This is a genomic window from Rhizobacter koreensis, assembly GCF_013366375.1.
GTDB classification, from domain to species: Bacteria; Pseudomonadota; Gammaproteobacteria; order Burkholderiales; family Burkholderiaceae_C; genus Schlegelella_A; species Schlegelella_A koreensis.
Genome location: NZ_JABWMJ010000004.1, coordinates 340,536 through 455,878, shown reverse-complemented (window position 1 = coordinate 455,878; position 115,343 = coordinate 340,536). Strand labels below are relative to the sequence as shown.

Annotated in this window: 97 protein-coding genes, 2 tRNA genes and 2 pseudogenes (1 of these 101 only partly in view); 62 read left to right on the top strand and 39 right to left on the bottom strand. The window is 66.2% G+C overall.

Annotated features, from left to right (window positions below):
- Positions 1-110: 110 nt before the first annotated feature.
- The 3 genes from HQN59_RS11430 to HQN59_RS11420 all read left to right on the top strand — a co-directional run bounded on the left by HQN59_RS11430 (position 111) and on the right by HQN59_RS11420 (position 2,532).
- Positions 111-1,175, top strand: coding sequence for a DUF932 domain-containing protein (locus HQN59_RS11430; RefSeq protein WP_176069199.1), 1,065 nt, complete (start codon positions 111-113; stop codon positions 1,173-1,175).
- A gap of 367 nt (positions 1,176-1,542) precedes the next feature.
- Positions 1,543-1,848 carry a hypothetical protein gene (locus tag HQN59_RS11425; protein ID WP_176069198.1) on the top strand — a complete coding sequence of 102 codons (306 nt, stop codon included), beginning with the start codon at positions 1,543-1,545 and terminating at the stop codon, positions 1,846-1,848.
- A gap of 24 nt (positions 1,849-1,872) precedes the next feature.
- Positions 1,873-2,532 carry a FlhC family transcriptional regulator gene (locus tag HQN59_RS11420; RefSeq protein ID WP_176069197.1) on the top strand — a complete coding sequence of 220 codons (660 nt, stop codon included), beginning with the start codon at positions 1,873-1,875 and terminating at the stop codon, positions 2,530-2,532.
- A 100-nt stretch (positions 2,533-2,632) separates the two neighbouring features.
- On the opposite strand, the gene HQN59_RS11415 is transcribed toward HQN59_RS11420, so the two are convergent.
- The gene (locus HQN59_RS11415) at positions 2,633-3,025 is read right to left on the bottom strand and encodes an XRE family transcriptional regulator (protein ID WP_246294843.1); all 393 of its coding nucleotides are present in this window, start codon (positions 3,023-3,025) and stop codon (positions 2,633-2,635) included.
- Between the two features lie 38 nt (positions 3,026-3,063).
- Between HQN59_RS11415 and HQN59_RS11410 the strand changes: the two genes are divergently transcribed.
- From HQN59_RS11410 to HQN59_RS11395, 4 genes are all read left to right on the top strand, one after another.
- The gene (locus tag HQN59_RS11410; RefSeq protein WP_176069196.1) at positions 3,064-3,987 is read left to right on the top strand and encodes a DUF4007 family protein; all 924 of its coding nucleotides are present in this window, start codon (positions 3,064-3,066) and stop codon (positions 3,985-3,987) included.
- Entirely contained in the window at positions 3,980-7,309 is a 3,330-nt protein-coding gene (locus HQN59_RS11405) for an ATP-binding protein (RefSeq protein ID WP_176069195.1), read from the top strand. Before HQN59_RS11410 ends, HQN59_RS11405 begins: the two co-directional genes overlap by 8 nt.
- Entirely contained in the window at positions 7,302-8,144 is an 843-nt protein-coding gene (locus HQN59_RS11400; RefSeq protein ID WP_176069194.1) for a phosphoadenosine phosphosulfate reductase domain-containing protein, read from the top strand. The genes HQN59_RS11405 and HQN59_RS11400 overlap by 8 nt, the downstream gene beginning before the upstream one ends.
- Positions 8,145-8,584: 440 nt before the next feature.
- Positions 8,585-11,500, top strand: coding sequence for a Tn3-like element IS1071 family transposase (locus tag HQN59_RS11395; protein ID WP_003049965.1), 2,916 nt, complete (start codon positions 8,585-8,587; stop codon positions 11,498-11,500).
- Positions 11,501-11,830: 330 nt separating this feature from the next.
- Here the strand turns inward: HQN59_RS11395 and HQN59_RS11390 are convergent, their stop codons facing one another.
- From HQN59_RS11390 to HQN59_RS11380, 3 genes are read right to left on the bottom strand one after another with little or no spacing between them, the layout of a single operon-like run.
- Positions 11,831-12,631: an SDR family oxidoreductase gene (locus HQN59_RS11390; protein ID WP_176069193.1), complete on the bottom strand. Its 801-nt coding sequence runs from the start codon at positions 12,629-12,631 to the stop codon at positions 11,831-11,833.
- Between the two features lie 47 nt (positions 12,632-12,678).
- Positions 12,679-13,479: an SDR family NAD(P)-dependent oxidoreductase gene (locus HQN59_RS11385; protein WP_176069192.1), complete on the bottom strand. Its 801-nt coding sequence runs from the start codon at positions 13,477-13,479 to the stop codon at positions 12,679-12,681.
- Between the two features lie 5 nt (positions 13,480-13,484).
- Entirely contained in the window at positions 13,485-15,041 is a 1,557-nt protein-coding gene (locus tag HQN59_RS11380) for an AMP-binding protein (RefSeq protein ID WP_176069191.1), read from the bottom strand.
- Between the two features lie 126 nt (positions 15,042-15,167).
- Between HQN59_RS11380 and HQN59_RS11375 the strand changes: the two genes are divergently transcribed.
- From HQN59_RS11375 to HQN59_RS11350, 6 genes are all read left to right on the top strand, one after another.
- Positions 15,168-16,145: a Bug family tripartite tricarboxylate transporter substrate binding protein gene (locus tag HQN59_RS11375; RefSeq protein ID WP_176069190.1), complete on the top strand. Its 978-nt coding sequence runs from the start codon at positions 15,168-15,170 to the stop codon at positions 16,143-16,145.
- A gap of 12 nt (positions 16,146-16,157) precedes the next feature.
- On the top strand, positions 16,158-16,355 hold the full coding sequence (locus tag HQN59_RS11370) for a hypothetical protein (protein ID WP_176069189.1): 198 nt from the start codon (positions 16,158-16,160) through the stop codon (positions 16,353-16,355).
- Positions 16,352-17,320, top strand: a complete 969-nt coding sequence (locus HQN59_RS11365) for a Bug family tripartite tricarboxylate transporter substrate binding protein (RefSeq protein ID WP_176069188.1) — start codon at positions 16,352-16,354, stop codon at positions 17,318-17,320. Before HQN59_RS11370 ends, HQN59_RS11365 begins: the two co-directional genes overlap by 4 nt.
- A gap of 20 nt (positions 17,321-17,340) precedes the next feature.
- Positions 17,341-17,874, top strand: coding sequence for a MarR family transcriptional regulator (locus HQN59_RS11360; protein ID WP_176069187.1), 534 nt, complete (start codon positions 17,341-17,343; stop codon positions 17,872-17,874).
- Positions 17,871-18,446: a carboxymuconolactone decarboxylase family protein gene (locus HQN59_RS11355; protein WP_176069186.1), complete on the top strand. Its 576-nt coding sequence runs from the start codon at positions 17,871-17,873 to the stop codon at positions 18,444-18,446. Before HQN59_RS11360 ends, HQN59_RS11355 begins: the two co-directional genes overlap by 4 nt.
- Positions 18,447-18,548: 102 nt before the next feature.
- Entirely contained in the window at positions 18,549-19,535 is a 987-nt protein-coding gene (locus HQN59_RS11350) for a fumarylacetoacetate hydrolase family protein (protein WP_176069185.1), read from the top strand.
- A 52-nt stretch (positions 19,536-19,587) separates the two neighbouring features.
- Here HQN59_RS11350 and HQN59_RS11345 read toward each other — a convergent pair whose 3' ends face one another.
- The 6 genes from HQN59_RS11345 to HQN59_RS11320 form a co-directional block, all read right to left on the bottom strand.
- Positions 19,588-20,424 carry an SDR family NAD(P)-dependent oxidoreductase gene (locus tag HQN59_RS11345; protein ID WP_176069184.1) on the bottom strand — a complete coding sequence of 279 codons (837 nt, stop codon included), beginning with the start codon at positions 20,422-20,424 and terminating at the stop codon, positions 19,588-19,590.
- A 76-nt stretch (positions 20,425-20,500) separates the two neighbouring features.
- On the bottom strand, positions 20,501-21,208 hold the full coding sequence (locus tag HQN59_RS11340) for an ABC transporter ATP-binding protein (protein WP_176069183.1): 708 nt from the start codon (positions 21,206-21,208) through the stop codon (positions 20,501-20,503).
- Positions 21,208-21,960: an ABC transporter ATP-binding protein gene (locus HQN59_RS11335; protein WP_176069182.1), complete on the bottom strand. Its 753-nt coding sequence runs from the start codon at positions 21,958-21,960 to the stop codon at positions 21,208-21,210. The genes HQN59_RS11340 and HQN59_RS11335 overlap by 1 nt, the downstream gene beginning before the upstream one ends.
- Complete coding sequence (locus HQN59_RS11330; RefSeq protein WP_176069181.1) at positions 21,960-22,973, bottom strand: branched-chain amino acid ABC transporter permease; 1,014 nt, start codon at positions 22,971-22,973, stop codon at positions 21,960-21,962. Before HQN59_RS11330 ends, HQN59_RS11335 begins: the two co-directional genes overlap by 1 nt.
- Entirely contained in the window at positions 22,970-23,827 is an 858-nt protein-coding gene (locus tag HQN59_RS11325) for a branched-chain amino acid ABC transporter permease (RefSeq protein WP_176069180.1), read from the bottom strand. The genes HQN59_RS11330 and HQN59_RS11325 overlap by 4 nt, the downstream gene beginning before the upstream one ends.
- Positions 23,828-23,862: 35 nt before the next feature.
- Positions 23,863-25,026, bottom strand: a complete 1,164-nt coding sequence (locus tag HQN59_RS11320; RefSeq protein WP_176069178.1) for an ABC transporter substrate-binding protein — start codon at positions 25,024-25,026, stop codon at positions 23,863-23,865.
- A gap of 207 nt (positions 25,027-25,233) precedes the next feature.
- Here HQN59_RS11320 and HQN59_RS11315 point away from each other — a divergent pair, with 207 nt between their 5' ends.
- A complete protein-coding gene (locus HQN59_RS11315; RefSeq protein WP_176069176.1) occupies positions 25,234-25,779 on the top strand; it encodes a MarR family winged helix-turn-helix transcriptional regulator in 546 nt (181 codons plus the stop codon).
- On the opposite strand, the gene HQN59_RS11310 is transcribed toward HQN59_RS11315, so the two are convergent.
- From HQN59_RS11310 to icmF, 5 genes are all read right to left on the bottom strand, one after another.
- The gene (locus HQN59_RS11310) at positions 25,776-27,026 is read right to left on the bottom strand and encodes a thiolase family protein (protein ID WP_176069174.1); all 1,251 of its coding nucleotides are present in this window, start codon (positions 27,024-27,026) and stop codon (positions 25,776-25,778) included. The genes HQN59_RS11315 and HQN59_RS11310 overlap by 4 nt on opposite strands.
- Before the next feature lie 111 nt (positions 27,027-27,137).
- Entirely contained in the window at positions 27,138-28,934 is a 1,797-nt protein-coding gene (locus HQN59_RS11305) for an acyl-CoA dehydrogenase (RefSeq protein WP_176069172.1), read from the bottom strand.
- 12 nt (positions 28,935-28,946) lie between these two features.
- Positions 28,947-29,804, bottom strand: a complete 858-nt coding sequence (locus tag HQN59_RS11300) for a 3-hydroxybutyryl-CoA dehydrogenase (protein ID WP_176069170.1) — start codon at positions 29,802-29,804, stop codon at positions 28,947-28,949.
- On the bottom strand, positions 29,801-30,394 hold the full coding sequence (locus HQN59_RS11295) for a cob(I)yrinic acid a,c-diamide adenosyltransferase (RefSeq protein WP_176069168.1): 594 nt from the start codon (positions 30,392-30,394) through the stop codon (positions 29,801-29,803). The genes HQN59_RS11300 and HQN59_RS11295 overlap by 4 nt, the downstream gene beginning before the upstream one ends.
- A 10-nt stretch (positions 30,395-30,404) precedes the next feature.
- Complete coding sequence (gene icmF / locus HQN59_RS11290; protein ID WP_176069166.1) at positions 30,405-33,701, bottom strand: fused isobutyryl-CoA mutase/GTPase IcmF; 3,297 nt, start codon at positions 33,699-33,701, stop codon at positions 30,405-30,407.
- A gap of 108 nt (positions 33,702-33,809) precedes the next feature.
- Here icmF and HQN59_RS11285 point away from each other — a divergent pair, with 108 nt between their 5' ends.
- Positions 33,810-34,844: an AraC family transcriptional regulator gene (locus HQN59_RS11285; protein WP_217704035.1), complete on the top strand. Its 1,035-nt coding sequence runs from the start codon at positions 33,810-33,812 to the stop codon at positions 34,842-34,844.
- 25 nt (positions 34,845-34,869) lie between these two features.
- Here the strand turns inward: HQN59_RS11285 and HQN59_RS11280 are convergent, their stop codons facing one another.
- Positions 34,870-35,901, bottom strand: coding sequence for a zinc-dependent alcohol dehydrogenase family protein (locus tag HQN59_RS11280; protein WP_176069164.1), 1,032 nt, complete (start codon positions 35,899-35,901; stop codon positions 34,870-34,872).
- Between the two features lie 313 nt (positions 35,902-36,214).
- On the opposite strand from HQN59_RS11280, the gene HQN59_RS11275 reads away from it, so the two are divergent.
- From HQN59_RS11275 to HQN59_RS11260, 4 genes are all read left to right on the top strand, one after another.
- On the top strand, positions 36,215-37,045 hold the full coding sequence (locus HQN59_RS11275; RefSeq protein ID WP_176069162.1) for an enoyl-CoA hydratase/isomerase family protein: 831 nt from the start codon (positions 36,215-36,217) through the stop codon (positions 37,043-37,045).
- 11 nt (positions 37,046-37,056) lie between these two features.
- Positions 37,057-38,268 (top strand): CaiB/BaiF CoA transferase family protein, encoded by a 1,212-nt coding sequence (locus HQN59_RS11270; protein WP_176069160.1) that lies wholly within the window; start codon positions 37,057-37,059, stop codon positions 38,266-38,268.
- Positions 38,269-38,320: 52 nt separating this feature from the next.
- Complete coding sequence (locus HQN59_RS11265; RefSeq protein ID WP_176069158.1) at positions 38,321-39,256, top strand: LysR substrate-binding domain-containing protein; 936 nt, start codon at positions 38,321-38,323, stop codon at positions 39,254-39,256.
- 107 nt (positions 39,257-39,363) lie between these two features.
- Positions 39,364-40,344, top strand: a complete 981-nt coding sequence (locus HQN59_RS11260) for a tripartite tricarboxylate transporter substrate-binding protein (RefSeq protein ID WP_176069156.1) — start codon at positions 39,364-39,366, stop codon at positions 40,342-40,344.
- A 40-nt stretch (positions 40,345-40,384) separates the two neighbouring features.
- Here the strand turns inward: HQN59_RS11260 and HQN59_RS11255 are convergent, their stop codons facing one another.
- Positions 40,385-40,897 (bottom strand): Lrp/AsnC family transcriptional regulator, encoded by a 513-nt coding sequence (locus HQN59_RS11255; RefSeq protein ID WP_176069153.1) that lies wholly within the window; start codon positions 40,895-40,897, stop codon positions 40,385-40,387.
- A gap of 57 nt (positions 40,898-40,954) precedes the next feature.
- On the opposite strand from HQN59_RS11255, the pseudogene HQN59_RS11250 reads away from it, so the two are divergent.
- Both HQN59_RS11250 and HQN59_RS11245 read left to right on the top strand, forming a co-directional pair.
- Positions 40,955-41,341 (top strand): annotated as a pseudogene (locus tag HQN59_RS11250) (thiamine pyrophosphate-binding protein); the annotation flags it as partial.
- Between the two features lie 144 nt (positions 41,342-41,485).
- Entirely contained in the window at positions 41,486-44,401 is a 2,916-nt protein-coding gene (locus HQN59_RS11245; protein ID WP_003049965.1) for a Tn3-like element IS1071 family transposase, read from the top strand.
- A 112-nt stretch (positions 44,402-44,513) separates the two neighbouring features.
- Here the strand turns inward: HQN59_RS11245 and HQN59_RS11240 are convergent, their stop codons facing one another.
- From HQN59_RS11240 to HQN59_RS11220, 5 genes are read right to left on the bottom strand one after another with little or no spacing between them, the layout of a single operon-like run.
- Positions 44,514-45,374 (bottom strand): protein kinase domain-containing protein, encoded by an 861-nt coding sequence (locus HQN59_RS11240; RefSeq protein ID WP_176069151.1) that lies wholly within the window; start codon positions 45,372-45,374, stop codon positions 44,514-44,516.
- A gap of 18 nt (positions 45,375-45,392) precedes the next feature.
- Positions 45,393-46,748 carry a DUF262 domain-containing protein gene (locus HQN59_RS11235; protein WP_176069149.1) on the bottom strand — a complete coding sequence of 452 codons (1,356 nt, stop codon included), beginning with the start codon at positions 46,746-46,748 and terminating at the stop codon, positions 45,393-45,395.
- 21 nt (positions 46,749-46,769) lie between these two features.
- Positions 46,770-52,178 carry an FtsK/SpoIIIE domain-containing protein gene (locus HQN59_RS11230; protein WP_176069147.1) on the bottom strand — a complete coding sequence of 1,803 codons (5,409 nt, stop codon included), beginning with the start codon at positions 52,176-52,178 and terminating at the stop codon, positions 46,770-46,772.
- A complete protein-coding gene (locus HQN59_RS11225) occupies positions 52,172-53,707 on the bottom strand; it encodes a hypothetical protein (protein ID WP_425342713.1) in 1,536 nt (511 codons plus the stop codon). Before HQN59_RS11225 ends, HQN59_RS11230 begins: the two co-directional genes overlap by 7 nt.
- A 20-nt stretch (positions 53,708-53,727) precedes the next feature.
- On the bottom strand, positions 53,728-55,635 hold the full coding sequence (locus HQN59_RS11220; protein WP_217704033.1) for a hypothetical protein: 1,908 nt from the start codon (positions 55,633-55,635) through the stop codon (positions 53,728-53,730).
- Between the two features lie 648 nt (positions 55,636-56,283).
- On the opposite strand from HQN59_RS11220, the gene HQN59_RS11215 reads away from it, so the two are divergent.
- The 17 genes from HQN59_RS11215 (at position 56,284) to trbC (ending at position 70,377) form a co-directional block, all read left to right on the top strand.
- A complete protein-coding gene (locus tag HQN59_RS11215; RefSeq protein WP_246294842.1) occupies positions 56,284-56,799 on the top strand; it encodes a hypothetical protein in 516 nt (171 codons plus the stop codon).
- Between the two features lie 224 nt (positions 56,800-57,023).
- Positions 57,024-57,617, top strand: a complete 594-nt coding sequence (locus tag HQN59_RS11210; RefSeq protein ID WP_246294841.1) for a lytic transglycosylase domain-containing protein — start codon at positions 57,024-57,026, stop codon at positions 57,615-57,617.
- Positions 57,614-58,384, top strand: a complete 771-nt coding sequence (locus HQN59_RS11205) for an OmpA family protein (protein ID WP_176069144.1) — start codon at positions 57,614-57,616, stop codon at positions 58,382-58,384. The genes HQN59_RS11210 and HQN59_RS11205 overlap by 4 nt, the downstream gene beginning before the upstream one ends.
- A gap of 151 nt (positions 58,385-58,535) precedes the next feature.
- On the top strand, positions 58,536-58,952 hold the full coding sequence (locus HQN59_RS11200; RefSeq protein WP_246294840.1) for a hypothetical protein: 417 nt from the start codon (positions 58,536-58,538) through the stop codon (positions 58,950-58,952).
- A gap of 31 nt (positions 58,953-58,983) precedes the next feature.
- Positions 58,984-59,283 (top strand): type IV conjugative transfer system protein TraL, encoded by a 300-nt coding sequence (gene traL / locus HQN59_RS11195; protein WP_128001254.1) that lies wholly within the window; start codon positions 58,984-58,986, stop codon positions 59,281-59,283.
- A 16-nt stretch (positions 59,284-59,299) separates the two neighbouring features.
- Positions 59,300-59,866, top strand: coding sequence for a type IV conjugative transfer system protein TraE (traE, locus tag HQN59_RS11190; RefSeq protein WP_176069142.1), 567 nt, complete (start codon positions 59,300-59,302; stop codon positions 59,864-59,866).
- Between the two features lie 43 nt (positions 59,867-59,909).
- Positions 59,910-60,788, top strand: a complete 879-nt coding sequence (locus HQN59_RS11185) for a type-F conjugative transfer system secretin TraK (protein WP_342451182.1) — start codon at positions 59,910-59,912, stop codon at positions 60,786-60,788.
- Entirely contained in the window at positions 60,788-62,242 is a 1,455-nt protein-coding gene (locus HQN59_RS11180) for a TraB/TrbI/VirB10 family type IV secretion system protein (RefSeq protein ID WP_176069138.1), read from the top strand. Before HQN59_RS11185 ends, HQN59_RS11180 begins: the two co-directional genes overlap by 1 nt.
- A gap of 79 nt (positions 62,243-62,321) precedes the next feature.
- Positions 62,322-63,149, top strand: coding sequence for a DsbC family protein (locus HQN59_RS11175; protein ID WP_342451181.1), 828 nt, complete (start codon positions 62,322-62,324; stop codon positions 63,147-63,149).
- The gene (gene traV, locus HQN59_RS11170; RefSeq protein ID WP_176069135.1) at positions 63,146-63,868 is read left to right on the top strand and encodes a type IV conjugative transfer system lipoprotein TraV; all 723 of its coding nucleotides are present in this window, start codon (positions 63,146-63,148) and stop codon (positions 63,866-63,868) included. The genes HQN59_RS11175 and traV overlap by 4 nt, the downstream gene beginning before the upstream one ends.
- Before the next feature lie 39 nt (positions 63,869-63,907).
- Positions 63,908-66,508 (top strand): type IV secretion system protein TraC, encoded by a 2,601-nt coding sequence (traC, locus tag HQN59_RS11165; protein ID WP_176069133.1) that lies wholly within the window; start codon positions 63,908-63,910, stop codon positions 66,506-66,508.
- 16 nt (positions 66,509-66,524) lie between these two features.
- On the top strand, positions 66,525-66,983 hold the full coding sequence (locus HQN59_RS11160) for a hypothetical protein (RefSeq protein ID WP_246294839.1): 459 nt from the start codon (positions 66,525-66,527) through the stop codon (positions 66,981-66,983).
- Positions 66,980-67,522, top strand: a complete 543-nt coding sequence (traF, locus tag HQN59_RS11155) for a conjugative transfer signal peptidase TraF (protein WP_176069131.1) — start codon at positions 66,980-66,982, stop codon at positions 67,520-67,522. Before HQN59_RS11160 ends, traF (HQN59_RS11155) begins: the two co-directional genes overlap by 4 nt.
- A gap of 9 nt (positions 67,523-67,531) precedes the next feature.
- Positions 67,532-67,942: a hypothetical protein gene (locus HQN59_RS11150; RefSeq protein ID WP_342451180.1), complete on the top strand. Its 411-nt coding sequence runs from the start codon at positions 67,532-67,534 to the stop codon at positions 67,940-67,942.
- A complete protein-coding gene (traW, locus tag HQN59_RS11145) occupies positions 67,939-68,613 on the top strand; it encodes a type-F conjugative transfer system protein TraW (RefSeq protein WP_342451179.1) in 675 nt (224 codons plus the stop codon). Before HQN59_RS11150 ends, traW begins: the two co-directional genes overlap by 4 nt.
- 41 nt (positions 68,614-68,654) lie before the next feature.
- Positions 68,655-69,689, top strand: coding sequence for a TraU family protein (locus HQN59_RS11140; protein ID WP_176069234.1), 1,035 nt, complete (start codon positions 68,655-68,657; stop codon positions 69,687-69,689).
- The gene (gene trbC, locus HQN59_RS26800) at positions 69,676-70,377 is read left to right on the top strand and encodes a type-F conjugative transfer system pilin assembly protein TrbC (RefSeq protein ID WP_176069126.1); all 702 of its coding nucleotides are present in this window, start codon (positions 69,676-69,678) and stop codon (positions 70,375-70,377) included. Before HQN59_RS11140 ends, trbC begins: the two co-directional genes overlap by 14 nt.
- Before the next feature lie 422 nt (positions 70,378-70,799).
- Here the strand turns inward: trbC and HQN59_RS11130 are convergent, their stop codons facing one another.
- Complete coding sequence (locus HQN59_RS11130; RefSeq protein ID WP_176069124.1) at positions 70,800-71,597, bottom strand: ImmA/IrrE family metallo-endopeptidase; 798 nt, start codon at positions 71,595-71,597, stop codon at positions 70,800-70,802.
- On the bottom strand, positions 71,584-71,922 hold the full coding sequence (locus HQN59_RS11125) for a helix-turn-helix domain-containing protein (protein WP_176069122.1): 339 nt from the start codon (positions 71,920-71,922) through the stop codon (positions 71,584-71,586). The genes HQN59_RS11130 and HQN59_RS11125 overlap by 14 nt, the downstream gene beginning before the upstream one ends.
- A 131-nt stretch (positions 71,923-72,053) precedes the next feature.
- Between HQN59_RS11125 and HQN59_RS11120 the strand changes: the two genes are divergently transcribed.
- The 10 genes from HQN59_RS11120 to HQN59_RS11075 all read left to right on the top strand — a co-directional run bounded on the left by HQN59_RS11120 (position 72,054) and on the right by HQN59_RS11075 (position 85,206).
- Positions 72,054-72,278 carry a DUF2188 domain-containing protein gene (locus HQN59_RS11120; protein WP_176069120.1) on the top strand — a complete coding sequence of 75 codons (225 nt, stop codon included), beginning with the start codon at positions 72,054-72,056 and terminating at the stop codon, positions 72,276-72,278.
- A gap of 1 nt (position 72,279) precedes the next feature.
- Positions 72,280-73,266 carry a CBASS cGAMP-activated phospholipase gene (locus HQN59_RS11115; protein WP_176069118.1) on the top strand — a complete coding sequence of 329 codons (987 nt, stop codon included), beginning with the start codon at positions 72,280-72,282 and terminating at the stop codon, positions 73,264-73,266.
- A gap of 13 nt (positions 73,267-73,279) precedes the next feature.
- Positions 73,280-74,491, top strand: a complete 1,212-nt coding sequence (locus tag HQN59_RS11110) for a CBASS cGAMP synthase (RefSeq protein WP_176069116.1) — start codon at positions 73,280-73,282, stop codon at positions 74,489-74,491.
- Positions 74,492-74,493: 2 nt separating this feature from the next.
- Entirely contained in the window at positions 74,494-76,293 is a 1,800-nt protein-coding gene (locus tag HQN59_RS11105) for a ThiF family adenylyltransferase (RefSeq protein ID WP_176069114.1), read from the top strand.
- Positions 76,294-76,313: 20 nt separating this feature from the next.
- Positions 76,314-76,823 carry a Mov34/MPN/PAD-1 family protein gene (locus HQN59_RS11100; protein WP_176069233.1) on the top strand — a complete coding sequence of 170 codons (510 nt, stop codon included), beginning with the start codon at positions 76,314-76,316 and terminating at the stop codon, positions 76,821-76,823.
- Between the two features lie 375 nt (positions 76,824-77,198).
- On the top strand, positions 77,199-79,532 hold the full coding sequence (traN, locus tag HQN59_RS11095; RefSeq protein ID WP_342451178.1) for a type-F conjugative transfer system mating-pair stabilization protein TraN: 2,334 nt from the start codon (positions 77,199-77,201) through the stop codon (positions 79,530-79,532).
- Positions 79,529-79,942, top strand: coding sequence for a hypothetical protein (locus tag HQN59_RS11090; protein ID WP_176069111.1), 414 nt, complete (start codon positions 79,529-79,531; stop codon positions 79,940-79,942). Before traN ends, HQN59_RS11090 begins: the two co-directional genes overlap by 4 nt.
- A complete protein-coding gene (gene traF / locus HQN59_RS11085) occupies positions 79,939-80,850 on the top strand; it encodes a conjugal transfer protein TraF (protein ID WP_176069109.1) in 912 nt (303 codons plus the stop codon). The genes HQN59_RS11090 and traF (HQN59_RS11085) overlap by 4 nt, the downstream gene beginning before the upstream one ends.
- A 47-nt stretch (positions 80,851-80,897) precedes the next feature.
- Entirely contained in the window at positions 80,898-82,352 is a 1,455-nt protein-coding gene (locus HQN59_RS11080) for a conjugal transfer protein TraH (RefSeq protein WP_176069107.1), read from the top strand.
- Between the two features lie 76 nt (positions 82,353-82,428).
- Positions 82,429-85,206, top strand: a complete 2,778-nt coding sequence (locus HQN59_RS11075; RefSeq protein ID WP_176069105.1) for a conjugal transfer protein TraG N-terminal domain-containing protein — start codon at positions 82,429-82,431, stop codon at positions 85,204-85,206.
- Here HQN59_RS11075 and HQN59_RS11070 read toward each other — a convergent pair whose 3' ends face one another.
- From HQN59_RS11070 to uvrC, 10 genes are all read right to left on the bottom strand, one after another.
- Positions 85,207-85,530 (bottom strand): hypothetical protein, encoded by a 324-nt coding sequence (locus tag HQN59_RS11070; protein ID WP_146076039.1) that lies wholly within the window; start codon positions 85,528-85,530, stop codon positions 85,207-85,209.
- Between the two features lie 112 nt (positions 85,531-85,642).
- Positions 85,643-86,929: a tyrosine-type recombinase/integrase gene (locus HQN59_RS11065; protein ID WP_176069103.1), complete on the bottom strand. Its 1,287-nt coding sequence runs from the start codon at positions 86,927-86,929 to the stop codon at positions 85,643-85,645.
- A gap of 172 nt (positions 86,930-87,101) precedes the next feature.
- A tRNA-His gene (locus tag HQN59_RS11060) sits at positions 87,102-87,177 on the bottom strand.
- Positions 87,178-87,250: 73 nt separating this feature from the next.
- Complete coding sequence (locus tag HQN59_RS11055; protein ID WP_176069102.1) at positions 87,251-89,215, bottom strand: SurA N-terminal domain-containing protein; 1,965 nt, start codon at positions 89,213-89,215, stop codon at positions 87,251-87,253.
- A 151-nt stretch (positions 89,216-89,366) separates the two neighbouring features.
- Positions 89,367-89,442 (bottom strand) — tRNA-Val (locus HQN59_RS11050).
- Between the two features lie 55 nt (positions 89,443-89,497).
- The gene (locus HQN59_RS11045; RefSeq protein ID WP_176069100.1) at positions 89,498-89,770 is read right to left on the bottom strand and encodes an HU family DNA-binding protein; all 273 of its coding nucleotides are present in this window, start codon (positions 89,768-89,770) and stop codon (positions 89,498-89,500) included.
- A gap of 186 nt (positions 89,771-89,956) precedes the next feature.
- Positions 89,957-90,832, bottom strand: coding sequence for a DMT family transporter (locus tag HQN59_RS11040; RefSeq protein WP_176069232.1), 876 nt, complete (start codon positions 90,830-90,832; stop codon positions 89,957-89,959).
- Between the two features lie 45 nt (positions 90,833-90,877).
- Positions 90,878-91,444, bottom strand: a complete 567-nt coding sequence (gene pgsA, locus HQN59_RS11035; protein WP_176069098.1) for a CDP-diacylglycerol--glycerol-3-phosphate 3-phosphatidyltransferase — start codon at positions 91,442-91,444, stop codon at positions 90,878-90,880.
- Between the two features lie 34 nt (positions 91,445-91,478).
- A complete protein-coding gene (locus HQN59_RS11030) occupies positions 91,479-92,015 on the bottom strand; it encodes a hypothetical protein (RefSeq protein WP_342451177.1) in 537 nt (178 codons plus the stop codon).
- Positions 92,002-94,119, bottom strand: a complete 2,118-nt coding sequence (gene uvrC / locus HQN59_RS11025) for an excinuclease ABC subunit UvrC (protein WP_176069096.1) — start codon at positions 94,117-94,119, stop codon at positions 92,002-92,004. Before uvrC ends, HQN59_RS11030 begins: the two co-directional genes overlap by 14 nt.
- 138 nt (positions 94,120-94,257) lie before the next feature.
- Here uvrC and earP point away from each other — a divergent pair, with 138 nt between their 5' ends.
- From earP to mnmC1, 5 genes and pseudogenes are all read left to right on the top strand, one after another.
- The gene (gene earP, locus HQN59_RS11020; protein WP_176069094.1) at positions 94,258-95,325 is read left to right on the top strand and encodes an elongation factor P maturation arginine rhamnosyltransferase EarP; all 1,068 of its coding nucleotides are present in this window, start codon (positions 94,258-94,260) and stop codon (positions 95,323-95,325) included.
- A 156-nt stretch (positions 95,326-95,481) separates the two neighbouring features.
- Positions 95,482-96,036 carry an elongation factor P gene (gene efp, locus HQN59_RS11015; protein ID WP_176069092.1) on the top strand — a complete coding sequence of 185 codons (555 nt, stop codon included), beginning with the start codon at positions 95,482-95,484 and terminating at the stop codon, positions 96,034-96,036.
- A 128-nt stretch (positions 96,037-96,164) separates the two neighbouring features.
- Positions 96,165-97,181, top strand: coding sequence for a heme-dependent oxidative N-demethylase subunit alpha family protein (locus tag HQN59_RS11010; RefSeq protein WP_176069090.1), 1,017 nt, complete (start codon positions 96,165-96,167; stop codon positions 97,179-97,181).
- Positions 97,178-97,960 (top strand): annotated as a pseudogene (locus tag HQN59_RS27015) (FAD-dependent oxidoreductase); the annotation flags it as partial. The gene HQN59_RS11010 and the pseudogene HQN59_RS27015, both read left to right, overlap by 4 nt.
- Complete coding sequence (mnmC1, locus tag HQN59_RS26110) at positions 97,867-99,051, top strand: FAD-dependent 5-carboxymethylaminomethyl-2-thiouridine(34) oxidoreductase MnmC1 (RefSeq protein ID WP_425342712.1); 1,185 nt, start codon at positions 97,867-97,869, stop codon at positions 99,049-99,051. The pseudogene HQN59_RS27015 and the gene mnmC1, both read left to right, overlap by 94 nt.
- Positions 99,052-99,069: 18 nt before the next feature.
- On the opposite strand, the gene HQN59_RS11000 is transcribed toward mnmC1, so the two are convergent.
- Genes HQN59_RS11000 through fumC form a run of 3 tightly spaced genes read right to left on the bottom strand, consistent with a single transcriptional unit; the run spans position 99,070 to position 101,418 of the window.
- Positions 99,070-99,255, bottom strand: a complete 186-nt coding sequence (locus tag HQN59_RS11000; protein ID WP_176069086.1) for a hypothetical protein — start codon at positions 99,253-99,255, stop codon at positions 99,070-99,072.
- A gap of 49 nt (positions 99,256-99,304) precedes the next feature.
- Positions 99,305-100,015: a ribose-5-phosphate isomerase RpiA gene (rpiA, locus tag HQN59_RS10995; RefSeq protein WP_176069083.1), complete on the bottom strand. Its 711-nt coding sequence runs from the start codon at positions 100,013-100,015 to the stop codon at positions 99,305-99,307.
- Positions 100,012-101,418: a class II fumarate hydratase gene (fumC, locus tag HQN59_RS10990; RefSeq protein WP_176069081.1), complete on the bottom strand. Its 1,407-nt coding sequence runs from the start codon at positions 101,416-101,418 to the stop codon at positions 100,012-100,014. Before fumC ends, rpiA begins: the two co-directional genes overlap by 4 nt.
- Before the next feature lie 101 nt (positions 101,419-101,519).
- Between fumC and HQN59_RS10985 the strand changes: the two genes are divergently transcribed.
- From HQN59_RS10985 to HQN59_RS10975, 3 genes are read left to right on the top strand one after another with little or no spacing between them, the layout of a single operon-like run.
- Positions 101,520-102,575: a quinone-dependent dihydroorotate dehydrogenase gene (locus tag HQN59_RS10985; protein ID WP_176069079.1), complete on the top strand. Its 1,056-nt coding sequence runs from the start codon at positions 101,520-101,522 to the stop codon at positions 102,573-102,575.
- 8 nt (positions 102,576-102,583) lie between these two features.
- A complete protein-coding gene (locus HQN59_RS10980; protein ID WP_217704031.1) occupies positions 102,584-104,017 on the top strand; it encodes a phospholipase D-like domain-containing protein in 1,434 nt (477 codons plus the stop codon).
- A 56-nt stretch (positions 104,018-104,073) separates the two neighbouring features.
- Positions 104,074-104,961, top strand: a complete 888-nt coding sequence (locus HQN59_RS10975; protein WP_176069229.1) for a hypothetical protein — start codon at positions 104,074-104,076, stop codon at positions 104,959-104,961.
- Positions 104,962-105,010: 49 nt separating this feature from the next.
- On the opposite strand, the gene HQN59_RS10970 is transcribed toward HQN59_RS10975, so the two are convergent.
- Both HQN59_RS10970 and HQN59_RS10965 read right to left on the bottom strand, forming a co-directional pair.
- On the bottom strand, positions 105,011-105,943 hold the full coding sequence (locus HQN59_RS10970) for a response regulator transcription factor (RefSeq protein WP_176069077.1): 933 nt from the start codon (positions 105,941-105,943) through the stop codon (positions 105,011-105,013).
- Complete coding sequence (locus HQN59_RS10965; RefSeq protein ID WP_342451175.1) at positions 105,940-109,335, bottom strand: hybrid sensor histidine kinase/response regulator; 3,396 nt, start codon at positions 109,333-109,335, stop codon at positions 105,940-105,942. Before HQN59_RS10965 ends, HQN59_RS10970 begins: the two co-directional genes overlap by 4 nt.
- Positions 109,336-109,587: 252 nt before the next feature.
- Between HQN59_RS10965 and urtA the strand changes: the two genes are divergently transcribed.
- The 6 genes from urtA to fmdA all read left to right on the top strand — a co-directional run.
- On the top strand, positions 109,588-110,838 hold the full coding sequence (urtA, locus tag HQN59_RS10960; RefSeq protein ID WP_176069075.1) for an urea ABC transporter substrate-binding protein: 1,251 nt from the start codon (positions 109,588-109,590) through the stop codon (positions 110,836-110,838).
- 158 nt (positions 110,839-110,996) lie between these two features.
- Positions 110,997-111,911: an urea ABC transporter permease subunit UrtB gene (gene urtB / locus HQN59_RS10955; protein ID WP_176069073.1), complete on the top strand. Its 915-nt coding sequence runs from the start codon at positions 110,997-110,999 to the stop codon at positions 111,909-111,911.
- Positions 111,912-111,942: 31 nt separating this feature from the next.
- The gene (urtC, locus tag HQN59_RS10950) at positions 111,943-113,172 is read left to right on the top strand and encodes an urea ABC transporter permease subunit UrtC (protein ID WP_176069071.1); all 1,230 of its coding nucleotides are present in this window, start codon (positions 111,943-111,945) and stop codon (positions 113,170-113,172) included.
- 12 nt (positions 113,173-113,184) lie between these two features.
- Positions 113,185-113,928, top strand: a complete 744-nt coding sequence (urtD, locus tag HQN59_RS10945) for an urea ABC transporter ATP-binding protein UrtD (RefSeq protein WP_176069069.1) — start codon at positions 113,185-113,187, stop codon at positions 113,926-113,928.
- 13 nt (positions 113,929-113,941) lie between these two features.
- Positions 113,942-114,631: an urea ABC transporter ATP-binding subunit UrtE gene (gene urtE, locus HQN59_RS10940; protein ID WP_176069067.1), complete on the top strand. Its 690-nt coding sequence runs from the start codon at positions 113,942-113,944 to the stop codon at positions 114,629-114,631.
- A 38-nt stretch (positions 114,632-114,669) separates the two neighbouring features.
- On the top strand, positions 114,670-115,343 hold the 5' portion of the coding sequence (fmdA, locus tag HQN59_RS10935) for a formamidase (protein WP_176069065.1). Its footprint extends 559 nt past the window's final position; only the first 674 of its 1,233 coding nucleotides appear in the window; it begins with the start codon at positions 114,670-114,672; its stop codon lies beyond the right edge, outside the window.

Below are 115,343 nucleotides of genomic sequence, written 5' to 3'. Positions count from 1 at the left end.
CAGGACGCGCTGCATGCGGCGAGTTGTCGTCGTCAACCCACTGCGGGGACCCGTGCCCCGACGTGGGCCGTGCCGTCCCCGCTTTTCACACACCCCGATTGGAGAAAGTCATGAAGAGCGGACGTACCCTCGTGAGCCTGGCCCAGGAACTGGAGCGCCAGATGCACTCGAAGAAGGACCTGATCGTGCCGTCGCAGCTGGTGCATCACAGCACCGGCGACGACGGCCAGACGCACATCATCGTCAACGAAGCCGGCAACCCGGTGCGCTACGGCGTCACGCCGCTGGCGCGCCGCCAGCTGGCCGACAAGCTGAAGATCCCGCACGCTTACTTCGAGCGCATGCGCGAGGAGCAACCGGTGCTGCTGGACCGCAACGTCAACACCTGGCTGCAGAGCGAGGACGACCGGCGCATGCTGCGCACCCTGGACGGCCAGGTGCGCGCGGTGCTGTCGGACCGCTACCGCCGGCTCGACAACTTCGACCTCGCCGAGAGCGTGCTGCCCATCCTGCAGCAGCTTCCCGAAGTGCGTTTCGAGTCGGTCGAGCTGACCGAGACGCGCATGTACCTGAAGTGCATCACCTCGCGCCTGACCTACGAGATGGCGCCGGGCGACGTGGTGCAGGCCGGCGTGGTGATCTCGAACTCGGAGGTCGGCCAGGGCACGCTGTCGGTGCAGCCGCTGCTGTACCGGCTGATCTGCCGCAACGGCCTGATCGCGGCGGACCGGTCGCTGCGCAAGACGCACGTGGGCCGCTCGCTCGGCACCGAGGACGAGGGCCTGCAGGTCTACCAGGACGACACCCTGCGTGCCGACGACAAGGCCTTCTTCCTGAAGGTGCGCGACGTGGTGCAGGCGGCGGTGTCGGAGGCGAGCTTCCGGCAGACGGCGCAGAAGCTGCAGAAGACGCTGAAGATCCCCCTCGTCGGCGACCCGGTGAAGACGGTCGAGGTGCTGGCCCAGCGCTACACGCTCAACGATGTCGAGCGCTCGGGCGTGTTGCGGCATCTGATCACCGAGGGCGAGCTCTCGGGCTACGGGCTGGTCAATGCGGTGACGCACTACAGCCAGGAGATCGACGACTACGACCGCGCCACGGAGTTCGAGGCGCTGGGCGGCAAGCTGATCGAGCTCGGCACCGCCGAGTGGAAGGGCCTGGCCGAAGCGATCTGAGCACGGCCTGAGCAGGCAGTCCGGCACGGCGGCGAGCGGGGGTCAAGCCCCGTTCGCCGACCGGGCCGGCGCCGACGTTGCACGACGCCCCGACAAGGGCGTCGTTCACGCCGCCGAACTTGCGAACTGAGCGCTTCATGCGGTGGCGCTCACGCATTCGCCGGAATTCGCCAGGGCTTGCGAGTGGCAATTCGGTAAGCAGATGCACAGGCCCGCGCCGCCCATTGAAGTCGACCTGTCGCCCACCCTATGCTGGCCGCACAGCGCCGGAACCATTCCTTCAGCCACCGCAACACGACCCGCATCCACCGACCAACCCCTCCACCCTGCCCTGCACGGGCTCGTGGTCCCCACGCGAGGACGCACCATGAACCAGGTCCAGCTCTCCGATGTGCAGATCGCCAACCTGACCCTGCTGCTCACCATCCGCGACGGCATCCTCCACGACCGCACGGCGGCGTGCTGCCGCTTCGCGCTCGACGCGATCCAGGCCGAGCGGCTCGTCACGATGAGCGTCCAGCAGCTGATGGCCATCGTGGCCAACCTGGGCGACGCGACGCTCTTCCCGCCGCGCCGCGACCTGGTCAGCCTGCTCGACACGCCGCTGCCGCTGGTGCGACCGCTGGCTGCGGTCCACGCCCCCCGCCATGTCACGGCCAGTTCGGCAGCCTGACGCCCAGATGCCGGGTCATACGCCATGCAGTCGCGGGTCGATCGCCAACTGCGCGCCCTGGCACTGGCCAAAGCCTGCGCGGCCTGCGGCGCACGTGTGCGCACCATCGGTCATCTGACGGGCCTGCCACCCCGCGAGGCGCTGCGCCTGCTCTTCCCGGACCGCATGGCCGTGCCTCGAGGGCGTTCGCCGGACTCCCCCGAGTGGTACCACGGCGCCAACCTGCTCCACCGCGCCGAGGCGTCGATCGTCGTGGCCCTGTACCGCCGTCTGCGAGACGCCGACTTCCCAGCGGGTGAAGCTCTCGTCGGCGCCTACCGCCACTACGTCGGCATCTGCCAGCCGCCGCACCGCATCAGCTTCGACCGCGCCTTCGATCTGGCCGCGCACACGGACGGCCTGTGGCTCACCGACACGAGGAGCTTCTCGCTCGTCACCTGCCCGACCTGCCACAGCGAGTTCCTGGCGGCCTTCGGCTCCGTGGCGCGGTCGAACGACCACTGCCCGTTCTGCAAGCTGGTGCAGCGGTATGGGACGGACCCGCGGGTGCAGGGGGCGTTTCCGGTGCAGCCGCTGGCTGCGCCGAGGGCGGAGCAACTGGGGATGCTCGTCCTGCTGCAGTGTTCCTTTGGCTCGTCGACGGGGCAGGTTGGAACCTCCTCCGCGAGCGAATGCCAGCCGTGAGCCAATCGGTTCGCAGCAGGACCTTCACTGTCGGATGGCGATGCGAGATACAGAAGAAGCAACTCGGATCTGGTGTGGACGGCACAGCGTCCCACTTGCATCAGAAGCGAATGCCGCCGGACTTCGGTGTCGCAAACTGGTCCGGCTCCTTGCCCAGCGGGAAAGCGACAACGTACAGAACGCTCACCGGCATCGGCTTGGCATCGGGGTCGGCTCCCCACTTCACCTGCATTTTGCGTTCGGCATAGCGCAATGACACGCCGAGCGCCTTCAGGCCATCGATGCGGGACTGCAGTTCGTCGTACACCTCGAACTTCGGCGACTCGGTGTAGAGGTCCGCGCAGTCACGGTACTCCCTGAAGTAGTCCACCAGTCCGGCGAACGCCTCGTCTGCCTCCCGCTCGAGTTCGAACCCAGGCTCCGACAGATCCATCATGTGAGCTTCGGCGAGCTTGGCCAACTGCTTCCCCGTCGTCAGCGGGAGTGCAGTCAAGGTGACGTGTTCGCCCCTCGCCGCGCTAAGATGCGATCATGGCCAACACTCAAACTGCTGCAGGAGGCAAGCCGCCCGCCCACTTCTCAGGCCATGAGACCTTCCCGCTGCGGCAGATGTGGCTCAAGAAGGCCTTCGAGCAGACTGTTGACGGCGGCTACATCAAGAAGTCAACCTTCGTCGACGAGTCGGCGATCGCGGCCTTTGGGGTTGGCAAGAACATGGTTGCCTCCATCCGCCATTGGGCGCTCGCCTGCGGAATCATGTTCGAGGAGGGCGAGGGCTTCCGCATCGGCAGCCTCGCCATGGAGATCCTGCAAGACGGCGGCCTCGACCCCTACGCCGAGAACCCCACCACCGCTTGGCTCGCCCATTGGCAGCTCGCCGGCCGCTGCTACCGCTCCACCACATGGCATTGGCTGTTCAACCATGTGACAGCGCCGACCTTTACCCGCCAAGAGCTAGAAGAGCCCTTGGCCCGATACGCCCGGGATCTAGACCCGAGGCACCGCCTCTCCGCCTCGACGCTTTCACGCGACTTGGAGACTTGCCTGCGCAGCTACGCTCCCCGAGCGGCAGGAGGCTCGCCCGAAGACTTCGCCGAGCCGCTGCTCGGCGAGCTCAGCCTGCTTCAAGAGGTCCACAAAGGCCAATACGCATTCCGCCGGGGCCCCAAGGCCTCGTTGCATGACGGCGCCTTCGCTTACGCCCTGATTGATTTCTGGGACCGGACGGCAGAAGGCCAAAGCTCGCTGGCATTCGAGACCGTCGCTTACGCGGAAGGCTCACCGGGGCGAGTCTTCAAGCTCGATGAGGAGTCGATTGCCCAGCGGCTGATCGCCTTGGCCGACTTCACGGGTGGGAAGCTCGCGTGGACCGACTCCGCGGGCTTGCGCCAAGTCCATCGCAAGAACCTCTCCAAAGAGGACAGGAAAGAAATGGTCAGGCGCGCCTATGGCTGATTCCAAGGAGCAGGCGCTCTCGGACATTGTCCAGATTTCGCGCCAATATCAACGCTCGATCCGAATCGATGCGGACATCGGCCGCGCCGATGCGCTGGACGGCTACATCTTCCATTCGACAGCCTCGTCGGTAGTCGAAGGCATGTGCCGTCAAATCGACGGAACCAATCAACGCAGCTTCACCTGGACGGGACCCTTTGGCGGAGGAAAGTCCTCGCTCGCCGTCGCGCTTGCCAGCGCGCTGCATCCCGACAGGGGCCTGAGAGCGAAAGCCCGCGCGGCGCTCAGGCTTGACTCGAAGCCTGCGTTCGACAAGGCCTTTCCGGTCCGCAAAGGATGGCTTGTCCTCCCGGTTGTTGGCCGCCGTGGAAGCGTGGTCGCAGAGTTGGGGGCCGCCATTCGGCGGGCCCAAGGCAAGAGCTTCGACGGACGCAACAAGCCCAACGCACCATCGGTCATCGCCGAGCTGCTCGCGGAAGCCAAGGATCGCCCGGGCGATGGCGTCTTGGTCTTCATCGATGAGATGGGCAAGTTCCTCGAAGCCTCAGCCCTCGGCTCAGGCGACGACGTCTACTTCTTCCAAGAGTTGGCCGAGGCCTCCGCGCGCTCGGAGGGCCGCTTGGTCGTCGTGGGCGTGCTGCACCAATCCTTCGCGCAGTATTCGGCCCGTTTGGGCATCGACACCCGGGATGATTGGGCAAAGGTTCAAGGCCGCTACCTGGACCTTCCCTTCGTAGCCGCAAGCGATGAAGTCGTCGAGCTGATCGGCAGGGCGATCGAGGCCAAGCGCCGCCCCGATTGGATGCACCATGCCTCCAGCATCGTTGCCGAGGCCATCCGCTCCAGGAGGCCCGCCGTTGGCAAGGACTTTGCCGACGCGCTTGCGCGCTGCTGGCCCCTACATCCGGCCATGGCCGCATTGCTTGGCCCGATCTCAAAGCGGCAGTTCGGACAAAACGAGCGCAGTACCTTCGGCTTCCTGTCTTCGGTGGAAGCCCATGGCTTCCGCTCCTACCTGCAATCGACCTCGCTAAGCCAAGCCACCTGGTATCGCCCCGGCGACTACTGGGACTACCTGCGGGCGAACCTGGAGCCGGCGATCCTGGCCTCACCCGACGGCCACCGTTGGTCCCAAGCGGTCGAGGCGGTGGAGCGGGCCGAGGCGAAGTCGGGCGATCCGCTCTTGGTGGCGATGATCAAGAACATCGCCATCATCGACATGTTCCGCAATGGCTCGGGCCTAGCCGCCGATTTGCCGGTGCTCTCCGCCTTGTTCTACAAGGTTCCGCAGGAGCAGATTGACGAGGCTCTGCGCAAGCTGGCCGCCTTAAAGGTCGCTCTCTTCAAGAGCTACACCGGGGCTTGGTCGGTCTTCGAGGGCAGCGACTTCGACATCGATGCGGCCATGGCTCAAGCCCTGGCCGCCTCCCCCGGCATCGACTACGCGAAGCTCTCACAGCTCATGGGCATGCATCCGGTGGTCGCCAAGCGGCACTACCACGAGACAGGCTCCATGCGCTGGATGGAGCTTTCGCTGCGCAGCGTCGAGCAGGCCGAAAAGATCGCCGATGGCTACTCGCCCCAGCGGGGCGAGTTCGGACAGTTCATCCTCGCCATCCCTAGCAGGGGTATGTCCGCCCGCGAAGCCCGCAAGCGGGCACAAGCCTGCGCGAGGCTTGATCCCTGGCCCGTGCTCATCGGGATCCCGTCGAACCATGCCCGAATCGCCGAGCTCTCGGCGGAGCTGGTGGCCCTTGAGCAGGTCAAGGAGCGCCATGAGCTGGGCGGGGATCCCGTTGCGCGGCGGGAAGTCTTCGCCCGGCTGGCTGCGACCCGCTCCGACCTTGAAGACCACCTCCAAGCCGCAGTCTCGCTGTCGAAGTGGCACGACGGAAGCGATCAAGTCATCGAGCCGGGGGCCAAGCTCTCTCCTGTCGCCTCGGACCTCGCAGACAAGCTCTACCACCACTGTCCGGCGGTGTGGAGCGAGCTGGTCAACCGCGACAGCGTTTCGAGCAACAGCGTCAAGGCGCGCCGCGACCTGCTGCACTCCATGATCAATGCCGAAGGTCAAGAGAGGCTCGGCATCGAGGGCTTCCCGGCGGAGCGCGGGCTGCTCGACACCCTGCTGACCGCGTCCGACCTCTACCGCAAGGAGAGCGGCGCCTGGCGCTTCTGCCCGCCCTCTATCGAGTCGGGCGAGGGCTTCATCGAGCTCTGGCGCGCGACCAGGGACCTGTTCACGGATGCCAACGCCCGCGTGGGCGTCGATGCGGTCTACGAGCTCTGGAGCCAGCCGCCCTTCGGCATGAAGCAAGGCGTGCTGCCTGTGTTCTTGACAGCCTTCCTTCTTGCGCACAAGGCCAACGTGGCCGTCTACAAAGATGGCATGTTCACGCCTAGGCTGAGCGACGCCGACATCGACGAGTGCCTGCAGGATCCCTCGCGCTTCACACTGCGGTGGATCGCCATTGACGAGGACAAGAACCGCATCCTCGAAGGCATCGCCCGTCTGCTGGCTGAAATCGGTGAGAAAGCTGGCGCGGCCGATCCGCTCGAAGCCGCCCGCGGCCTTGTGGCCATGGTCTTCAACCTTCCCGAGTGGTCGCGCCGCACGCAGCGGTTGGGGGCGACGGCCAAGGCCATGCGGGATATGCTGCTCAAAGCCAGCGACCCGCACAAGGTTCTCTTCGTTGACCTGGCATCCCTGCTTGGCGCAGCCGATGGCAAGTCCTATGTCAAAGAGCTTCGGGCCCCTTTGAAGGAGCTGGCGACGGCGTACGCCAAGATGCTCGGCGAAGTCGAGGCCAAGATGCTTGCCGCCCTCGATGCGACCCGAGATGACCTGGACTCCCTGCGGGAGAGGGCCACGGCCTTGGCGGGCGTGGCGGGTAACTTCCGGTTGGATGCATTCGCCACCCGCCTGGCCTCCTACGATGGCTCTCGCGAGTCCCTGGAGGGTCTGCTGAGCCTGGCTGCGGACAAGCCACCCCGTGACTGGGTTGATCGGCACATCGACGCAGCGTTGCTGGAGCTGGCGCAGTTCGCGCGCCGCTTCCGCGAGGCGGAGGCCTTCGTGGCGGTCCAAGGCCGCAAGGCGCGCAGCGAAGCCATCGCCGTCGTCATCGGCGCGGGCGCGGAGACCCGGACGATCTCGCGCTCGTTCGCCATCTCGGAGAGGCACCGCAAGATGGTCGATGACAAGGCGGCTGAGTTGGCAAGCATGCTGCAGGGCCAAGGCCTGGGCACTGATGTCTTGCTGGCGATCCTGGCGAAGGCCGGCATGAAGCTGGCTACGGAGAGGGAGGAATCCAATGGCTGAGCGGCATGTCTTGGGCATCTCAGGAGGCAAAGACAGCGCCGCCTTGGCCGTCTGGATGCGCGACAAGCATCCAGAACTCGACATCGACTACTTCTTCACCGACACCGGGGAAGAGCTTCCCGAGGTCTACGAGTTCCTGGGCAGACTTGAAGGCTACCTGGGCAAGCCCATCGCCCGGCTCAATCCCCGGCGGGACTTCCGCTTTTGGCTGCGCGAATACAACCACTTTCTCCCCAACCCGCAGACACGCTGGTGCACCCGAAAGCTCAAGTTGGCTCCCTTCGAACAGTGGGTCAGGCCCTGGCTTGCGGCTGGCGACCAAGTTTTCTCCTATGTGGCAATCCGCGCTGACGAGGACTACCGCGAGGGCTACTCATCAAAGGCGGACAACCTGGTCGTCCGCCTGCCCTTCAGGGAGGCTGGCATTGATAAGGCTGGCGTCGTGGACATCCTTGAGTCCTCGGGAGTCGGCTACCCACAGTATTACGAGTGGCGTTCGCGAAGCGGCTGCACCTTCTGCTTCTTCCAGCAGAAGATCGAATGGGTTCGGCTGCGCGAGCAGCACCCCGAGGACTACGAAAAAGCCAAAGAGCTTGAGAAGGACGCCTTGGAGCATGGCTCGCCCTTCACCTGGTCGAAGGGCGAATCCCTGTGGGACATGGAGAAGCCCGAGCGCGTCGCCGAGATCAAGGCTGAATACGAGATCCGCCGCGCACGCTTGCGCAGGAGCATTCCCATCAACCCACTGCGCCCAGTGAGGGAATGCCCCGAAGACATCGACGACGTCTATGGCGAGGATGAAGGCGGCGGAGCCTGCTTGGTTTGCCACAAGTGAGGCAGGCGGTCCATTGGAGCGGCTTCGCGAACTCCCTCTGTTCCGTGCCACGGCAGGTCACCTAGACCCCAATATTGATCGCAGAGAACCCCACGATCTCTGCCGCGAACATCCGCTAAGAGCTGAGCGATATCGTCCGAGATGCGGCGCAGAAGCCGACAACCCTACAAAGGGAACAGGGCGCGTTCAGCTTTGACCCAATCCGCATCCACCTTCTCGGCCTCTGGTCCAGCTACCTGAGGATCGCCGCCTCCAGCGCGGCACTGAACTCCGCGCTTGTTTGGTAACGGTTCTGGGGGTCTCCTCGTTTTCAGTGCAATAAGTGACGGTACGCAAAGCTAGCACTGGCGCGGGGGTGGTCTGGGTAGACCGTTGATTTCATTGACTTTCCTGTTCGCTTTGTAAACGGGTATGGTGGCCTCCCACTTTTGAGGTTCACGATGCAGGGTTGGCACACAACGTTTTTGGGGATGCGTGGGCTCCCCCGCGATATCAGCGACTTCGAGATGAAGGCATTTTTCACCTTCGATGGTGCCGAGCGCGACGCAATCAATGCACGCCGAGGTGATTCCCACAAGCTTGGTCTGGCGCTCCATATTGGTTTCCTGCGCATGAGTGGGCGTTTGCTCGGTGCCTTTCGGGTAATTCCAGTAGCCTTGTGGCGCCACCTTGGCAACGAGCTTGGCATTGCAGCACCAGAAGTCGCCTCGCTGAGAGCCATGTATGAACGCGGGCGCACGCTATTCGATCACCAACAAGTAGCCTGCACGGTCCTTGGATTCCAGTGGATGAGCGAGCACCAGCGCCGCTCACTGGTACGTGAACTGCGCGACGAAGTGGCGCGCTGCGCCGACCGCGATCAGCTACTCGTGCGGGCGCGTCAATGGCTGTACAAGAACAAGCTGGTGATCGTGCACGAGCGGGCAATTCGGACACTGATTGCGGCGGCACTTGCCCAGCTTGAAGTTGAAACAGGCACCGCCATCGCCGCCAGCGTTGATCCAGCAACACTTGATCGCTGGCGAGCCTCAGTTTCAGAGCTGCGCCCAGATGGACAAACCCAGCAGAGTTGGCTATGGGCTGCACCGGCGAAACACTCAACCCGCCAAATCAGCGAGGTACTGGAGCGCATCGACCTGCTTTACACGCTGGACGTTCATAAGCACCTGGCAGACATCCCCGATCTCATCTTGCGCCGCTACGCGCGCCGACTTGTCTCCAGGCCGCCCTCAGCCGGAGCCAAGATCAAAGAGCCAGCGCGCACCGTGGAGGTCGCATGCTTTCTTCGGTATTGCCTGTTCACCACCACAGACCAGTTGATCCTTATGGTGCAGCGCCGGATCGCCGATCTGTGGCGTCAGGCTGCCGCCGATGTCCCCGCTACCGTCAATTGGGCCGCAATGTACAAAACGCTGCTCGGCGAACTTGTTGCCTTGAGCGCGCAAGGTGCGGTGCCAGATGCTGAGTTGCGTGCCCGTCTTGAAGCCTTGATCACCGAAACCCAGAAACGCAAACCACCGAGCAGGGCCTCCCTGGTCCGCGAGGGATTGATTGATGGAATTCGCCCCGTGCGGTCGTTGCTCGTCGCCATTGCAAAGCTGCCCTGGCAGGCCACCGGCGAGCATCCTGCCATCGAGTACCTTGCCAAGCTGCAAGCTTTATATCTCAAAGGATCCAGAAAGCTGCCAGTTGAAGTGGTGGCACCAAGTCTGGGAATGATCTGGCAGGTTTCGATCTCCAGCCCAGACCGGGAACGGGCGTTTCAGGCGTTGGAGGTGGCCACCCTGTTTGCCCTGCGCCGCGCGGTGCGCAATGGCTCGGTCTGGATTGAGCACAGCCTGAGCTTTCGGGGTCGTGCGCGCTTGTTCTTCACGGACGAGCGTTGGCAGGCAGAGTCCAAGAAACACTATGCCCGTCTATCGTTACCCAGCAAGGCTGCCACTTTCTTGAAGCCTTTGCTGGCCAGAGTAACTGCCGGTGTCGATGCGGTGGCCGCTGCAGCCCGCAGTGGCGTACTGCGCGTGGATGATGAACTCCATTTGTCGCCATTGCCCGCAGAGGACGAAGACCCAGAAGTGACCAAGCTGCGCGCGGCTTTGGATCACCGCATCGGTGAGGTTCAATTGCCGGAAGTGATTCTGGCCGTTGACGCCCAGGTGCGCTTTAGCTGGATCATGCTCGGACGTGAGCCGCGCTCTACCGACGAGCTGCTGATGGTCTATGCCGGCATCATGGCCCACGGCACCAGTCTGACTGCGGTCGAATGCGCGCGCATGATTCCGCAATTGTCTGCCACCAGCATTCGCCAGGCCATGCGCTGGGCGCGGGACGAACGGCGTCTGAGCCAGGCCTGCCAGGCTGTGCTGGAATTCATGCAGCGACACCCGATTGCCGCCACCTGGGGGCGGTCCGATTTGGCATCTTCTGACATGATGAGCATGGAGACCACCAAACGGGTGTGGCAAGCCCGGCTTGATCCTCGGCGCAACACACCTTCCATTGGAATCTACTCCCATGTAAAAGACCGGTGGGGCATCTTCCATGCGCAGCCCTTTGTGCTCAATGAGCGCCAGGCGGGCGTGGCCATTGAAGGTGTCATCCGCCAAGAAAAGCTGGAGACCAGCCAGCTTGCTGTGGATACCCATGGCTACACCGACTTTGCCATGTCACATGCCCGTTTGCTTGGTTTTGATCTTTGCCCGCGGTTGAAGGAACTCAAACAGCGCCACCTCTTTGTGCCACGCGGCACCAAAGTGCCCGCAGAAATCGCTGCGGTGTGCGAAGCCAATGTCGACGTCGCTTTGATCGAAAAGCATTGGGATAGTCTGGTGCACCTGGCAGCCTCGGTCATGAGCGGACATGCCAGTGCGGTGGCAGCTCTTGCGCGGTTCGGTTCTGCCGCCCAGGGCGATCCAATCTATGAGGCTGGCGTGCAATTGGGGCGGTTGCTGCGTACGGCGTTTTTGGCTGACTACTTTGTCAAGGACGCTTTCAGGAACGAGTTGCGCCGGGTGCTCAATCGGGGCGAGGCTGTTAACGCCCTCAAGCGCGCCATTTATACCGGCCGGATCAGCCCGGCGCAGGCCAAACGTGTCGATGAAATGCAGGCTGTGGCCGATGCGTTGAGCCTGATGGCCAACATCGTGATGGCGTGGAATACCTCACAGATGCAGGCGGTCCTGGATCGCTGGTCGAACCGCCGCCAGGTCATTCCACCGGAACTGATCGGGAAGATTGCGCCCACCAGGCTGGAGAGCATCAACTTGCGGGGTGTGTTTCGCTTCCCGGTTGACCGCTATGCTGACCAAATCCTGCCTTCGCGGCCAAATGCATCGATAACTGGCACCAATGGATGAAACCGACCACGGTTTGACGCCACGAATCGCAGATTTGAAAGTGAACAGGAAAGTCAATGAAATCAACGATCTACCAACACCACCTCCGCGCCAGTGCTAGCTTTTCGTACCGTCACTTATTGCACTGAAAACGAGGAGACCCCGTGCAGCGCGAAGAAGTCGATCGCGGCGTGGAGAATCATCGACTTTCGCAGGTCAGGCGGCAGCCTGACACGGCGCGACTGGTCTGCTCGTTGTCTCCCTCGCTCGACGGACTCGCTGCTCAATGACGGCTCCGGGAAAAGGCGCGAAGCTTAGCATCACGGGTGCGGCGATGCGGCCTTGGAGCGCTCACCGGAAGGTCGCGGATTCGAGCCCGGCGTCTACGGGCAGTGAGACACCGGTGACCCGCCGGCCTTCGTCGCTGGCGAGGTAGAGAGCCGCACTTGCGATGTCCTCCGGCTCGACGAGTTCGCCGAGGGCGCCGGCGGAGACCTCGACGGCAACCTGCTCCTCGAACGTGCGCCCGGAGCTTGCCGCTCGGGCCTCGATCACCCGCTCCAGCCGCGGCCCCCGCGTGAGGCCCGGCAGGATGGCGTTCACCCTGATCTTGTGCTCGCCCAGTTCAACAGCGAGGCTCTTGGTGAGCCCGATGAGCGCCCATTTCGCCGACGCGTAGGGCGTTCGAAAGGGAACGCCCACACGGCCGGCCAGCGATGACATCATGATGATGGATCCGCCTGCGCTCTTGAGCAGGCCCACTGCTGCGCGGGTGCAAAGATATGCGCCGCGCACGTTGCACGCGTAGACCGCCTCCCAGTCGGCGAGCGCGATCGATTCGATGCCTGCCGTCGGCCCCGAGATCCCCGCGTTGTTGACGAGGCAGTCCAAAGCTCCGAAGCGGGCCCGGCACGCTTCGAAGAACTCGGCGACCTGCGACTCGATGGAGACGTCCGCGGCAACGTACAGCCAATCGGGGCGCTCCTGCTGGAGGGCGGCAAGCCTCGCCCGGTCTGGATCGCACACGGCGATCGAAGCGCCTTCCCCGGCGAATCGCTGCGCGATCGCTAGCCCGATGCCGGCCGCGCCCCCGGTGATTGCGGCCCGCTTACCGGTGAGTCGCCCCGGCACCCCGGATTCCTTATCGAACATGTGCTCATTATAGAGCGTGCGTTCACTCGAACGGCCCCGGGGGGACGCTACAGCTTCACCATGTTGATCAGGCCTCCGTCTACGGGCAAGACGGTGCCGTTCACGTACCGCGATTCATCCGATGCGAAGAAAAGACTCGCGTTCGCGACGTCCCAGACTTCACCTTGCTTGCCCGTCGGGGACATGGCATCACGCTTGCGCCACATCTCGTCCGGGTCGCCGCCATACAGCCTAGTGTTGTTCTGCTCGACGATCGGCGACCTGATCAGGCCAACCAGCACCACATTGCTGCGTATGCCTTTCGGTGCGTACTGGATCGCGATCTCGCGTGACATGGCGATCATTGCCGCCTTGGACGCCGCGTAAGCGAACTTCGGGAATGGGATCGCCCGTTCACCGTTGATGGAGCCGATGTTGACAATGGATCCGCTGCCCTGCAGCTCCATGTGCGGCAGCGCGTGCTTCGCTGTGAGGAACATGCTCTTCGCATTGACATTCATCATGCGATCCCACTGCTCCTCGGCATACTCGACGGGCCCGCCTGAATTGGTGATTCCGACATTGTTGTGCAGCACGTCGATTCGGCCGAAACTCTTGATGCACGCTTCGGTCAGGGCGCGGCAATCCTCGGACCTGGAGACATCAGCGCGAAATGGAATGCACGTGCCACCTTCTGCACGGATCATTTCGGCCGTCGCTTCTGCAAGTCCCATGTCGACGTCCGCAGCCAGCACGCGTGCGCCTTCTCGCGCGTAAACGAAGGCGCATGCCTTTCCGTTGCCGATGCCGTCACCGCGCGTCCCGGCGCCAGTCACGATGGCCACCTTGCCTTCGAGGCGACTTCCCATGCCGCTTACCCGACGCGGCGCTCCACGCCTTCCCAGAACTTGTCACGAATCTCGCGCTTGAGCACCTTGCCATTGGGGCTGCGGGGTAAGCTGGCGACGAAATCCACCGATTTGGGTGCATGGACGGAGCCAAGCGTCGACTTCACCAACTGGATGATTTCCTCTTCGGTGGCCTGCATCGAGGGCTTCAGTTGGATCACCGCCTTGACTGCCTCGCCCCACTTCTGGTCCGGCACGCCGACGACCGCACAGTCCTCCACGCACGGGTGGCCGGCGATCACATGCTCGACCTCGGCACTGAAGACGTTGAAGCCTCCGGTAACGATCATGTCCTTCTTGCGATCGACGATGTACGTGAAGCCGCGGTCGTCCTTGTAGCCGATATCGCCCGTGTGATGCCAGCCGAACCTCGACACTTCAGCGGTCGCTTCCGGATTCTCGTAGTAGCCGCGGAACACCAAGTCCCCCCGCGCGACGATCTCGCCGCGGCCACCAGGCGCAAGCAGATTGCCATCGTCATCCATGATTTCGACGCGCTGTCCGAGCGTCGGACGCCCGCAGCTTGACCAGCGATCGCTCCCTTCCGGCGCATTCAACAGGTCTCGCGTCGACAGGAATGTCAGGAACATCGGCGCCTCCGCCTGGCCGAACGACTGGCACATCACCGGCCCGAACACGTCCATCGCTTCCTTGAACTTGGCAGGTGCAACCGGAGATGCAGCGAGCACGATCGCACGCAGCGATGAGTAGTCGAACTCCCGGACGCGCGGGTGCGCCAGCATGCTGTAGAGAACAGTGGGCGGAATGTAGAAGTGCGTCGCCTTGTGGCGCTGAATCGCCTCCAGGATGCCAAGCGCGTTGGCAGAGGGCAGCACCACGTTCGTTGCGCCCTCGGCCATCATCATGAGGCCGACGACACCGGCGCCATGCGTCATGGGAGCGGCAACCAAGTGCACCGCCGGGCGGTCGGTCGGAAGGCAGGTCCAGAATGCCTTGATCGCGGAGCCCCATGTCCGCTGCGTCCACATCGCGGCCTTCGAAAGCCCGGTTGTGCCTCCGGTCGGGAAGATCGTCTCCACGCGATTCGGGTCATCCTCCGGCTCGGGTGCCGGGTCCGCGGCACGCTCCATGAATTCGTCTAACCCGATTCCGACACCCTGCTCCATCGGCTCCCCGATGCAAACGAGGTGCTGAAGTGTCGGCACCGCCTCGCGCAGCTCCTTCACCTGCTCATTCAGTGACGGATGGAAGAAGAGCAGGGAGCACTTCGTCGTACGCAGGAAGGCCGCATTGACGTGCACGGGGTTGCGCATGTTGATCGGCACCCACCGGCCTCCAGCGCGGAAGATGCCGATCATGGCGCAGAACGCCTTCGGATCGTTGGGGCTGTACACGGCGACGTTTGCGGCCGCGTTCCCGGCAGCGTGCAATCCAGCCGCTACGCGCTCGGCAAGCTCGTTCACCTGCGCGTACGTGTACGCGCCTTGGCCATCGGCGTCAACAAACGCCGTGCGCTCCGGAGCGCTCAGCATGCCGCGCCTGAAATAGTCGATCAGCCTCATGAGGGTTCCCGCGAGATGTTACAGGTAGGTTGTAGTTTATCGGCCCGGAGGTCCGATCCGACTACGGGTTAATACTCGCACAAGCGGCTTGTTATATGTGCTCGAATTCCGCAAGGAGCTCTCACGATGAAGCGACGCAGCATACTCGCGCTGCCCCTGCTGGCCACCGGCATCCCGATGTTGGCACTGGCGGAAGGCGCTTACCCCGACAAACCCATCAAGCTCATCGTCCCGTTCGCGCCCGGCACGGCGCTCGATATCGTGGGTCGGCTGGCCGCGGCCGGGGCTTCGGAAGAGCTCAAGGTGCCGATCGTCGTCGACAACAAGCTTGGAGCGTCGGGCGTCATCGGCACCGAAGTGGTGGCGAAGGCCGCGCCCGACGGCTACACACTGCTCTTCACGGCGCCGGCACACTACATCAACCAATTCGTTTTCGCTTCGCTGCCATTCGATGCGGTGAAGGATTTCCGTCCCGTCACCAAGGTTAGCAATGCGCAGCTCGTCATGGTGGCCGGAAAGTCCTCGCCGTTCACCACCGCGAAGCAGGTCATCGAGTTCGCGAAGGCAAACCCGGGCAAGCTGAGGTACTCGTCCAGCGGGCTGGGCGGGACGATTCACCTCGCCTTCTCCCTGTTCAACCAGATGGCAGGAACGACGATCGAACACGTCCCCTACACCAGCGGCAGCCAGGCGCTCACCGACGTTATCGCCGGCCACCTGGACATCACCTTCACCGCCATCGCGACTGCACTGCCTCAAGCGAAGGCAGGCAACTTGAAGCTGCTCGGCGTGAGCGGCCTCAAGCGGTCCAGCGCCATGCCGGAAGTCCCGACGATTTCGGAGGCCGCGTTGCCGGGCTTCGAGCTCACGTCCTGGGGCGGCGCGCTGGCACGCAACAACGTGCCCGACGCCCTCATCGAGAAACTGAATGCGGCGTTCCTGAAGGTAGCTCAGCGGTCGGAGTTTCAGGCCAAGCTGGTTGCGGCCGGCATCGAGCCCGACCCGCTGGGCACGGGCGCTTTCGCCAAGCAGATCGAAGCAGAAGTGCCGAAGTGGAAGCGCCTCGTCGAATCGACCGGTGCCGCTCACTCCCAGAAGCAGTAGACGCAACTCGGCATGTCCAACACTGCAGGCGATGAGGATCCATCTTTCCTTGCTGCCGGCCCCGGCGGCGAGCTGGCCGTCGTCCACTTTCCTCACGACGCAGCCCATCACTACGTGCCACCGAAGTTCCGGCTGGCGCCGTCCTCGCGCGGCACGGTCATTGCCGCGCACCCTCCAGACCTTTTGCCCACCCCAGGAGACCTGCAATGAAGAAATTGCTTCCCGCCCTGATCGCGATCACGTGCCTTGCCTTCGGCTCCATCGCGACGGCACAGGACGCCTTCCCTTCCCGCCCCGTGAAGATGATCGTTCCCTATCCGGCCGGCGGCGGAGGGGATATCCTGGCGCGCGCCATCGCGGACGTCTTCCAGAAGCAGACGGGCCAGCCGATGGTCATCGACAACCGCGCGGGCGCGAACGGCATGATCGGCGCCGCGGCGTGCAAGGGCGCCGCCGCCGACGGGTACACGTACTGCCTGCCCGTGTCCGACGTCATGGCCATCAACACGCACATTTACAAGAAGGTGCCCTATGACGTCGAACACGACTTCACCGTCGTCGCCCCGATCGCGACGGTCGTGCTCGCGATCGTCGCCAACAGCAGCGTTCCTGCCAAGGACCTGAAGGAACTCGCCGCCTGGTCACAGGCGAATAAGCAGAAGGCGAACTTCGCCACGTGGGGTGTCGGCAGTGCGGCCCACCTGATGATGGCGCAGTTCAACAAGTCGATGGGCGGCAGCTTCACGAATGTCCCCTACCCCGGCGTGCCACAGATGCTGCAGGCAACGCTCGGCGGCGATGCCTCGGCGACGCTGCTGTTCTATGGTCCCATCGCGCAGTTCATCAACGAAGGCAAGATGCGCCCGCTCGCAGTGCTGGCAGGCGAGCGGTATCCCGCCCTGCCCAACGTCCCCACCGTAAGTGAAGCTGGCTTCAACTTCACGCCCACCGTCTACTACGGCGTGTATGCGCCCGCCGGCACGCCGCCGGCCATAGTCAGCCGCATGGGCCAGTTGCTGACGACCGCGGCGGCCGACCCCGCGGTCCTGAAGACGATGAGCGCTGCCGGGTTCGCGCCATTGAACGAGACGCCCAAGGCGTTTTCCGAGCGGGTGGCGCGCGACCGTGCCGCATGGGGTCCGATCGCGAAATCGCTCGGGCTCTCACTGGAGTGAGCACGCCTTAGACTCAAGGCATGCCAAGTGCTTCAACGTCCGCCGCGAAGCCGCACGCCGCGCGGCTGTCCGCATCCGAACTCAAGCGGCTCGTCCACAAGGGGCTCGTGCTGCATTTCATGCTGCAGCTGAGCCTCGGCGATGATGCCGATGCAAGGTTGCTCACGAAGACGCTCGGGCGCGTCCATCACCGCATCCTCTACTTCGCGCACTTTACCCCCGGCATCACCGTCAGCGAACTGCTCGCCGTGCTCGGTGTGAAACACCAAAACATCCAAGCACCACTGCGGCAACTGATCGCGGACGGGTTCATCCTGAGCCGGGCGTCCGAGCAGGACGGACGAGTCAAGCAGCTGTATTGCTCCCGCAAGGGGGACAAGCTCCTGGAGTTCGTCTCGGCGGGCCAGCGCGAGCGTATCCAGCGCGGTTACGACAGCGTGAGCGAGGCGGATGTGGAAAGTTATTTCAAGGTGGTGACGGCCATGCTGGGTCCCGAGCGTCGTGAATGGGTGCGGCGACTCACCGAGCTGGATGACCCGACCGAGTCCGTATGAGCCGCCTCCCCTTCGTCCCCGAGCAGCCGGAGGACCCGCAAGTCGCCGATGTGTTCCAGCGGTTGCGAAAACGTTGGCAGGGTGCACCGGTGTTGCACCTTTATCGGCTGCTCGGATGGGCGCCCGGCCTGCTGCCGGCTTGGATGGAGTTCGGGCATGCTTTGCGGTTCAAGACCAGCTCGCCAGCGGCGCTGCGGGAACTGATGATCGTTCGCTCCGGACAGCTGCAGCAGGCCGAATACGAGTGGAAGCATCACTGGGTGGCCGCGCTCGATGAAGGCGTTCCAGAACAAAAGTTGCATGCTCTGGAGCATTGGCAGACCAGCGACATCTACTCCGAAGCCGAGCGCGCTGTGCTGGCACTGGCTGAAGACACCGCCATCAAATGCGGTGCAACCGAGGCCACGATCAATGCCCTCAAGGCCGTGTTACCGAATGAGCAGCTTGTCGAGCTCGTTGTGATTGCGGGCTTCTATGCTTGCGTCGGCCGCGTCGTCAATTCGCTGGACGTTCCGATCGAGCCCGGCTTTGAGACGATGCTCCCTCTCGACGAGAAGTTTTCTGCTCCTTGAAACGTGCCGCCCGCAGGGTGCGTCGAACATCTCCACGATGTGAAGCCGACCAGCGTTGGCCTCAGCAATCGTGAGTCCTCAACTGTCTGCTGAGCCAAAGCTATGAAACTCTGCACCTTTGCCGTCTCCGGACCTTTGGGGGAAATCCGCCGTGTCGGTATCGTTCGCGATCGAACGATCATCGATGCGACTGCGGCGCGAGTCGCGTACCTGGAGCAACATCTGAGCGCTTCTGCTGCCGCGCGTGTTGGCGACGCTCAGGTGCCGAGCGACATGCTCGCGCTGATTGGTTCCGGGCCTCTCGGACTGCAGTGGGCAGAGGAAGCGCTGGACTACGCGGTGACTTCCGGGCGTGAAGCCACGCGGGCAGGTGCGCGCGTCGCGTACGAGATCGGGGCCGTGCGGTTGCTATCGCCGATTCCGCGTCCCCCCGGCATCGCTTGCTTCATCACCTGGTCCGCTCACGTCGATGACAGCAGGGACAAGGGCTTCGCGATGCTCAATTTCCCCGATCGCAACAGCGACATGCGGGCCTACTACAAGGCCAATCCCGACGCAGTCGAAGGCCCCGGCACGGTGATCCCAAGGCCTGCTTATGCGAGCGAAACCGACGTGGAGTGCGAGATGGCGGCGGTCATCGGCACGGGCGGGCGCGACCTGTCGATCGACGACGCACGGCGCGCGATTGTTGGCTACACCATCTTCAACGACGTGAGCTTTCGCGAAATCCAGCGCAAGGAGATGGCGTTTGGCCTTGGCCCAACGAAGGGCAAGGACGCCGACCACAGCAACGTCCTCGGACCTTGGCTGGTGACGGCCGACGAGGTTGGTGACCCGCAGGATCTCGAGATGTCCTTCGTCGTGAATGGCAAGACCGTGAACAGCTATCGGACGTCTGAAATGGCATGGAGCTTCGCCGATCTGGTGTCTTACCTCTCACGAGCGCAGACGCTCATGCCAGGACATGTCGTGACCAGCGGCGCCTTTCCGGGGGGCTGCGGACTGGACGCCAACTTGAAGATCCAGACTGGGGACGTTGTCGAGATGCGGATCGACAAGTTGGGGGCGCTGGTCAGCAAGATAGGCTAGTGCTGCGGTTCACAGCTTCCCGCCTTCATCCCACTCCCATGACTCCGGCGCGCTACCCAGTCGAGCCGATGACCTGACAACTCAACCCACCGTCCACCGGCAGGAGGACGCCGTTGATATAGCGGCTTTCGTCCGACGCGAGAAAGCCCACGGCGTAGGCAATGTCCCATCCGGTTCCCATTTTTCCAGTCGGTGAAACGGCGTCCCGCTTGCGGATCAGCGCGTCGACGTCGTTCCCATAGTGTCGCGAAAGGGTCCCGAGCATCATCGGTGTCATCAGCAGTCCAGGGAGTACGGCATTGCAGCGGATTCCCTTGGCGGCGTACTGCATCGCGATGTTCTGGGTCAATTGGTTCATCGCCGCTTTGGAAGCGGAATAGGCCGACAGAGGCACCCCGGTCCATCGATTGCTGGCGATCGAAGAGACATTGACGATGGATCCGCCGCCCACCGAGATCATCGGCTGGATCGCGTGCTTGGCCATCAGGAACGCGGAAGTGACGTTGAAGCGGAACACTCGCTCCCAATCCTCGAGGGAGGTCTCGACGACGCCCTCAACCGGTCCGGCACCAATGTTGTTCACCAGGATATCCACGCGGCCGAAGCGGTCGATGCAGGCGTTCACTGCAGCGGCAGCACCCTCGGGTGTGGTGGCATCTCCAACGAACGCTTCGTACTTGCCGCCCTCTTGGCGCACCCAGTCACCTGTCGCTGCCGTCGCGTCGGCGTTGACATCGATACCCAGGACTCCTGCGCCCAACCTCGCAAGGTGGACCGCTGTTGCCTTGCCCGTTCCCCAGCCGGGACCCGATGATCCGGCGCCGACGACGATAGCCACCTTGCCGTCCAGATTGCGCGGTACATGTCCCACGCTGAAAGTTGCTTGCATGTGTCAGTCCCTCACTAAGATGTCAATTGACTCTGAAGAAGTCGATCGCCCGATCATCTTCAGCGGTGCTTGGCGCCTACAGTCCCAATAGGCTTCGGGACAGTGATTCGTCTTCGATCAGTGTCTCCGCCGGCCCGCTCCACGCGACACGCCCGGTTTCAAGCACGTGGGCGGTCTGCAGGATCGGAGCGACCGCCTTCAGGTTCTGCTCGACGATGAGCACGGACACGCCTTCTTCGCGGCGCACCTCCGCGACGGCTGCGATGACCTCCTGCACAATGATCGGCGCGAGCCCCTCAGTGGGCTCGTCGAGCAGGAGGACCGAAGGCTGGATCAGCAGTGAACGCGCGATCGCGAGCATCTGCTTTTCGCCACCGGAAAGGTTTTCGCCCAGCCCTTCAGAGCGTTCGAGCAGCCGCGGGAACAAGCGGAAGATCCGGTCCGGTGTCCAAGGTCCGGACCGGCGGCTGTGCGCTGCCAGCGCCAGGTTCTCACGTACGGTGAGCTCACCGTAAATTTGCCGATCTGCCGGTACGAGAGCGAGGCCACTTCGGGCGAGTAGATGTGTGGGTACGCCGCGGGCCGTTTGGCCGTTCAGCCGGTAGTCACCGCCTGAAATGGAAAGCAAACCCATCAGGGCATTCAACAAGGTTGTCTTGCCTGCGCCATTGCGTCCGAGAAGTCCGCAAATCTCGCCGCGCGGGATCGACAACGAAACTCCCTCGAGTGCACAGGCCTTGCCATAGAAAACGTTCAGGTTCCTGACGTCAAGCACAGTGTCCATCAGTCCCCCAGATAAGCGCGGCGCACTTTCGAATCGGATCGGATCTGATCCGGGGTGCCCCGCGCCAACAGGGCGCCGGCCTCCAGCACCAGAATCTCTTCGGCGAAATTCATCACCGCCTCGATGTTGTGCTCCACCATCAACACGGTGCGCCCGTGCGAGGCTCCCTCGATGAGGCGCAGAGTCTCCGCGATGCGTCCGTGTCCGACGCCGGCCAGGGGCTCGTCCAGCAGGAGCACGCGCGGATTGGAAGCCAATGCGAGCGCCAGCTCGAGTGCGCGCTGATCGCCGTGCGACAGCGTGGAAGCAAGCGCGTTGCACATCGATTGAAGCCCGACCTGCTCCGCCAGCTCTTGGGCCGCTTGCTGGACCTCCCGGTCGCCCGCTGCGAGACGTGTCCAGGGTTGCCGCCCACCATAGCGCGCTCCCTGCACCGCAAGACACAGGTTCTCGAATACCGTCAAGCCGAAGAATATGTTCACGATCTGGAAACTGCGGCCTATTCCAGCGGTCAAGCGACGGTGAGCAGGCAAGTGCGTGATGTCCTCGCCGGACAACTGCACGCAGCCTGATGTTACCCGCTGGCGTCCCGAGAGCGCGTTGAGCAGCGTTGTCTTCCCGGCCCCGTTCGGTCCGATGAGGGCGTAGCGCCGGCCGTGTTCAAAGTCGGCACTGAAATCGTTCACCGCAAGGAAAGTTCCGAATGCAACGCGGAGACGGCTGGCGCTCAGGATGGGGAGTGATGCGCTCATCATCCGTTACGCAGCTTGCGCACCAGACCCTGGACCGCAGGCGCGAGTCCATTCGGCACCCACAAAGTAAAGACGATGAGGACCACGCCGAGCAATCCGTGCCAGTGTGTTGTCATCCCACCCAGCACTTCGCGCAAGCACGACATCAGCAAGGCTCCCAAGGCGGGGCCAAGGAGCGTTCCCGCGCCACCGATCAGAGTGGCGATCAGGACATCGCCCGAGATCGTCCAGCTGAGGATCTCGGGATTGACGAATCTCATCAGTGACGCCAGCAGCGCGCCGGCTACGCCACTGATCGCCCCAGACGCCGCGAAGGCACTGATCTTCAATCGCAGGGTGTTGAAGCCCAGTTGCTGCGCTCGAACTTCGTTGATTCGCATCGCGACCAGCCCGCGCCCCCAGTGTGACTGGCGCAGCAAGGCGCTGGCGCCCAGCACCATCATGAAGATGGCGAAGACAAACAGAAAATAGGACCGGTCGTCGTCGAGTACGTGCCCGAAGATCGCCGGCCGTGCGACGCCGACCAGCCCCTCCATTCCACCGGTGTACGCGCGGAGTCGCACGGCGACCAGCGTCTCGAAAAGTTGCGAGACCGCCAACGTAGTCAGGCCCAGATAGACGCCCGACATCCGCAGGGCGAGCATGCCGACAAGCGCAGCCAATATTCCGGCGGACAGGCCGGCCAAAGGGATGGCCCCCGACATCGGAATCCCGGCAAGCATCGTCAGCAGCGCAGCCAGATAGCCGCCCGCAGCGAAGAAGACCGAATGCCCGAAGGACAACAGTCCGGCCACTCCGAAAGCAAGGTCGAACCCGAGCGCAAAAATCGCCCAGATCGCCGCGGAGGTAAGGAAGTAGTGGACTGCCGGCGGCGCGATGGCCGCGGAAAGAGCTGCCATCGCGAGGAGAGCGGCCGCGGTGAGCGTGGCCCTTTTTCCGAACGAATGCCCGAGAGAACTCGGGGCTTGAGGTTCGGCTGAGCAGTTGCCGACAGACGGACTGGCCGGCTTCATGCTGTTCGCGTCCTTTGGTTGAAAAGCCCCGCCGGCCGGATAAGCAGCGTGAATATCAGCAGCCCATAGGTGGCCACATCAACCCACTCCGCCGCGAACTGCTGGCCGAAAGCGCGAAGCAAGCCGACGAGCAGCGACGCCGCGATAGCTCCCCGCGCATTTCCCAAACCTCCGACAACGATCACGACGAAGCAGTCCGTGATCACGGTAATTGCCATCCCGGAATCAATGGGAACCAGGGGCGATACAAGTACGCCGGCGAACGCCGCCAGAGCGGTTCCACCGCCGAACGTCCACATGCGGAGACGGTTCACGTCGGCCCCCAGGCAAGAAAGCATGCGCGGGTTCGCCGCCGCGGCGCGGATGGTCGCGCCCAGCGACGTACGCTCGAGGCCCAGCAATAGCCCGGCTGCGACGACGGCCGCCACGACACACGCGAAGATCCGGTAGTCGCCGATGTAGCTGCCGAAGATTTCCGTCGTACCTGCCAGAGCAGCCGGGGGCGAAACGCGAAGGTAGCCAAGCCCCCAAACCATGCGCGCGGCCTCTTCCATGACAAGAATGAGCCCGAACGTCATCACCAATTGCTGGGCATGCGGCTTGGCATAGAGCGGGCGGAGCAGCACCCGCTCCAGCAGAGCGCCTGCCGGCAGGACGATGAGCGGGGTCAAAGCCAACGCCAGCCAGAAGCTGCCGGTGCTCGCCACGGCTTGGTACCCGATGTACGCACCAAGCATGTAGAAAGCACCGTGGGCGAAGTTGATGACCCCGAGCAGACCGAATATCAGTGTCAGTCCAGCAGCCACCAGGAACAGCAGCAGTCCAATGCTCAGACCGATGAGCGTAAGAGCCATGGGTGCTCGTCAGACCGGAAGCCGGCCGGCTTCCGTTACTTGCATGCGGTGAAGACAGTGCTGCTGGGAACCTGGCGAACAACCCGCACGGGGTAATCGCTGCCCGGCTTGGTACCCTCGCCCCAGATACCGCCCTGCGCCGCTTGGTGGTCGCACACTCGCATGGCCTTACCGCCTTCAATGGAGCTCGGCCAGCTCGACTGCGCGAAAGCATCGACCCACTTCTCCCGGTCATTGCTTCTGGTTTGCTCGACGACGCTCAGGAACCACGACAGGCCGTCGTAGGCCTCTCCAGCCACCCAATCCGGCGGCTCGCCGTACTTCTTCCTGTAAGCCTCGACAAACTTCTGGTTTGAGGGGTTCTGCAGACTTGCGTGGTAGCGCTGGGCCGACATGACACCCTCGGCGCCAGGGCCCACGGCTCGAGCAAGCGTGTCGTCGAGAAGCACCGGCCCCATGATCTTGACCTTCTTGCCAAGCCCGACTTCGTGACTCTGCTTGACGAAGCCGATCGCATCGTTTCCTGCGGCGACGACCACGACCGTGTCGGCACCCGACTTCAGTACCTTGTCGATGATTACCGAGTAGTCCTTGCTGCCCAGTGGGGGGAAATCCTCTCCGGCGATCTGCACCCCTTCCTTGGTGAGCAGCGCCCGAATGTCATTCCATCCTTCGCGCGTGGTGCCGACGTCGGCAGCAACGCCATAAACCTTCTTCAGCCCCAAGGCCTTGACCTGCTCGGCGACCATGACGTTCTCCATCGCCAAGTTGTTCGACGTGCGGAACGTGTAGCGCGTCTTGTTCGTCCCCGTGATGCGATCGTCGGCCGACATCGTCACCAGGTGCGGGACCTTAGCCTGGGCAGCCAAGGGCATCATGGCGATTGTTTCGCCCGAGCTGGCGGCTCCGAAGAGCACGTCAACTCCGGACGCGATAAGCCGCGATGTCTTCTGCACGGCCACCTGCGGCTTGGTCTCCGAGTCCTCCCAGACCACCTCGATGGGCCGGCCCAGGACTTTGCCGCCGCGCTCCTGGATGGCGAACTCGACCCCGCGCTTCATGTTCTGGCCGAACACACCGAAGGCGCCACTGAGCGGGAGGACTGCCCCGATCCTGAAAGGCTGCTGCTGCTGCGCCGTCGCGGCGAGCGAGCACGCGAACGCGGCCGCTGCAAGTGCCAAGCGAAATGCGTGTCTCATGTTGTCTCCTGTGTTGTGTCGCCCAGACCGGACCTGGGCAAAGGCGAATCGAGGTTAGTGACCCGAATTATTTCTGTCAATAAGGTTGTACCATCAAAGATGGTTGCAGTAAACGCGCGTGCCGGCTGCTAGGGGTAAGTCCCAAGGCAAGAGCATGCGCGCAGCCGCTTTTAGCAAGCGCTGAGAGGGTGGTCTAGACTCAACGCCATGGATCGCAGTCAAGGCGCATGCATCGGCAGGGGACACACTGGCGGGGATGCGGCCGGAGTCGCCGCGGAAAAGAAGCGCCTGGTTCATACGGGGTTGGTGCTGCATTTCATGGTGCAGCTGAGCATTAGCGAAGACGCAGATGCGCGCCTTGCCCAGAAGTCGATGGGTCGCGTGCACCACCGAATCCTCTACTTCGCACACTTCGCTCCTGGCCTCACGGTCAGCGAATTGCTCGCCGTTCTGGGCGTGAGGCACCAGAACATCCAGGCACCAATGCGGCAGCTGGCAAAAGCGGGCTACCTCCTCACGCGCGCATCCCCGACGGACGGCCGCGTGAAGCAGCTCTACTGCTCACGCAAAGGAGACAAGCTGCTGGAGTTCGTCTCGGGCGGGCAGAGGAATCGTTTCCAAGCCGCTTATGACAGCGTGACGCAGCAGGACATCGACAGCTACTTCAAGGTTATGACGTCCATGCTGGACCGACACCGCCGCGACTGGGTGCGGCGCCTCACCGAACTCGACGATCCTACGGAGTCCGTCTAGCGCTCGTAGATCGCGACCGCGCACACCGCCTCTTCCAGGCCGATGATGCCGCCGCCATTCTGCTGCAGGCCGATCCGCGCATCGCGTACTTGCCGCTCGCCGCTTTCACCACGTAGTTGGCTGATCACTTCGTGGCACATCGACAGCCCCGTCGCGCCAATGGGATGCCCCTTCGACACAAGACCACCTGACGGATTGATCGCGATCTTCCCGTCGATCGCGCTCGCGCCCGAAGCGGCGAAAGGACCACCCTGTCCTTCGGGGCAGAAGCGCAACATCTCAGTTTGATAGACCTCGCAAAACGAGGTCGCATCGTGAACCTCTGCGAGATCGATATCCTCGGGTCGCAAGCCTGCAAGTTCGTACGCGCGATCGGCAGCGGCCCGGGACAGGCCCGGCTCACGCTCTCCGCGGTACTTGCCGCCGGACAACGTCAGCGCCCGGATTTTCACAGCCCGCTCGCGCACGCGCGCGGGCTGTTGCTTCAGGAACCGCTCGGAACAGAGGATGACGGCCGCGGCACCGTCGCCGACTGGTGCGCACATCGCGCGCGTCAGCGGATCGGACACCATCCGATCGGCGAGGACCTGTTCGGGCGTCATCGCGAAGCGGTATTGCGCCAACGGGTTGAGACTGCCGTTGGTGTGGCTCTTTGCGCAGGCGGCTGCAATCTGTTCGCGCGTGGTTCCGTAGAGATTCATGTGGAGGCGCGCCTGCATGGAGTACGTGTCCATGGCCGCGGATCGATCGGCACCCATCTCAAAAGGTTGGCCCAGTTGCTCGCCGATGCGCGTGTAGTGCGCGATCCACTCCTCCGGGTTCAGCTGGTCGGCGCCCTTGCCGAACTCCTGCAGGATCGCAGCGGGATTCTTCGCGTCGTAGAGCTTCTCCACGCCGACCGCGATGGTCACGTCGGCGTCACCGGCACGGATCTCCTTGTACGCGCCGTTCAGCGCAAGGCTGCCAGTCGCGCATGCACCCTCGACGTTCACCACCGGAGCACGGTCCCGGAACACACCATCGCGCACCAGCGGGATGAACGCGACGTTGCCGCGCACCAGAGGCTGGCCCCAGTAGTGCATCACGCAATTGCCGAACCACGCGGCCTCGATCACCTGCGGATCGGCCAGCCCAGCATCCTGCACCGCGCAGAGGTAGGCGTCGCGCGTGAGCTCCTTGAAACCCTTGTCGGGCCAACGCCGGAAAGGCGTGGAGAAGGTTCCGAGGATGTAGACCGCTTCGGACATGCGTTGCTCCAGTATCAGATTCGCAATGGTACGACAATCTTCTTGTAATATCAATCAAACTGATCCCATGCGTCCGCCAAGCTTGTAGTCGCCCGCGTCGGTGTCAGTCGTTCAGAACTGATCATCCGTATAGGCGAGCACCGCTGCTGCGCCGTTTACCACCGTCTCCGCCAGGCCAGGCGCCTGCGCGAGGACGTGATCGGCGTAAAAGCGCGCGGTCAACAGTTTGGCGCGAAGGAAGCCCGGGTCGCCACTGCCTTGCAGCAACCCCTTGCGCGCCGCGAGTGCCGCACGCGCCAGTTGCCATCCGCCAGCGACGATGCCGAACAGTTCCAGTAGCGGGACCGCACCGGCTGCCACGCTTTTGGCATCGCTGCGGTAGTGTTCCACCACGTAGGCAACGCAGCGGCGCAACGCGACGATCCCGGCCGACAGTCGCGCGGCGACGGCGGCGAGCTCCGGATCCGCTGCAAGCAGCAGCTGTTCCTGAATCGCACCCATGTCGCGCAGGACGCGCTGCGCGGCGGCGCCACCATCACGGGCGATCTTGCGGGCCATCAGGTCTATCGCCTGGATGCCAGTGGTGCCTTCGTAGATCGGCGTGATGCGCGAATCGCGCCAGTGCTGCGCCGCGCCGGCCTCCTCGATGAAGCCCATACCGCCGTGCACCTGCACGCCGAGCGAGGTTACGAGCACCGAGCTTTCGGTGCTCCAGCCCTTGACCACGGGAATCATCAGGTCGACGAAGCTCTGATTCTCGTGCCGTATTGCTTCGTCGGGGTGAGCGGCCGCAACATCCATCGCGGCGGCGACCACGCAAGCCACGGCGCGCAGCGCCTCGGTGCGCGACTTCATCTGCAGCAACATGCGGCGCACGTCGGGATGCCGCACGATTGCGACCTTGTCGCGCGACGCGCCGCCGAGCTCGACGCCCTGCTTGCGATCGTGCGCATAGTCGCGGGCTCGCTGGTACGCGCGCTCGCACAGACCCACACCTTCAATACCGACCGAATAGCGCGCCGCGTTCATCATGATGAACATGTATTCGAGACCACGGTTCTCCTCGCCCACGAGCCAGCCTTTCGCGCCTTCGTTGTCACCGAAGGCAAGCACCGCCGTCGGGCTGCCGTGAATGCCCAGCTTGTGTTCGATGGAAACGCAGCGCACGTCGTTGCGCCCCCTAGCCTTGCCGTCGGAGTCGGACAGGAACTTCGGGACAACGAACAGCGAGATACCCTTCACGCCCTCCGGCGCATCGGGCGTCCGGGCCAGCACGAGGTGCACGATGTTCGCGGTGAGATCGTGCTCGCCGTAGGTGATGAAGATCTTCTGCCCATGCACGCGGTAGCTGCCATCGCCTTGCGGCACGGCGCGGGCGCGCACCGCCGACAGGTCTGAGCCAGCCTGCGGCTCGGTCAGGTTCATGGTCCCCGTCCACTCACCGCTGATCAGGCGCGGCAAGTAAAGATTTTTCTGTTCGTCAGTGCCGCACAGCTCCAGAGCCTCGATCGCGCCGCGCGTGAGCATGGGGCAGAGGGCGAACGCCACGTTCGCGCCGTTCCACATCTCCTCGACAAGTGCCGACACCACGCGCGGAAGCCCTTGGCCACCGAACTCCGTGCGGCAGGACAGCGCGTTCCACCCCCCTTCGGCGAATTGGCGGTAGGCTTCCCGCCAGCCGGCGGCGGTCTGCACCGCGCTATCGTTCCAGCGGGCGCCCTCGCGGTCGCCGACAACGTTCAGTGGCGACAGCACGCCGCTCGCGAACTTGCCTGCTTCCTCCAGGATCGCCGAGGCAAGTTCTTCGTTCACCTCCTCGTATCCGGGCAGCCCCCCCACTGCATCGAGGCCCGCCAGTTCCCGCAGTACGAACTGCATGTCTCGCAACGGCGCGACATATTCGCTCATCATCTTCTCCGTTCAGCGGCCGCCGTAGCTGTAGAAGCCTTGTCCGGTCTTCCGCCCGAGGCGCCCGGCGTCGACCATCTCTTTCAACAGGAGTGCTGGGCGGTACTTGGGATCGGCGAAGCCTTCATGGAAGACGCGCATCACCGCGAGCATGGTGTCGAGCCCGATCATGTCCGCCAAGGCCAGCGGGCCGATGGGATGGTTGCAGCCCAGCTTCATGCCGGCATCGATCTCTTCAGCCGTGGCGAGGCCTTCCTGCAGCACGAAGATCGCCTCGTTGATCATGGGGCACAGGATGCGGTTGACCACGAAGCCGGGGCTATTGCGCACCGTGATGGGCGTCTTACCGACCACCCGGGCGAATTCGAGCGCCAGGGCGTGGGTGGTATCAGAAGTCTGCAGGCCGCGGATCACTTCCAGCAGGGACATGACAGGCACCGGGTTGAAGAAGTGCATGCCAATGCACCGTCCGGGCCGCGTCAGCACGGCGGCAAGCTGGGTAATCGAGATCGACGAGGTATTGGAAGCGATCACGGCTTCTTCGCTTACCACGGTCTCAATCTCTCGAAGGATGCGCAGCTTCAGCTCCAGGTTTTCGGTGGCCGCCTCCACGACGAGCCCCGCACTCTTCAACTCTTGATAGGCAGTTGACGTGTGGATGCGCTGTAGCGTCTCGTTTCTCCGGGCGGGCTGCAGCTTTTCCTTCTGCACCAGCCGATCCAGGCTGGACGCGATGGTCGAGCGCCCACGCTCCAGGGCGGCGGTCGACACATCGACCATGGTGACATCGAGGCCGGCGAGTGCGCAGACCTGCGCGATGCCATTGCCCATGGTCCCGGCGCCGATGACGGCGACATGTTGAATGCTCATGATGCTGTAGAGAGTGTGAGTAAGCCGCCGCCTTGAGGCGTGCGTTCGCGGTTCCACATGGATTCGGCCTGTCCCGCATGCTGATTCAGCACACGCGCGAGGACGAACATCAGGTCAGAGAGGCGGTTCAGGTATTGCCTGCCCGTGTGGCTGACGGCCTGCACTTCGGCCAAGGCGATCACCGAGCGCTCGGCGCGCCGGCAGATCGTGCGGCACATGTGCGCCTGCCCCGCCGGGATCGTTCCGCCCGGACGCACGAACTCCTGCAGCCGCGGCAGCGACACGTTCAGCGTCGCCAGCCAAGCGTCAAGAGCGGCAACGCGCTCGGGCTTCAGCAGCGTGTAGCCAGGAATGCTCAGCTCGCCGCCGAGATCGAGCAGGTCCTGCTGCACGTCGATCAGCTGCGCGTCCACACCGAGCTCCGGCGGCAGGCCGAAGGCGATCAGCATGCCGACCGCACTGTTCAATTCATCCACGTCCCCCATCGCATTCACGCGCGGATCGGTTTTGCTCACCCGGCTGCCGTCACCGAGCCCCGTCGTTCCCGCGTCGCCGGTGCGCGTCGCGATCGCGCTCAATCGATGCCCCATGGCGCGTTCCTCACATGTTCCGCCGATATTGGCCGCCGACTTCGAACAAGGCGCCGGTGATCTGGCCCAGCGAGCACACGCGCACGGCGTCCATCAGGACCTCGAACACGTTCCTGTTGTCGATCACCGCCTGCTGGAGTCGTTTGAGCATGGCCGGCGATTCCTTCGCGTTGCGCATGTGGAACTCCTGCAGGCGCTTCAATTGGCTCTGCTTCTCGTCCTCGGTCGAGCGCGCCAGTTCCAGCTTCTCAGGAATGGTGTCGCCGTGCGGATTGCGGAAGGTATTGACCCCGATGATGGGGTACTCACCCGTGTGCTTCAGCATCTCGTAGTGCATCGATTCGTCCTGGATGCGCCCTCGCTGGTAGCCGGTCTCCATCGCGCCGAGCACGCCGCCGCGCTCGGAGATGCGCTCGAACTCCGCAAGCACCGCTTCTTCCACGAGCTCGGTCAGTTCATCGACGATGAATGCGCCCTGGTTGGGGTTCTCATTCTTCGCCAAGCCCCATTCACGGTTGATGATCAACTGGATCGCCATCGCGCGTCGCACCGATTCCTCGGTGGGTGTGGTGATCGCCTCGTCGTACGCGTTGGTGTGCAGCGAATTGCAGTTGTCGTAGATCGCGATCAATGCCTGCAGCGTGGTGCGGATGTCGTTGAAGGCGATTTCCTGTGCGTGTAGGCTTCGGCCCGACGTCTGCACGTGGTACTTGAGTTTTTGCGAGCGCTCGTTCGCACCATACTTCTCCTTCATCGCCACTGCCCAGATGCGGCGTGCAACGCGACCGAGCACCGTGTACTCCGGGTCCATGCCGTTGGAGAAGAAGAAGGACAGGTTGGGCGCGAAGTCGTCGATGTGCATCCCGCGCGCCAGATAAGCCTCGACGAAGGTGAAGCCGTTCGACAGAGTGAAGGCCAGCTGGGAGATCGGGTTCGCGCCGGCTTCGGCAATGTGATAGCCGGAGATGGACACGGAGTAGAAGTTGCGCACGTCGTGGTGCACGAAATACTCGGCGATGTCACCCATCACCTTGAGCGAGAACTCCGTCGAGAAGATGCAGGTGTTCTGCCCCTGGTCTTCCTTGAGGATGTCGGCTTGCACCGTGCCGCGGACGTTGGCGAGCGCCCATTCGCGGATTTTGGCCGCTTCCGTATCCGTGGGCTCGCGGCCGTTTTCGGATTTGAACTTCTCGAGTTGCTGGTCAACCGCCGTGTTCATGAACATGGCCAAGATCGTTGGCGCAGGACCGTTGATGGTCATCGAGACTGACGTACTCGGGTTGCACAGATCGAAGCCCGAATACAGGACCTTCATGTCATCCAGCGTGGCGATCGAAACGCCGGAGTTGCCCACCTTGCCATAGATGTCCGGACGCAGGTCAGGGTCGTTGCCGTACAGCGTCACCGAGTCGAAGGCGGTGGACAGGCGTTTGGCCGGCATGCCTTCCGATACGAGTTTGAAACGGCGGTTCGTGCGGAATGCATCGCCCTCGCCCGCAAACATGCGCGTCGGATCCTCGTTCTCACGCTTGAAGGCGAAAACCCCAGCGGTATAGGGAAAGGATCCGGGGACGTTCTCCAGCATCAGCCATTTCACGATTTCGCCGTGATCCTCGTACTGCGGCAGGGAAACCTTGCGCACCGTCGTTCCCGAGAGCGACTTGTACGTGAGCTTCGTGCGGATCTCCTTGTCGCGGATCCTGACGACGTACTCGTCTCCGGCATACGCCTTCTGCAGCTCCGGCCACTGGGCCAGCAGCTTGCGCGCATCGCCGTCGAGCCGCCCCTCGCGCGCAGCCGCCAGCGTTTCGAGCAGGTCAGCAGCCGGACCGGCGGCGTCCTCAACTTCCGAAGTCAGCATCCGCTGCGACGAACGGAGCTGTTGCAGCTCGCGAGCGATCACTGCCTGCCTGCGTGCGCGCTGCTTGTAGGCCCTGACGGTATCCGAAATTTCGGAGAGGTAGCGCGTGCGCGCCGGCGGCACCACCGGAGTCTGATTGCTGCTGTGGCGCACATTCACGAGGGGCAGCTTGCCTTCGTGCAACCTCAGCCCAATCTCAGCGAGTCGCAGCTTCAAAGCCTGAAACAGCGCCGTGACCCCATCGTCGTTGAAACGCGCAGCCATCGTGCCGAACACGGGCATCTCCTCCGGCCGCCTGCCAAACGCTTCCTTGTTTCGCTGCACCTGCTTGGCAACATCGCGCAGCGCATCCGCTGCGCCTTTGCGGTCGAATTTGTTGATCGCGACGAACTGTGCGAAGTCCAGCATGTCGATCTTTTCCAGCTGGCTCGCAGCGCCGAATTCGGGCGTCATCACGTACAGCGGAACATCCACGTGCGGCACGATCGCCGCATCGCCCTGGCCGATGCCGGAGGTCTCGACGATCACCAGGTCGAAGCCGGCCGCCTTGCAGGCGCCGATCACATCCGGCAGCGCCGCAGAAATCTCGCTGCCGAAGTCGCGGGTGGCGAGCGACCGCATGTAGACACGCGGGCCTTGCTGCCACGGCGAGATCGCGTTCATGCGGATGCGATCCCCCAGCAGCGCGCCACCGCTCTTTCGGCGCGATGGATCGATCGAGATGATCGCCACACGCAGGTTGTCGTCCTGGTCGAGGCGCAGGCGGCGTACCAGTTCGTCGGTGAGCGACGACTTGCCAGCCCCCCCGGTACCGGTGATGCCGAGGACCGGCACGGAACGCGTATCCGCCTGCGCGCGCACGGCCTTCATCAGATCGGCGTCCGCAGAACCGTTCTCGATCGCGGTGATCAGTTGCGCGAGGGCGCGCCAGTTCTGCTCGCCATGGCCCTGGATCGCGTCCAGCGCGCGGGGCGCGTACTGGGCCACGTCCTTGTCGCAGCGCATCACCATCTCGCCGATCATGCCCGGCAGGCCCATGCGCTGACCGTCTTCCGGGCTATAGATTCGAGCGACGCCGTAGTCCTGCAACTCGCGGATTTCCGCCGGCACGATTACGCCACCACCACCGCCGAAAACCTGGATGTGCGATCCGCCGCGCTGTTTCAGCAGGTCCACCATGTACTTGAAGTATTCGACGTGGCCGCCCTGATAGGAGCTGATGGCGATGCCCTGCACGTCTTCCTGCAGGGCCGCCGTCACCACTTCGTCCACGCTGCGGTTGTGGCCCAGGTGGATCACTTCCGTGCCCATGGACTGCAGGATGCGCCGCATGATGTTGATGGCGGCGTCGTGCCCGTCGAAGAGCGAGGCGGCCGTGACGAATCGGACCTTGTGGGTCGGGCGGTAGTTGGCAAGGGCGCGGTATTCGGCGGACAGGTCGGTCATGGTCGGTCTCCAGGAGCGTCACCACTTTAGGAGCGGTGCCCACGGGGCACCATGTCCTGCGGGTGCAGCGAGGTGGCATTTTTTGCCACCCCGATAATCGGGCTGCCCATGACCGACGCCATCGAGAGACACACCGTCGCCATGCATTTCGTGAGTGCGGCGGTAGCTCATCTGCAGCCCGCCGCGAAGGAGCGCGCGCTAGCCGTCGCAGGCATCCCGGCGCACTTGCTGGACCAACCGAACGCGCGCGTGCCCGCTAACGCGTACTCCGCGCTTTGGCTGGCCGTAGCCCGTGAACTCGATGACGAATTCTTCGGGCTCGACCGGCGCGGGATGAAGGTCGGCAGTTTCGCCCTCATCTGCCAGGCGGTGCTCTCCTGTGCCGACCTGGATCGGGCTCTCAAACGCATGCTCCGCGGCTTTGCCTTGTTCCTGGACGAGGTGCACGGAGAGCTGCACCTGGAGGGCGGCGACGCGGTCGTGCGGCTCACGAACACGATTTCGCAAGAGGACGATCGCCGGTTCGCCGATGAAACACTCCTCATCCTCGTGCATGGTCTGATGTGCTGGCTTGCAGGCCGGCGCATTCCGCTGAGGCATGTGTCTTTTCGACACGCGCGTCCCCCGTACGCGCGCGAATACACCTTGATGTATTGCGACGACCTCACCTTTGATGCGCCGCAGACCGCCATGCACTTCGAAGGGCGGGCGCTGTCGCTGCCGGTGTCTCAGGACACATCGACGTTGCAACACTTCCTGCGTACTGCGCCGCAGTCAGTGTTCCTCAAATACCGGAACGAGGATAGCTGGTCGGCCCAGTTGCGGCGACGGCTGCGAGATAGCGTGGGCGACGCGGAGAGCTGGCCGGTGTTCGAGGACCTCGCCGGCGAACTGCGCACTACACCCACTACGCTGCGCCGGCGGCTGGATCGCGAAGGCACGAGCTACCAGACCATCAAGGACGAATTGCGCAGCGACGTCGCCATCGACTATCTATGCAACAGCAGCATGAGCGTGGACGAGATCGCCGCTCGCATCGGGTTCCGCGATGCGAGCGCATTTCATCGCGCATTCAAGCGCTGGACAGGTGTGCAGCCTGGTGAATACCGCAGGCGGCGGTCAATGGACGACAGCGACCGCTGAAGGTCTGTGCCCAGTGGACACGCTGTCAATCAACGGCGACCGAAATCTTCCCGAAGTGGCTGCCGGACATCTGATGCCGAAATGCCTGCCCCATGTCTTCAAGCGCAAAGCTGGCGTCGACAATCGGCTTGATGCGGCAAGCCTCAAAGGCACGCACCATAGCCAACTGGTCAGCGCGGCTGCCAACCATCACCCCCTGCAGCCGAATCTGGTTGGCCAGCAGGCGTACTGTTGAGACCTCGCCCTCGCGACCGGTCAGCACGCCGATCATGGCAATGTGGCCGCCAACCCTGCACGCAGTGATTGACTGGTTCAGCGTACCGGCGCCGCCGATTTCCACGACGTGGTCGACGCCACGGCCGTCGGTCAGCGAACGAGCGGCAGCGCCCCACTTTGGCGTCGCCTTGTAGTTGATGCCGTGGTCCGCGCCCAATGCGAGAAGACGCTGGAGCTTCTCGTCCGAGGATGACGTGGCGATCACCGTGGCGCCCACAGCCTTGGCGATTTGCAGTGCAAACACCGACACGCCCCCGCTGCCTTGCACGAGCACGGTGTCGCCAGCCTTCACCCCGCCCTGGACGACGAGGGCGCGCCACGCGGTCAGCGCGGCGCACGGCAATGTCGCCGCCTCAAGGGCGGTAAGCCCCGCCGGCGCCTTCGTCAGCGAGGTTGCAGGCACGGTAGCGATCTCGCACGCATAGCCGTCGATCGACTCCCCGTACACCGCACCGCACTTGACCGCCGTCGGCTCGCCATCGTGCCAGTGGCGGAAGAAGGTGCTCATCACGAGGTCCCCCGGCTTGAAGATGCACGATGGGTCACGCGGTGCGTCAGGCAGCGGCGGCCCGACCTCCAGCACCTCGCCCGCGCCGTCGGACATCGGGATGCGGCCGGGCGGAGTTGGGATGCCGCCATTGACGACAAGCAGGTCATGATAGTTCAGCGATGTGGCCCGGACGCGCACCATCACCTCGCCTGGCTGCGGCGGGCGCGGGTCGGCTGCGCTGATGCGCAACTGGTCGATGGCAGCGGGCTGAGCTACTCGGACAATCTTCATTCGTGAATCCTTTTCGTCGCCTGCAGCGACTTGGTTGAACGCAGCGACGGTCCCTGCAGCGGGTCTCGATCGCGCGCAAGCGAGCTTACAGGCCTCCGCATTCGCGATCTCAACGTTGCGGACTGCGGGCGAGAGGCGATCCTGTTCGTCCTTATGCACACAGTACGTGAATTTCCTGGCTTCCCGTCCAAGCCGGGCGTCAAACGACGGACGGCGAGGCGAGTGGCCGCACGCGCCGTCCATCGGTTTGGCCAATAGCGGCATCTGCATTGCGTAGTGCCCTCATTGGCCCTCCGTCGGTACCATTCCCCGGATGAATTCAGCCAAGGCGCAGGATGATCTGAAATTGCCAGTGTCAGAGTCGGGCGGCCAGGTCCACGAAACGCGCGATGGCGACATCGCCACGGTGACGATTTCCAACCCGGGCAAACGGAACTGCTTGACCGTGGCCATGTGGGGATCACTGCGCCAACTCTTCGGTCGGTTGTCGGCCGATGCCGATCTGCGCTGCGTCGTCATTCGCGGGGCCGCTGGTGAGGGCTTTGCCGCGGGCGCCGACATCGACGAGTTCTCGACCGTGCGTCATACCCGCGAGCAGGTGGAGCATTTTCACGAGGAAATTGTCTATGCCGCATTGAGCGCGATCGACCGATGCCCTGTTCCCGTAGTCGCGCTCATCGAAGGCGCCTGTGTGGGCGGCGGACTTGAGATCGCGTCGGTGTGCGACCTGCGTATCGCCGGTCGCAGTGCGCAGTTCGGCGTGCCGGTGCATCTCCTCGGCTTTCCGCTTGCGCCGGCCGAGATGCAGTGGCTGTTCCGGCTGGTGGGTCCCGCGGTGACGGCGGAGCTTGTCTTCGAGGGCGCGATCCTGGGTGCGGATGAAGCCCTCGCGAAGGGCCTTGTCACGCGCGTCGTCGATGACGCCGCCGTAGTCGAGGCCACCATGGCATGCGCCCGTCGCATCGCCAGGGGAGCGCCGCTTGCCGCGCGAGCGAACAAGCGGCAGATCCGGCACCTGATGACCGGCGCCTCGTTTACCCGGGAAGAGCGCCTGGCGAGCTACGCCTTCGCGGACACGGAAGACTACCGGGTCGGCGTCCAGGCATTCCGCGACAAGACAACCCCCGTCTTCAAAGGCCGATAGCCCCCGACACGATGAGTCATACCCTTCCACTGGCCGGCATCAAGGTGCTTGACCTGTCACGCGCCCTTTCCGGCCCGTTCTGCGCGATGATCCTCGGCGACCTCGGCGCCGAAGTGTTCAAGATCGAGCCGCTGCCCGGCGGCGACATGGTGCGAGAGTGGGGTCCGTTCGCGGGTGACACCAGCGTCTACTATCTGAGCGGCAATCGCAACAAAAAAAGTGTTGCGCTGAACTTCCGCAGTTCCGAAGGCGCGCGCATCCTGCGCGAGATGGCAGCCAAGGTCGATGTCGTCGTGGAGAACTTCAGGCCGGGTGTCATGGAGCAGATGGGCATGTCGCTCGCCGAGCTGCATGCGCTGAACCCAGCGCTAATCCTGGCGAGCATCACCGGGTTCGGCAGCCATGGACCCAAGAGCAGCTGGCCGGGGTTCGATCAGGTCGCACAGGGTTTCGCCGGATTCATGAGTTTCACCGGCAGTCCGGAGTCGGGGCCGCAACGCGTGGGCGTTGCGATCGGCGACCTCACGTCCGGGATGTGGGCCGCAGTGGGAGTCCTTGGCGCGGTCATCCAGCGGCACAGCAGCGGCCATGGCCAGAAGGTCGAGACTTCGCTCCTCGCCAGCCTGATGGGCCTGCTCAGCGTACAGGGTCAGCGCTACCTCTCGCTGGGCGAAGTGGCCCGGCCCGCTGGCAACGTCCATCCCGTGATAGCGCCGTATGGCGTGTTCGAGGCTCAGGACGGCCCCCTCACCGTGGGTGCAGCGACGCAGGACCAATGGGTCAAGCTGGCCCGGCTCGTCGGGCTTGAAAACCTGGTGTCGGATCCGCGGTTCCTGACGAACGCGGACCGGGTGCAGCACCGCACGGAGCTGAAGGCGCTGCTGGAAGCTCCTCTCGGACGGCAGGACCGTGCCACATGGACGGCGCGGATGGTCGAACAAGGTATCCCTGCCGGACCGATCAACGACATCGCCGACGCATTCGCGGAGCCGCAGGTGCAAGCGCTGGGGCTGGTCGAGACCTTCGAGCACCCTACCCTTGGGACGATGCGCCAGGTGGGCAATCCGGTGACCATGGACGGACTGCGCGATGGCACGGTGCGGCTGCCCCCGCCGCTGCTGGGGCAGCATACGTCCGAAGTCCTCGCCGAGTTCGGCTACCCGGCGTCGCAAGTCGAGGAGTGGATCCGGAACCGCGTGGTAATGCAGGGCGGTCCGCTGTGAGAGCAGCGTGGGGCGCACGCCTGCGCTCCACGCCCGGGCAGAATGAGCGCCCATGGAACTGCGCCAACTGCGTTACTTCGTCGCGGTCGTCGAATGCGGATCGCTCTCGCGCGCCGCGTCGATGGTGCACATCGTGCAGCCGGCGCTCAGCCAGCAAATGGGCCAGCTCGAGCAGGAACTCGGCGTTCAATTGCTCCATCGCAGCGTGCGCGGTGTGACGCCCACCCCCGCTGGACACGCGCTATACCGGCATGCGCAGCAGATGCTGAAGATGGCCGACCAGACGCAGGACGCGGTTCGCAACTCCGTGGGCGAGATCGGAGGCCCGGTCAAGCTCGGCCTGCCGAGCAGCCTCGCCCTCGTGCTGGTTGGCCCCCTCGTTGGTGCGTTGGAGATGCGCTTCCCGGGGATTTCCCTGGAGGTCTACGAAAGCCCCAGTTCGTATCTGCCGGCGCACCTGATCAACCAGCAAGTGGATCTCAGCGTGCTCGTTGACGACCTCACGCTTCCCGGCATCCATGCAGAGCCCTTGCTTGAAGAGAGCCTGTACTTCGCCCAACCGAGACATGCTCCTGTCCTCGAGGGTGCCGATTTCACGTTGGCGTCAATCGCGCGCGTTCCGCTGATGCTGACGACGCATGCCACGACGCTGCGGCACCTTGTCGACCGCGCGTTCACGGAGGCTGGCGTCCTCCCGATCGTCAAGGCGCAGGCCAGCTCGATCCAGACACTGCTCCTGATGGTCGCGAAAGGCGGTGCCGGAACGATCGTGCCGCGTTCGGCTCTTGCGTTGCATGTGGCCGCGGATCTGCTGAGGGCGAACATCATCGAACCCAGGATCATTCGCCGCGCGACCCTGGCGTACTCGCGCCTCGGCTACCTGTCACCGGCAGCGGGCTGCGTCCGCGACGTGCTGCGTGAAATCGCTGACCAGGTGATCGGCGCCGAGAAGTGGTTCATCGACGCGATCCCGGACACGCAGCCATAGCTGCCGGCGATACCCCTAGCGCGAATCCGTAGTGGTGCGCGGCAGGGCCCATTCCTATAGTGGGTGAGGAAGGGCATTGCCGCCCTCCGACAAGAATGGAGACAACCATGCATTCGCGCCAACTTTTCGCCGTGCTCCCAGCTGCCGCGCTGCTCATCGCAGCACCTCTCGCGCAAGCCCAGACGGCGGACAACTACCCTGCTCGCCAGCCGGTTCGCCTGATCGTCACTTTCTCTCCAGGCGGGGGCGCTGACGCGGCGGCGCGAGCGATCAGCGACAAGCTCGCTGCGAAGCTCGGCCAGACGGTCATCGTCGAGAACCGGCCGGGTGCCGGAGGCTCCATTGCGACGAACTACGTTGCAAAGAGCGCGGCGGACGGCTATACGGTCCTGTTCACTGTGTCATCCCACAGCATCAACCAGGCAATGATGGCCTCACTGCCGTTCGACACCGAGAAGGACCTTCGAGGCGTGACCCTCGTCGGGCTCCTGCCGCAGGTACTCGCAGTCCACCCGTCCGTCCCCGCGAGCAACTTGACCGAGTGGCTCGCACTGGGCCAGAAGGATCCGCGATTCCGCCAGTACGCCACCGGTGGGGTCGGATCGCCTGGGCATTTTGCCGGCGCCGTGCTCCAGGCCATGTCCCACCAGCCGCTCGTGCATGTGGGCTACAAAGGCGCAGGCCCTGCGATGGCGGACGTCATGGGCAACCAAGTTCCCGCGGTCCTCAGCACCATGGGCGGCATGATGCCTCACATCCAGAGCGGCAAGCTCAAGGCCATCGCCATTACATCCAAGGACCGCTCCCCCCTTCTGCCCAACTTCCAGACGATCGGCGAAACTCTCCAGGGTTACGAGTCGGACACCTGGATCGGCACATTCGTGCCCACAGGCACGCCGCAGCCGATCATCGCCAAGCTGCATGCGGCCACCGCGGCTGCATTGACCGACCCGGACGTCAAGGCCCGCCTGGACACCCAGGGCGTGAGCATCGTGGCAGGTTCGCCCGCGGAGCTCGATCGCCGCGTCTCACGTGAGATCAAGCTCTTCACGCAGGTGGTCAAGGAACAGGGCATCAAGGCTGAATAGCGACGACGAACTGGTGATCGGCGGCAAGGTTCAACGCGGATCACCCGACGGGCACGTGCCCGTCCTTGAGCACACGCAGCACGAAGCTGGATTTGCTGTGCCGAATGCCTGGGATCTTGTAGAGCTTCTCCCGTAGCAGCCGTTCGTAGTCTCGGGTGTCCTTCACCGCGATGCGGATGTAGTAGTCGTAATCGCCGGAAACCAGGTACGCATCCATCACCTCCGGAATCTGCGAGAGGATGCGGCCGAATTCATACAGCGTCTGGTCGGTGTGGCTCGCAAGTGTGAGCTGCACGATGACAGTGTCCTGGTAACCCAGGCGCGTGCGCTCGACATCGACCGTATACCTCTTGATCACGCCGTCCGCCTCGAGGCGCTTGATGCGGCTCCAGCAGGTCGTCGGCGAGAGCTTCACAGTGGCGCCGATCTCCTGCAGTGTCCGGCGCGAGTCGGTGAGCAGCTCGCGCAGGATCGCGAGGTCGAATTTGTCGTAAGTAGCCGGGGTTTGTTCCGCGGATATCGACTTCTGTCGAACGTTTTTCGGTGCTTTCATTGATAAGGGGCAGAAGATCGAAGCAAATTCTGACTCAAACGCTGAAGAATCTCCATCATGGATGCGCAACTTTCCGAACAGCTTACGGGTGCAGCCGGCGTGCCTGCCACACGCACTGGCGCGCAGATCCTGCTGGATGCGCTGGTGGCCTGCGGCGTCGACACGATCTTCGGCTACCCGGGCGGTGCTGCGCTGCCCTTGTACGACGCACTGTTCACCGAGCCGCGATTGCGCCATGTGCTCGTCCGACACGAGCAGGCGGCGGTCCATGCCGCCGAAGGTTATGCGCGCAGCACGGGCCGGCTCGGGGTTGTGCTGGTGACCTCCGGACCGGGTGTCGGTAACACGATGACCGGCTTGCTCGACGCGATCAGTGATTCCGTTCCGGTGTTGTGCATCAGCGGGCAGGTCGCGACAGACGTGATCGGCACGCAGGCCTTCCAGGGGTCTCCTCGTTTTCAGTGCAATAAGTGACGGTACGCAAAGCTAGCACTGGCGCGGGGGTGGTCTGGGTAGACCGTTGATTTCATTGACTTTCCTGTTCGCTTTGTAAACGGGTATGGTGGCCTCCCACTTTTGAGGTTCACGATGCAGGGTTGGCACACAACGTTTTTGGGGATGCGTGGGCTCCCCCGCGATATCAGCGACTTCGAGATGAAGGCATTTTTCACCTTCGATGGTGCCGAGCGCGACGCAATCAATGCACGCCGAGGTGATTCCCACAAGCTTGGTCTGGCGCTCCATATTGGTTTCCTGCGCATGAGTGGGCGTTTGCTCGGTGCCTTTCGGGTAATTCCAGTAGCCTTGTGGCGCCACCTTGGCAACGAGCTTGGCATTGCAGCACCAGAAGTCGCCTCGCTGAGAGCCATGTATGAACGCGGGCGCACGCTATTCGATCACCAACAAGTAGCCTGCACGGTCCTTGGATTCCAGTGGATGAGCGAGCACCAGCGCCGCTCACTGGTACGTGAACTGCGCGACGAAGTGGCGCGCTGCGCCGACCGCGATCAGCTACTCGTGCGGGCGCGTCAATGGCTGTACAAGAACAAGCTGGTGATCGTGCACGAGCGGGCAATTCGGACACTGATTGCGGCGGCACTTGCCCAGCTTGAAGTTGAAACAGGCACCGCCATCGCCGCCAGCGTTGATCCAGCAACACTTGATCGCTGGCGAGCCTCAGTTTCAGAGCTGCGCCCAGATGGACAAACCCAGCAGAGTTGGCTATGGGCTGCACCGGCGAAACACTCAACCCGCCAAATCAGCGAGGTACTGGAGCGCATCGACCTGCTTTACACGCTGGACGTTCATAAGCACCTGGCAGACATCCCCGATCTCATCTTGCGCCGCTACGCGCGCCGACTTGTCTCCAGGCCGCCCTCAGCCGGAGCCAAGATCAAAGAGCCAGCGCGCACCGTGGAGGTCGCATGCTTTCTTCGGTATTGCCTGTTCACCACCACAGACCAGTTGATCCTTATGGTGCAGCGCCGGATCGCCGATCTGTGGCGTCAGGCTGCCGCCGATGTCCCCGCTACCGTCAATTGGGCCGCAATGTACAAAACGCTGCTCGGCGAACTTGTTGCCTTGAGCGCGCAAGGTGCGGTGCCAGATGCTGAGTTGCGTGCCCGTCTTGAAGCCTTGATCACCGAAACCCAGAAACGCAAACCACCGAGCAGGGCCTCCCTGGTCCGCGAGGGATTGATTGATGGAATTCGCCCCGTGCGGTCGTTGCTCGTCGCCATTGCAAAGCTGCCCTGGCAGGCCACCGGCGAGCATCCTGCCATCGAGTACCTTGCCAAGCTGCAAGCTTTATATCTCAAAGGATCCAGAAAGCTGCCAGTTGAAGTGGTGGCACCAAGTCTGGGAATGATCTGGCAGGTTTCGATCTCCAGCCCAGACCGGGAACGGGCGTTTCAGGCGTTGGAGGTGGCCACCCTGTTTGCCCTGCGCCGCGCGGTGCGCAATGGCTCGGTCTGGATTGAGCACAGCCTGAGCTTTCGGGGTCGTGCGCGCTTGTTCTTCACGGACGAGCGTTGGCAGGCAGAGTCCAAGAAACACTATGCCCGTCTATCGTTACCCAGCAAGGCTGCCACTTTCTTGAAGCCTTTGCTGGCCAGAGTAACTGCCGGTGTCGATGCGGTGGCCGCTGCAGCCCGCAGTGGCGTACTGCGCGTGGATGATGAACTCCATTTGTCGCCATTGCCCGCAGAGGACGAAGACCCAGAAGTGACCAAGCTGCGCGCGGCTTTGGATCACCGCATCGGTGAGGTTCAATTGCCGGAAGTGATTCTGGCCGTTGACGCCCAGGTGCGCTTTAGCTGGATCATGCTCGGACGTGAGCCGCGCTCTACCGACGAGCTGCTGATGGTCTATGCCGGCATCATGGCCCACGGCACCAGTCTGACTGCGGTCGAATGCGCGCGCATGATTCCGCAATTGTCTGCCACCAGCATTCGCCAGGCCATGCGCTGGGCGCGGGACGAACGGCGTCTGAGCCAGGCCTGCCAGGCTGTGCTGGAATTCATGCAGCGACACCCGATTGCCGCCACCTGGGGGCGGTCCGATTTGGCATCTTCTGACATGATGAGCATGGAGACCACCAAACGGGTGTGGCAAGCCCGGCTTGATCCTCGGCGCAACACACCTTCCATTGGAATCTACTCCCATGTAAAAGACCGGTGGGGCATCTTCCATGCGCAGCCCTTTGTGCTCAATGAGCGCCAGGCGGGCGTGGCCATTGAAGGTGTCATCCGCCAAGAAAAGCTGGAGACCAGCCAGCTTGCTGTGGATACCCATGGCTACACCGACTTTGCCATGTCACATGCCCGTTTGCTTGGTTTTGATCTTTGCCCGCGGTTGAAGGAACTCAAACAGCGCCACCTCTTTGTGCCACGCGGCACCAAAGTGCCCGCAGAAATCGCTGCGGTGTGCGAAGCCAATGTCGACGTCGCTTTGATCGAAAAGCATTGGGATAGTCTGGTGCACCTGGCAGCCTCGGTCATGAGCGGACATGCCAGTGCGGTGGCAGCTCTTGCGCGGTTCGGTTCTGCCGCCCAGGGCGATCCAATCTATGAGGCTGGCGTGCAATTGGGGCGGTTGCTGCGTACGGCGTTTTTGGCTGACTACTTTGTCAAGGACGCTTTCAGGAACGAGTTGCGCCGGGTGCTCAATCGGGGCGAGGCTGTTAACGCCCTCAAGCGCGCCATTTATACCGGCCGGATCAGCCCGGCGCAGGCCAAACGTGTCGATGAAATGCAGGCTGTGGCCGATGCGTTGAGCCTGATGGCCAACATCGTGATGGCGTGGAATACCTCACAGATGCAGGCGGTCCTGGATCGCTGGTCGAACCGCCGCCAGGTCATTCCACCGGAACTGATCGGGAAGATTGCGCCCACCAGGCTGGAGAGCATCAACTTGCGGGGTGTGTTTCGCTTCCCGGTTGACCGCTATGCTGACCAAATCCTGCCTTCGCGGCCAAATGCATCGATAACTGGCACCAATGGATGAAACCGACCACGGTTTGACGCCACGAATCGCAGATTTGAAAGTGAACAGGAAAGTCAATGAAATCAACGATCTACCAACACCACCTCCGCGCCAGTGCTAGCTTTTCGTACCGTCACTTATTGCACTGAAAACGAGGAGACCCCTTCTGGCAGTTGTGGAGCAAAGCTCGCTCCATGATCGGATAGAGCTCCGGAGGACCACGCCAGTCGGCGTCTCGCACGATGCCCGTCGGATGCCTCCCGCAGGTCGCATACCAAAAGACGGATGCCAACTGAAAGACGTCCGATGTCTGCCCGATCACGTCAAGGCAGCCCAAGTTTTTGTTGAAGGCCTCGGGCGACATCCATTGCGCAGGTCCGATCCTCTCGTCCACTCGCGAGAGGTCGGGCCCGCCCTCATGCAGATCGCACAAGCCGAAGTCGCTGATAGCCCAGGCATCCCCGACCACAAGGATGTTCTCTGGCTTGATGTCGCGATGCAGGGCTCTCTCGTTGATCTTCACCAGGGCTCTGGAAAGCCCCAAGAATTGCGCAAGGTAGGTCGCAGGAGGAATCTTCTGGGGCGACTTTGCGTGTTTTCCCAGGTCCTCGGAGGCCTTCATGAGGATCACGAAAGGCAACTCCTCATCCCTGCCTCGATGCTGCGCCACGAACCGGCCGCTTCTCATGATTCGATCAGTTCGCGCCCCTTGCGCCACACCAGTCGCGACAAAGCGAATGATGTGCGGGTCGTCAAATCCGCGAAGTAGCTCCACTTCGCGATGGAATCGCTCGCGGCGGCGCTGTCGCAGCTCCAGCTGAAACTTGACGGCAAAGCTGTCGCCTGAGACCTTCTCGTTGCACTCGTGGACAACGGCGTTGCCGCCCGCTGCGATGCGCTCGCCAACGATGTAGACCTTTCCATCATCGCCAGCGATCTGGTCGTCGATGGTGTAGCCGCTGTTGAGGTTGCGAAACAGCGCGATTTGGCTCATGCCCAGGCCCGCATCGACTTATTGGCCGGCATCGGCTGCATCATCGTCGCGCTCGTCATCAACCGCGCCCGGGATCTCCGCCCCGTCAATCATGGCCGCCGCATCCACGTCGTCCTTGCACTTGGAATGGGCCCACTTGGCGTTCGACAACTGGAACACCGAGCTTCCTGCCGGCCAGTAGAGGATCGAGTTACCCAGGCTCGTCACGCCCTCGTCGAAGCCGCCGCAACCGCCGCAGACAAAGCCTTCCGCGGGCGGGCAGCCATCGCCATTGAAATTGGGATCAATGGCGAATCTGATGTCGCTTGCTGTTTCCGACACGATATCTCGTTGCTCCTTGTCTTGGATGGAGCCCGCGTAAGTACCTCGCAAGATGGCCCTAATGAACGCCATTCGCCAATTTCGGCTTGAAGCTGAGTTCGCCTGGGATACGCAGTAGACGGCGTATCTGCTCAGGATTCGCACCTCCGAGGTGGGAGCGATGCGTTTGTCCAGCACCATCAGGTCTTGCCGCAGGAAGCTCAAATCCGCCGGCAAGGCCAGGCCCGCGCGCTTGAGAGAGAGGACCGCGAAAAAGAGCGAATAAAAGTCGGCCTTCTGCTTCCAGCGAGTCTTCTTCATCGGGAAGGTCGCATCGAAGATCATCGCCACATCCGATACAGCGCCTTCGAACTCCGCTCGCGCGGCGGCTGATTCAGCCTGCGGCCAGGCCGCGTAGTCGCGACAGCATTCGTCGATGGCATCCTTCTTGTCGCTGATGCCTCGCAGCTGCGCCGCCAGCAGTTCGCTTACGTATTCGACATCAAGCGAACGCCGGCGCGCGGTCGCGTTGAAAAGCCCCATGTCGTCGAGCGCATCGAGGTTGGCCAATTCCTCAGAGACCTTCAAGAACTCACCCGGGAAGTCGGCCTTTCTGAGTTCTTGCCGGTTGAGCGGCACCAAGTATTTGTTGACTCGGGAATAGACCTCTCGAAGCTCGTCCTGCGGCAAGCCAGAGGCTTCGTTGAAATCAATCGAGTAGAGCAAGAAGTCGTCCCGAACCTCCTGCGGCAACTCCGAAAATTTCTTCCCGACATAGGGGCCGCTGTAGGGGTCTTCCAACCGGAAGTCGTCGTTCAGATAGGCCAAGATCGTCGTGATCCGCTGCTGGCCGTCGATCACGCTGCGATAGGTCCTCATGTCCTTGATAGCCTTGGACACGAAGATCTTCGGCATCGGGATGTCATTGAGGATGCTGTCGATCAGCATGACGCGCGCTGCATCGCCCCACACCTCTCGCCGTTGGTAGTCAGGCTGCAGCAGCAGCGTGCCGTTGCCATTCCAGTCCCGAATGTCGGCGATCGCGTGAGGGCTAGATTGCCACTTCTTAGCCATGGCCGCTCTCCTTGGTTCTCGTCATTGGTTGTCCGCGGCAACTGCGGCCACCGCGGCCTCGATGTCCTGGTCCGAAAGGAACGGAGCCTGCGCGAAGACCAAACCCTGCTCGCCGTTGAGCTTTGCGGCCAAGTGTCCTCGGCCCAGCAGCAGCTCCGCGCCGGGGCGATCGAGGGCGATCTTCGAGGTGGCTTCGCTGGAGACCTTCAAAATCAAGCGGTTGCCCAAGTTCTCCCGAAGCTGCATCGGCATCACATCCTTGTCCGGGCGCTGGGCCGCGAAGATCAAGTGGATCCCGGCCGCGCGGGCCTTGACGCCCAGGCGCTGCACAGCCGCGCCAACGGCTCCCTTGTAGGCGTCGTCAAGCATCCAGTCAGCGAACTCGTCATGGACCAAGAAAACCATGGGAAGCCGCTCGGCAACCGAAACCTTTGAGTTGTAGGTCGGCAGGTCGCGCGCGCGGGCCTTGGCAAACGCTCGGTAGCGGTCCTCCATTTCCTGCACGAGCGCCTCCAGGACCTCGCCAGCCTTCTCCTTGGTGGTCACGATCTCGTCGCGCATGTGAGGCAAGTCGGCCAAGGGGGCGTAATCGACGCCCATTTTCGGGTCGATCAGGATGAGCTGGGCCTGCTCCTTGGAGTTGGTGGCGGCGATGTCCAGCAGCAACGCTTGGATCAAGACCGACTTGCCGCTGCCCGTGGCGCCGGCCACCAGCGAATGCGGTTCGTGGGAGGAGAGGCCTCCGAACTCGGCGCCGAGGTTCAGATACAGCAGCGCGCCGTTGATCTCCTGGAGCCCAAGCAGGAATGAGGTGTTGATGCCGGCGACATTGCGATTGAGCTCCCTGCGCGCCCACAGCTCCCAAAGCGAAACGGCTTGCCGCTTGGCGCCGGCGACTGTCACCACAATCTCGCCCGGCTTGGGCTGGACCGTGACAAGGCTGATAGCGTGCGTGGTCAGAAGCTGGGTGCGCTTGTTCTCAATGTCCTCCACGCGCAGGCGATCCGACCCCGCCAGCCGAACTAGGCAGCCGTTGGGGGTCAGCCGCGTTCCGAGGATGGCGGCTTGGAATCCATAGCTGTTGAGGGCGGCCTTGAGCTTCTTGGTGACTTCCTCGGCCCAGGCCTCGCGCTCGGCGTCAGACTGGGCGCCGCCTGCGAACTTGGAAGCCACGAGCGCGGCCAGGGACGATGCCGCGCTGGGATTGGAAGGCAAGGAGGGCATCGAGGCCCGCTGGGTCGAAGTCTGAGCCTCGGCGCTGCCTTGGACCGTGTTTTGGGCAGGAGCCGTCGGCTCTTGCGCTGGGGGCTTGGTCAGAGCAGCAGTTTTGGCGTCCTCCACTGAGCCTTCGACGGAAGCCTCGGCGGCCCCACTCGCGAGCTGCCCCATGGCGGCAAGCCAGGGCACGCGCGGGGCGGGCGTCTTGAAGCTGTGGCCGGACCAGGGCTCGTGCGGGCCGAGGCCGGCGCGGGCTTGGAGGGCTGATCCGTTCTGGGCGTAGGCGGCCACGAGCTTTCGCAGGTCCTCCCGATCGAAGACTTCCTGCCAGGCCTTCACGCCGATCTCATCCAGCAGCAGCTCTTGATGCGAGGCAGAGCCGGATCCAGCCTCCGGGGTGTGGACATACACCTGCGAATAGCCCCTCAGCGAAATCTCGACGGAGCCTTCGCGAAGCTTCGCGCGCGCGCGCTCCATGAGGCCCGTCATGCCAGGCGGAATATCCGCATCGATCAGCATGTCGGCCAGCCGCGCGAGCCAGACATCCCGGTCGAGGCGCCCCGGATCCCCGAAGAGCGCCTCGCGGAACTTGCCCAGGGTTTGAAGCAGTTGGTCCTTGGAGCTGCGCTTCGCCTGCGCCAAGCCATCGGCGGCGACGTACTTCGACTCGACCACGGAGATCGTGACGCGGATTTCGCCATCCTTTTCCTCGGCGTTGATCGCGAGGATGTCGGCGATCCGGCTTTCAGGCTGCGAGAGCCAGCTCGCGTAGTCGTCGAGCAAGAAGTAGGCGGTCAAGACTTGACCGCCGTTGGCCTGAGCTTTGAACTCCTCGGAGAGCAGATGGCGGCTGAGGACTAGGCCGATCATCTCGCCAGCGGAGACCCCTCGCTTGGCCGCACGCAGGACGATGTCTCCGGAGACCGACAGGGCGTCGCGCTTAGCCTTCTCCGCCGCGCCAGCGATCTCCTCATCGGTCAGTGGCAGGTTCAGTTCGTCGAGCCGGCGCCGTACCAGGACACCAAGCAGCCGCAGCTCGGAGGTCGAGCTGACGATCATGTTGCGGCCATTGGTGGAGCCGCGGCGGTATCGGACGACGGTGATGTTGTTGTGCTGCAGTTGCCTCTTGTCGAGCAGCTCGTCGTAGGTGGCCACCCACTCGGCCAGGTCGTGGGCGTCCTTGATGAGCGCGGCGAGGTCCTGGCTTTGAAGCGAGATGCGCCGCGCGGGTAGTACCCGCTTGTCGGGCACCGCGTCCGTTTGGTTGCAGACGGCGGCCACGGCGGCCACATAGGCCCAGCCCGAGGCGGTCTGCCAAGGGCAAGTCAGGAAGGTCGTCGATTTAAGCTCGTCCTCGCCGGACACGCTTCGGTAGGACCAGCGCGAGGGCGCATGCTCCAGGTTCGGGCGCTCATTGGTCCATGCGACGGGCAGCCACTCTTCCTTGGCTGAGCGCGCGACCACATCGTGCAGGAAGGCGACATCGAAGGCCTTGAAGCCTTGAGCGCTTTCGCTGGGCGTCGATGAGATCGGTGAGACGGCTATGCGCAGCTTCGAGATGAAGTTGTCGCTGGTCTCGCTGACCACCGGCAAGTCCGGATCGTCGCCGGCTTTGTTGACCAGCTCGCCGTAGACGCTGCGCAGCTTCGCTTGGTCGGCGTGCCGGACCGAGACGCTGCATTGGAACCGGCCCTCCTCCTGGATCGACGAGAGCTCGCGCACGGTGGAGAGGGGAAGCTCGGCGGCATCGGCGTTGTAGAGCACCACGCTGAGGTTCGAAGCCTCGTGGGGCTGGAGGTCCACATAGCGCTCCAAAAGCTCCCTGGCCTGCTTGGCTGCCGCCGCAGGGTCCACGTCGGTCATGGCGTCCTCGTCGCCTCGGACGGGCGCCTCTAGGAGGCTGTATCCATTGACCGTGCTGCTTTCGCTCACCAGCTTGGGCGAGCCGCCCTTGCCCAAGACGGCGATCTCCGGATAGAAGGGATGAGCGAGCTCGTCGGCAAGCTCCCGCATGAAGATGTCGCGGTCGCCATAGAGGATGTTGCCGCTCGATAGCAGATGGGTAGCGAAGCCGGCCACGCGGTGGGACTTGACCGCCAGGGCCTTCATCCGCTCCGGGTGCCAAGGGGGGATGATCAAGGCGGGGTTGTCGCCGGCCACGCGGACCGTGCCCACAGAGAGGACCTCGGAGACCAGCCGAGAGCGGCAGACATCGCCGCGGGCATGGGCCATCAGGGTGTTCAGCAGCGCGCCGAAGGACTCGGCTTGGCGCATGACCGCCTCGCCATGCAGGCCAATCGAAGCAAAGTCCTCCACGGCCTTGATGTAGTCGGCCTCGAAGGCGTCCCATGCGCCGCGGACTTCATCGCGTTGGCTCTGCGTCAGCCGCCCCTCCTCGAAGAGCGCCTTAATCTGGCTCTTGATTTCGGCCCGAAGGCTGCGGAGTTTGTTCGCCGCCGGCACCAGCGAGCCGGCGTCGGTGGAGTAAGTGGCTTCAAGCGTACCCGTGTCGAGCAGCGAGACGTGCTGAACTCCGCCCTTCTTGCTGACCAAGCGGCGCGGGACTTCGGTGCAGCCCACCGCCCCCTTCTCCAGGAGGCGGCGCATGTCGGCGACCATCGATAGGCCGATCGAGGTGGGCTTGTAACTCCACAGCAACTGGGTCTTGCTGATCTTCGACTCGGCCCCGCCAGAGAACTTGAGCAGCTCGACATCGAACTTGATTTGCAAGGCCTGCCGCGAAAGCGAGGTGACGGCCTTGAACTTCTTGTTGCGGCTCTCGGCGATCTGGCGCTCCTTGGCGATGAAGCGCTCGAACTCGAACAGGGGATCGGGCAGGTCAGCCGCGGTCATGCGCGTCACCTTCCAATCGACCTTGGCCCCCATCAGCTCCCGGAGCCCTCGATACATGGCGGAGAAGAAGCAGCCGGCGTCATGGTTGAAGCGCTCGCGCCACTCGGTCCTGCCCTTGTTGACGGTGAATCGCAAGATGCGCTCTCCGCTGGCGTCCTCCAGGCCGGCGTGAAGGTTGTTGACCACTCGCGCGAAGCCATCGAAGAAGTCGGAGCACTCGATGGGCTTACCGAACAAGGCCTTCTCCCAACGGGAGAGCAGTTTCGAGTCGCGCTCCAGGAAGCGGCGGTGGGAGGCGAAGAATTCCTCGTCTTCCGGCGTGAACTCGGCCCGGCGCTCGCGCGACTTCAATTCTTCCAGCAGCCTGCGCGCCTCCGGCTCCAAGGCGTTCTCTTCGTCGCAGTCGTGGTCGAAGAAGCGCAGCGTTGTGTCGGCAAGGCCTTGCTGCTTTTCCTTGGGCTTGTCGAAGGCCAGGAAAACACCATCGGCTTCCCACTCGAACTCAGCGAGGTCGGCGGCGGCCTCCAAGTCCCCCATGGGTGCGGCAGCGAAGGCCGCCAGTGCTAGGCGCGCGCCCTCGGCGATCTCGTCGGCGTTGGCCTCGATCCGCTCAAGGAGCTCGTCGGCATCAAGCGGCTGGCCGTTCTGGCGGATCTTCCTGAGAAGCGGCGCCCGTTGGGTCAACAGCTTGATGAAGGCCTTCTGCCACGGGCCGCGGGCGGTCCCGAAGGTCTTTGCATTGGAGAAGTAGCCGCTGTCCCTCGGAAGAGCGGCCCGCGGCAAGGCATAGCCCACCGCGTCCCGGATCGGCAGTCCCCGCGTGGAGATCGCCTCGACGATCTCGGCGCAGAACTCGCCAAGCTGGACAAGTGAGGGCTCGGTCGCGGCAAGCAGGCCACCGATCGCCGCATGAAAGACCGCGCGGTCGTCGGGGACGGGGGAAAGGCCACCCGTTTGGAGAGCCGCATCCACCCAGGGCTGGGCCTCGGAGCGCATCTCCTTGGCCCCGATGGGCGTGACGTGCGCCAGCGTGTCGGCGAGGTTGTGCTCGCTGCCGCTGGCCGTGAGGATTGCCTCCTTCTGGGTCTCAGCATTGTTGCGCACATAGCCAGCGTTCTGCTGGATCAGGATCTCCTGCGGCATGCCCTGCCCCGAGACCAGTCCCTCGGGAATCATCAGATCAACGCGCGCGACCAAGTCGGGCCTGCCTAGAACAGCCCGGGCCACGGCGGCGACTTGGCTCGGCGAGAGCTTGTCGAGCCGGAAGAGTGCGACGGAGTCACCCGCCTGCCCGGGGTTGGCGAGGCGCTTGGAGAGGATCTCCGCACCGACGCGCCCGATGATGCGATCGGTCAGCATGCGGCCTCCAGCTCGGACACAAACGGGTTTTCAACAAACGAGCAGGAGTCCGAGAGCCTGCGCACCAAGCCGAGGCCCACAAGCCGGGACTCCAGGTTGTCGCGGTTCTCGCTGAGCTCGGCCTGGTCGATGGACTTTGCTTCGACCAAGCGAGCGCCTTCGGCATCGCCAACGATCAAGCCATAGCGGCGCTTGGCCTCGACCAGGAACTCGTCGAACTGCATGCGGTCGCCGACGATGGCGATGACAATCGACTTGAGGAGCCGGTCGTTGGGGGCGTAGCGGTATCGGCGCGAAAGGCGCCGCGAGCTCAGCCCAATCGCCCGCGACCATGCCGCATGGATCTTGCCCACATGCTGGCCATGCCGTTGGAGCGCTAGCTCAACAAGCTTGGAGACCAGCTCATCGGGCTTGCGACTTGCGTAGCCCTCGTCGTCCCTGTCGTCCCCTTGTGGCCATTGGAAGGCCTCGCGCAGCAGCTTCACGCGCTCGGCGTCGGGAAACTCCGCCGAACCCGCGTCGATCCAGGCCTGCTGGCTCCGTATGGACTCGACATGGGCGCGGACCGCCTTCTCCGGGCAGCCCTGGTTCGCCTGGTAGCTGTCGCCGGAGAGCGCCCGGACCTTGCGGCCATCCTTGGAAACGATCTCGCAGACAAACTCGACCGGCTCATCGTCCCCTGCGACCCGCTTGGCGCGCTCAAGGAAGTAGAGCAGCATGTTCAGCCCCGTGATTGCGATCAGGTGCTCCAAGGCGTCATAGACCGGCATGTCCCGCGAGAGGATTGCGAGCCAGTCTTCGCACATTTGATCGAAGCGCGGGTTGGAGACCTCAGGCAGGTAACCGGACTGGCGCGATTCCTCGGGAAGCTGCGGGGCGCCTTGCAGAGCCCTGGCCAAGCGGTTCATGGGCGCGGAGCGCTCGAATAGCCGCTTGGCTAACAGGTCGCCAAGCTCGGCACCCCTGCTGGCCCGGGCGAGCATCAAATAGAGCAGCTCTCCGGTCCTCGCAAAGAAGCGCCGGTCGTTGCTCATATTGCCCTTGGCGTCGATCTGCAAGTCCTCGTAAAGCGCATCGGGGCCGAAAGGGAAGACGAACTTGGAGCTCCAGCGCTTGTTGCTTCGGGACTCAAAGGATGAAGAACGCAGCAGCTCGATGGCCTTGGCGAAGTCGTCGAAGCTGTTGAACGACCGGCGCAGGTAGGCCAAGTCGGCGGCGCCGTCTCCGTTGCCTGTGCTGCCTTGCTCGAATTTCAAAAGCCACTGGCGCCACTTCTCGTCGTCGGCCAGCTTGCTCTCGGCGATGGGCTCGACATATGGGTTGTTGAAGAGCAGCCCGCGCAGGCGCATCTGGCGCTGCGGCTTGAACTGGACGGCACCCCCGAGGCCATCATGGGGCCGCAGGGGCTTATCGAGGTTTGACCCCAAGACGCCCAGGAACTCCAGCACGGTTAAGTGTGGGAGCTGCTCGTCGTAGAGGCGATGGCCCCAGATGTTCTCGTCAACACAGAAATCGACGCTCTTGATCAAGGGCCGCTTGATGGTCCTACTCATACCGGCGCCCTCACGGTCACGGGTCGGGTCAAGCCACGCCCGCCAGGCTCGATCTCGATGAAGTCCAGCGTCATGGCAGCTTCGTCGCCCCCCACCTCGTCATCTTCGGCCACGCCGTTCTTGCGCACCGTCTCGGCCTTGCGCAGCAGCTTGGACTTGAACGCGAGCAGGTCTTCGAGGCACTCGTTGGAGAAGCTCGCAGGCAGCGACCCCTCCGCCACCCGAGAGAGGAATTCGTGCCGGATGGGCGTGAGATCGAAGGCAACTCGATTGGCCGCCCCTGGCGCGAGCTGAACCTCTAGATAGGGCCGGCCAGTTAGCGAATTGAGGCGGAAGGCCATGCCGACGCCTTGCTGGCGCCTGGCAGAGGTTTCGTGGTCGCAGAGCACGCTTACGCGGCTTTGCGTGAATCCGCCGGAGCTGGCGATGAACACGCGGTCGGTGTTCTCAAGCAGCAAGCCGGTCAGGACGCGGTTCAGACCCTTGGCGATCCGAGAGCGGACCGCCTCGCTGACCTGCTTCTTGCCCTCGGCCAGCGTTTCGATGACTTCCAGGTATTCGCCCGCGTAGCGGAAGACAGTCATGGCCCAGCGCGAGTAGCCGAGCTCGTCGCTGGGCAGCGTGAAGTAGAGCCTGCGCCGTTGGTCTTCAAGCATATCCATGAACTCGTCGGCGCCTCCGTCAAGCCGCGCGCCCTCATGGCCTTCCAGATAGTTCTCCTGGGCTTGAAGGTAGTTCGCGGTCGCGCCGTAGATGGGGTCGCTGGCGACCAAGCGGGCGAAGTCGGCCTGCAGCCGGGAATCGTCCTTGCCATACACCAGCAGGCCATCGGCGGCATTGGTGGTCTCCTCGCCAACGCCAAACCCCGCCATCGCCTTGAAGACGGGGCGGTCCGCAGCCCTGCGCCTAGGCAGGTTGGCCCCGAACGCATTGGCGTAGACGCTGGCTTTGCTGACGTTGCCGGCCTCTTGGATCTTCGCCACATCAGCGCAGGTCATGAGGTTCTCTTTGGCCTCCTTGGCATCGGAGTGGCCCAGGACCATGTTCGCGCAAAGCGCGAGCAGGTCGCGGACAGGCAAGTGCAGCCCGTTCAGGCGGGCGATCTCGATGAGGTCGCCCAGTCGGCCAGCGAGCTGGCCGCCATCGGCATCTCCAAGCAGCCGGCGGCGGTTCTCGTCTATCGGACAGACCTTGCCGTCTGCCCTTAACGCGCAGCGGGAGCAGTTCTCCCACTCCTGATGCCCGGCAACGGCCTTGGCAACCTCTTCGAATGTCTTGCGGGTCGTTGTGCGGCTGAGATCGAACACGGCCAGACGCTCAGGCGCAGGCCCAGCTTGCAGGAAGCACTCTTGGAGCGGCGTTCGCAGCGGATGCCTGCGGCCTTGGCGCTTGCCCATGTCACGCAAGCGGTCGAGCACCTGGCCGTGGTTGGCCGCGACGACCAGAACCTCGGAGTCGTCCCCGCCGAGCACCGATCGCTCCAGGCGTTGAAGCGGCAGGTCGCTCTCCTGGCCGTTGAACTCGGATAGATCCTTGATGAAGACCGCCAATCGGCCATCGGCCAAGCGGAGCTCCTTGACATTGCCTTTGGCCGACCAAGCCTTTGGATCGCCGCCGAGGCGAGCCCACAACGCGCGGCAGTGGTAGGTCTTCCCATCGCCGGCAGTCCCGGCGATCAACATGGAGCCTGGCGCCTTGGACTCGATGCGCTTGACCATGTCTTCAAGCAAAGGGGTGGCCAGCTGGATCGGCTGCACCTTCGCTCGGCCAACGGCACCCGACACATATTCGTCGAACATGGTCAGGTTCTGCGGTGTCGGACCATAGCTGCGCAGGAAGCGCACCCAGATGGCGGCCGGCGGTGCGCCGAGTTCCCCCGTGCCAAGCGGGCTGGCAGTTGTCATTTCGTCCTCCCTTACGAACTCATTCTGCCTTGCGAGTAGAGTCGCCCGGGTTTCCTAGACGACCGTGAGCCCCGCGGATCAACGGTGCAGGCACTCTACCGACGATTGGATGGCGACGGTCGTGGTGCGCCCTTGGGGGCTTTGAGCAGCTCAGAATTCGCTGATCAAGTGGCTGCCGTCGGGCACTTGCCACGGCAACGGTCACGGTGCAGTGGGCTATGGCGGCATCCGCAACCGGCTGCCACATCGTTCGGGCTTTGAGTCCCGCCTCCAGCATGCTCCGGGTGCACCGACAACAGCGTGCGCCGGGCCGGTAGGTAGATCTTCACCATCGCTAGCACCGTGACCGCCCGACTTGCCTTTATGGCCAGGCACCGATGGCCCGCGTTGGCGCCTCCCACAGTCGCCTGTACAAGGCATCCCGTCAGATCGACCCGACGATGGACACGGGCGTGGACTTCACTGCGGAGTACAAGGCGGCGATGGAGATGCAGGCGAAGTAGCCCTGCGCCCGGCTCGGCGTCGAAACCCCCCTCGCAAACGCGCCATTCCGTGGCGCCGCGGCGGCGGCCGGCTCCTACCCTTTCGGTCACGCGCTCGACAGAGCACGGCCTTCAGATCCTGAAGCCACCGAACGAGGACCGCGCCATGTACTCTGCATTGCCCGCTGCCCGCTGCGACGTCGCCACCCAGGCTGGCAACTCCGGCTCCGGCGCCCAAGACAGCGAACACCCGGAGACCATCGAGACCCGGCTCTGGCTCGAGGAGCACGACTGGCTGTTCACGGTGCTGCGCAGCGAGGGCAACGTGTCGCCGACCTTCCGCTTCCCGGACCTCATCAGCGCCTGCGTGTCGCTGGTCTTCCTGCACGATGACGCGCCAGCGCGGATCTTCGACTTCCTGGGAACGCAGCTGGTGCTGCGCCCGCCGCTGACGCCCAGACGCCGCGAGTCGATGTGGCGCCCGCAGTACGAGCTTCTGCTGGCCGTGCAGCGCTCGCCTGCCAACCGCCACCCCAACCCCAAGTTCCAGCTCGACCAGCTGACCACCGCCTGCGTGGCCCTGTGCCGCCAGCACGAGGGCGCCGACACGCTGGTGCTGCGCCAGGCCCGGCTGAACATGGCCGACCGAGCCGCGCGCGGGCGCCCGTCCCGCCCCGGATGAGGCGAGAGGTGACGGCGCGGTGGTGCTGGGGCTTCGTCCCTCACACGCCGCAGGTCACCTGTCCGTAGGCCCGCTCTCGATACCCGCTCAATACCCGCTCCACACCCGCTTCCGACCCTGACCGCTCCGCCGGTCCTCACCCGTCGCTCGACGCCCCGCACTCGGCCACGCCTGGCCGACAGCAACGGCGTCGCCCTGTCCACCAAGACGTCACGGGTCGATCCATGCAGGTGCCGCTATTGTTCCCCGCGCCAAGGTCCTTGACCAGGCCGATGCCAGGACCCTGGCTGCTGGCAGCGCTCGCCACCGGCTGGGCGCCGTTGCAGGCCCAGGCCTGCTGGGAGCAGGCTGCGCAGCGCTACGGGCTGTCGCCCCACCTGCTGGTCGCGGTGGCGCGTGTCGAGTCCAACCTCGACCCTCGCGCCGTGAACCGATCGCATCTGCAGCGCACGGGCTCCTACGACATCGGGCTCATGCAGATCAACAGCTCCCACCTTCCGACGCTCGCGCGGCATGGCATCGGCGAGGCGCAGCTCTACGACCCATGCACGAACATCCACGTCGGCGCGTGGCTGCTGGCCGACGCATTCGCTCGGCACGGTGCCTCCTGGAACGCGGTCGGCGCCTACAACGCCGCCTGCAGCCAGCTCAAGGGCGAGGCCTGCACGGCGGCGCGTGCCAGCTACGCCTGGAAGGTCTACCGCCGGCTGCCTTCCGCCAGCGGCGCGGCCAAACGTCCCGTTGCGGCGACATCGCAGCGGCCTGTGCAGGCGGCGCAAGCGGCGCCCGTCCTGCTGGCTGCGAGGGTGGCGCCATGACGCGACGTGCGCTTCGGCTTCTGGCCGTGCCTGTGCTCGCGGTGACGGCCGTTGGCGCCGCGTCGTCGTGCAGCACACCCCCAACAGGCGCCCTCCCGTCACGGCCAGAGGCCGCTCAGCCGCCCGCCACTTCGGCGCGCGCCGCGGCAGGGCTGTCGATCGCCCAGCTGGACCACGGCCGCCAGGCTCGGTTCGCCACGTGCGCACCGCCCGCCTGCCCCGTCGTCACGCCGAAGACGCTGGCCGTCGATCCGCCGCGTGCAGGATCGGCTGATGCGCGAGCTGACTCCACCCCGAGGTCGGATGCGGTCATCGCCCAGTCGCTGAGCCCCGGCGAGACCTTGGTGATCGCCGGACCCCAGGCACCGCTGCCCCCTGCGCAGCGAACCGCGATCGTGCCCGAGGACGCGGGCGAACCGCTGGTGTCCGAGCTCGTTGTGAGCTTTCCGTTCGGGAGCGCGGTGCTCACGGCCGCTGCCCGTGCCGTGATCGATGCCGCGGCCAAGGGCGACGGCATCCGGCGAATCGACATCCGGGGCCGCACCGACAACGTCGGACCTGCGGCTGCCAATGAACTGTTGGCCCGCCAGCGCGCTGCTGCGGTCGCGCAGTACCTGCGGGCACGCCACCCGCATCTGGCTGACGCAGAGCTCAACGTCGATGGACGCGGCGTCTGCTGCTACGCGACGGAGAACGACACCCCGGCAGGCCGTGCGCGCAACCGGCGGGTCGAGATCGCCTTCTGGCGTGTTCTCTCCGACCTGTAGTGCGCCTGCAGTCGCCCAACCCTCATCTGCACACCCGCCCTTACCCGCACTGGCCCGCACCCTGGCCCCAACCCGCTGATCACCCGCACCCGACCCGACCGCCACCGCCATCCACCCTCGTCTCCCAGCCCTGATCCCTCGGAGGAATCCCATGAACACCGCTCTCGCCTCTGTGCATCCCGCCCGTGCCACGGGCTCCCTCGCACCCGACGTCATCGACGGCCCCGGTACGGCCCACTTCGCCGGTAGCCGCCGCTCGAAGCGCCTGCTGTCGCCGGTCTCGCTCTTCGTGCTGATGGCACTCGGCCTGTGCGTCGCCTTTCCCGGCTACGCCCTCGACCTGGTCGCCTTCACCGGCATCACCGGCCCGCTCACCTCGGCGCTGACGCAGATCGCGAGCCTGGGGCCGGGCATCAAGGCCCTGGTCGGCTTCGTCGGCTTCGTGGTCGCACTCATCTCGCTGGCCGCGCTGCGCAATTTCGGCCCGGTGCTGTTCTATGTCGGGCTGGCCATCTTCGCCGCGGTCGGCCTCGTGATCGCGGGCGCGATCATGGGTGCGGTGATTTGACGCGCGCGCAGCCGACGAGCAGGAGGCCCGCATGCACGCCGACACCTACATCCCGCGCCGCCTGGACGACCAGTGGAAGATCGGCTTCTGGGACGTCGACGTCGCCGCGCCCCTGCTCTTCGGGCTGTTCATGGGCTACATGTCCGGCTCGAAGTTCTCCTTCGCGCTGTGCCTGGCTGCCGGCTTCCTCACCTCGCGCGCCATCGCCCGCATCAAGGCCGACAAGCACCCGGCCTTCGCGGTGCACTGGCTGTACTGGCACCTGCCCACCAGCCCGTTGACGGCGATGCGCGCCACGCCGCCGTCGCACATCCGGCGCATGGTCGGTTGACCCCAAGGCCGCCACCATGGACTTCGAACGCCTGAACGGGGACATCAAGGAGATGCGCCGCCGCAACCGCGGCCTGGCGCTCACCGTGGGCCTGCTGGCCGCCGCGCATGTGCTGGCCCTGGTGGTGATCCTCAACCTGCTGGGAACCGTGCGCACCGTCGTCGTGCCGCCGTCCATCAACAAGTCCTTCTGGGTCTCGCGCGACAAGGCCAGCGGCGAGTACCTCGAGCAGATGGGCGCCTTCATCGCCTGGCTGGTGCTGGACGTAACGCCGGCCTCCATCGACTGGAAGAAGGACATCCTGCTCGGCTATGTCGAGCCCGACCAGCATGGCGAGCTCAAGACCCGCCAGGAGCTGGAGGCGGCGCGGCTGAAGCGCATCAACGCCAGCACCTTCTTCATGCCGCAGCAGCTGGTGCCCAACGAGGACACACAGACCGTCGTCGTCCGCGGCCGGCTGCGCACGCTGGTCAACGGCCTGGAAACGGCCAACGACGCCAAGGCCTACGAGGTGGGCTTCGCGTACAGCGGCGGCCGGATGCACCTGAAGACCTTCAAGGAGGTGACCCATGCCGCGCCGTGACTCCGGGCCGCTACGCCGTCGCCACGCTGCCCCGGCAGCGGTGGTGTTCACGGCGCGCGGTTGCCTGACACCCCGCTGTTTCCGTTCGGTCGCCGCATGGGCGGCCCTGACAGGCCTGCTCGCAGCTGCAGCGCCGGCAACCGCGCTGCAGGTGCTGGATGCCCGCGACGGCGTGGCCGTCGAGGCCGTGCTGTCGATCAAGGAGCCCACGCGCATCCGCATCGACGGCGCCGCGATCACGGACGTGTTCGGCAACATCCATTCCAGCAACTGCGGCCCCGCCGCGCCGTCTTCCAGCAGCAGCAACGGTGGGCCACCCGCTGCCGCGTTGCCGCCCGTGAACCCCGCGGGGGAGATCGTGCTGGAGTGCGACCGCGACAAGGGTGAGATCTACATCCGCCCGGTCGGCGACTCGCCCAAGCCGGTCAACCTGTTCATCTCGTCGGCGCACGCCACCTACACGCTGGTGCTGCGCAAGGCAGACACCCCGGCCGACACCATCGTCATCCGCGACCCCGGCCAACGGGCGCTGCAAGCGACGCAGTCACCGACCGGTGCCGCGGGCTCGCAGACACCGCTGGTCGCCGCCCCCAACCACATCCGGGGGCTGAAGACGCTGCTCCTGGCGATGGCGTCGGACCGCGTGCCGCCCGACATCCGCGTGGACGAGCTCAACCAGCCGATCCAGCTCTGGGCGGAAGCCAGGTTCTCGCTGATGCGGCGCTACGAGGGCCGGGGTCTGGTGGGCGAGAAGTACCTGCTGCAGAACGTGAGCCAGGCCCTGATGGTGCTGGCGGAGCAGGAGTTCGACCGACCCGACAGCCCCTCGGGTGGACAGGTGCTGGCCGTGGCTGTGGAGCACCACAACCTGCGTCCGGGCGAAACGAGCAACGTCTTCGTCATCCGCCGCGGAGGCCAGTGATGGTGACGCCCCTGCCTCCCTCCGCAGCCGCCCTTCGCCAGTCGGCCACCCGCCTCGGCGCGCAACTGGCCGAGCGGATGACGCCGCGCCAGCGCCAGTTCGCATTGCTGGGTGTGATCGTCGCCGCCGGCGTGGGCCTGCTGTGGCTGATCTTCGCGTCCACGGACCCCGGCTCGTCATCCGGTGCGCGCAAGCCCGCCGCCGGCGCGCCGGGGCCAGTCACCAACATCGGCGTCATGCCGCCCGGCCAGCAGGTCAACCCGGTGGACCAGTGGGTCGGCACCGCAGGCAGCAAGCTCGCCCAGTACGAGAGCGAGCGCGAGGAGCAGACCCGGCTCAACCGCGACCGCCAGGCCTTCGAGGCCCGCACGATGCAGCGATTCGCGGAACTGGAACAGCGCCTGACCTCGGCGACGCAGGCGGCCCAGGGTGCCACCCCTCCGGCTCCCGCTGCGGTCCTGGTACCGCCCGTGCCTGCACCACTCCCACCCGCCTTGCCGTCGGTCTCGGCCGGCACGACGCCGACCGGGCTGCCGCCGGCGGCCAGCCTGCCGCTCCCTGCGACCTACGGCCCGGGCACAGCCGGCCGACAGTTGCCGGCGGGCATGCCGGGGCTGCCGACGACCGACCCCGCACCGGCGGCGCCGGCGGCACCTGCGATCAGCCGCGTCACGCTGGTGGATCGCAGCATGCAAGGCGTCGCCGGCGCGAGCGGCAGCGCTTCGGAGCGCGCCGGCACACCGGCGGCCGAGCCTCGGACGGTGTCGACCTGGCTGCCCGTGAGCTTCACACGCGGCACGCTGCTTGGCGGACTGGACGCACCCACCGGCGGGCAGGCGCAGTCCAACCCCCACCCGGTGCTGATCCGCCTGTCGGACAACGCGGTGCTGCCCAACCGCTTCCGTGGCGAGTACCGCGAGTGCTTCGTCATCGCGGCTGGCTACGGCGACATCAGCTCCGAACGGGCCTACCTCCGCACCGAGAACCTCTCGTGTGTCCGCGCCGACGGCGCGACCCTGGAAGTGAAGATCCAGGGCAGCGTCTACGGCGAGGACGGCAAGGTCGGCATGCGCGGACGGCTGGTGACCAAGCAGGGCCAGATGCTCGCCAACGCCCTGCTGGCCGGCGTGGTCAGCGGCATCGGCCAGGGCCTGGCCACCTCGTCCACCAACGTCAGCACCTCGCCGCTGGGAACGATCACCAGCGCCTCGGGTGCCGACGCCTACCGCGCCGGGCTCGGCACCGGCGTCGGCCGCGCCCTCGACCGGCTCGCCCAGTACTACATCAAGCTGGCCGAGAACACCTTCCCCGTGATCGAGGTCGACGCCGGCCGCGAGATCGATGTCGTCATCACCAAGGGCGTCCGCATCGATGTGCCGATGAGCGCCGCTGCCGCCGCGCCCCTTGCAGTCCGCCCGAGCAACCCGGAGGTCTCCGACGATGCCAACGACTGACAAGCCCTCGCCAGGCTTTGCCTTTACCTCCCCCGCCCTGCGTGCTCCCGGCCGGCACCACCAGCCGGCGGCTTGGCTCGTGGCCAGTCTGACGGCCCTTGCCGCAGGCCACGCCGGCGCCGCAGCCGCAGATGAGGCGCGGCTGCTGGCCGCTCTGCGCAAGGCGCACCCCGGCACCCAGTTCACGCAGGTGCAGCGCTCGCCAGTGGCCGGTCTTTACGAGGTCTGGATGAACAGCAACGTGGCCTACGTGTCGCCGCGGAATCCGCGCTACTTCATCTTCGGCCGGGTCTTCGACACCCAGACGATGCAGGACCTCACCGGCCCCAGACTGGCACGCGCGGCCGCCAGCGCTGCGCAGGCCGGGCAGGCGCCCGGCGCGGGCGTTCCCTCGGCGCAGTCCGACCGCGTGCCGGCTCCCGACGCACCCATCGCCTTCGACCAACTGCCGCTGGCGGACGCGATCAAGACCGTGCGAGGCAGCGGCGGCAACGAGCACCGTCGCATCGCTGTCTTCAGCGACCCGGGTTGCTCGTTCTGCCGCCGGCTCGAGCCCGAGCTCGCCGGCCTGGACGACGTGACGATCTACACCTTCCTCGTGCCCTTCCAGGGCCGCGCGCGTCCGGTCTCGATCTGGTGCGCAGCGGACCGCGAGAAGGCCTGGCACCGGTTCATGCTGCAGGGCGACACCTCGCTGCTCAGGCCGGCGGGCGACCCGGCAGCCCTGCGGGCCCCGGAGTGCGACAACCCGCTCGACCGCAACCTCGCGCTCGCGCAACGCCTCGCCGTCCAGGGCACACCCACCCTGGTCTGGGCGGATGGCACTCGCACCGACGGCTACGTCGACCGGGCCGTGCTGCTCGCGCGCCTCAAGCAGGTGTCGCAGGTGGCGGGGGGCAAGCCATGAAGCAGCCCGCCGTCGTGTTCCCCGCAGCTCCGACATCGCGTGCTGCCCCAGCCACCGGACTGGCCGCGGCGTCGGTGCTGCTGGTCTGGATGCTGAGCGGCTGCATGAGCATGAGCGGTCTCAGCGGCAGCTCCAGCTATGCCTGCAAGGCCCCGGACGGTGTGACCTGCGACTCCGTCTCCGGCACCTACGCCAATGCCGTGCAGAACAACCTGCCGAGTCAGCGGCGAACGGCTGGTGCCAGCCCAGGCACGCCGCAAGCTCCGCGCGCGACGGAGGGCATCACCGGCGCGGCCGCGGCGGGCGCTGCAGGCGCGGCGGCCTCCCGCATCGCCGTCTCACCAACGGCGCCGCCCTCGCCCACGGCCATGCCGCTCCGGTCCTCGGCCCGCATCCTGCGGCTCTGGTTCAAGCCCTGGGAAGACGCCGATCGCGACCTCCACGACCAGGGCTACGTCTACGTCCGGGTCGACGATGGCCAGTGGCTCGTCGAGCACGCGCAGCGGCAGATCCGCGATGCCTACGCGCCGCTGCGGCCTCCGCCGCCCACATCCGGACGTCCTGCCGGCGGCGCCACCGAATCGCGCGACCCCAGGACATCGAACCAGTCCGGTCGGACAGATCAACCGGGTGGTTCGCTGTCCCTGCCCGGCCTGACACCTCCGGCGGGCCGGCCGCAGATGCCCGTCGATCCGCGTGGCAACGAACCCAACGACTGACCTGACACCTCTTCCGGCCATCCCTGCGAGGCACGCTCCATGCCCACTCCGTTCGCCCCGACCGCTTCGACCCGATCCGCCGCCTCTTCTGGCGGCAGCCGCCCCGGCCACGGGAGCCTGGGCTGGCTGGGCCTGGGCTCTCCTCCGGACACGCCCGCCGAGCAGTTCGCGTCCTGGCTGCCCTACTCGGCCTACCTCACCGACGAGGAGCTCTTCGTCAACCGCGACAGCCTGGGCTTCATGCTCGAGCTGATGCCGCAGTCGGGTGCCGACGACCGCATGGCCGAGGTGCTGATCTCGCTGTACTCGACCTGCCCGCCGGCCACCGGGATCCAGTTCCACCTCTTTGCCTCGCCGCACATCCGCGAGCAGCTGCGCCGGTATGCCAACCTGCGCGTCGAGGATGCAGACCAGGCCGACAAGGCCAAGCACTGGGGTCGCCCGGCGCGCAACGACAACCTGTTCCACCGCCTTGCTCGGCAGCGTGTGGGGCACCTGCTGCACGGTGCGCAGCAGTCGCTGACCAACGGCTTCCACTACACGATCCGCGACTTCCGGCTGATGATGAGCGTGTCGGTGCCCGGCGGCGTGGAACAGGCAGGCGACCTGACCCGGCGCGACGAACTGGTCGCGCTGCGCGAGTCCATGGCGTCCACGTTGCGCTCGGCGTCGCTGCCCAGCCGTGTATGCGACGCCGCGGACCTGATCAACTGGTGTGCGCTGTTCACCAACCCGGACCGGGTTTCCCAGACCGACGCCCCCAACCTTCACTACGACGACGGCCGCGAGATCCGCGATCAGATCGTCGACTTCGACACCATCCAGGACCCGCATCCTGCCGGTCTGACCCTCTGGAAAGAAGGTCACGAGGGATCGCTGGAAGCACGCTTCTACTCGATCAAGTCCTTCCCCGAGCGCTTCGCGCTGTGGCAGATGGGCTCTCTGATCGGCGACCTGATGCAGCCGGCGCTGCAGTACAGCGCGCCCTTCCTGCTGACCATGGGCGTGCACGTGCTCGACCCCAACGTCATGAAGTCCGTGGTCACGGCCAACCACGTGCGCGCGACCCAGAACGCGCGCAGCAAGATGGCCGAGGTGATGCCCGACGTGGGCAAGAAGCTGCAGGACTGGACGGCGGCGGCCAACGCCATCGACGTGGGCAGCAGCCTGGTGAGCCTGTACCACCAGCTCGCGATCTTCTCGCCGCCCGAGAAGGCCGTGTCCGCCCAGGAGACCGCCAACGCGATCTGGCGCGGCCGGGGCTTCCAGCTCAACGCCGATGTCTACATGCACCGGCAGGCGCTGCTGGCCAGCCTGCCGATGACGCTGTCGGAGGCCTTCCACAAGGACCTGGCCAAGATGCGCCGCGTCTCGCGCAAGACGATGGCCAATGCCATCCACCTGGCGCCGCTGATCGCCGAGTGGCGCGGCACGCGCACGCCGGCCCTGGTCTTCGGTGGCCGGCGCGGGCAGCTGATGACGCTGGACATCTTCGACAACGACCTGGGCAACTACAACTTCGCGATCATCGGTGCGCCCGGGTCCGGCAAGTCGGTGCTGATGAACGAGATGGCATGGTCCTACCGGGCCATCGACGCCAAGGTGTGGATGCTCGACCTCGGCCGGTCCTTCGAGAAGCTGTGCCGCAAGGCCAAGGGCACGTACATCGAGTTCCGGCCCGACGTCGACATCTGCCTCAACCCCTTCACGCACATCGTCGACATCAACGAGGACATCGACATGCTGGTGCCGGCCATCTCCAAGATGGCCTCGATGTCCCGGCCGCTGGACGAGGTCCAGTACAAGGCCATCTCGGCGATGGTGATCAAGCTGTTCCGCGAGCACGGCAACGCGCTCACGGTGACAGCGTTGCGCGACGCCTTCAAGGCCGGCACCATCGAGGAGCTGGGCGTGCGCGAGGACCCGCGCATCCGCGACCTGGCCGTGATGCTGAACCCCTACGCGCGCGGCGGCCAGTACGAGCGCTTCTTCGAGGGGCGCAACAACATCGACTTCGGCAACGACTTCGTCGTCATCGAGAACGAGGAGCTGAAGCGCCGGCCCGATCTGCACGCGGTCGTCAACATCCTGCTGCTGCACCAGATCACCGGCGAGATGTACCTGACGCGCAACCGGCGCAAGGTGCTCTTCATCGACGAGCTCAAGCAGCAGCTGGGCGACATCGGCGCCGACGACCCCGTGAAGGCGGCCGTGGTCGAGGAGGCCGCCCGTCGCGCCCGCAAGTACGGCGGATCGCTCGGCACGGCCACGCAGAGCGCCGACGACTACTACGGATCGGCCCAGATGGAGGCGGCCTTCAACTGCTCGGACTGGGTGTTCCTGCTGCGGCAGAAGCCCGAGTCGATCGAGATGCTCGACCGCAAGGGGCGGCTGTCGATGGACGAGCCCAAGAAGCGGCTGCTCAACTCGCTGCGCACGGAGCCGGGCGTCTTCTCGGAGGTCTACATCTCATCGCCGGTGGGCGAAGGCGTGGCGCGCAACATCCTCGACCCGGCGACCCACCTGCTGTTCTCCAACAAGCTGGAGGACAACGCCCCGATCGACGAGCTGCGGGCGCAAGGTCTGAGCATCGACGACGCGATCACCGAGCTGCTGCGGCGGCGCGGACACGCTGTGTGACCCTGGCGAGGCTCCCATGGACGTCGACGCCAGCGCCAGTGCGGGCCCGAACCCCCAGCAGCCCCTTGCCGGGCCCGTGGGCGTGGCGCCCATCCTCCTGCACGCGTCATTCGCGCTGCTGATCGTGCTGGGCACGCTGGCCGCCTACGACCGCGTGGTGGTGCGCCCGGCCCAGCGGGTCGGCGTGGTCGATGTCGGCGAGGTGTACCGGCAGAAGGAGGCCGAGTTCACCCAGCTCCTGACCCGCGCCACCACCGACGCTGACCGCGAGAGGGCGTTTGCGCTGGCCCGGAGCTTCTCGCAGCGGCTGCCGGCGGCGCTGGAGGAACTGCCGCGCGACTGCGCCTGCCTGGTGGTGCTGAAGAGCGCCGTGGCCGGCCGGACACCGCGGACCGTCGATCTGACGGCACTGCTGCAGCAGAAGCTGGGCCATCCCCAGACACCTCACAGGAACGACCCCGAGGAGGCCCGATGAAGCGCAGCCTTCGCACCCAGGCCATCGAGTTTGCGGCGCACATGCGGCGACGCTGGTACCTCTACCTGCCCGTCTTCGCGATCTGGGCCTTCGCCTACACGCGGCTCTTCATCGACCCGACGCCGCGCGTGCCGGTCCTCTTCAACTGGACGGGCAGCCTGCCGTACCGGGTGGCCTGGCTGCAGCACGGCGAGCATCCGCTGCAGCGCGGCGAGTTCGTCATCTTCTCGTTTGCAGGCCAGGCGCGAGCCACGTACCCCGGACTGGACGGTCAGCCGTTCTTCAAGGTCGTGCGCGGCCTGCCGGGCGACGTGGTGACGGTGTCCGGCCGCACGGTGTCGGTCAACGGTGTCGTCGTCGGCACGGCCAAGGTCCAGGCCTTCGACCGGCGCCCGCTGGAGCCGATTGCGCCGACGGTGATCCCGCCGGGCCACTACTACGTGCAGGGCACCGGCCCGGATTCGTTCGACTCGCGCTACCGCAGCAGCGGGCTCGTGCGGGCCGAGCAGGTGCTGGGCACCGTGGTGCCGCTGTTCTGAGGGGCTGCCGTGGATCCGCACCTGATGCTGCGTCGGCCGGGGTTCCGTCACGTGGCCCAACTGACCTCCCGGGCCTCTTTGGCGTCCCTTGTCGCCGTGACCGCGTTCGCTGTGGCGTTGCCGGCGCTGGCGCAGACACCGGCCGAGCCGGCTGTCACGGGCGACGTGCCGATGGCCGACTACCTTGCGCTGCTCCAGCAGATCTCCCCGGCGGCGCACCAAGGGGCGCAGGCCTATCTCCAGGCCCATGAGCGCCGGTGCCGCCGGAGTCTTTCGAGCCGCGAGTTGCGACAGGCGATGGCGGAAGGCGACGGCGATCCGCTGCTGATGGCGATGATCCGGGCCAGCCACCTCCAGGACGGACCAGGTCTGACGCGGCTTGGCGAGCAGGTCTCATGCACCCGGAAGGCGGCAAGGTGAAGTTCCAGCTGCCACTGCCTCAGGCAAATTGCACCAGCCCGGCGGCGCGCGTCATACGTTCGCTGTTGGTGGCCGTCGCAACGATCCCGAGCACGGCCGCCCACGCCGTGGACCTGGGGACCATCGGCCCTACCTACAGCATCGCCGAGCCCCATCTGCTGGAGTTCGTCCAGCAGCGCCTGCGCGACAAGGAACGCACGGGTGAACTGCAGCGTCTGATCGACGAGGCGCGCAACCGTGGTGTGGCCGCCGTGCGCCAGCCCGCTCCGGTCGAGGGCATCCGAAGCACCGAGACTGCACGGTCCTGGACCATCGATCCCACCTTCACGCTCGACCGCAACATCGTCGATGCGCAGGGCCGGCTGCTGTTCCCGGCCGGAACGCGCAAGAACCCGCTGGAGGTGGTGTCGCTGTCCAAGCGGCTGCTGTTCTTCGATGCCCGTGACGGACGACAGGTCGCTCGGGCCCGCGAACTGATCGCGCGCTACGACGGCAAGGTCAAACCCATCCTGACCGGTGGCTCGTACCTGGACCTGATGAAGTCCTGGCGCGTGCCGGTGTACTACGACCAGCAGGGGACGCTGACCCGCCGTTTCGGCATCAGGCAGGTGCCCGCCCTGGTCTCGCAGGAAGGCATGCGCCTGCGCGTCGACGAGGTGCTCGTGCAATGACCAGCCTGCCACTCCTGATCCGCTGGCTTGCCGCACAGAGGATGCCCGCGCTTGGCCGATGGGCCGGCCAGGTCCTTGCCCGCGCGTTGCTGGCTACCGCCCTGCCCTGGGTGGCGCCCGCGCAGGCCGCCGACAGCCTGACCTGCACCGGCCGCTTCCCCAACCCGATCACCGAGATCTGCTGGAGCTGCATCCTGCCGATCAGCATCGGCAGCGCCACCATCGCCAACTTCGATGGGCAGGAGGACATCCCCAACCCGTCGAACCCGGTCTGCAGCTGCGGCGTGAACCCCACCATCGGCCTATCGATCGGGTTCTGGGAGCCGGCCCGGCACGTGGAGGCCGTGCGCAAGCCGTTCTGCCTGGCCTCACTGGGCGGCATCGACCTCGACCCCGGCATCCCGGCGCCGGCGGCGGCACGGTTTACGCGCCCCGAAGGCGATGGCGACGGCGGCAGCTTCTACCAGGCGCACTTCTACGTGAACCCGGTGCTGTACTGGCTGGAGGTGGTGACCGACTTCCCGTGCCTGGAGCGGGGCTCGTTCGACCTGGCCTACCTGACCGAGGTGGACCCGCTATGGAACGACGACGAGCTGACCCTGATCCTCAACCCCGAGGCCGTACTGTTCGCCAACCCGGTGGCGGTCGCGGCCTGCGCGGCCGATTGCGTGGCCGCGACCGCGGGCTTCGGCATCGCCGAGATGTTCTGGTGCGCCGGCTGCCAGGGCGGCATCTACCCCTTCGATGGCCACGTGCCATACCACATGGGCGGCGTGCGAACGGCGGCCCTCATCGCGCAGCGGCTGACCGCCAAGATGCACCGCGAGTTGCTGGCCTGGGGCTGGCATGGCCGGCCGGGCCTGTGCGGGCCCTACTTCCTGCCGGCCATGGACAAGACCGCCTACAAGACCCAGCTGACCTATCCGGTGGCCAACACCGCCAAGGACGGCGGCCGCTGCTGCCAGCCTTTCGGCCGCAGCACCATCGTCTGGGGCGCCGGCAAGGAGTACCCGGTGCGCGGCGAAGACTTCGCGTTCATGCTGTTTCGGAAGAGGAACTGCTGTGTGGGCTACTGACAGGGCCACGCTCATCGGCCGGGCGCTCGGCGCCGGGGTCGCCGCGCTCCTTCTTGCCGGCAGCGTGCTGGGTGCCACGGCGACGCCACCCGCCGTCACCGACGCCGACATCGAGCGCGCGCGCCAGCAGCATCGGATGCCGACCGAGGCTGAGCTGGCACGGGTGCCGGTTCCAGCCGCACTGCGCATCGAGAACCTTCCGCAGCCGGTGACCCGCATGCCCATCGACCTCGAGGCCATCTCCAAGGGCTTCGACGTGCAGAACGGAGCTCAGGCTGCGGCGATGACTCCGGGCAAGGCAGGGCCGAAGGTGCTGATCTTCGTGAGCTTCGCGATGCCGGAGGCGACGCTCCAGCGCTTGGTCGACCAGGCAGCGCGGGCCGGCGCGACGCTCGTACTGCGGGGGTTGGTCAACGGATCGATCCGAGACACGGTGACCCGCATGCAGGCGCTGATCGGTAGCCGCCGCGTTGCCGTCCAGATCGATCCGGAAGCGTTCGATCGCCATGGGATCACGAGAACTCCGACATTCGTCCTGGTCATGGACGGTGCCGGGGCCGAAGCATGCGCATCCCGCGTGTGTGGCTCTTCGCAGCAGTTCGCGAAAGTTGCTGGAGATGTGACTCTGGACTATGCGATGCAGTACCTGAGTCGGAACTCGCAGGGTTCAGTTCGGCCGAAGCGATAGTCGCTGCTCGTCCATGGGCTCGCGTCAAAAGTCGGCAACGCCCCTGTTGGCGGACGTTCGGGCCGCGTTGCGCCCGACCTCCAAACGATTCGCCCCGCAGGCATACGTCGCCCTGATCTCGCCTACCCTAAAGCTGCCGGTCGAGCACCTCCATAGTCACGCACAGAAGGCCCGGCTGCGCAGGACCCACTTCGGCGGGCAGCGCTGCCGGCTATTGAGGCGCGAACCACGACTTGAGCCCATGCGGGCGCACCCCAACCGGGGCCGGCGTGCACGCTACCGGCCGAAGGTCCCACTTGCGGCGGATGACGTCGGACGGGGCCTCGCTACTCGATGGGAAGCAGAGAGGAAGGCGCGGGAGCAGCGGCTCGAGCAACAGCGCCACGGTGCGCACGCCTTCGGAGTTTCAGCGGCGGTAGCCCCTACTCAGGGTCGTAAGTCAGCAGCGTCACCTTGTGACCGTTCTCCTGCACAAGCGTCTGCTCGTACACAGACTCCGGAGTGTCTTCCCCGCGCCTTTCGACCAGCCACCAATGGGCATCAAGCTCGTGCCACTCGTCGGGGTCGCTCGCTGCTTCTCTGCTCGGGCTCTTCGCCGGGAGCCGCTCTCCCTTCTTGACGCATAGTCGATGCGTGAAGTACGGGCTCCACACTGGGTAGCGAACTACGTTGTCCTTGGAGAAGATAACGGCGCAGGCGTACTCGCTGAGTTCGACGACCCTGCGCGCGGTCATTTCCATGCTCGTCTCGAACTCATCCCTCAGCGCCATGATGTGCGCAAGTTCTGGGTCTTTGAGCTTCTGCAGTCGCGTCTTGACCAGGGGAGCCGGAATCAGCAGTTCCGCCGCAAACTGGTTGGCTTGAATCTCCCAGTCCTTGTTGCCTCCAGACGTAATGTCCTCAGCCGTGCACTGAAACTTCGCCTGCCGGTGCCAAGGCAGCAAGAAGTGACCCAGCTCGTGGCCAATGGTGAAGCGCTGGCGCGGTCGAGGACCACGATTGCTGTAGAAGATTGCACCCTGAGACTTCGTCGCGTTGGCAATCAACGCGCCCTCGAAGCCCTCGCTGGTAAACGCCTCAATCTTGCTGATGCCGGCGAGCCGCGCCAGGTCCTCAAGCGGAACCGGGACTGGCATCTGCGGGTTCTGTCGAAGAATTTCGGCGACGAGCTGCTCCGGCCGAACAAGGTCCGCGAGTTCTATCAGGTCAAGCTGAACCATCTCCCCCAGCCTTCTTGTTCTTGAAGACCTGGAGAGTGTGCTTCAGAAGTTCGCGCTCGGCATCCGACAACGACTTGAAGTCCCGAAAGAACTGCTGCGCCTCGACATCGTCCAGCGACGCCTCCGACTCGGAGTCGGCCAAGTAGGTGAGCGGTACTTCGAAGTGTTCGGCAAGCTTCTTGAGAAGCTCCATAGAGGGGTTGTCGCTGTTCCCCTTCTCCAACTGCCAGACGTGAGTCTTGGAGATGCCGATGGCCGTGGCCACGGTCTGGAGTGACTCGCCCTTGCGCAGCCGTAGTTCAGCAAGCCTGGCGCCGAGTGACATCTATGGATTCCTCGCTACACGCCGACGCGGCGAACAACTCGGCATTCTACAGGGCGAACGAGTCGTCCACAAGAGTTGACGGCGTCCGGTTCGTTCACTTAATATGACGCGGCGTTCAGCAAGGAGGCTCTATGGCTGGCAAGAATCAACACGTCGTTCCTCACCAGGGTGGCTGGGCCGTCAAGGGCGCTGGCAACACCCGCGCAACCTCGGTCCACGACACGCAGGCCGCGGCGACGGACGCGGCGCGCCGCATCGCCCAGCACCAGGGCTCGGAACTCATCATCCATCGCCCCGACGGCCGCATCCGCGACAAGGACAGCCACGGCGGCGACCCGTTCCCGCCGAAAGGCTGATGTGACCGAGGTGCCCGATTTTCACGTCCTTGCCCTCTCGGGTGGCGGCTACCGCGCGCTCTACTCGGCGACGGTGCTCACCGAACTGGAAGCGGCGATGGGCAGGCCCATTGCCTCTCACTTCGACCTGGTCTGCGGCACCTCGGCGGGTGGATTGCTCGCGCTCGGTCTCGCGGCTGACATCCCGGCCGTCGAACTGAAGACGCTTTTCGAGAAGCAGGGTAGCCGCATCTTCGGCAGCCGCACCTGGCTGCGGCGCGCCTTGGGGTTCTGGTTGCAGGCAAAGCACAGCTCGGCGGGCTTGCGAGAAGTGCTTTCCGAGCGCTTCCGCGACAAGACGGTGGGCGACCTAAAGCACCGAGTTCTAGTGCCCGCGGTGAACTACACCACCGGCAGAGGCCAGTTCTTCAAGACGCCGCATCACCAGACCTTCGAGTTCGACCATCGGATGTCTCTCGTGGATGTGGCGATGGCCACTGCCGCCGCGCCCGTGTACTTCCCGCTGGCCCGAAACAACCGCGGCGTCTTCGCAGATGGCGGCCTTGTCGGCAACGCGCCCGGGCTCTTCGGCCTTCACGAGGTTCGCACGTTCCTGGCGCCTAAACAGGATGTTCGCGTTCGGGTCCTGTCGATTGGCACCATGACCATCGGCGCGACCCTCCGCGGTTCTGCGAGCCTGGACCGTGGCTTCGGCCGCTGGCGCGGCGGTCTGTTTGACTTGGTCATCTCTGCCCAAGAGTCATCGGTCGACTACATGCTGCGGCAGTCGCTCGGCGACGACTACTTCCAGATTGACGACAAGGCGACGCCGGACCAGAGCCGCGATGTGAAGGAACTGGACCGGGTGACCCCGGGTTCAACCAACACGTTGCGTGACCGCGGCATGCACGCAGCTCAGCGGACTCTCGGAGACCCCAAGTTCCAACCTTTCCGCGCCCACCAAGCTGGCGCCCCGACCTTCTTCCACGGCCCCAACAAGAACGCCTGAAAGCAAGACTGCAATGTTGAACCTCAGCTCCCTGTTCTTCACCGGCGACGACGCCGAACAGTGCCTTCAGGCTAGCCTGGACCTGCACAGCCATGAGCGCGACTACATTGCCGCGGCAAAGACTGCGGTACGAGCAGCACTACGCGATGGGATTCCTCGAGAGCTGCGCCAGCTGGGCTACACGCAGGACATCCCGACGCCGCGGTTCTTCACGCAGGGCTCCTGGGCATACAAGACCCTGAACTGTCCCGCCAAGAAGCCCCAGCAGGCGGACGTCGATGACGGCTGCTACCTTCCGCTGAGCTTCCTTACCCAGACGCGGCGGCCGAGCATCGCGGCGACCGTGTTCTTCACGGTTGCGCAGAAGGCGTTGGAGCCGCTCATCAAGGAGCGGGGCTGGCAGCTGGTCACCGACAAACCGACCTGCATCCGCATCGTCATCAGCGCGACGGCCCACATCGACGTCCCTCTATATGCGATTCCCGACACCGAATTCGCCACGCTGAGCGCGCGGGCGCTCGCTCTCGACAACGTGTATGCCAACTTCAGTGAAGCCATCGCCAAGGCTGAGCGCGACGCATGGACCGCTCTGCCCAGTGACGGTGTGCTGTTGGCTCATCGCGAGGACGACTGGATGGAGTCGGACCCTCGCCCGGTCAAGCAGTGGTTCCTCAGCAAGGTCGACGAACACGGCGAGCAGCTTCGTCGAGTGGTCCGGTATCTCAAGGCTCACCGAGACTGGAGGTGGACCTCCGGCGGCCCCGCTTCCATCCTGCTGATGGCGGCGGCCGTGCCGCTCTTCGCGAAGCATGACCGGCGCGATGACCTGGCTCTGCTCAAGGTGGTGAAAGGCCTGCCCGCAGTGCTCCGCAATGGCGTGAACAACCCGGTTGACACGAGTGAGTCTCTGACGGACCGTCTGCGCAAGGCGAGCAAGGAGCGCGACCTTGTCGAGGAAGCAGCGCTGGCGTTCGAGAGACTCGGCTCGCTGTTGGAAGGAGCCCTCGCCGCCAGCAATGCAGCGCAGGCCTGCGAGTGGATGCGGCAGGCCTTCGGCCCCCGCTTCCCGGATTGCCCAGAGCGGGTCAAGGTGGTGTCGGAGCCACCTGCAGCGGCGAAGTCGACCGTGCTCGGCGGATTGATGGCGGCCGGCGCCGCGCTGGCGGCAGCCAACCCCACGCGGCCGGTGCCGACTGGCTCCGAGAAGAGCAACACGCTGGGCTGAGCTTGTCGAATCGGCAGGTATTCGAGACCGCGGCATCTGCCGTCGAGCAGTGGCTCGAGGGCAAGAAACACCTACGCCGAGTATCCGTAAGTGCCGCAGAGGGCGGTCTTGCCTGGGACATCGACCTTCAAGGCGAATTTGCGCCAGTGTCATCGGTCCGGCTGGTGCTTCCTGCCGAGTTTCCGCTCGAGCCATGCCGGTTTGAGGTCGACGCGCAGCTTGAGCTGAAGCTGCCCCATGTTGAACGAGGCGGCAAGCTCTGTCTTGGCCTTTGGGCATCGCCCTCAGACCTTGAAGCCCCCGTCGCTGCAGTGATGCGAGCGATGGAAACGCTGCAAGACAACTTTCTGGCGAAGCTGCTGCAGCCAGACTGGGCCGAGTCCGAGTTCCACGAGGAGCGCCTGACCTACTGGTCGCTGCACTGTACTGACCCGAGGCGTGCCACACAGTTGGACGGGCGAGTTGGACGCGTTCATGCCGACACCAGTGGCTTGGCCTGCTGGGCATACGGAACAGTCGCGGGATACCTTCACCCGGGCACAAAGCACGGCCGGTTCTACAGGCAGGTAATTGCGTGCAACGGCGTGGACCCCGATGCAGTTGCCCGGCGCCACGGGTGGGCACAGGGCACTGTGGTGAAGGGACATGCACTCATCGTGAGGCTAGCAGACGACCGCCCCTGGACGCCGACGACATGGCCAAAGGACGCGCAAACGCTCAACCAGTTGGTGGCTTCGGCCACCGATGGGCAGGCTTCGCTGGAAGGACTACTCGCAAGAGCCCAGCGCAACTTCAAGAAGCATCAGGCCAAGCACAAGTTCCGCACGACCCACACGGGCCGACAGGTTCCGCAGCCGAGCGCGGCTCCGCAACTGGTTGTGCTCTTCGTTCAGGGTAGTGCAACGTACGGATTCCAGGTCATGCCTACGTTCGGGTTCACTGCGCGGGGCGTATCGATAGAGCCGTTCGAAGTCTGTCGCATGGACCCCGATTGGTCCCTGGCCCGAGACAACGGACTTCCACAACTTCACGCGAGGCGGAGCAAGCGAGTTCTGTTGCTTGGCACGGGCTCGTTGGGCAGCTTCGTGGCACTGCTTCTCGCGCGTGCCGGCATTGGACACATGACGCTTGTTGACAGCCAGCTCATGGAGGCAGAGAACACGGCTCGCCATGTGCTGGGACTACAGCACGTGGGCCATGCGAAGGCGCCCGAGTTGGCCAATGAACTCAAGCGCGCCGTTCCTGGCATCGACGTGGTCGGTGTTAGGTCGGACGCCGGCGCCTGGATGGCGAAGTACGCTGCGCCAGGGCAGTTTGACTTGGTTCTTGATTGCACCGCTGAACGCGGCGTGCGCAACGCTGTGACCTTGTTGCGCGACATTCACTTCGGCAAGACTCCAGTCACGCACGCTTGGTTGGAGCCGCTGTGCAGCGCGGGCCACGTTGTGCTCAGCCAACCTGACGTACCTTGGCCTATCGAAGACCCGGCGAACGACCTCGTGAACGCCAGTGACCTCTCCATCGACGAGACGCGGGTGGAAAACCCTGCATGTTCGGCAGGGTTTCACCCCTACGGAGCCGCTGACGTCACTCAGGTGGCGGCGTTCGTCGTCGAACGTGTGCTTTCGGCGCTTGACGCACCTGGTGCGCCTTCCACTGTCTGGTCGTGGGTGCGGGCTCAAGCGTTCTTTGACGCTCTGCCCATGGCCGTGAAGACGCGTCCAATCGTTCCACAAATTGGGGGGGAGCTCGACACTGCGACCACTACCCGGTCACTCTCGGACCTTCTGGGGCAGCGGTGAGCGACGCCGCAGTGTTTCAGATGCCGGGGGCGGCCTGGCGGCTGCGGTTCGGAGCTGAGGTTCTGCGAGAGCTCGGGCGGCACGCGCAACGAGGTCTACTGAGTCGTGAGTCTGTCGGTCAGCTATACGCAAAAGACCTCACAGGCAAGACGGTCGTGGTGGCCAAGGCAACGCGATTGAAGCCATCGTGGGCAAGTTGGTCCCGAGTGCGCTTCGACGTTCAGCAAGCTATGCGCGAGCGAGAGCAGTTGTTTCGGGATGGTTGGCACTGCCTAGGCTTCTGGCACACCCACCCTGAACTCGACCCGATGCCCTCGCCCGAAGACCGGGCTTTAGCGGCAGAGCACGCTCGGGCCGCGTTGACGCTGACGAATGGCATGGTCTTCGTCATCGTAGGAACGCGCCCCTTGCCGAGTGGCCTGCGCGTGTGGTGCCATACCGGCTCCGACCTTATAACCATGACGGTCGAGACGCCCAACGTCGCTTACGTGAGTACTCCACTTGCAGCCCAAAGTCCGCGTCATGAGTAATCGGAAAGCACCGCCAGGCGGGATCCGGTGCGTCGCGATGGCCTGTGGATCGAAGGTCCACGAGCCGCCACTCGTGAACTGCCAGATATGGCCGTCGGAGTGAGTTGCCCGTCTGTCTGCCAACGGCCGGTACCAGCGAGGCGCGGCCATTCGTCAAGGCTTGGCCAGTCTCGAAACCCCACCCTCGCGCACGCCGTTTTCCCGAGACGCCGACAAGACCACGCCTGACGATGGGGCGTGCCGCTTTCTAACCCGCCCGGCCCCGCTAGCCACCGCCTTGCCCCGCCGCCATCGACGGCGCGCCACGCTTCGCCTTGGCGCCGCCTTGTCGCCTGCATCACCGCCGCCTGCTTCCTGACAACGCAGATCGCCGCCGTGGCCGGCCCGCACGAGGAAGGTGTCGCCGCCGGACAGGCCGCGAACCCGGTGGCCCGCGGCAACGTCACCACCCCGGGTGCCACCGCCGTGGTCCCGGGCTACACGACCACCCCTCCTGAGCGCAGCTACTACCGCCAGCCCAATCTGTCGTCGCAGGGCAGCGCGAGGCTGTCTGCCTGTGCACTGACCCCCACCGACCCGCTCTGTCAGGCGCAGCGTGGCGCCTTCTCCTCGGCCAACACCCCGCGCCCGACGATCGGTGCCGATGACCCCGCTGTGGCTGCCGCGCGTGCAATCGGCCGGACGCCGTCGGCCGAGCTGGGCAGCCTGGCCGCCTACTACAGCGGTTGCACCACCACGGTCACGCCGGTGCCCGCCGGCATGCAGCCACGCAGTTGCCTGCGCTACGTCGGCGTCGGCAACTTCAGCTGCAGCCGAAGCCTGACCGTCAGCACGACGCGGACCACCAGCTGCACCCCGGGCGACTGGTTCGCCCACGCCGCCTCCGGCCGCACGGGTCTGGATGTGCAGTGCCTGCCCGACCGCGCCGTCACCGCGCAGCACTTCCGCGTCACCCAGGACGGCAATCCGCTCAGATTCTTCGACGTGGACATGACGACGCCGGTCGTCTTTCCGCAGATCGTGTCGGTCCTCGACACCACCTACTCGATGATCGACGGCCAGCCCATCCGCACGGCCGTGTGGGTGGCCGACAAGAGCTGCAGCGGATCGACCTGCAGCCTGACGGCGATGTTGGCCCCGGAGCGCGCCGAGGTCTGTACCGGTGGCGGCGACTCCGGCTACAGCTGCACCAGCGTCGAGCCTTTCCTCAAGGTCTACGCCGCCTGCCGCGCCGGCACGCAGAGCGGGGACAACATCCAGGACACCGTCTGCCAGGGCGACAGCGGCTGCACCACCACCGCCCTGGACGGCACGAAGTGCTACGCACCCGCTCCCGGATGGACGCCCTACGCCGGCGTCGACATCACCGGCGCCATAGGCGGCTACTACTGGAACATCGACGCCGACCGGGCCGTGATCGGCTGGGCGCCCAACCCCGCCTTCGGCCCGATTCCCACGATGCGGCTGTCCTACACGCGGCCAGCCACCACCGTCACCGAGACCGACCGCTGGGACGACCAATGCCCGACCCTGGACGCCGGTGGCCGCTGCACCACGACCACGCCCGCCGTCTGCACCGATGGCCCGGCGACCAAGGTCGTCGACGGCGTGGCCGTCACCCGCGACTGCTGGGAGTACCGGAGCGCCATGTCGTGCAACGGCGGTGCGTCGGCCGACCAGTGCGCACCGCTGGTGGCAGCAGGCTGCACGCCGCAGTCGTCGACCTGTCGGCAGACCAACGCCGTCACCGGCGTGTGCGAGGTGTACGAGGACGGCTACAGCTGCCCGTTGCCGGCCGAGACCGTCACCACCACCAGCAACTGCCCGACCAACGTCTTCTGCCTGAGCGGCAACTGCTTCGACATCGGCGCGCCGAACGACCCCGACTTTGCGCGCAGCATGTCGATGCTCGAGGCCGGGCGCGAGGCGGGCATCTACCTGGACGCCGACCGCATGCAGGTCTTCAAGGGCGAGGAGAACCGCTGCCGCGACCGCCTGCTGAAGAACTGCTGCTACGCCGACGGCGCCGGCGCCGGCATGACGAACCAGAGCATCTTCGGTGGTGGCTCGCGTCTGGTCTTCGACGTGCTGATGAACTCGCAGAACCAGCAGTTCATCTACCAGGGTATCTCGGCGCTGCTGGTGGGTGGCGGCTTCAGCGGCACGTTCACGACCTATGGCGTGACCGTGGCAGTCAACGGCGCCGCCCTGCCCGCCGGATCGGTGGCCGTGTATGCCGGCGACAGCCTGGTCGTGGCCTTCGACCCGTGGACGCTGGCCATCGCGGTGATCATCTACATCGTCCTCTCGATGATGTCCTGCAACGAGGACGAGGGGAAGCTGGCGATGAAGGAAGGCGCCAGGCTGTGCCACACGATCGGCACCTGGTGCTCATCGTGCTTCCGGGTCCTGGGCGTGTGCGTGTCCTGCGTCGAGCACACCACCTCGAAGTGCTGCTTCAACTCGATGCTGGCGCGCATCGTCAATGAACAGGGCCGCGCGCAGATCGGCAAGGGCTGGGGCGGCGCGCAGAACGCCGACTGCTCCGGCTTCACCGTCGCGCAGTTGCAGACGCTCAACTTCGCGGCGATGGACCTGTCGGAGTTCTATGCGTCGCTGGTACCGACCCTGCCGAACGTCAACGCGCTGCAGGCCGGCAGCGCCAGCCGCGTGCCCACCTGCTACTACGGCCAGGGGAAGTGCCAATGAAGGCCATCACCGTTCTGGTCGGCGCCGCATGCGCCTTGATCGCCAGCGCTGCCATGGCTCAGGAACGACTGCCGGTCCGCGATGCCAAGCAGCTGATGCTGTCGGCCCTGGACGCACCCGACGGCAAGGCCCACGGGATCCTGGTCGGTGAGGTCGCCGACGCGATCTCGAAGCGCTTCAACGCCACGACGCCGATCTACATCGACGTGAGCACCGAGAAGCGCTACGCCCAGCCCGGCTGCAGTCGCCTGAACGTGCGCTTCTGGCAAGACGGCGTGCAGCTGCCGAACTACGGCGCCGGCGGCTTGCAGGCACCGCGGCGGCAGACCATCGACTTCGGCATCAACTACTGCCGCGACGGCCAGCCGCCGCGGTCGCCCGTTTTGATGGACATGAGGCGGCGCCCATGATGCTGCGCCGCCCTGCCTCGCGCCAGGTTCGACTCGCACTCTGCCTCGTTGTCATGCTTGGCAGCGGGACGGTCGCCCTTGCGCAGCCGCAGGACCCCGGACGGCCCTACTGGTCCGACAACTGGCGCGGCTGGCACTTCTACGAGGAGCCGGAGATCCCTCCGCCCGAACCACCGGCTTCCACACCGCGGCAGGCCGCGACGGCATCGAGTGCCGCCACTGCACCCCGGAGGTCGCCCGCGAAGCCCCCGGAGATCGTCGAGTTCGAGCGCCTGCAGAGGGCCCTCGAGGAGCGCCGGCACATCGCCATCATGCGGCCGACCGAAGCCAACGTACGCCGCTACATGGAGCTGGAGGCCCAGGTGTTGTCGCGCGCATCCACCTTCGCCGACGTGGCGCAGCGCATCGCATGGGCCAGCCCCGAGCTCGACCCCACGCTCCAGGGACGCCCGGTGAACGCGAAGGCCCTGGAGGTGTTCGACCAGCTTCAGACGGCCCAACGCAGCCAGTCCATCAGCGCCCTGGGCCGCGACCACGTCCTGTTCTTCTTCTTCCGCAGCGACTGCCCCTACTGCCATGCCTTCGCGCCGACGCTCGAGGCCTTCCAGGCCCGGCACGGCATCAAGGTGGTCGCGATCAGCGTCGACGGTGGCCCGATTCCCGGCTTCGCGGACGCCCGGCGGGACAACGGGATCGCCACCACGCTGCGGGTGAGCCAGGTTCCCGCCGTCTATCTCGCCCAGCCCTTCACCGGAAAGATCACCCCGATCGGCTTCGGCGTGCTGTCCGAGGCGCAATTGGTGGAACGCATCTCGATGGTCGCGGCCTCACCCGACAGCGCAGCCACACCGTTCCTGAGCGCGACTGGCGGCCTGCAGGCCCAGGCCCGCTTGACCCATCAGCGCTGAGGCGGTGAGCCCGCACCGGCGCAGACAGAAATCCAAAGGAGCCTCCGATGAAGCGTACCGACGTCGACCGGTCCCTGCACCGCGCTGTGGTGGTCGCCCTGTGCTGCTCCGCCCTCGCGCTGGGCCCAGCGCCACTGCGGGCCGGTGACCTGAACGCCGAGGTGAACAACATGTTCAACAGCCTGGGCGCCATCGGCAACTACACCGCACCCGGCGCGTTCCGCGGGCAGACCTTCAACACCTACACCGGGGGCAGCCTGTTCATGCGGGCACCGAACAAGGTCTACCAGCTCGCGGCGATCCAGTTTCCGAGCGCCCGCGCCGGCTGCGGCGGCATCGACGTGTTTGGCGGCTCCTTCTCGCACATCTCGGCGGCCGAGTTCAAGAACATGCTGCGCAACATCACGGCCGCGCTGCCGGGCATCGCCTTCCAGCTGGCGCTGGAGTCGGTCTCGCCGCTGCTGGGCGGGTTGACCAAGTGGGCCAAGGGCCTGGAGACTTGGATCAACAACGCGCGCATCAACTCCTGCGAGACCGCAAAGGCCATCGTCAGCACGGCCGCCGAGGCGGCGGGCTTCAGCTCGCAGGAGGCCTGTTCCGACCTGGCGATCGAGATGGGCCTGGAGACCGATCGGGATGCCGCGCGCCGCCGCTGCGCGACCGACCGCCCCGGCATCCTGGCCTCGGCCAGATCCTCAGGGGACGCCAACATCCGCAACAAGGCGCCCTTCGTCGGCAACCTGACCTGGAAGGCGCTGCAGCGCACCGGCACCTACCTCGACGACCAGGAGCGCGAGCTCATCATGAGCATCGTCGGCACGGTGATCTTCTATCCCGAGGATGCGGCGAGAGACCCCGAACCCGTGGCGCCGACGATCACCTCGATCAGCCAGCTGCTGTACGGCCAGGCAGCGGGCACCGGCACCAACGTCACGCAGCACCTGCTCCGGTGCAACAACTACACCGACTGCGACGTGGTGACGCTGAACACCAGCTACACCCACACGCCCTTCACCGCACGTGTCGAGACCATGATGCGCTCGATCGCCGACAAGATCGCCACGCGCACGGCGATCCCTAACAACTCGGCCGAGGTCGGCTTCGTCAACCAGACCACCGAACCGGTCTACAAGATGCTCTCGATCGGCGCGACGATCCCCGGTTCCGGGCTGTCCGACAGCCTGATCGCGCAGTACCGCGACGTGATCGCGGCCGACTACGCCTACGTCTTCCTGGAGCGCAACCTGCGCGTGGGCATGGCAGCCCTCGACAAGGACTACACCCTGCAGCAGACCCAGCGGGATCGCGCCAACCTGGTGAGGCAGCGGGCCCAGGCCATGCTGCTGCAGTTGTCGCAGGAGAAGAACCTGCTGTACCAGAAGGTCGGCTCGTTCCGGGCCGTGTCCAGCCACCTGGAGCAGCTCGAGCGGCAGCTGCGGTCGAGCATGCCCCAGCACGTGATGGACATGCTGGGGCAGCAGGCGGCCTTCCAGGCCCGCTGACATATCGGGCGGCAAGACCGATTCCGCGGGCACCACGCCAGCAACCCGGAGGCGGGCCAATCCCCTGGAGCGACGCATGTGGGAGATCTACGCCTACCAGAACGCCGACAGCCTGTTCGGCATCTTCAACGCTGCAGCAGCCATCCACGGCTCTGGCGACTACATGGCGGCGGTCGCCGCCGTGGCCTTCTGCGGTTTCATCGCGTCGCTGGTGGCCTACTCCTTCGCGCCCGAGAAGCTGCAGGGTTGGAAGTGGCTGGCCACGGTGCTGCTGGTGTTCTCCGTCCTCATCGTTCCGCGGGTGACCGTGGGCGTCGTCGACAAGACCGGCGGATCCGCCGTGAAGGTGGTGGCTAACGTCCCGTTCGGCGTGGCCTTCCTCGGCAGCGTCACCAGCACGGTCGGGCACACGCTCACGGGCCTGTTCGAGACGGCCTTCCAGGTCATTCCGGGCGTCGGCGCCCTGCCGAGCGAACTGAGCTACGAGAAGAACGGCCTGATGTTCGGCAACCGCCTCATCCGGGAGACAGGCGGCGTCGCCTTCCAGGATCCGAACTTCCGCACGGACCTGGTCAACTTCATCCACAACTGCACGATGTACGACCTGATCGACGGCACGGTCGATCCGGGCACGTTCTCGAGCTCGGACGACGTGTGGGCGCTGATGGCATCGCCCAACCCGGCCCGCTTCACCACCCTGACCAGCGCCGGCGGCTCGATCACCATCGACACCTGCCCGAATGCCTACACGAACCTCAACGGCCGATTGCCGGCGCAGCTGACCCGCATCCAGGGCAAGCTCGCTTTCCAGCTGAATCCGACGCTACCGGCGGCGGCCGCCAATGCCGCCATCGCCGGGCAGATCCAGCAGGCCTACCTGAAGAACAGCATCGCGACCGCGGCCGCGACGGCTGCCGACCTGATCCGCCAGAACGCGGTGCTGAATGCGATCAACGACACGAGCAACATCATCGGTCAGAAGGTGAACGACCCGGCGGCCATGGTGCTGGCCGTCGGACGGGCGCAGTCCGTGGCGCAGCAGAACGCGGCCTGGCTGAACGCCGGCAAGGTCGCCGAGCAGGCGCTGCCCGTGTTCCGTAACGTGATCGAGGCCATCACCTACGCGCTGTTCCCCCTGCTCGTCCTGCTGATGCTGCTGACCAGCGGGCGCGAGACCATGCTGGCCTTCAAGGGCTATGCCGCGGTGCTGATCTGGATCCAGCTCTGGCCGCCGCTGTATGCCGTGCTCAACTACATGGCATCCATATACGCCGCCTACGACCTCTCGGCAGCAGCCGACCTTGGCAGCGGCGCCAAGGCTCTGTCGCTGCAGACGGCATCGACGATCTACTCCCGGGCGATCTCCGGCGAAGCCGTGGTCGGCTACCTCGCCATCAGCATCCCGTTCATCGCCTGGGCCGCGCTCAAGCGGATGGAGACCTTTGGCACCGCGCTGGTGGGCGGTCTCTCAGGCCTGCAGTCGATGGTGGCCGGCGCCACGGCAGGTGCCGCCGCTGGCAATCTGAGCATGGGCAATGTCTCCATGGACCAGATCCGGCTCGCGCCGAACCGGACGTCCGCGTTCATGAGCAACTGGCAGAACGACATCAGCGGCAACACCTTCTCGTCGAACATGCTGACCGGCCGGACCGCCGTCAGCCTGCTGCGCAACCAGGGCTACGCGTCCCGGGTCGTCTCGATGCGCGTGAGCGAGCAGGACGTGCAGGACGCCAGCCGCCAGGTCGACGCAGCCCGAAGCGAGGCGGTCGCTGCCAGCACCGAACGCTCGGCGGTGCTGTCCGAGGCTTTCACCAAGGGCTTGGCAAAGCTGAAGTCATCGCGGAGCAGCACGGGGTCGACATCCAGCAGCTTCGAGCAGTTGGGGCAGACGCTGAACCGGTTGGACCAGATCACGAGAAGCGTCGCCGACAGCACGGGGATGAGCCAGTCGCAAGTCGCACGAATCGCTTTCGGCGCCTCTGGCCATCTCGGTGTCTCCACACCAGTTGCCGGCGCTCGAGCAACTGCCAACGCGGAGAAGGGATACCTGGCGGGGCTTTCGGCAGACCAGCAGAGGGTACTGGGCGCCTTGACCTCGGAGCAGTTGGCCGAGTTCAAGCAGTTCGGCGACCGAGTGTCCCGCGACGCGAGCTTCGCGTCGGTTGTCGCATCTGACGCCCGCGAGGCACGTGAACTGTCTTCACGCTTGAACTCGAGCTCTACCCGAAGTTCGCGCGCCGAGGCCGGTCTCTCAGATCGGAGCGCCTATGCGGAGCGCGTGAGCGCAGCCTATGAACGGGGCGAGGTGATCGCGCTCGACATTGCCCAGGACCCGCACAACCTCGCCATGTTCACACGGTACGCCGAGCAGTACGGTGGCACGAGTGCCGCCGCCCGTGCCCTGATGGAGGCCGAGCTTGCCAGGCAGTCACTCGGACCGAACCGGACCCTCTCTGACGGTACTGCCGTGCCGCTGTCATTTGAGTCCCTCAGGACGCAACATGCGCGGCAGGTCAATCAGCTGGCCGAGGGCCCAGATATCGAGAGCGTGAGACGCACTGGCGATGCTGCAGTCGCTCGCCAGCCCGGTCTGCCATCTGGCGCAGTACCTCCACCGAGCGTGCCCGGCACAGTCCGTGACGCAGTTTCACAGCGCGGCCAGGCGATCCGCGAAGGTGTTCAGCAACAGAGCGGCGCATTGAACTCGGCTGCCGACGCGGGGCGAAGCGAGGATGGAACCTTGGTCGTAGGGCAATCACTGCTCAAGCACGCCGCCAAGCAAGTAGCTGCGGATGCCAAGGAGTCCGCCGAGGGCGCTGCCGACGCAGTGAAGGACCTGCTGAAGCGAAGGTAGTCAGGCCAGCCGGTCCGGATCGTGGATGTGCTGATCCGGCGGCGGCGATGGTGGCTTCATGAGCGGCGGGTGGCCCCTGTCCCGCCAGTAGTTGGCTGCGATGTCTGCCGTAGACGTTCCCATCCCAGGAATGTCGTGACCAGTATCGACATCGTTTCGGGTCGCTCGCGCCTTGCGCCGGAACAGCGCACCACCTATTGCGATCCCAAACAGCGCAGCAATGCCTGCCAGCACGACCTGCGTTCCCACTCCGCTGTCAGCCCCAGACGTCCAGCCGACTGCTGCAAACGCAGCAACGACCAACAAGAGAAGGAGGCGTCTCATGGTCTCCTCACAAACGTCAATTGCAGGACGCACAGTGTGAACTACGTGATCGCAAAAAGCGGCTACAGGCTGTTCCGGGACCGAGGCCGCTACGCAGCCGACGCAGGCGCCTTCACACAGGTGGCGCGCAACCTTCTGTTCGATGCGTCCCGTCTGCAGTCCGATCCTTCTCGCGAGGTCTGCCCAGCGGCTTGGTCTTGAGTTCGTCCAAATAGTCCGCCCAAGCCTTCATCATCTCGCGCCGCTGTTCGATGAACTCCGCCCTGTCGTAGGCAGCACCCAGCGGGCCGGACTTCCCATGTGCCAGCTGCGCCTCGATCACGTCCGGCGCCACGTTGAGCCGCTCCACCATCACGGTATGGGCCATCGCCCGGAATCCATGGGGAGTCATCGTCTCGTTGTCGAAGCCTAGCCGGCGCAGGGCAACGCGGACCGTGTTCTCGCTCATCGGCCGCTTGGCACTGATCAGGGACGGAAACACGTACCGCCCTCGGCCGGTCAGCGGCATCAGATCCTTCAGAGCGTCTACAGCCTGGGTGGCGAGCGGAACCAGATGCGGCCTTCCGTTGATCTTCTCCCGCTTTGTCCTCTTCATCTTGGCGGAGGGTATCGCCCACATCCTTGCCTCGAGATCCAGCTCGGTCCACTCCATCTGCCGGATGTTCCCTGGCCGCTGGAAGAGCAGTGCCGACAGAAGCAGTGCCGCCCGGGTGACGGGGTGACCGTGGTAGCCGTCGATCGCGCGCATCAAGTCGCCGACCTGATCCGGTTCGACGATCGCCGAGACGTGTCTGGTCAGCACCGGCTTCAGTGCGCCGCGCAGATCCGAAGCGGGGCTGCGCTCACAACGTCCGGTGGCAACGCCGTATCGAAACACCTGCCCGCAGGCTTCCAGCAGCGAGTGAGGCAGTTCGCGCGTGCCACGTGCCTCGACGCGCCGCAGCGTCTGCAGCAGCATCGGTGCGCCGATCTGGGAGAGCGGAAGCTTGCCCAGCCAGGGGAGGATGTCCTTCTCGAGGCGCTCCATCCAGCGCTTGGCGTAGTGATCGCTCCAGCCGACCTTCTTGGTCGCGTGGAACTCACGCGCGGTCACCTCGAAGCTGGCGTTGGCGTCGAACCGGGAGCTGAGACGGTCGACCTGCCTCGCGAGCACCGGGTCGATGCCTGATTGGTGTTGCTTCCGCGCATCGTCTCGAGCGGCCCGAGCATCCTTGAGGCTGACCTCAGGGTAGCAACCCAAGGAGAGGCGCTTCTCTTTGCCGTCGAAGTAGTACTTCCAGAACCAGCGCTTGGACCCGGCGCCGGCAACTTCGAGGTAGAGACCACCTGAATCGGTCGCCCGTGCGCGGGCTTTGCCCTCTGGGCAGAACGCGTTCTTGCACTGCTTGTCGGTGAGCATAGGGGAACAAGGCTCCAAATGGCATGACGAACGCCATTTGTTCCCCTACATGTTCCCCTACTTGCGCTGCGCTGCCGTGGGACGGCAGGAACCTTCCTGACTCAAGCGACCGGCTAAGTCGTTGATTTGGCGGGAAGTTCGGTCCGGCATGGGACCTGATGAAACGCTGGGATGGGGTGGCTGATGGGACTCGAACCCACGACAACAGGAATCACAATCCTGGACTCTACCAACTGAGCTACAGCCACCGCTGAGCCGATGATTATAACGTGGGCGACCGTGCAGATCGCCGCTGCCGGGGCAGCGGCATCGACGTTTCGGTCAGCGCGCGGCGCTCGCCGGCAGCGCCGGCGCCGCGTCGGCACCGTCGCGCGCAGCCGGCGCCGATGCCGCCGATTCGACGGGGGCCGTGATCTCGGCCTTGAGGCGCGTCCTCAGCGCCCCGTAATAGGCCTGCGCCTCGGCGTCGGCCCAGGCTTGCGCGTATTGCGCCCGGGCTTGTGCCGGGTCGCCGACGGTCGGGTCGCGGCCATCGACCTTGGTGATCTTGGCGATCGCGTAGCCCTGGTTCGGAATGTCGACGCCCACGTAGACCGGCAGCTTGTCGACCGGCGCCTTGAGGATGCCCTCGAGCACCTCGCGCGGCAGGTCGCGCGGCTGGGCACGCGAGACCACCAGGGTCGGCTGGCTCCACGCCGTGGGCGCGGTCTTGCCGAGCTCGGCCAGACGCTCGGCCCCGGCCTTGCGGGCGAGCTCGGCCGAGCGCTGGGCAACCAGTCGTTCGCGTATGCGCGGCTTCACTTCCGCGAGCGGCAGCTGACGCGCCGGCGAGTACTCGATGACCCGGCCGGCGGCGAGCTGGTTCGAGCCGACCTCGATCGCGCCCGTGTTGCGCTTCTTGGTGATCGAGTCGCGGCTGAACAGCGCCTCCATGAACTTGGCGTTGGCAAAGGGACCCGCGGCGCCGGGCGCCGGCGTACGCGCGACGTCGCGCGCCACCTTCAGCTCGAGCTTCCACTTGTCGGCGGTGGGCTTGAGGCTCTCGGGCTGCTCGTCGAGCGTGTTGGTGAACTCGTTGGCGATCTGGCCGTAGCGCTGCTGCGCCACCTGCTGACGCACCTCGTTCTCGAGCTCGGCGCGAACTGCTTCGAACGGACGCGCGCTACCGCCACGCACCTCCGTGACCTTCACGATGTGAAAGCCGTCGTCGCTCTCGACGATGCCGCTCACCTCGCCGGGCTTGAGCGCGAACACCGCATCCTCGAACGGCTTCACGGTCATGTTGCGACCGATGAAGTCGAGGTCACCGCCCTTCTCGGCCGCGACCGGGTCTTCGGAGTTCTTGCGCGCGATCTCGGCGAACGACCCGGGGGATTTCTTCACTTCGGCGAGCACCGCTTCGGCCTTGGCGCGCGCCTTGTCCCGATCGGCCTTCGACGCGCCCTTGTCGGCGCGGATCATGATGTCGCTGACGCGGCGTTCCTCGGGCGCGGTGTAGCGCGCGACGTTCTCGCTGTAGTACTTGCGCAGCTCTTCCTCGGTCGGCGTGATGGTCTTCTTCAGCGCGTCGAAGTCGAGCACGACGTACTCGACCGTCGCCTGCTCGGGCGCCGCGAACTGCCCCGCATTGGCCGGGTTCTTGTAGTACGCCTCGATCTCGGCGTCGGTCGGCGCGACCTTGGCGGCGAAGTCCTTGGCGTCGTAGCGCTGCACCTGCACCTCGCGCTGCTGGAACATCGCATCGAGCGCGGCGGTCGCGGCGCTCAGCGGCGCGATCGCGCTCGACGCGATGCCCGCGACCACCTGGCGCCGCGACAGGTCCTGGCGCAGGCGCTCGGCGAACATCTCGGGCGTCATCCCGGCCGCGCTGATCGCCTCGACGTTGAGGCTGCCGTCGGGGTTGCGGATCTGCTGGAACTGTGGGTCGGACGCGAACGCGCGCTGCAGGCGCTCGTCCGTCATCGTGAGATGGAGCTTCTCGGACGCGCTCTGCATCACGCGCTCGCGCACCAGCGTCTCGAGCGCCATGCGACGCATCTCGGGCGTGTCGAACAGCTTGGCGTCGAGGGTGGGCATCTGCTGGCGCGCGCGCTCGAGTTGCTCGCGCAGCGCCGCGTCCCATTCGAGGCGCGTGATCTTGTGGCCGTCGACCTTGGCGACGGTCTGCTGCTCGTCGCTGTTCATCCGCGTGTAGCTCTGGATCCCGAAGATCCCGAACGACACCAGGATCAGCGGGAACAGGACGAACTGGAAGATCTTCGTGTTGCGGCGGAAGAATTCAAGCATTGCGCGTTCGTGTGAGGTGCCGTGACGAAGATGGGACGGCTGCCAGCGGAGCGGACGAGAAGCGGCGACCGCGTCGCGGTTGCCCCCGTGCGGGGCGGCCGGATTCTAGCCGGTGGGTGGTCGCGATCCGGCCGGATAAGCCGTTCTGCGGTGGTGGGTGCTGACGGGCTCGAACCGCCGACCTACGCCTTGTAAGGGCGCCGCTCTACCAACTGAGCTAAGCACCCCCGGTGCTCGTTGCGGACCGCTCGCTCGCGGTCGGTATGACCGATTGCCGGGCGGTCAGTTCAATGCGTCCTTCAGCGCCTTGCCGGCGCGAAAGCGCGGGATGCGCGCGGCCTTGATGCTGATCGGCGCGCCGGTCTGCGGGTTGCGGCCGCTGCGCGCCTCGCGCTTGCCGACGCTGAAGGTGCCGAGGCCGACCAGCGACACCGCGGTGTTCTTCTTGAGCGACGTCTTCACGCCGTTGATGACCGCGTCGAGCGCACGCTCGGCCGCCGCCTTCGAGATGTCCGCGTGACGCGCGATGTGATCGACCATCTCCGCCTTGTTCACGAACGCCCTCCCGGTTCGAACCACGCCCCGCGACCAGCCGCGACCGGCGATTAGAGCCGCGCGCCATGGCGGGTGTCAATCGGGGCGACTTCGGCGCTGACCGGGTGTCACGCCGGTGATGCACATGAGGGCCAAGCGTCGTTATGGACGCGGGCGCATCGATAGAGGCGTCCGTGCGACCGAGCCTCATGTGGCCGCCGCGCGCGGCGGCGCCGTGCCGCGCGCGGTGACGAGCGCGACCCCTGCAACGGTGAGCAGCATTCCCGCGAGCATGGCACGCGTGAACGACTCGCCGAACAGCAGCCATGCCATCGCCGCGGTGCACGGCGGCACCAGGTAGAGCAGGCTCGTCACCGACGTCGCGGCGCCGCGCTGGATCAGCAGATAGAGCAGCGAGCTGCCGCCGAGCGTGAGCACGAGCACCGACCAGGCGAGCGCGCCAACGAGCTGCGGGTGGAACACGATCGGCTCGTGCTCGAGCAGCGCGAGCGGCAGGCTGACCGCGAGCGCCGCGAGCATCTGGATCGCGCTCGCCGAGCGCACGTCGCACGGCGCGACGTAGCGCTTCTGGTAGAGGGTGCCGATGGTGATGCTGAAGAGCCCGATCGTGCCGAAGGCGAGGTTGAGCGCCGTCACTTCGCCTGCACCCAGCTTGCCGCCGACGACCAGGGCAAGACCCGCCAGGCCGAGCAGCAGGCCGAGCCACTGGCGCGCCGTCACCTTGTGCTCGGCGGCGTTGCCGACGCCGCTGATCCACAGCGCAGTGAGCACCGGTTGCAGGCCGACGATCAGCGCGACCGTGCCGGCGCCCATGCCCGCCTTCACCGCCGCCCACACGCCACCAAGGTAGCCCGACTGCATGAAGAGACCGGTCACCGCGAGGTGCAGCCACTGCGCACGCTCGCGCGGCCAGGCGACGCGGGCGAGCTGGATCCATACGCCGAAGCAGAGCGCCGACAGCGCGAAGCGCAGCGAGAGGAAGCCGAACGGCGGCGCGTACGGCATGCCGTAGCGCGCGACGATGAAGCCGGTGCTCCAGATCAGCACGAACACCCAGGGCATCGCGCGCTGCAGCGCGCCGGCGTCGTCGCTCACGTCGGCTGCCGGTCAGCGCACCCGCGCGCGGATCTCGGGCAGCGCCTTCTGCAGGTAATACACCATCGACCAGATCGTCAGCACCGCCGACACGTAGATCAGCAGCGTGCCCCACAGAGCGGTGTCGATGACGCCGAACAGGCGGCCATGGAACAGCAGGAACGGGATCGCGACCATCTGGACCATGGTCTTGACCTTGCCGAGCATGTGCACGGCGACGCTGCGCGAGGCACCGATCTGCGCCATCCATTCGCGCAGCGCCGAAATCGCGATCTCGCGGCCGATGATCACCAGCGCGATCAGCGCGTGCAGGCGGTGCAGGTGCACCAGGACGAGAAGCGCGGCGGTGACCAGGAACTTGTCGGCGACCGGGTCGAGGAACGCGCCGAACGACGACGTCATGTTCATGCGCCGCGCGAGGTAGCCGTCGGCCCAGTCGGTGAGCGCGACCACGATGAAGAGCGCGGTGGCGGCGATGTTCTGCGTCGCCGGTGCGAGGTCGAGATAGAAGACGCCGACGACGAGCGGGATGAAGACGATGCGCGACCAGGTCAGCAGCGTCGGCAGGTTGAAGAACATCGACCGATTGTGCCGAATCGCCGCCGCAGGCCCGTCAAGGCTCGAGGGTGCGCGGCTTGAAGCGCCGCTCGTCGTCGAAGAGGAAGGTCTCGACGAACTTCCACGGGCGCGGCAGGCGCGACACGTTGCCGAACGGCGCCGCCCGGTGCACGGCATCGACCGCGAGCTGCACGGTCTCCTTGGCTTGTCGCGGCGTGCGCAGCACGTCGATGCGGCGCACGCTGCCGTCGGCGTTGAGCTCGATTTCGAGCACCGGAATCGCGAGCAGCGGGTCGGGCGCGCGGCCGGTGTAGACGCGGCCGGGGTTGGCGGCCACCAGGCGCTCGGCGGCCTGCCGACGCAGCTCGGCCCAGCTGCGCATCGTCTCGGGCGGCGGCAGCCCGCGCGCCTCGGGCGGCTTCTCGGCCGCGGCTGCGGCCGCGGGCGTCGGCGGCGGCGCCGGCTCGCGCTGCGGCGAGACGACGTCGCCGCGGCCGCCGAGGCCCGGCAGCGAGCAGCCGGCGACGAGTGCCGCGGCCGCGAGGCACGCGGCGAGCGGGCGAGTGGCGCGAACGATTTCAATGCAGCGCACGGTAGATCTCCTCGGCCAAATCGCGCGAGATGCCCTCGACGCTTTGCAGGTCCTCGACGCTGGCACGGCCGACGCCGCGCGCGCCGCCGAAGCGCTGCAGCAGCTTGGCCCGCTTCTTCGGCCCGACGCCGGCGATCTCCTCGAGCTTGCTGGCACCGGTGCGCACGCTCGCGCGGCGCGCGCGCATGCCGGTGATCGCGAAGCGGTGGGCTTCGTCCCGGATCTGCGCGACCAGCATCAGCGCGGCCGACTCGCGGCCGAGCGCAATCTTGGGCCGGCCGTCGGCGAACACCAGCTCCTCGAGCCCGACCTTGCGGTTCTCGCCCTTCTCGACACCGACGATGCGCGCGAGGTCGATGCCGAGCTCCTCGAACACCTCGCGCGCGACGCCGACCTGACCGCGGCCGCCGTCGATCAGCACGATGTCGGGCAGGCGCGCCTCGTTGCGGGTCTGCGCCTCGACGAGCTTGGCGTAGCGCCGCGTCAGCACCTGGCGCATGGCCGCGTAGTCGTCGCCCGGCGTGATGCCTTCGATGTTGTAGCGGCGGTACTGCGAGCTCTGCATCTTGTGCGCCTCGAATACCACGCACGAGGCCTGCGTCGACTCGCCGGCGGTGTGGCTGACGTCGAAGCACTCGATGCGGAACGCGTGGGGGTCCTCCACCGTGAGGCCGAGCGCGTCGATCAACGCATGGGTGCGCGCCTGCTGCGAGCCCTCCTCCGCCAGCAACTGCGCAAGGCGCAGCTCGGCGCCCTTCATGCACATGTCGAGCCATGCGCGGCGCTGGCCGCGCGGCTGGTGCTGCACCGCGACCCTGACCTGGTTCTGCTGCGCGAGCGCGTCGACCAGCGTGCGATCGACCGGGTGGCTCAGCACCAGCAACGGCGGCATGCCGCCTCCGATGTAGTGCTGCGCGATGAAGGCTTCGAGGACGCGGACCTCGGTGGGGCGCTGGGCGGAGCTCGCGGCGGTGCCTTCGGCAGCGGCGACAGTCTCCGCTGCGTCAGCCGTCGCTGCATCGGCTGCCGCGAACCCCGATGCCGGGTCCGCCGACGAAGCGGCCGGCGACGCATCCAACGCTGCCGCGTCGGATGCTGCTTCGCTCAGCGCTGCATGGGCTTCGGCGTCGACGCCGATCGCGACCTCGCTCTCGGCCATCTCGTCGGCCTCCATCCCCAGCGCATCGTCGACGTGCGTCGGGAAGTACGGGCGGTCGCCCAGGTGCCGACCGCCGCGCACCATCGCGAGGTTGACGCAGGCACGCCCGCCGTCGACCTTCACCGCCAGGATGTCGGCGTCTCGGGTGCGAACGCCGGTGTTGTCCTCCACCGCCTGCTGATGCAGCACGCGCGACAGCGCCTCGATCTGGTTGCGCAGGTCCGCCGCCTGCTCGAACTGCAGCGCCTCGGCGTGCTTCATCATCTGCGCCTGCAGCGCGTCGATCAGCTGCTGCTGCTCGCCGTTCAGGAAGCGCTCGGCGTTCGCGACGTTGCGCGCGTAGTCGCCGGGGCTGATGTAGTCGACGCAAGGCCCCGAGCAGCGCTTGATCTGGTACAGCAGGCACGGCCGCGTGCGGTTCGCGAACACCGTGTCCTCGCAGGTGCGCAGGTGGAACACCTTCTGCAGCAGGTGGATCGACTCCTTGACCGCCCATGCGCTCGGGAACGGGCCGAAGTAACGGTGGCGCTGGTCGACCGCGCCGCGGTAGTAGGCGACACGCGGGAACTGGTGCGACTCGATCTTGAGGTACGGGTAGCTCTTGTCGTCGCGGAACAGGATGTTGAACCGCGGGTTCAACGCCTTGATCAGGTTGTTCTCGAGCAGCAGCGCCTCGGCTTCCGAGCGCGTGACCGTGGTCTCCATGCGCGCGATGCGCGAGACCATGTTGCCGAAGCGCCCGAGCCCGTGGCCGGTGTGGCTCTTCTGGAAGTAGTGGCTGACGCGGCTCTTGAGGTTGCGCGCCTTGCCGACGTAGAGCACGTTGCCCTGCGCGTCGAAGTAGCGGTAGACGCCGGGCAGGTTGGGCAGTGCCGCGACGTCGGCGCGCAGCTGCTCGCGCGTCGACTCGAGGGCTTCGGCGGGGCTGTCTGAGGCCTCGTTCATCGGCGCGGATTGTGCCGCGAGGGTCGATCACGGCGCTCGGGCCGGGGCTCCGGGCGTCCGCGCGCGCGGCGCTGCCGGGCCCCCGTTCGGCGCCGGGTCTCGGCGGCCCCGCGAAGGCGCGGTCTCGATAATCCGCCGATGCGCTGGGACCTCTTCTGCCGCGTCATCGACAACCACGGCGACGCCGGCGTGTGCTGGCGCCTCGCCGCCGACCTGGCTCAGCGCGGCGAGTTCGTCCGCCTCTGGGTCGACGACGCGTCGGCACTCAGTTGGATGGCGCCGGAGGGCTGCGCCGGCGTCGAGGTGCGGGGCTGGCCCGACGGGCGCGTCGATCGTGGCGAGGCTCGGCTCGGCGACGTCGTGATCGAGGCGTTCGGCTGCGAGTTGCCGGCGCACGTGCGCGAGCGCCTGTTCGAGCGCGACCCGGCGCCGGTGTGGATCAACCTCGAGTACCTCACGGCCGAGCCGTACGCCGCGCGCGCGCACGGCTTGGCGTCGCCGCAGTTCGACCCCGCCGGGCGGCGCGTCGACAAGTGGTTCTTCTATCCCGGCTTCGACGCCGCCAGCGGCGGGCTGATCCGCGAGCCGTGGCTCCTGGAGCGGCTGGCGGCAGTGGAACCCCGTTCATGGCTCGCCGCCAATGGCATCGACGCTCGCCCCGAAGAGCGCGTCGTCAGCATCTTCTGCTACCGCGACGCCCCGCTCGACGCGCTGGTCGGCGCCTGCACCGACCGGCCGACGCTGCTGCTCGCGACGCCCGGGCATGCGACGAGCGGCCTCGCCGCCACACTCGGCGCCGAGATGCGGTGCGGCGCGGTCCGCGCCCTCTCCCTCCCCTACAGGCCGCAGCCCGACTTCGACGCGCTGCTCGCCGCATCGGCGGTCTGCCTGGTACGCGGCGAGGACTCGTTCGTGCGCGCGCAGTGGGCCGGCCGGCCGTTCGTCTGGCAGATCTACCCGCAGGACGACGCGGCGCACCACGTCAAGCTCGCCGCGTTCCTGAACGTCTATCTGCAAGGCGCGGAACCGTCGCTCGCCGGCGCGATCCGCGCCTGGTTCGAGGGATGGAACGGCCTCGGCGCCCTGCCCCGCGCGTGGCCCGACCTTGCCGCGTGGCAGGCGCATGCCCGCGGGTGGCGCGACCGCCTGGCCGCGCAGACCGATCTCACGGCAAGGTTGCTCGACTTCGTGGCCGCCAAAAGCTAGAATGCGCGGTTTTTTCGCCGCTCGGTTTTCTTGCAGGCGAACTTTTCACGGAGCCTACTTCGGGCGCTCCGACACGACGAAGCTCAGCCACGGGCTTCTTAACTCAGAAGCTCGGCCCCCGAGCTTGCAAAGCCTCCACAGGCCTCGAGACACGCTATGAAAATCGCTCAGGAGATCCGCGCCGGCAACGTCATCATGCAGGGCAAGGACCCGATGGTCGTGCTGCGCACCGAATACAGCCGCGGTGGCCGCAACTCGGCGACCGTGCGCATGAAGCTCAAGAGCCTGCTCAACAACTCGGGTACCGAGGTGGTGTTCAAGGCCGACGACAAGATGGACCAGATCGTCCTCGACAAGAAGGAGTGCACCTACTCCTACTTCGCCGACCCGATGTACGTGTTCATGGACGAGGAATACAACCAGTTCGAGGTCGAGGCCGAGAACATGGGCGACGCGATCCAGTACCTCGAAGACGGCATGCCGGTCGAAGTGGTGTTCTACGACGGCAAGGCGATCTCGGTCGAACTGCCGACCACGCTGGTCCGCGAGATCGCCGAGACCGAGCCTGCCGTCAAGGGCGACACCTCGGGCAAGGTTCTCAAGAACGCCAAGCTCGCGACCGGCGTCGAGATCCAGGTTCCGCTGTTCGTGCAGACCGGCGACAAGATCGAGATCGACACCCGCACGCACGAGTACCGCAAGCGCGTCTGACGCGCCGCGGCGCCACGGGACGCGGCGCTTGCGCGCGGGATGCGACGCAGGCGAAGTCCCCGATTCCTTCATGCACGCCGGCCGGCAGCGACCCTCTCGCTGCCGGCCGGCTGCGCGATGATCGTTCGATGCCGTTCGACTTCGAACTCGTCGACGCGCCGTTCCGGATGCAGCCGGGGTTGCGCAAGCTCGCACCCGGCACGCCCCAGCTCACGCCGAGTCGCCGAGGCGACGCCGTGGTGGCCGCCAAGCTCGCGGTGCTGTCGGCGCATGCCGACGCCGCGCTGATCGCCGAGCCCGGCTTCGACGCGCGGCCGGTGGTCGAGGCGCTCGTCGCGCACGCGAGCGCCGAGCATCCCGATGCGCTCGTCCGCCGCGGCGACGCGCTCGAGGCGCCGTTCATCGGGTGCGCCGTCGGCGACCAGGGGCGCGTGCATGCGACCGATCCCGCGCTCGCCGCCTGCCTGACGGTGCTCGCGCCGGAGCAGCGGATCGCGGGCCTGCTCAGCCTCGCCTTGGCCGAGGACTTCGCGCTGCTCGATGCCGCGACCACGCGCGTGCCGTGGCTTGCGGTCTGCCTGCCATCGAGCTGGGCGCCCGAGCACAAGGTCGGCCGCCCGTTCGCCGAGATCCATTCACCGGTCGCGGACGCGACAGCGATCGTGCGCGCGGCACCGGCGCTCGCCCGCGTCGTCGCCCAGCCGCAGCGGCTCGAGCGCTTCGTGTGGACGCTGACGCCCGAACCCAGCCTCGACCGCCATCCCGCGCGCGTCGCGGCGGCCGAGTGGTCGCCGGCCGCATCGCCCGAGGAACTCGCGCGCCGCACCTTCCTGCGCCACGAGCGCCAGACGTTCATCCCGCTGACGGAGCGCGCACAGGCGATCTTCACCATACGCGTCGAGGTCGAGCCGCTGACGCACGCGGTCCGCAGTGCCGACGCGGCGGCGCGCCTGCACGCGGCGCTGTCGACGATGAGCGACGCGGTGCTCGCGTACCGCGGGCTCGCGCCGGCGCGCGAGCGGCTGCTCGCGTGGCTGGCGGCGCGCGCGGGCGGAGCGTCGCCGGCAGCCCCGGACGCGGCCTCGAAGGCCTCGCCGGCGGTGCCCGGTGGCTCGTGCGGACGGGCGCGGTCGACGCGCGGATGAACGCCGGCTCCGCCGCGTCGCTCGCGCCGCTCTGGCGCGGTCGCGAGCGCTTCGTCATGCTCGCCACGCGCTGGGATCGCGACGGCTTCCTCGCGCTGTGGCAGGCCTGGCGAACCGACCGGCGGCGGAGCGGCAACCTGCACGTGATCGTGGTCGATGCCGCGCTGCCGGCGCGGCTGGCCACGCCGTCGCCGCAGACGGATGCGGGCAGCGCTCCCGAAGAACTCGCCGAGGCGCTCGCCGCGGCCTGGCCACCGCCGACTCCGAACCTGCACCGGCTCGGCTTCGACGCCGGTGCGGTCGAGTTGCTGCTGCGGCGCGGAACGCTCGCCGAGCGGGCACGCGACCTCGAGGCCGCGGTCGACCTGTTCGACGTCGGCGACGGCAGCGGCCTCGGCGCCGGCGACGTCGATGCGCGCACCCGCACGATCCGCGTCCTCGCGCGGCTCGCTGCGCCGGGCGCATGGTGGCTCGCCGACCGCATCGACCCCGCCGACGCCGCCGCGCTGCGGAGTGCCGGGTTCCGACTCGACAGCGATGCGGGCGGCATTGGCGGCCGCGCGACTGCTTGCTACGAACCTCGATTCCGGCCGAGCCCGGTGCCCGGGCGACTGCGCGTCCCGCTCGGCGGCGCGGGCCGCCGCGTCGCGATCGTCGGCGCGGGGCTCGCCGGCTGCGCGACGGCGTGGGCGCTGGCCGAGCGCGGCTGGCAGAGCACCCTGCTCGAGCGCGGCGCCGCGCCGGCGGGAGCCGCGTCGGGCAACCCGGCGGGGCTCTTCCACGGCACCGTGAACCGGGTCGACGCGTGCACGCGCGCTTCAATCGCGCGGCGGCGCTGCAGGCGGCCGCAGCGGTCGCGGTCGCGATCGAGCATCACGACGCTGCCGGCGCCTTGTCGGGACTGCTGCGCATCGACGCGGCACCGGGTGCGTTCGAGCGCATGCAGGAGGCGCTCGACGCCCTGCGCGCCGCCTCCGCCGGCGACGTGTCCGACTACCTGCGCGTCGTCGATGCAGGCGAGGCGAGCCGGATCAGCGGCATCGCCCTCGCGCATCCCGCCTGGTTCTACCCGCGCGGCGGCTGGGTCGACCCCGGCGCGCTCGCGCAGAGCTTCCTCGCGCGCGCCGGTTCGCGGGCGACGCTGCGCACCGGTCGTACGGTCGACGCGCTGCGCCGCAGCGGCGATCGCTGGGATCTGATCGACGCCGCCGGCGCGCTGCTCGAGACCGCCGACGCGGTCGTGCTCGCCGGCGCGGGCGACGCCCTGCGCCTCGTCGGCAGCCCGGACTGGCCGGTCGAGGCGGTGCGCGGCCAGCTCAGCTGGCTGGCGCTCGACGCCTGGCCGGGCGCGCAGCCACAGGTGCCGGTCGCCGGCTCCGGCTACGTGCTGCCGCCCGTCGACGGGCGGCTCATCTTCGGCGCGACGACCACGGTGGGCGACTCCGATGCCCGCGTGCGCGCGTCCGACCACGCGAGCAACCTGCGGCGCCTGGCGGTGCTGACCGGCGTCGAGCCGACCCGCGTCGACGGAATCGGCGGCCGCACCGCATGGCGCAGCAGTGCCGAGGACCGCCTGCCGCTGGTCGGCGCGCTGCCCGCGCTGGACCTGCTGGGACGCGGCAAGGCGCCGGAAGCGGGGCCGCCGCCGCGCGGGCACCGCCTCGATCAGCCGCGCTTCGTGCCGCGCGAGCCCGGTCTCTTCATCTGCAGCGCGCTCGGCTCGCGCGGGATCACGTGGTCGGCGCTCGCAGCCCAGGTGCTCGCGGCGACCATCACCGGCGGTCCGCTGCCGCTCGAAGCCGACCTGATCGACGCGATCGACCCGGCGCGCTTCGTCAGCCGGGCGGTGCGGCGCGCGCGAGCCGGCTGAGCGGAACGGGTGGCTCGCTCAGCCGACCGACGACCCGACGGTCGGCGCGACGTCGACCGCGGCGTCCGACTGGTCCAGCGAAGGCTCGCTCTCGGTCACGCCGGCGGCCTTGCGATCGGCCTTCTCCTTTTCCTTCTCTTCCTTCTTCTTCTTCTTGGCGAGTTCTCGCTGGCGCTTCTCGAACGAGTAGTTGGGTTTGGCCACGGGCCATCCTTTGATTCGGCTGCACGGTGCGTGCGAGGGGCGGAGGTTACTACGCGACCTCGACGCCGGCTTGTGCCGCGTCCGGTGTGAAGGTGAGCGTGCGCACACCGGCCGCGGTGCCGAGCAGGCAGACGTTGGCGCGGTTGCGCGCGAAGATGCCGACGCTCACGACGCCCGGCCACTGGTTGATCTCGGCCTCGAGCGCGGCCGGGTCGGTGATCGCGAGGCCGTGCACGTCGAGGATCTGGCCGCCGTTGTCGGTGACGACGCCGGCGCGCAGCGCGGGCCGGCCGCCGAGCGCGACGAAGCGGCGCGCGACCTGCGCCGCCGCCATCGGAATCACCTCGACCGGCAGCGGGAAGCGGCCGAGCACGTCGACCAGCTTCGAGCCGTCGGCGATGCAGACGAAGCGCTGTGCGAGGTCGGCGACGATCTTCTCGCGCGTGAGCGCCGCGCCGCCGCCCTTGATCATGCAGCCGCTGGCGTCGATCTCGTCGGCGCCGTCGATGTAGACCTGCAGCGTCTCGACGTCGTTGGCGTCGATCACCGGAATGCCGTGGCCGCGCAGGCGCTCGCTGCTCGCCTGGCTGCTCGACACGGCGCCGGCGATCACGTGCTTCGCCCGCGCGAGCGCGTCGATGAACGCGTTGACGGTCGAACCGGTTCCGACGCCGACCACCGAGCCGGGCGGCACGTAGGCGAGCGCCGCCTCGCCGACCAGCGCCTTCAGCCTGGCGACGTCGGGGGCCGCCGCGCTCATCGGCTGCCCACCATGCTGCGCGCGTCGACCCATTGGTCGAACTGCTCGGCTGTCAGCCAGCCCGACTCGAGCGCGGCCTCGCGCAGCGTGCGGCCGCTCCGGTGCGCGCTCTTGGCGATCTTGGCGGCCTTGTCGTAACCGATGTGCGGGTTGAGCGCGGTCACCAGCATCAGCGAGCGCTGCACCAGCTCGTCAATGCGCTCGCGGTTGGGCGCGATGCCGCGCGCGCAGTGCTCGTCGAAGCTGCGCATGCCGTCGCCGAGCAGGCGCACGCTCTGCAGCAGGTTGTGGATGATCATCGGCTTGAAAACGTTGAGCTCGAAGTTGCCCATCGCGCCGCCCACATTCACGGCGACGTCGTTGCCGAACACCTGGCACACCGCCATCGTGAGCGCCTCGCACTGCGTCGGGTTCACCTTGCCCGGCATGATCGAGCTGCCCGGCTCGTTCTCGGGGATCGTGATCTCGCCGAGCCCGGAGCGCGGGCCCGATGCGAGCCAGCGCACGTCGTTGGCCATCTTCATCAGCGACGCGCCGAGGCCCTTCAGCGCGCCGTGCATGTGCACCATCGCGTCGTGCGCGGCGAGCGCCTCGAACTTGTTGGGCGCCGAGACGAACGGCAGGCCGGTCGCTTCGGACAGGTCGGCCGCGACGCGCGCGCCGAACTCCGGATGCGCGTTGAGGCCGGTGCCGACCGCGGTGCCGCCGAGCGCGAGTTCGCAGAGGTGCGGCAGCGCCGCCTCGACGTGCCTGCGGGCGTGCTCGAGCTGGGCGACCCAGCCGGAGATCTCCTGACCGAGGGTCAGCGGCGTCGCGTCCTGCAGGTGCGTGCGGCCGATCTTGACGACGTCGTCGAACGCCGCCGCCTTCTCGGCGAGGGTGTCGCGCAGCGCCAGCAGCGGCGGCAGCAGACGCGCATGCACCGCCTGCACGGCGGCGACGCTCATGCCGGTCGGGAACACGTCGTTCGACGACTGGCCGCGGTTCACGTCGTCGTTCGGGTGGACCAGCCGGCCCTCGCCGACCGGACCGCCGAGCAGCTGCGACGCGCGGTTGGCGAGCACCTCGTTCATGTTCATGTTGCTCTGCGTGCCCGAGCCGGTCTGCCAGATCGCGAGCGGGAACTGCGTCGCGTGCCGGCCGGCGAGCACTTCGTCGGCGGCGGCGACGATCGCGTCGGCCTTCCTCGCGTCGAGCGCGCCGAGCTCGCGGTTGACGCGCGCGGCGCTGCGCTTGACCAGCGCGAGCGCATGGATCAGCTCGGGCGGCATCTTCTCGGTCGAGATGTCGAAGTGGTGCAGCGAGCGCTGCGTCTGCGCACCCCACAGCCGGTCGGCAGCGACCTCGATGTCGCCGAAGGTGTCGCGTTCGATGCGGTGCTCGCCCGCTGCCTGCTCGTTCATGTGACTCTCGTCTCGGTTGCTGGTGCGGCGGAGTATGCCCACCGACAGGGGGTTTGCCACAATCGCGCCGCCGACGACCACACCGCACGCTCGGCCTGCCGATGGCGCTCATTCCGTATTTCCTGGCCCGACCCCTGCTGTTCGGCATCGATGCCGAACAGGCCCACGACCTCACGCTCGGCAGCCTGCAACGCATCCAGCGCACGCCGCTCGTCGCCGCACTGGCGCAGCCGCGCATCAGCGACCCGGTCAGCATCGCCGGTCTGCGATTCCCGAACCGCATCGGCCTCGCGGCCGGCCTCGACAAGAACGCGGGTTGCATCGATGGCCTCGGCGCCCTGGGCTTCGGCAGCATCGAGGTCGGCACCGTGACGCCGCTGCCGCAGCCCGGCAACCCGAAGCCGCGCATGTTCCGGCTGCCCGAGGCCGAGGCACTGATCAACCGCTTCGGCTTCAACAGCCAGGGCCTGCGCGCCTTCGTCGCCAACGTGCAGCGCGCGCGCTTTCGCAGCACCGGCGGCATCCTCGGCATCAACATCGGCAAGAACGCGGCGACGCCGATCGAGCGCGCCGCCGACGACTACGTCGCCGGCCTCGTGGGCGTCTATCCGCACGCCGACTACGTGACGGTCAACATCTCGAGCCCGAACACGCGCGACCTGCGCTCGCTGCAAGGCGACGAGGCGCTCGACGCGCTGCTCGGCGCCCTGCGCGCAAGCGCCGACGAGCTCGCGCACCGGCACGCGCGCCACGTGCCGTTGTTCGTGAAGATCGCGCCCGACCTCGACGCCGCGCAAGTGGACGCGGTCGCGGCGGCGCTGCAGCGGCATCGGATCGACGGCGTGATCGCGACCAACACCACGCTCGATCGCAGCCGGGTCCAGCACCTGCCGCACGGCAACGAGGCCGGAGGCCTGTCGGGACGGCCGGTGTTCGAGGCGTCGAACCGGGTGATCGGCCAGCTGCGCGCGGCGCTCGGCGCGAGCTACCCGATCATCGGCGTCGGCGGCGTGATGTCGGGCGCCGACGCCGCGGCCAAGATCGATGCCGGCGCCGATCTCGTGCAGATCTACACGGGATTCATCTACCGCGGGCCGGCGCTGGTGCCCGAAGCGGCACGCGCGTTGCTCCAGCGGCGCCGAGCCGCCTCACGATAAACCTGCCGATGCACACCGCTCCGCGCCGCCGTTTCCTCGACCCCACCGTGCGCGGCCTGTTCGCGCTGTGCATCGCCTTCGTTGCCGGCTGCAGTTCGCTGCCGACGATCAACCCGGACATGGCGCCGCCAAAGGCGCCGCTGCAGTTCAGCGCGTCCAACGGGCGCATGCTGAGCCAGCGCCAGAGCGAGGCGATCGTCGAGCGCCTCAAGCGGGACGGCAAGGGCACCGACATCCTGGAGCGCCACCTCGCGCTCGAGGAGGCGATCACCGACACGCCGCTCAGCGTCGGCAACCGTGTGGTGCTGCTCGAGGACGGCCCGGCCACCTACGACGCCATGTTCGCGGCGATCCGCAACGCGCGCGACCACATCAACATGGAGACCTACATCCTCGAGGAGGACGAGATCGGCCTCAAGTTCGCCGATGCGCTGATCGAGAAGCAGCGCGCCGGGGTACAGGTGAATTTGATCGTCGACAGCGTCGGCACGCTGGGCACGCCGCGCGCGTTCTTCACGCGCCTGCGCGAAGCCGGCATCAAGGTGCTCGAGTTCAACCCGGTCAACCCGCTCTACGCGAAGGCGGGCTGGAACGTCAACCAGCGCGACCACCGCAAGCTCCTGGTGGTCGACGGCCAGGTCGCGTTCCTCGGCGGCATCAACATCAGCAGCGTCTATTCGGGCAGCTCGTCGGGGCGCGGCTCGGGCTCGAGCGGCGGCTCGCGCGGCGGCTCGCGCGGCAGCGGCGCCAAGCTGCCCTGGCGCGACACCGACCTGCAGATCGACGGACCGGTGGTCGCCGACTTCCAGCGCCTCTTCATCCAGACCTGGGAGCGCCAGAAGGGCGAGCCGCTCGCCGAGCGCAACTACTACCCGCCGCTCGCACGCAAGGGCAACGCCATCGTGCGCGCGATCGGCAGCTCGCCGAGCGACCCGTTCAGCCTGATCTACGCAACCTTCATCTCGGCGATCGACGCGGCCGAGCGCGAGGTGCTGCTCACCAACGCCTACTTCGTTCCCGATCCGCAGCTGCGCGCCAGCCTCATCGCCGCGGTCGCGCGCGGTGTCGACGTGAAGCTCATCCTGCCGAGCCGCACCGACTCGTGGCTCGTGTTCCACGCCGGGCGCTGGCACTACGAGGAGCTGCTGCAGGGCGGCGTGAAGATCTACGAGCGGCGCGACGCCCTGCTCCACGCCAAGACCGCCGTCATCGACGGCGTCTGGTCGACGGTCGGTTCGACCAATCTCGACTGGCGCAGCTTCCTGCACAACCAGGAGCTCAACGCGGTGATCCTCGGCGCCGACTTCGGCGAGCGCATGCGCGCGGCCTTCGCGCGCGACCTCGCCGACTCGCACGAGATCACGCTCGACGCCTGGCGCAAGCGTTCGCCGAGCGTGCGCATGAAGGAGTTCATCGGCCACATGTGGGGGTACTGGCTATGACCTTGGCACGGCTCGCGCGCTTCTTCGGCGCCACCCGGCGCGCGGCGGCGCGCTGCATGGTTCAGGTACGTGGCACGCGGCGGCTGGTGCCGGCGCTGCTCGCCGCGTGGCTCGTGATGCTGCCCGCGCTCGCGCCGGCGCAGGACGCGGCGAGCCTGCGCGCGCGCCACGCGGCGCTGCGCGACAAGCTCGCCAACAACCCGTTCCAGCGCCCGCTCGTGCTCGAGGCGACGCAGCCGAGCGGGGGCCTCAAGGGCGACGTCTACTCGATCGTCGAGCACCCCTACCCGATGGTGCTGCAGGCGCTGCAGCCGCTCGACAACTGGTGCGACATCCTCATCCTTCACCTCAACGTCAAGCAGTGCCAGGCCGAACCCGGCGAGCTGGTGCTGAGCGTCGGCCGCAAGTTCGACCAGCCGGTGGCCGACGCGCACCGCCTCGAGTTCAAGCACAGGGTCGCGGCCGCGACGCCCGAGTACCTGCAGGTGCAGCTGAGCGCCGACAAGGGGCCTTTCAGCACGCGCGACTACCGGATCGTCGTCGAGGCGATCCCGCTCGACGCGAAGCGCACCTTCATCCACATGTCGTACGCGTATGCCTACGGTCTCGCCGCCAAGATGGCGACGCAGACCTATCTGGCGACGCTCGGCCGCGACAAGGTGGGCTTCACGGTCGAGGAGCGCAAGCCCGACGGCACCCCGGTGCACGTGGGCGGCGTGGTCGGCCTGCTCGAGCGCAACACGATGCGCTACTACCTCGCGATCGACGCCTATCTCGCCGCGTTCAGCCTGCCGCCAGCCGAGCAGGTCGAGCGCCGCATCCAGGACTGGTATGCCGGCACGGAGCGCTACGCGCGCCAGCTCCACGAGATGGAGCGCAGCGAGTACCTCGAGATGAAGCGCAAAGAGATTCGCCGCATGGACGCGGCGCAAGCCAAGCGCTGACGACCTCGCCCGGGCGCGGGCGCGCGCGCGCGTCGCAGGTCGCGGCGCATCAGCCCTCGCGGCTGGCGAGCGCCGCGGCCGCCGCCCGCGTTTCGACGCCGAGCTTCTCGAACACCCGCTCGAGGTGCTTGTTCACGGTGCGCGGGCTCATGCCCAGGATCTCGGCGACGTCGCGGTTGGTCTTGCCCTTGGCGATCCACGACAGCACCTCGGTCTCGCGCGGTGTCAGCGACGCCTCGAGCACGCGCGACGAGAGCTGCACGTCGGCGCGCTGCACGCCGAGCAGCCACATGTCCTCGCCGAGCCCGACGCTGCCGAGACGGCGCGCGACGAGCGTGCGCGCACCGCGCGTGCGGCCCGGCGGCGCCGCGCCGGACGAATACAGCCATTCGACGCCGGCGCCGTCCGGCTCGTCCTCGAAGAACTCGACCAGCCAGCGCTGCGCCTGCGGCGAATGCCAGGCCACGCGGCGCTGGCCGTCGACCATGACGACGCCGTGGCCGCCGACCTCGATCGCCTCGCGCGCCATGCGGGCGGTGCGCGCGTTGCGGACGTGGGTCGCGAGCCGCGCCACCACCTCCGGCGCCCGCACCGGCTTGACCACGTAGTCGACGCCGCCGGCCGCGAAACCCCTCAGCACGTCGTCGGTGTCGGAGAGGCCCGTCATGAAGATCACTGGAATGTGGGCCCAGGCCGCGTGGCGCTTGATGCGGGCGCAGGTCGCGAAGCCGTCGAGCCCCGGCATCATGGCGTCGAGCAGGATCGCGTCGGGCGTGACCAGGTCGAGCCGCTCGAGCGCGGCCTCGCCGCTCGCCGCGACCAGCACCGTGTAGCCCTCGTTCTCGAGCTCGATGCACAGCGAACCGAGCGAGCGTGGCGCATCGTCGACGACCAGCACCACGTGACCGCTGCCGCTCACCGCACCACCCTCGGCGCCGGCGCGCTCGGGCGAGAGCGCGCGGGAGCTGCCCGACGCGCTCATGGCGAGCCCTCCTCCGCCGCTTCGAGCGCACCCGCGCAGCGCTCGATCAGCTCGTGCCAGGCGAAGCGGTCGACCAGCTCCCGAAGCATCCCGACCTCGGACGCGCACGCGGGGTGCTCGAGCAGCAGCACGTCGAGCGCGCGCTGCAGTCCCTGCTGGTGGCCGAGGCGCGCCAGGCGCAGCAGCGCGCGCGCGTGGTCCTCGGGGATCGCGGTCGGCGTCGGGGCCGGGAGCGCCGGCTGCCAGCCCGGCATCGCGAGCTCGGCGACCCACTCGAGCTCGAGCTCGCGCTGCAGCACCGCGAGCAGCTCCGACTCGATCACCGGCTTGTCGACGAAGCCTTGGCAGCCGGCGTCGGCAAGCTTGTCGGCCTGGTTCTCGAACGCGTCGGCCGACACCATGATGATCGGCATCGCCGCGTGGCCGGCGCGGCGCAGCCGGCGCGCGGTTTCCCAGCCGTCCATGTCGTCCATCGAGATGTCGAGCAGCACCGCGTCGGGCGGGTTTTCCGCCACGCTGTCGATGCACTCGCGGCCGCTCGCCGCCTCGCGCACCCGGAACCCCAGCGGCAGCAGCATGCCGGCCAGCATCTGGCGCTGCGTCGGGTGGTCGTCGACCACAAGCAGGCTGCGCCGCGCGCCGATGTAGCCGCTGATCGGCCGATGCCGCGGTGTGCGCGTCGCGCCGGGCTCGGTCGTCTCGCTGAGGTAGAGCCTCGCACTGAACGTGCTGCCGGCGCCCGGCGTGCTCGACACCGTCAGCTCGCCGCCCATCAGCTGCGTCAGCAGGTGAGTAATGGTCAGACCGAGCCCGGTTCCGGGCTCGCCGGTGCGCCGACCGGCGCTGCCGCGCTCGAACGGCAGGAAGATGCGCTCGAGGTCCTGCGCATCGATGCCGATCCCGGTGTCGATGACGCTGAAGCGCGCCACCTGTCCGGAGTGGTCGAGCAGCAGCGTCACGCTGCCGCGATCGGTGAAGCGCACCGCGTTGCCGAGCAGGTTGATCAGGATCTGGCGCAGGCGCCGGCCGTCGGCGCGCACGTAGCGTGGCACCCGTCCGAGCGTGCGCAGCTCGAACGCCAGCCCCTTGGCGGCGGCCTGCGGCGCCACCATACGCACCACGTCGTCGAGGAACTCGCCCATCGGCAGCGGAGCGATGTCGAGGCGCAGCTTGCCGGCCTCGATGCGGGCGAGGTCGAGCAGGCCGTCGATCAGCCCGTGCATGTGCTCGCCACTGTGGTGAATGGTGTCGACCGCCGCCCGGCGCTCGCCCTGCAGGTGCTCGTCCTTCAGCAGGATCTGCGCGTAGCCGAGGATGCTGTTGAGCGGCGTGCGCAGCTCGTGCGTCATGCCGGCGACATAGCGCGTCTTGGCCTGGTTGGCGGCCTCGGCCAGATCCTTGGCAGCCTGCAGCGCGGTGTCGGTGCGCCGGTGCGCCTCGATCTCGCGCACCAGCAGCTCGTTTTGCCGGTTGGACTCGTCCTCGGCCATGTGCCGGCTCTCGCTGCCGAGCACGATCCACCAGGCGCCCACCGCCGCCACCAGCGACAGCAGCGCGAACGCGGTGACCAGCGGGCCGCGCAGCAGCGCCTGGCCCGCCTGGTGGGCTGCAGCCTGCTGCTCGTAGACGATGCCGAGGATCACCGCCACCAGCGCGACCAGGGCCAGCGCGACGACCAGGTAGTGAGCGGCGCGGAAGTTGATGCGGCGGCTCAGCGCGGCCGGCAGCACCGCGACCAGCGCAGCCCGCACCTGCTCGGCGCTGCGCGAGCCCGACTTGCAGCGGTCGTGACAGCGCGATTCCAGGGTGCAGCACAGCGAGCAGATCGGCGCGTCGTAGGCCGGGCAATGCGCCATGTCCTCGGACTCGAACGCGTTGTCGCAGACGGTGCAGGTGACCGCCTCGCCGGGCCGCCAGGCCGTCAGGTCGGCGCGCGCCTGGTAGTAGCGGCCGCGCGTGAGCCACGCGATCGCGGGCGCGAGCGCGAGCGAGGTGAAGAGCGCGATGAATGGCGCGAAGGCTTCCGCGGTCCGACCCATCACGCCAGCGTAGGCGAGCATCGCGAGCGCGGCCGCGATCAGCATCGCGCCCAGCCCCACCGGGTTGATGTCGTAGAGGTGGGCGCGCTTGAACTCGACGTGCCGCGGGCTCCAGCCGAGCGGCTTGTTGATCACGAGGTCGGCGACCAGCGCGCCGACCCAGGCGATCGCGACGTTGCCGTAGAGCCCGAGCACGCGCTCGAGCGCCTCGAACACGCCGAGGGTCATCAGCAGCACGGCGATCAGCACGTTGAAGACGAGCCAGACCACGCGCCCGGGATGCGAGTGGGTCAGGCGGGCGAAGAAGTTGGACCAGGCGAGCGAGCCGGCGTACGCGTTGGTCACGTTGATCTTGATCTGCGAGACGACGACGAAGACGGCGGTCGCGCCGAGCACCCACTCCGGCGAGCTGAAGACGTAGCCGAAGCCGGCGAGATACATCTGCGTCGGCTCGACCGCGTTCTCCGGCGAGATCTCGTGTTGCAGCGCGACGAAGGCGAGGAACGCGCCGCCCATCATCTTCAGCATGCCGGGCACGATCCAGCCCGGCCCGGCCACCAGCACCGCGCTCCACCAGCGCACCCGGTTGGCCGGCGTCTTCTCGGGCAGGAAGCGCAGGTAGTCGACCTGCTCGCCGACCTGCACCACCAGCGAGAACGCGATCGCGGTCGCCGCAGCGCACATCACCGGGTCGAATGCGCTGGTGCCCGAGACGCTGCCGACGAGCGACGTGAATTCGCCGAAGAGCGTCGGCTTCTTGGCGAGCACGGCGACGTACGGCAGCACGAAGAGCACGATCCAGATCGGCTGGGTCCACAGCTGGAGCCGCGAGATGAGCGTGATGCCGTGCATGACGAGCGGCACGACGACGAGCGACGACACGAGATAGCACACGCCGAGCGGCCAGCCGAAGTAGAGCTGCAGCGCAAGCGCGAGGATGGCGGCCTCGAGCGCGAAGAAGATGAACGTGAAGCTCGCGTAGATCAGCGAGGTGACCGTCGAGCCCACGTAACCGAAGCCCGCGCCGCGCGTCAGCAGGTCCATGTCGACCCCGTAGCGTGCGGCGTAATAGCTGATCGGCAGCGCGGTCAGGAACGTGACGAGCCCGACCACCAGGATCGCCCACAGCGCGTTCGAGTAGCCGTAGCTCAGGGCGATGGCACCGCCGATCGCCTCGAGCGCCAGGAACGAGGTCGCGCCGAACGCGGTGTTGGCGACGCGGAACTCGCTCCACTTGCGGAAAGCGCGCGGCGTGTAGCGCAGCGCGTAGTCCTCCATGGACTGGTCGGCGACCCACGAGTTGTACTCGCGGCGGATGCGGAAGATCTTCTGGGTCTGGGGAACGGCAGCCACGGCGCCGAAAAAGCAAGAACTGCTCCAGCTGCGCCGTGCCGTCCCGGGGCCGGGTGCCCCACCGCCGCCCGTGTCGTGCACCGGGATCGGGAGCGTGCCTGCGCAGCGATGTGCACGCGATACGTCAATTGACGTATTCGCCGTTCGAGGCGCGGCTTGGAACATGACGCCATCCGACGGTCACCCGCTCCCTCGAGTGGCACCGCCCGGACCCGCCGATTCCACACAGCCATCCGACCGGAGGACCGATCCATGTCCCGCGACCACGACCCGAACACACCCGATTCCGGCCGCCGCCGCCTGCTGCAGGGGGCCGCCGCCCTGCCGATGCTCGGAGCCGGCGGGCTCAGCTTCGCCCAGGCCAGCGCCGCCGTGAACACGACCAAGCTCGCCGTGACCGACACCGAAGTGACCGTCGGCCAGCTGCATTCGTCGACCGGGACGATGGCGATCTCCGAGACCGGATCGATCCAGGCCGAGCAGCTCGCGATCGACCAGATCAACGCGATGGGCGGCATCCTCGGCCGCAAGATAAAGGTCATCAAGGAGGACGGCGCGTCCGACTGGCCGACGTTCGCCGAGAAGTCGAAGAAGCTGCTGATCAACGACCGCTGCGCCGCGGTGTTCGGCTGCTGGACCTCGGCCTCGCGCAAGGCGGTGCTGCCGGTGTTCGAGAAGGAAAACGGGCTGCTCTACTACCCGACCTTCTACGAAGGGCTCGAGCAGTCGAAGAACGTCATCTACACCGGCCAGGAAGCGACCCAGCAGATCCTCTACAGCCTCGACTGGGCCAAGAACGAGAAGAAGGCCAAGACCTTCTTCCTGATCGGCTCGGACTACATCTGGCCGCGCACCTCGATGAAGATCGCGCGCAAGCACATCGAGAACTTCCAGAAGGGCAAGGTCGTCGGCGAGGAGTACTACCCGCTCGGCAGCACCAACTTCGGCTCCCTGATGAACAAGATCAAGGTGCAAAAGCCCGACGTGATCTACGCCGCGGTGGTCGGCGGCTCCAACGTCGCGTTCTACAAGGCGATGAAGGCGGCCGGCATCACGGGCGACAAGCAGGTGCTGGTGACCCTCTCGGTCACCGAGGACGAGATGACCGGCATCGGCGGCGAGAACTTCGCCGGCTTCTTCTCGTCGATGAAGTACTTTCAGACCCTCGACAACGAGAACAACAAGAAGTTCGTCAGTGCCTTCAAGACCAAGTACGGGCCCAAGTCGGTGATCGGCGACGTGACGCAGGCCGGCTACCTCGGTCCGTGGCTGTGGAAGGCCGCGGTCGAGCGCGCGAAGAGCTTCGACGTCGACAAGGTGGTCGCCGCCTCGCCCAACATCGAGCTCACCACCGCGCCCGAGGGCTACGTGAAGCTCGACGCCAACCACCACCTGTGGAGCAAGTCGCGCATTGCGATGGGCATGCCCGACGGCACGTTCAAGGTGGTGTCCGAGTCGCCGCAGCTGATCAAGCCGGACCCGTTCCCCAAGGGCTACCAGTGAGTTATTGGACCCCCCCTACGGCCTGACGGCCGCCCCCGGGGGCAACACCGGCGGACCGGCAAAGCCGGATCCGCGGTGTTTGCTTGAAGGTGCCGGCGCTTCGCGCGGCATCACCGGCCCCGATCGATCGTGGCGTGCGAACTAGTGATGGTGGTGCGATGACCGTTTCCGAAATGCTGAACATCGGCCTGATGCAGGGCTTCGCGGGCCTCAGCCTGTTCGCGGTGCTGCTGCTGATGGGGCTCGGCCTCGCGATCATCTTCGGGCAGATGGGCGTCATCAACATGGCGCACGGCGAGTTCATGACGCTCGGCGCCTACACCATCTATCTGGGCTCGCAGCTGACGCAGACGTACGCGCCGAACCTGATGCCGTACTACTTTCCGCTGGCCATCGTGCTGGCGTTCGGCTTCGCGTTCGCTGCCGGCTGGCTGGTCGAGTGGGGCCTGATCCGGCACCTGTACAAGCGTCCGCTCGACACGCTGCTCGCGACATGGGGCATCAGCCTGGCGCTGCAGCAGACGTTCCGCACCTTCATCGGCCCCAAGGAGGTCAGCCCGACGCTGCCCGACTGGCTGCTCGGCTCGTGGGCACCGGCGCCCGGCCTCGACATCCCGATTAACGGCCTCTTCGTGCTTGCGCTGACGACCTTCGTCACGCTGGGCGTGCTGCTCGCGCTCGGCAAGAGCCGCTGGGGCCTGCGGGTGCGCGCCACCGTCAGCAACCGCACGATGGCCAACGCGACCGGCATCGACACCAAGAAGACCGATCGCATCACCTTCGCCATCGGCTGCGGCATCGCCGGCGTCGCCGGCGCCGCGTTCACGACGATCGGCTCGACCGGGCCGACCTCGGGCTCGCTCTACATCGTCGACTCGTTCCTGGTGGTCACGTTCGGGGGCGCCGCGAGCCTGCTCGGCACCGTGGTGTCGGCGTTCGGCATCGCCCAGACGCAGTCGGTGTCCGAGTTCTTCATGACAGGCTCGATGGCCAAGGTGCTGACGCTGTCGCTGATTGTGCTGATCCTGATGTTGCGGCCGCAGGGCCTGTTCGCCAGCAAGGTGCGGCGCTGAACGCGCGGTGCCGCTTCCGGAGCCTTCCCCGATGAACTCGCTGCAATCCTTCGTCAGGCGCTACCAGCTTGCCAGCGTCGTGCTGCTGACGCTGCTGCTCGCCGTCGTGCTGCCGCTCGCGCTCGACATCTTCCGGCTCAACCTGGTCGGCAAGTACCTCTGCTACGCCTTCGTCGCGATCGGCCTCGTCATGGTCTGGGGCTACGGCGGCGTGCTGAGCCTTGGCCAGGGCGTCTTCTTCGGGCTCGGCGGCTACGCGATGGCGATGTTCCTGAAGCTCGAGGCCTCGGACCCGGTCACGACGAAGATCCAGTCGACGCCGGGCATCCCCGACTTCATGGACTGGAACCAGCTCACCGAGCTGCCGGCGTTCTGGGTGCCGTTCAAGAGCCTGCCGTTCACGCTGATCGCGGTGATCGCGGTGCCGACGCTGCTGGCCTGGATCATCAGCTTCGCGATGTTCAAGCGGCGCGTCGGCGGCGTCTACTTCGCGATCATCACCCAGGCGGTGGCGCTGATCCTCACGGTGCTGATCATCGGCCAGCAGGGCTACACCGGCGGCGTCAACGGCATGACCGACCTGAAGACGCTGCTCGGCTGGGACACCCGCACCGACTCGGCCAAGTACGTCCTCTACTACGTCTGCGTCGCGCTGCTGATCGGCAGCATCCTGCTGTGCCGCTGGATCCAGACCGGCAAGGCGGGCACCCTGCTGCTGGCGATGCGCGACAAGGAGGACCGGGTCCGCTTCTCCGGCTACGACGTCGCCGACTTCCGCATCTTCACGTTCTGCCTGGCGGCGGCGCTCTCGGGCATCGGCGGCGCGCTCTTCGCGCTGCAGGTCGGCTTCATGTCGCCGAGCTTCGTCGGCATCGTGCCGTCGATCGAGATGGTGATCTTCGCCGCCGTCGGCGGGCGCATGAGCCTGGTCGGCGCCGTCTACGGCACCCTGCTCGTCAACGCCGGCAAGACCTACTTCTCGGAGAGTTTCCCCGACCTCTGGCTATTCCTCGTCGCCGCGCTGTTCATCGGCGTGACCATGGCCTTCCCGATGGGCCTGGCCGGGCTGTGGGAGAGCCACGTCGTGCCGTGGTGGAAGCGGCGCCGCGCCGCCCGCCCTCCGGTGGTCACGGCGACCCCGACCGGCGTCGCGCGGACCACGCTGCCCAAGGGCGACACCGCGCGCGGCGGCCCGCGCGGCGAGGCGGTGCCGCCCGACGCCCCCGACCTGACGGCCGGCATCCACGGCCAGCGCGCCTGAACGGAGGCTTCGATGAGCAACACCGACTACACGCTCGCCGTCGAGGACCTGACGGTCTCGTTCGACGGCTTCAAGGCCATCGACGCGCTGACGCTCTACGTCGACAAGAACGAGCTGCGCGTGATCATCGGCCCCAACGGCGCCGGCAAGACGACGCTGCTCGACCTAATCTGCGGCCGCACCAAGGCCGCCGCGGGCAGCATCAAGTTCAGGAACCAGGAGCTGACCCGCATGGCCGAGTTCAGGCGCGTGCGGCTCGGCATCGGCCGCAAGTTCCAGACCCCGTCGATCTACGAGAACCTCTCGGTGTTCCAGAACCTCGAGGTCTCGTTTCCCAAGGGACGCTCGGTGCTGGGCGCCCTCGCCTTCACCTGCACGAACGAGGTGCGCGCCCGCGTCGAGGTCGTGGCCGAAGAGATCCACCTCGAAGGCAAGCTCGACACCGAGGCCGGGCTGCTGAGCCACGGCCAGAAGCAGTGGCTCGAGATCGGGATGCTGCTGATGCAGGAGCCTGAGCTGCTGCTGCTCGACGAGCCGATCGCCGGGATGAGCGCGCGCGAGCGCGAGCTCACCGCCGAGCTGCTGACACGGATCTGCCGCAACCGCGCGGTGATCGTGATCGAGCACGACATGGACTTCGTCAAGCGCATTGCCCACAAGGTGACCGTGATGCATCAGGGCCGGATCCTCGCCGAAGGCCCGATGGAGCAGGTGCAGGCCGACGAACGCGTGATCGACGTGTATCTGGGTCATTGAGACGGAGCCGGACATGCTGAAAGTCACCGACCTCTTCGTCGCCTACGGCCAGAGCCAGGCGCTGCACGGCATCTCGTTCGAGAGCAGCAGGAACGAGACCGTCGCGATCATGGGCCGCAACGGCATGGGCAAGACCACGCTGTTCAAGAGCCTGATGGGCATCCTGCCGGCACGCGCCGGCAGCATCGAGGTCGCCGGGCACGACGTCTCGAAGGACGAGAGCTTCCGCCGCGTCGCCAAGGGGATCGCGTACGTGCCGCAGGGCCGCATGATCTTTCCGACGCTGACGGTCGAGGAGAACATCCAGACCGGTCTCGAGAACTCGAAGAGCCGGCGCATCCCCGACGAGATCTATGCCCTCTTCCCGGTGCTGTGGGACATGAAGTCGAGAAAGGGCGGCAACCTCTCCGGCGGCCAGCAGCAGCAGCTCGCGATCGCGCGCGCGCTCGTCACCGAGCCCAAGGTGCTGCTCCTCGACGAGCCCACCGAAGGCATCCAGCCGTCGATCATCAAGGAGATCGGGAAGGCGCTCAACGAGATCCGACGCCTGCGCGAGATCACGATCGTCGTTTCGGAACAGGTGCTGAGTTTCGCGATGGACGTCGCGGACCGCCTGTTCGTCATCGAGGGCGGCCGCTTCGTGCACGAGACCACGCGCGCCGACACCGACGCCGACCACATCCGGCAGTACCTGTCGGTCTGACCATTTTGCCCAGCCCACCGCCAACCAGGAGCCACCCCATGCCCGACACGCTGATCAAGGTCGACCTGACGCAGTCGCCGACCGAGAACGAGAACATCCACAACCGCTGGCACCCCGACATCCCGATGGCGTGCTGGGTGAATCCGGGCGACGACTTCGTCCTCGAGACCTTCGACTGGACCGGCGGCTTCATCAAGAACGACGACAGTGCCGACGACGTGCGCGACATCGACCTGTCGACGGTGCACTATCTCTCGGGACCGGTCGGCGTCAAGGGCGCCGAGCCGGGCGACCTGCTCGTTGTCGACCTCCTCGACATCGGCGCCAAGCCCGACAGCCTGTGGGGCTTCAACGGCTTCTTCAGCAAGCAGAACGGAGGCGGCTTCCTGACCGACCACTTCCCGCAGGCGCAGAAGTCGATCTGGGACTTCCACGGCCTCTTCACGAGCTCGCGCCACGTGCCGGGCGTGCAGTTCGCCGGCCTCATCCACCCCGGGCTGATCGGCTGCCTGCCCGACAAGCCGATGCTCGACATGTGGAACGAGCGCGAGATGGCGCTGATCGAGACCAACCCCTCGCGCGTGCCCGGCCTCGCGAACCCGCCCTTCGCCGCGACGGCTCACCTGGGCAAGCTCACGGGCGACGCGAAGGCCCGCGTCGCGGCCGAGGCTGCGCGCACGGTGCCGCCGCGCGAGCACGGCGGCAACTGCGA

Coding starts and splice junctions, on each gene's coding strand:
- HQN59_RS11430 (WP_176069199.1), top strand. CDS start 111: ATGAAGAGCGGACGTACCCTCGTGAGCCTGGCCCAGGAACTGGAGCGC.
- HQN59_RS11425 (WP_176069198.1), top strand. CDS start 1,543: ATGAACCAGGTCCAGCTCTCCGATGTGCAGATCGCCAACCTGACCCTG.
- HQN59_RS11420 (WP_176069197.1), top strand. CDS start 1,873: ATGCAGTCGCGGGTCGATCGCCAACTGCGCGCCCTGGCACTGGCCAAA.
- HQN59_RS11410 (WP_176069196.1), top strand. CDS start 3,064: ATGGCCAACACTCAAACTGCTGCAGGAGGCAAGCCGCCCGCCCACTTC.
- HQN59_RS11405 (WP_176069195.1), top strand. CDS start 3,980: ATGGCTGATTCCAAGGAGCAGGCGCTCTCGGACATTGTCCAGATTTCG.
- HQN59_RS11400 (WP_176069194.1), top strand. CDS start 7,302: ATGGCTGAGCGGCATGTCTTGGGCATCTCAGGAGGCAAAGACAGCGCC.
- HQN59_RS11395 (WP_003049965.1), top strand. CDS start 8,585: ATGCAGGGTTGGCACACAACGTTTTTGGGGATGCGTGGGCTCCCCCGC.
- HQN59_RS11390 (WP_176069193.1), bottom strand. CDS start 12,631: ATGTTCGATAAGGAATCCGGGGTGCCGGGGCGACTCACCGGTAAGCGG.
- HQN59_RS11385 (WP_176069192.1), bottom strand. CDS start 13,479: ATGGGAAGTCGCCTCGAAGGCAAGGTGGCCATCGTGACTGGCGCCGGG.
- HQN59_RS11380 (WP_176069191.1), bottom strand. CDS start 15,041: ATGAGGCTGATCGACTATTTCAGGCGCGGCATGCTGAGCGCTCCGGAG.
- HQN59_RS11375 (WP_176069190.1), top strand. CDS start 15,168: ATGAAGCGACGCAGCATACTCGCGCTGCCCCTGCTGGCCACCGGCATC.
- HQN59_RS11370 (WP_176069189.1), top strand. CDS start 16,158: ATGTCCAACACTGCAGGCGATGAGGATCCATCTTTCCTTGCTGCCGGC.
- HQN59_RS11365 (WP_176069188.1), top strand. CDS start 16,352: ATGAAGAAATTGCTTCCCGCCCTGATCGCGATCACGTGCCTTGCCTTC.
- HQN59_RS11360 (WP_176069187.1), top strand. CDS start 17,341: ATGCCAAGTGCTTCAACGTCCGCCGCGAAGCCGCACGCCGCGCGGCTG.
- HQN59_RS11355 (WP_176069186.1), top strand. CDS start 17,871: ATGAGCCGCCTCCCCTTCGTCCCCGAGCAGCCGGAGGACCCGCAAGTC.
- HQN59_RS11350 (WP_176069185.1), top strand. CDS start 18,549: ATGAAACTCTGCACCTTTGCCGTCTCCGGACCTTTGGGGGAAATCCGC.
- HQN59_RS11345 (WP_176069184.1), bottom strand. CDS start 20,424: ATGCAAGCAACTTTCAGCGTGGGACATGTACCGCGCAATCTGGACGGC.
- HQN59_RS11340 (WP_176069183.1), bottom strand. CDS start 21,208: ATGGACACTGTGCTTGACGTCAGGAACCTGAACGTTTTCTATGGCAAG.
- HQN59_RS11335 (WP_176069182.1), bottom strand. CDS start 21,960: ATGAGCGCATCACTCCCCATCCTGAGCGCCAGCCGTCTCCGCGTTGCA.
- HQN59_RS11330 (WP_176069181.1), bottom strand. CDS start 22,973: ATGAAGCCGGCCAGTCCGTCTGTCGGCAACTGCTCAGCCGAACCTCAA.
- HQN59_RS11325 (WP_176069180.1), bottom strand. CDS start 23,827: ATGGCTCTTACGCTCATCGGTCTGAGCATTGGACTGCTGCTGTTCCTG.
- HQN59_RS11320 (WP_176069178.1), bottom strand. CDS start 25,026: ATGAGACACGCATTTCGCTTGGCACTTGCAGCGGCCGCGTTCGCGTGC.
- HQN59_RS11315 (WP_176069176.1), top strand. CDS start 25,234: ATGGATCGCAGTCAAGGCGCATGCATCGGCAGGGGACACACTGGCGGG.
- HQN59_RS11310 (WP_176069174.1), bottom strand. CDS start 27,026: ATGTCCGAAGCGGTCTACATCCTCGGAACCTTCTCCACGCCTTTCCGG.
- HQN59_RS11305 (WP_176069172.1), bottom strand. CDS start 28,934: ATGAGCGAATATGTCGCGCCGTTGCGAGACATGCAGTTCGTACTGCGG.
- HQN59_RS11300 (WP_176069170.1), bottom strand. CDS start 29,804: ATGAGCATTCAACATGTCGCCGTCATCGGCGCCGGGACCATGGGCAAT.
- HQN59_RS11295 (WP_176069168.1), bottom strand. CDS start 30,394: ATGGGGCATCGATTGAGCGCGATCGCGACGCGCACCGGCGACGCGGGA.
- icmF (WP_176069166.1), bottom strand. CDS start 33,701: ATGACCGACCTGTCCGCCGAATACCGCGCCCTTGCCAACTACCGCCCG.
- HQN59_RS11285 (WP_217704035.1), top strand. CDS start 33,810: ATGACCGACGCCATCGAGAGACACACCGTCGCCATGCATTTCGTGAGT.
- HQN59_RS11280 (WP_176069164.1), bottom strand. CDS start 35,901: ATGAAGATTGTCCGAGTAGCTCAGCCCGCTGCCATCGACCAGTTGCGC.
- HQN59_RS11275 (WP_176069162.1), top strand. CDS start 36,215: ATGAATTCAGCCAAGGCGCAGGATGATCTGAAATTGCCAGTGTCAGAG.
- HQN59_RS11270 (WP_176069160.1), top strand. CDS start 37,057: ATGAGTCATACCCTTCCACTGGCCGGCATCAAGGTGCTTGACCTGTCA.
- HQN59_RS11265 (WP_176069158.1), top strand. CDS start 38,321: ATGGAACTGCGCCAACTGCGTTACTTCGTCGCGGTCGTCGAATGCGGA.
- HQN59_RS11260 (WP_176069156.1), top strand. CDS start 39,364: ATGCATTCGCGCCAACTTTTCGCCGTGCTCCCAGCTGCCGCGCTGCTC.
- HQN59_RS11255 (WP_176069153.1), bottom strand. CDS start 40,897: ATGAAAGCACCGAAAAACGTTCGACAGAAGTCGATATCCGCGGAACAA.
- HQN59_RS11245 (WP_003049965.1), top strand. CDS start 41,486: ATGCAGGGTTGGCACACAACGTTTTTGGGGATGCGTGGGCTCCCCCGC.
- HQN59_RS11240 (WP_176069151.1), bottom strand. CDS start 45,374: ATGAGCCAAATCGCGCTGTTTCGCAACCTCAACAGCGGCTACACCATC.
- HQN59_RS11235 (WP_176069149.1), bottom strand. CDS start 46,748: ATGGCTAAGAAGTGGCAATCTAGCCCTCACGCGATCGCCGACATTCGG.
- HQN59_RS11230 (WP_176069147.1), bottom strand. CDS start 52,178: ATGCTGACCGATCGCATCATCGGGCGCGTCGGTGCGGAGATCCTCTCC.
- HQN59_RS11220 (WP_217704033.1), bottom strand. CDS start 55,635: ATGACAACTGCCAGCCCGCTTGGCACGGGGGAACTCGGCGCACCGCCG.
- HQN59_RS11215 (WP_246294842.1), top strand. CDS start 56,284: ATGTACTCTGCATTGCCCGCTGCCCGCTGCGACGTCGCCACCCAGGCT.
- HQN59_RS11210 (WP_246294841.1), top strand. CDS start 57,024: ATGCAGGTGCCGCTATTGTTCCCCGCGCCAAGGTCCTTGACCAGGCCG.
- HQN59_RS11205 (WP_176069144.1), top strand. CDS start 57,614: ATGACGCGACGTGCGCTTCGGCTTCTGGCCGTGCCTGTGCTCGCGGTG.
- HQN59_RS11200 (WP_246294840.1), top strand. CDS start 58,536: ATGAACACCGCTCTCGCCTCTGTGCATCCCGCCCGTGCCACGGGCTCC.
- traL (WP_128001254.1), top strand. CDS start 58,984: ATGCACGCCGACACCTACATCCCGCGCCGCCTGGACGACCAGTGGAAG.
- traE (WP_176069142.1), top strand. CDS start 59,300: ATGGACTTCGAACGCCTGAACGGGGACATCAAGGAGATGCGCCGCCGC.
- HQN59_RS11180 (WP_176069138.1), top strand. CDS start 60,788: ATGGTGACGCCCCTGCCTCCCTCCGCAGCCGCCCTTCGCCAGTCGGCC.
- traV (WP_176069135.1), top strand. CDS start 63,146: ATGAAGCAGCCCGCCGTCGTGTTCCCCGCAGCTCCGACATCGCGTGCT.
- traC (WP_176069133.1), top strand. CDS start 63,908: ATGCCCACTCCGTTCGCCCCGACCGCTTCGACCCGATCCGCCGCCTCT.
- HQN59_RS11160 (WP_246294839.1), top strand. CDS start 66,525: ATGGACGTCGACGCCAGCGCCAGTGCGGGCCCGAACCCCCAGCAGCCC.
- traF (WP_176069131.1), top strand. CDS start 66,980: ATGAAGCGCAGCCTTCGCACCCAGGCCATCGAGTTTGCGGCGCACATG.
- HQN59_RS11140 (WP_176069234.1), top strand. CDS start 68,655: ATGCCCGCGCTTGGCCGATGGGCCGGCCAGGTCCTTGCCCGCGCGTTG.
- HQN59_RS11130 (WP_176069124.1), bottom strand. CDS start 71,597: ATGGTTCAGCTTGACCTGATAGAACTCGCGGACCTTGTTCGGCCGGAG.
- HQN59_RS11125 (WP_176069122.1), bottom strand. CDS start 71,922: ATGTCACTCGGCGCCAGGCTTGCTGAACTACGGCTGCGCAAGGGCGAG.
- HQN59_RS11120 (WP_176069120.1), top strand. CDS start 72,054: ATGGCTGGCAAGAATCAACACGTCGTTCCTCACCAGGGTGGCTGGGCC.
- HQN59_RS11110 (WP_176069116.1), top strand. CDS start 73,280: ATGTTGAACCTCAGCTCCCTGTTCTTCACCGGCGACGACGCCGAACAG.
- HQN59_RS11100 (WP_176069233.1), top strand. CDS start 76,314: ATGCCGGGGGCGGCCTGGCGGCTGCGGTTCGGAGCTGAGGTTCTGCGA.
- HQN59_RS11090 (WP_176069111.1), top strand. CDS start 79,529: ATGAAGGCCATCACCGTTCTGGTCGGCGCCGCATGCGCCTTGATCGCC.
- traF (WP_176069109.1), top strand. CDS start 79,939: ATGATGCTGCGCCGCCCTGCCTCGCGCCAGGTTCGACTCGCACTCTGC.
- HQN59_RS11080 (WP_176069107.1), top strand. CDS start 80,898: ATGAAGCGTACCGACGTCGACCGGTCCCTGCACCGCGCTGTGGTGGTC.
- HQN59_RS11075 (WP_176069105.1), top strand. CDS start 82,429: ATGTGGGAGATCTACGCCTACCAGAACGCCGACAGCCTGTTCGGCATC.
- HQN59_RS11070 (WP_146076039.1), bottom strand. CDS start 85,530: ATGAGACGCCTCCTTCTCTTGTTGGTCGTTGCTGCGTTTGCAGCAGTC.
- HQN59_RS11065 (WP_176069103.1), bottom strand. CDS start 86,929: ATGCTCACCGACAAGCAGTGCAAGAACGCGTTCTGCCCAGAGGGCAAA.
- HQN59_RS11055 (WP_176069102.1), bottom strand. CDS start 89,215: ATGCTTGAATTCTTCCGCCGCAACACGAAGATCTTCCAGTTCGTCCTG.
- HQN59_RS11040 (WP_176069232.1), bottom strand. CDS start 90,832: ATGCCCTGGGTGTTCGTGCTGATCTGGAGCACCGGCTTCATCGTCGCG.
- pgsA (WP_176069098.1), bottom strand. CDS start 91,444: ATGTTCTTCAACCTGCCGACGCTGCTGACCTGGTCGCGCATCGTCTTC.
- uvrC (WP_176069096.1), bottom strand. CDS start 94,119: ATGAACGAGGCCTCAGACAGCCCCGCCGAAGCCCTCGAGTCGACGCGC.
- earP (WP_176069094.1), top strand. CDS start 94,258: ATGCGCTGGGACCTCTTCTGCCGCGTCATCGACAACCACGGCGACGCC.
- efp (WP_176069092.1), top strand. CDS start 95,482: ATGAAAATCGCTCAGGAGATCCGCGCCGGCAACGTCATCATGCAGGGC.
- HQN59_RS11010 (WP_176069090.1), top strand. CDS start 96,165: ATGCCGTTCGACTTCGAACTCGTCGACGCGCCGTTCCGGATGCAGCCG.
- rpiA (WP_176069083.1), bottom strand. CDS start 100,015: ATGAGCGCGGCGGCCCCCGACGTCGCCAGGCTGAAGGCGCTGGTCGGC.
- fumC (WP_176069081.1), bottom strand. CDS start 101,418: ATGAACGAGCAGGCAGCGGGCGAGCACCGCATCGAACGCGACACCTTC.
- HQN59_RS10985 (WP_176069079.1), top strand. CDS start 101,520: ATGGCGCTCATTCCGTATTTCCTGGCCCGACCCCTGCTGTTCGGCATC.
- HQN59_RS10980 (WP_217704031.1), top strand. CDS start 102,584: ATGCACACCGCTCCGCGCCGCCGTTTCCTCGACCCCACCGTGCGCGGC.
- HQN59_RS10975 (WP_176069229.1), top strand. CDS start 104,074: ATGGTTCAGGTACGTGGCACGCGGCGGCTGGTGCCGGCGCTGCTCGCC.
- HQN59_RS10970 (WP_176069077.1), bottom strand. CDS start 105,943: ATGAGCGCGTCGGGCAGCTCCCGCGCGCTCTCGCCCGAGCGCGCCGGC.
- urtA (WP_176069075.1), top strand. CDS start 109,588: ATGTCCCGCGACCACGACCCGAACACACCCGATTCCGGCCGCCGCCGC.
- urtB (WP_176069073.1), top strand. CDS start 110,997: ATGACCGTTTCCGAAATGCTGAACATCGGCCTGATGCAGGGCTTCGCG.
- urtC (WP_176069071.1), top strand. CDS start 111,943: ATGAACTCGCTGCAATCCTTCGTCAGGCGCTACCAGCTTGCCAGCGTC.
- urtD (WP_176069069.1), top strand. CDS start 113,185: ATGAGCAACACCGACTACACGCTCGCCGTCGAGGACCTGACGGTCTCG.
- urtE (WP_176069067.1), top strand. CDS start 113,942: ATGCTGAAAGTCACCGACCTCTTCGTCGCCTACGGCCAGAGCCAGGCG.